Source organism: Gammaproteobacteria bacterium (assembly GCA_015709695.1).
Lineage (GTDB): Bacteria > Pseudomonadota > Gammaproteobacteria > Steroidobacterales.
In genome coordinates this window covers 2,106,242-2,216,646 of the sequence record CP054183.1, presented here as the reverse complement: position 1 = coordinate 2,216,646, position 110,405 = coordinate 2,106,242, and the positions used below count along the sequence as shown (strand labels likewise).

The 110,405-nt window shown below is 69.3% G+C and carries 111 protein-coding genes, 1 tRNA gene and 2 pseudogenes (2 of these 114 running past the window's edge); 66 read left to right on the top strand and 48 right to left on the bottom strand.

Features of this window, described 5'->3' with window-relative positions; all coding sequences use genetic code 11:
* A protein-coding gene (locus HRU81_10360; GenBank protein ID QOJ32475.1) for a DUF3391 domain-containing protein crosses the window boundary here: on the bottom strand, positions 1 to 858 show its 5' portion. 348 nt of this gene lie to the left of the window's left edge; 858 of the gene's 1,206 nt are visible here — the first part of the coding sequence; it begins with the start codon at positions 856 to 858; the stop codon falls past the left edge of the window.
* Positions 859 to 1,038: 180 nt separating this feature from the next.
* On the opposite strand from HRU81_10360, the gene HRU81_10355 reads away from it, so the two are divergent.
* Positions 1,039 to 1,302, top strand: a complete 264-nt coding sequence (locus HRU81_10355; protein ID QOJ32474.1) for a DUF4404 family protein — start codon at positions 1,039 to 1,041, stop codon at positions 1,300 to 1,302.
* 16 nt (positions 1,303 to 1,318) lie between these two features.
* Here the strand turns inward: HRU81_10355 and HRU81_10350 are convergent, their stop codons facing one another.
* The 4 genes from HRU81_10350 to HRU81_10335 all read right to left on the bottom strand — a co-directional run bounded on the left by HRU81_10350 (position 1,319) and on the right by HRU81_10335 (position 4,082).
* A complete protein-coding gene (locus HRU81_10350; GenBank protein ID QOJ32473.1) occupies positions 1,319 to 2,200 on the bottom strand; it encodes a cytochrome c in 882 nt (293 codons plus the stop codon).
* The gene (locus HRU81_10345) at positions 2,170 to 2,613 is read right to left on the bottom strand and encodes a cytochrome c (GenBank protein QOJ32472.1); all 444 of its coding nucleotides are present in this window, start codon (positions 2,611 to 2,613) and stop codon (positions 2,170 to 2,172) included. Before HRU81_10345 ends, HRU81_10350 begins: the two co-directional genes overlap by 31 nt.
* Positions 2,614 to 2,679: 66 nt before the next feature.
* A complete protein-coding gene (locus HRU81_10340) occupies positions 2,680 to 3,228 on the bottom strand; it encodes a hypothetical protein (GenBank protein ID QOJ32471.1) in 549 nt (182 codons plus the stop codon).
* Between the two features lie 80 nt (positions 3,229 to 3,308).
* A complete protein-coding gene (locus HRU81_10335; GenBank protein ID QOJ32470.1) occupies positions 3,309 to 4,082 on the bottom strand; it encodes a helix-turn-helix domain-containing protein in 774 nt (257 codons plus the stop codon).
* A 218-nt stretch (positions 4,083 to 4,300) separates the two neighbouring features.
* Here HRU81_10335 and HRU81_10330 point away from each other — a divergent pair, with 218 nt between their 5' ends.
* Positions 4,301 to 5,029 carry a class I SAM-dependent methyltransferase gene (locus HRU81_10330; protein ID QOJ32469.1) on the top strand — a complete coding sequence of 243 codons (729 nt, stop codon included), beginning with the start codon at positions 4,301 to 4,303 and terminating at the stop codon, positions 5,027 to 5,029.
* A complete protein-coding gene (locus tag HRU81_10325; protein QOJ32468.1) occupies positions 5,026 to 5,625 on the top strand; it encodes an SCO family protein in 600 nt (199 codons plus the stop codon). The genes HRU81_10330 and HRU81_10325 overlap by 4 nt, the downstream gene beginning before the upstream one ends.
* Here HRU81_10325 and HRU81_10320 read toward each other — a convergent pair.
* The gene (locus HRU81_10320; protein ID QOJ32467.1) at positions 5,622 to 6,656 is read right to left on the bottom strand and encodes a 5-methyltetrahydropteroyltriglutamate--homocysteine methyltransferase; all 1,035 of its coding nucleotides are present in this window, start codon (positions 6,654 to 6,656) and stop codon (positions 5,622 to 5,624) included. The two genes, HRU81_10325 and HRU81_10320, sit on opposite strands and share 4 nt — an antisense overlap.
* A 115-nt stretch (positions 6,657 to 6,771) precedes the next feature.
* Positions 6,772 to 7,170, bottom strand: coding sequence for a hypothetical protein (locus HRU81_10315; protein QOJ32466.1), 399 nt, complete (start codon positions 7,168 to 7,170; stop codon positions 6,772 to 6,774).
* A gap of 268 nt (positions 7,171 to 7,438) precedes the next feature.
* Here HRU81_10315 and HRU81_10310 point away from each other — a divergent pair, with 268 nt between their 5' ends.
* The 8 genes from HRU81_10310 to HRU81_10275 all read left to right on the top strand — a co-directional run bounded on the left by HRU81_10310 (position 7,439) and on the right by HRU81_10275 (position 18,278).
* A complete protein-coding gene (locus tag HRU81_10310) occupies positions 7,439 to 8,407 on the top strand; it encodes a CbiX/SirB N-terminal domain-containing protein (GenBank protein QOJ32465.1) in 969 nt (322 codons plus the stop codon).
* Positions 8,408 to 8,417: 10 nt separating this feature from the next.
* Positions 8,418 to 9,854 carry an FMN-binding protein gene (locus HRU81_10305; protein ID QOJ32464.1) on the top strand — a complete coding sequence of 479 codons (1,437 nt, stop codon included), beginning with the start codon at positions 8,418 to 8,420 and terminating at the stop codon, positions 9,852 to 9,854.
* An 80-nt stretch (positions 9,855 to 9,934) separates the two neighbouring features.
* On the top strand, positions 9,935 to 10,900 hold the full coding sequence (locus HRU81_10300; protein ID QOJ32463.1) for a CbiX/SirB N-terminal domain-containing protein: 966 nt from the start codon (positions 9,935 to 9,937) through the stop codon (positions 10,898 to 10,900).
* An 82-nt stretch (positions 10,901 to 10,982) separates the two neighbouring features.
* Positions 10,983 to 11,969 (top strand): WYL domain-containing protein, encoded by a 987-nt coding sequence (locus HRU81_10295; protein ID QOJ32462.1) that lies wholly within the window; start codon positions 10,983 to 10,985, stop codon positions 11,967 to 11,969.
* Between the two features lie 399 nt (positions 11,970 to 12,368).
* Positions 12,369 to 13,976 carry a malate synthase A gene (gene aceB / locus HRU81_10290; GenBank protein QOJ32461.1) on the top strand — a complete coding sequence of 536 codons (1,608 nt, stop codon included), beginning with the start codon at positions 12,369 to 12,371 and terminating at the stop codon, positions 13,974 to 13,976.
* A gap of 9 nt (positions 13,977 to 13,985) precedes the next feature.
* Positions 13,986 to 15,284, top strand: a complete 1,299-nt coding sequence (gene aceA, locus HRU81_10285) for an isocitrate lyase (protein QOJ32460.1) — start codon at positions 13,986 to 13,988, stop codon at positions 15,282 to 15,284.
* On the top strand, positions 15,268 to 17,019 hold the full coding sequence (aceK, locus tag HRU81_10280) for a bifunctional isocitrate dehydrogenase kinase/phosphatase (protein ID QOJ32459.1): 1,752 nt from the start codon (positions 15,268 to 15,270) through the stop codon (positions 17,017 to 17,019). Before aceA ends, aceK begins: the two co-directional genes overlap by 17 nt.
* A 68-nt stretch (positions 17,020 to 17,087) precedes the next feature.
* Positions 17,088 to 18,278, top strand: a complete 1,191-nt coding sequence (locus tag HRU81_10275) for an MFS transporter (GenBank protein QOJ32458.1) — start codon at positions 17,088 to 17,090, stop codon at positions 18,276 to 18,278.
* Between the two features lie 9 nt (positions 18,279 to 18,287).
* Here the strand turns inward: HRU81_10275 and HRU81_10270 are convergent, their stop codons facing one another.
* Positions 18,288 to 19,229: an alpha/beta hydrolase gene (locus HRU81_10270; GenBank protein QOJ32457.1), complete on the bottom strand. Its 942-nt coding sequence runs from the start codon at positions 19,227 to 19,229 to the stop codon at positions 18,288 to 18,290.
* A gap of 155 nt (positions 19,230 to 19,384) precedes the next feature.
* On the opposite strand from HRU81_10270, the gene HRU81_10265 reads away from it, so the two are divergent.
* Positions 19,385 to 19,783: a cytochrome c gene (locus HRU81_10265; protein QOJ33370.1), complete on the top strand. Its 399-nt coding sequence runs from the start codon at positions 19,385 to 19,387 to the stop codon at positions 19,781 to 19,783.
* Between the two features lie 12 nt (positions 19,784 to 19,795).
* Positions 19,796 to 21,274, top strand: coding sequence for a UbiD family decarboxylase (locus HRU81_10260; GenBank protein ID QOJ32456.1), 1,479 nt, complete (start codon positions 19,796 to 19,798; stop codon positions 21,272 to 21,274).
* A gap of 51 nt (positions 21,275 to 21,325) precedes the next feature.
* Here the strand turns inward: HRU81_10260 and HRU81_10255 are convergent, their stop codons facing one another.
* Both HRU81_10255 and HRU81_10250 read right to left on the bottom strand, forming a co-directional pair.
* A complete protein-coding gene (locus HRU81_10255) occupies positions 21,326 to 21,670 on the bottom strand; it encodes a hypothetical protein (protein QOJ32455.1) in 345 nt (114 codons plus the stop codon).
* Between the two features lie 98 nt (positions 21,671 to 21,768).
* Entirely contained in the window at positions 21,769 to 22,959 is a 1,191-nt protein-coding gene (locus HRU81_10250) for an OmpA family protein (protein ID QOJ32454.1), read from the bottom strand.
* A 177-nt stretch (positions 22,960 to 23,136) separates the two neighbouring features.
* On the opposite strand from HRU81_10250, the gene HRU81_10245 reads away from it, so the two are divergent.
* A complete protein-coding gene (locus HRU81_10245; protein ID QOJ32453.1) occupies positions 23,137 to 23,928 on the top strand; it encodes an NYN domain-containing protein in 792 nt (263 codons plus the stop codon).
* A gap of 7 nt (positions 23,929 to 23,935) precedes the next feature.
* On the opposite strand, the gene HRU81_10240 is transcribed toward HRU81_10245, so the two are convergent.
* Complete coding sequence (locus HRU81_10240; GenBank protein ID QOJ32452.1) at positions 23,936 to 24,781, bottom strand: M48 family metallopeptidase; 846 nt, start codon at positions 24,779 to 24,781, stop codon at positions 23,936 to 23,938.
* 24 nt (positions 24,782 to 24,805) lie between these two features.
* Positions 24,806 to 25,471 carry an outer membrane beta-barrel protein gene (locus HRU81_10235; protein QOJ32451.1) on the bottom strand — a complete coding sequence of 222 codons (666 nt, stop codon included), beginning with the start codon at positions 25,469 to 25,471 and terminating at the stop codon, positions 24,806 to 24,808.
* A gap of 167 nt (positions 25,472 to 25,638) precedes the next feature.
* Here HRU81_10235 and HRU81_10230 point away from each other — a divergent pair, with 167 nt between their 5' ends.
* Together HRU81_10230 and HRU81_10225 are read left to right on the top strand one after the other, a co-directional pair.
* Positions 25,639 to 26,781 (top strand): tannase/feruloyl esterase family alpha/beta hydrolase, encoded by a 1,143-nt coding sequence (locus HRU81_10230; protein QOJ32450.1) that lies wholly within the window; start codon positions 25,639 to 25,641, stop codon positions 26,779 to 26,781.
* Complete coding sequence (locus tag HRU81_10225; protein QOJ32449.1) at positions 26,778 to 27,530, top strand: SDR family oxidoreductase; 753 nt, start codon at positions 26,778 to 26,780, stop codon at positions 27,528 to 27,530. Before HRU81_10230 ends, HRU81_10225 begins: the two co-directional genes overlap by 4 nt.
* Positions 27,531 to 27,555: 25 nt before the next feature.
* On the opposite strand, the gene HRU81_10220 is transcribed toward HRU81_10225, so the two are convergent.
* The 3 genes from HRU81_10220 to HRU81_10210 all read right to left on the bottom strand — a co-directional run bounded on the left by HRU81_10220 (position 27,556) and on the right by HRU81_10210 (position 31,283).
* Positions 27,556 to 28,134: a methyltransferase type 12 gene (locus HRU81_10220; GenBank protein QOJ32448.1), complete on the bottom strand. Its 579-nt coding sequence runs from the start codon at positions 28,132 to 28,134 to the stop codon at positions 27,556 to 27,558.
* A gap of 23 nt (positions 28,135 to 28,157) precedes the next feature.
* On the bottom strand, positions 28,158 to 30,227 hold the full coding sequence (locus HRU81_10215) for a thioredoxin domain-containing protein (GenBank protein ID QOJ32447.1): 2,070 nt from the start codon (positions 30,225 to 30,227) through the stop codon (positions 28,158 to 28,160).
* An 84-nt stretch (positions 30,228 to 30,311) separates the two neighbouring features.
* Positions 30,312 to 31,283, bottom strand: coding sequence for an integron integrase (locus HRU81_10210; protein QOJ32446.1), 972 nt, complete (start codon positions 31,281 to 31,283; stop codon positions 30,312 to 30,314).
* A 161-nt stretch (positions 31,284 to 31,444) separates the two neighbouring features.
* On the opposite strand from HRU81_10210, the gene HRU81_10205 reads away from it, so the two are divergent.
* The 17 genes and pseudogenes from HRU81_10205 (at position 31,445) to thyA (ending at position 41,568) form a co-directional block, all read left to right on the top strand.
* Positions 31,445 to 31,714, top strand: a complete 270-nt coding sequence (locus tag HRU81_10205; protein ID QOJ32445.1) for a BrnT family toxin — start codon at positions 31,445 to 31,447, stop codon at positions 31,712 to 31,714.
* Between the two features lie 348 nt (positions 31,715 to 32,062).
* Entirely contained in the window at positions 32,063 to 32,287 is a 225-nt protein-coding gene (locus HRU81_10200; protein QOJ32444.1) for an addiction module protein, read from the top strand.
* Positions 32,284 to 32,577: a type II toxin-antitoxin system RelE/ParE family toxin gene (locus tag HRU81_10195; GenBank protein QOJ32443.1), complete on the top strand. Its 294-nt coding sequence runs from the start codon at positions 32,284 to 32,286 to the stop codon at positions 32,575 to 32,577. The genes HRU81_10200 and HRU81_10195 overlap by 4 nt, the downstream gene beginning before the upstream one ends.
* A 120-nt stretch (positions 32,578 to 32,697) precedes the next feature.
* On the top strand, positions 32,698 to 33,129 hold the full coding sequence (locus HRU81_10190; GenBank protein ID QOJ32442.1) for an SMI1/KNR4 family protein: 432 nt from the start codon (positions 32,698 to 32,700) through the stop codon (positions 33,127 to 33,129).
* A gap of 538 nt (positions 33,130 to 33,667) precedes the next feature.
* On the top strand, positions 33,668 to 33,961 hold the full coding sequence (locus HRU81_10185; GenBank protein ID QOJ32441.1) for a BrnT family toxin: 294 nt from the start codon (positions 33,668 to 33,670) through the stop codon (positions 33,959 to 33,961).
* Complete coding sequence (locus HRU81_10180) at positions 33,958 to 34,170, top strand: BrnA antitoxin family protein (GenBank protein QOJ32440.1); 213 nt, start codon at positions 33,958 to 33,960, stop codon at positions 34,168 to 34,170. Before HRU81_10185 ends, HRU81_10180 begins: the two co-directional genes overlap by 4 nt.
* 162 nt (positions 34,171 to 34,332) lie before the next feature.
* On the top strand, positions 34,333 to 34,518 hold the full coding sequence (locus HRU81_10175; GenBank protein QOJ32439.1) for a hypothetical protein: 186 nt from the start codon (positions 34,333 to 34,335) through the stop codon (positions 34,516 to 34,518).
* Positions 34,506 to 34,646: pseudogene (locus HRU81_10170) on the top strand (type II toxin-antitoxin system RelE/ParE family toxin). Before HRU81_10175 ends, HRU81_10170 begins: the two are co-directional and overlap by 13 nt.
* 117 nt (positions 34,647 to 34,763) lie before the next feature.
* Positions 34,764 to 35,348 (top strand): DUF1211 domain-containing protein, encoded by a 585-nt coding sequence (locus tag HRU81_10165; GenBank protein ID QOJ33369.1) that lies wholly within the window; start codon positions 34,764 to 34,766, stop codon positions 35,346 to 35,348.
* 94 nt (positions 35,349 to 35,442) lie between these two features.
* Positions 35,443 to 35,772 (top strand): hypothetical protein, encoded by a 330-nt coding sequence (locus HRU81_10160; protein QOJ33368.1) that lies wholly within the window; start codon positions 35,443 to 35,445, stop codon positions 35,770 to 35,772.
* Between the two features lie 148 nt (positions 35,773 to 35,920).
* Positions 35,921 to 37,006: a transaldolase gene (gene tal / locus HRU81_10155; protein QOJ32438.1), complete on the top strand. Its 1,086-nt coding sequence runs from the start codon at positions 35,921 to 35,923 to the stop codon at positions 37,004 to 37,006.
* Positions 37,006 to 38,634 (top strand): glucose-6-phosphate isomerase, encoded by a 1,629-nt coding sequence (gene pgi, locus HRU81_10150; GenBank protein ID QOJ33367.1) that lies wholly within the window; start codon positions 37,006 to 37,008, stop codon positions 38,632 to 38,634. The genes tal and pgi overlap by 1 nt, the downstream gene beginning before the upstream one ends.
* A complete protein-coding gene (locus HRU81_10145; GenBank protein QOJ32437.1) occupies positions 38,631 to 38,903 on the top strand; it encodes a DUF2007 domain-containing protein in 273 nt (90 codons plus the stop codon). Before pgi ends, HRU81_10145 begins: the two co-directional genes overlap by 4 nt.
* Before the next feature lie 68 nt (positions 38,904 to 38,971).
* Complete coding sequence (locus HRU81_10140; GenBank protein QOJ32436.1) at positions 38,972 to 39,298, top strand: hypothetical protein; 327 nt, start codon at positions 38,972 to 38,974, stop codon at positions 39,296 to 39,298.
* A complete protein-coding gene (locus HRU81_10135) occupies positions 39,295 to 39,924 on the top strand; it encodes a 5'-nucleotidase (GenBank protein QOJ32435.1) in 630 nt (209 codons plus the stop codon). Before HRU81_10140 ends, HRU81_10135 begins: the two co-directional genes overlap by 4 nt.
* 7 nt (positions 39,925 to 39,931) lie before the next feature.
* Entirely contained in the window at positions 39,932 to 40,738 is an 807-nt protein-coding gene (locus HRU81_10130) for a prolipoprotein diacylglyceryl transferase (GenBank protein ID QOJ32434.1), read from the top strand.
* Positions 40,739 to 40,773: 35 nt separating this feature from the next.
* The gene (thyA, locus tag HRU81_10125; protein QOJ32433.1) at positions 40,774 to 41,568 is read left to right on the top strand and encodes a thymidylate synthase; all 795 of its coding nucleotides are present in this window, start codon (positions 40,774 to 40,776) and stop codon (positions 41,566 to 41,568) included.
* A 70-nt stretch (positions 41,569 to 41,638) separates the two neighbouring features.
* Here the strand turns inward: thyA and HRU81_10120 are convergent, their stop codons facing one another.
* The 9 genes from HRU81_10120 to lptD all read right to left on the bottom strand — a co-directional run bounded on the left by HRU81_10120 (position 41,639) and on the right by lptD (position 53,351).
* Positions 41,639 to 44,767 carry a multidrug efflux RND transporter permease subunit gene (locus tag HRU81_10120; GenBank protein QOJ32432.1) on the bottom strand — a complete coding sequence of 1,043 codons (3,129 nt, stop codon included), beginning with the start codon at positions 44,765 to 44,767 and terminating at the stop codon, positions 41,639 to 41,641.
* Positions 44,764 to 45,852: an efflux RND transporter periplasmic adaptor subunit gene (locus tag HRU81_10115; GenBank protein ID QOJ33366.1), complete on the bottom strand. Its 1,089-nt coding sequence runs from the start codon at positions 45,850 to 45,852 to the stop codon at positions 44,764 to 44,766. Before HRU81_10115 ends, HRU81_10120 begins: the two co-directional genes overlap by 4 nt.
* A 151-nt stretch (positions 45,853 to 46,003) precedes the next feature.
* A complete protein-coding gene (locus HRU81_10110) occupies positions 46,004 to 46,831 on the bottom strand; it encodes a symmetrical bis(5'-nucleosyl)-tetraphosphatase (protein QOJ32431.1) in 828 nt (275 codons plus the stop codon).
* A 15-nt stretch (positions 46,832 to 46,846) separates the two neighbouring features.
* Entirely contained in the window at positions 46,847 to 47,233 is a 387-nt protein-coding gene (gene apaG, locus HRU81_10105; protein ID QOJ32430.1) for a Co2+/Mg2+ efflux protein ApaG, read from the bottom strand.
* Between the two features lie 41 nt (positions 47,234 to 47,274).
* Positions 47,275 to 48,177, bottom strand: coding sequence for a class II glutamine amidotransferase (locus HRU81_10100; GenBank protein QOJ32429.1), 903 nt, complete (start codon positions 48,175 to 48,177; stop codon positions 47,275 to 47,277).
* Entirely contained in the window at positions 48,174 to 48,953 is a 780-nt protein-coding gene (gene rsmA / locus HRU81_10095; protein QOJ32428.1) for a 16S rRNA (adenine(1518)-N(6)/adenine(1519)-N(6))-dimethyltransferase RsmA, read from the bottom strand. The genes HRU81_10100 and rsmA overlap by 4 nt, the downstream gene beginning before the upstream one ends.
* A complete protein-coding gene (pdxA, locus tag HRU81_10090) occupies positions 48,950 to 49,936 on the bottom strand; it encodes a 4-hydroxythreonine-4-phosphate dehydrogenase PdxA (GenBank protein QOJ32427.1) in 987 nt (328 codons plus the stop codon). The genes rsmA and pdxA overlap by 4 nt, the downstream gene beginning before the upstream one ends.
* Before the next feature lie 26 nt (positions 49,937 to 49,962).
* Positions 49,963 to 51,261, bottom strand: coding sequence for a peptidylprolyl isomerase (locus HRU81_10085; protein QOJ32426.1), 1,299 nt, complete (start codon positions 51,259 to 51,261; stop codon positions 49,963 to 49,965).
* A gap of 8 nt (positions 51,262 to 51,269) precedes the next feature.
* Entirely contained in the window at positions 51,270 to 53,351 is a 2,082-nt protein-coding gene (lptD, locus tag HRU81_10080) for an LPS assembly protein LptD (GenBank protein ID QOJ32425.1), read from the bottom strand.
* 242 nt (positions 53,352 to 53,593) lie between these two features.
* Here lptD and HRU81_10075 point away from each other — a divergent pair, with 242 nt between their 5' ends.
* Complete coding sequence (locus HRU81_10075) at positions 53,594 to 54,244, top strand: nucleotidyltransferase family protein (protein ID QOJ32424.1); 651 nt, start codon at positions 53,594 to 53,596, stop codon at positions 54,242 to 54,244.
* A gap of 174 nt (positions 54,245 to 54,418) precedes the next feature.
* Here HRU81_10075 and lipB read toward each other — a convergent pair whose 3' ends face one another.
* The 11 genes from lipB to HRU81_10020 form a co-directional block, all read right to left on the bottom strand.
* Positions 54,419 to 55,027, bottom strand: coding sequence for a lipoyl(octanoyl) transferase LipB (gene lipB, locus HRU81_10070; GenBank protein ID QOJ32423.1), 609 nt, complete (start codon positions 55,025 to 55,027; stop codon positions 54,419 to 54,421).
* Positions 55,024 to 55,305 (bottom strand): DUF493 domain-containing protein, encoded by a 282-nt coding sequence (locus HRU81_10065; protein QOJ32422.1) that lies wholly within the window; start codon positions 55,303 to 55,305, stop codon positions 55,024 to 55,026. The genes lipB and HRU81_10065 overlap by 4 nt, the downstream gene beginning before the upstream one ends.
* On the bottom strand, positions 55,283 to 56,131 hold the full coding sequence (locus HRU81_10060) for an aminotransferase class IV (GenBank protein QOJ33365.1): 849 nt from the start codon (positions 56,129 to 56,131) through the stop codon (positions 55,283 to 55,285). The genes HRU81_10065 and HRU81_10060 overlap by 23 nt, the downstream gene beginning before the upstream one ends.
* A 38-nt stretch (positions 56,132 to 56,169) precedes the next feature.
* The gene (locus HRU81_10055) at positions 56,170 to 57,327 is read right to left on the bottom strand and encodes a D-alanyl-D-alanine carboxypeptidase (GenBank protein ID QOJ32421.1); all 1,158 of its coding nucleotides are present in this window, start codon (positions 57,325 to 57,327) and stop codon (positions 56,170 to 56,172) included.
* A gap of 53 nt (positions 57,328 to 57,380) precedes the next feature.
* Entirely contained in the window at positions 57,381 to 58,271 is an 891-nt protein-coding gene (locus HRU81_10050; GenBank protein QOJ32420.1) for a septal ring lytic transglycosylase RlpA family protein, read from the bottom strand.
* Positions 58,261 to 59,277: a lytic murein transglycosylase B gene (gene mltB / locus HRU81_10045; GenBank protein QOJ32419.1), complete on the bottom strand. Its 1,017-nt coding sequence runs from the start codon at positions 59,275 to 59,277 to the stop codon at positions 58,261 to 58,263. Before mltB ends, HRU81_10050 begins: the two co-directional genes overlap by 11 nt.
* A 17-nt stretch (positions 59,278 to 59,294) precedes the next feature.
* A complete protein-coding gene (gene rodA, locus HRU81_10040) occupies positions 59,295 to 60,431 on the bottom strand; it encodes a rod shape-determining protein RodA (protein ID QOJ32418.1) in 1,137 nt (378 codons plus the stop codon).
* Complete coding sequence (gene mrdA / locus HRU81_10035) at positions 60,428 to 62,296, bottom strand: penicillin-binding protein 2 (protein ID QOJ32417.1); 1,869 nt, start codon at positions 62,294 to 62,296, stop codon at positions 60,428 to 60,430. The genes rodA and mrdA overlap by 4 nt, the downstream gene beginning before the upstream one ends.
* Positions 62,297 to 62,312: 16 nt before the next feature.
* Positions 62,313 to 62,813, bottom strand: a complete 501-nt coding sequence (gene mreD, locus HRU81_10030; protein ID QOJ32416.1) for a rod shape-determining protein MreD — start codon at positions 62,811 to 62,813, stop codon at positions 62,313 to 62,315.
* Positions 62,810 to 63,862, bottom strand: a complete 1,053-nt coding sequence (gene mreC / locus HRU81_10025; protein QOJ32415.1) for a rod shape-determining protein MreC — start codon at positions 63,860 to 63,862, stop codon at positions 62,810 to 62,812. The genes mreD and mreC overlap by 4 nt, the downstream gene beginning before the upstream one ends.
* A gap of 104 nt (positions 63,863 to 63,966) precedes the next feature.
* On the bottom strand, positions 63,967 to 65,010 hold the full coding sequence (locus HRU81_10020; protein QOJ32414.1) for a rod shape-determining protein: 1,044 nt from the start codon (positions 65,008 to 65,010) through the stop codon (positions 63,967 to 63,969).
* 152 nt (positions 65,011 to 65,162) lie between these two features.
* Here HRU81_10020 and gatC point away from each other — a divergent pair, with 152 nt between their 5' ends.
* The 9 genes from gatC to HRU81_09975 all read left to right on the top strand — a co-directional run bounded on the left by gatC (position 65,163) and on the right by HRU81_09975 (position 78,295).
* Positions 65,163 to 65,450, top strand: a complete 288-nt coding sequence (gatC, locus tag HRU81_10015; protein QOJ32413.1) for an Asp-tRNA(Asn)/Glu-tRNA(Gln) amidotransferase subunit GatC — start codon at positions 65,163 to 65,165, stop codon at positions 65,448 to 65,450.
* Complete coding sequence (gatA, locus tag HRU81_10010; GenBank protein ID QOJ32412.1) at positions 65,398 to 66,936, top strand: Asp-tRNA(Asn)/Glu-tRNA(Gln) amidotransferase subunit GatA; 1,539 nt, start codon at positions 65,398 to 65,400, stop codon at positions 66,934 to 66,936. Before gatC ends, gatA begins: the two co-directional genes overlap by 53 nt.
* Entirely contained in the window at positions 66,933 to 68,378 is a 1,446-nt protein-coding gene (gene gatB, locus HRU81_10005; protein QOJ32411.1) for an Asp-tRNA(Asn)/Glu-tRNA(Gln) amidotransferase subunit GatB, read from the top strand. The genes gatA and gatB overlap by 4 nt, the downstream gene beginning before the upstream one ends.
* A gap of 87 nt (positions 68,379 to 68,465) precedes the next feature.
* On the top strand, positions 68,466 to 69,719 hold the full coding sequence (locus tag HRU81_10000; GenBank protein QOJ32410.1) for a hypothetical protein: 1,254 nt from the start codon (positions 68,466 to 68,468) through the stop codon (positions 69,717 to 69,719).
* Between the two features lie 224 nt (positions 69,720 to 69,943).
* On the top strand, positions 69,944 to 70,900 hold the full coding sequence (locus tag HRU81_09995; protein ID QOJ32409.1) for a metalloregulator ArsR/SmtB family transcription factor: 957 nt from the start codon (positions 69,944 to 69,946) through the stop codon (positions 70,898 to 70,900).
* Positions 70,893 to 71,789: a methylenetetrahydrofolate reductase gene (gene metF, locus HRU81_09990; protein ID QOJ32408.1), complete on the top strand. Its 897-nt coding sequence runs from the start codon at positions 70,893 to 70,895 to the stop codon at positions 71,787 to 71,789. The genes HRU81_09995 and metF overlap by 8 nt, the downstream gene beginning before the upstream one ends.
* The gene (metH, locus tag HRU81_09985; GenBank protein ID QOJ32407.1) at positions 71,786 to 75,493 is read left to right on the top strand and encodes a methionine synthase; all 3,708 of its coding nucleotides are present in this window, start codon (positions 71,786 to 71,788) and stop codon (positions 75,491 to 75,493) included. The genes metF and metH overlap by 4 nt, the downstream gene beginning before the upstream one ends.
* Before the next feature lie 365 nt (positions 75,494 to 75,858).
* Positions 75,859 to 77,064, top strand: a complete 1,206-nt coding sequence (locus tag HRU81_09980; GenBank protein ID QOJ32406.1) for a hypothetical protein — start codon at positions 75,859 to 75,861, stop codon at positions 77,062 to 77,064.
* A gap of 49 nt (positions 77,065 to 77,113) precedes the next feature.
* Positions 77,114 to 78,295 carry a helix-turn-helix transcriptional regulator gene (locus HRU81_09975; protein QOJ32405.1) on the top strand — a complete coding sequence of 394 codons (1,182 nt, stop codon included), beginning with the start codon at positions 77,114 to 77,116 and terminating at the stop codon, positions 78,293 to 78,295.
* A 21-nt stretch (positions 78,296 to 78,316) separates the two neighbouring features.
* On the opposite strand, the gene HRU81_09970 is transcribed toward HRU81_09975, so the two are convergent.
* Both HRU81_09970 and prmC read right to left on the bottom strand, forming a co-directional pair.
* Positions 78,317 to 78,832, bottom strand: coding sequence for a sel1 repeat family protein (locus HRU81_09970; GenBank protein QOJ32404.1), 516 nt, complete (start codon positions 78,830 to 78,832; stop codon positions 78,317 to 78,319).
* A gap of 82 nt (positions 78,833 to 78,914) precedes the next feature.
* Positions 78,915 to 79,772 carry a peptide chain release factor N(5)-glutamine methyltransferase gene (prmC, locus tag HRU81_09965; protein ID QOJ32403.1) on the bottom strand — a complete coding sequence of 286 codons (858 nt, stop codon included), beginning with the start codon at positions 79,770 to 79,772 and terminating at the stop codon, positions 78,915 to 78,917.
* A 52-nt stretch (positions 79,773 to 79,824) separates the two neighbouring features.
* On the opposite strand from prmC, the gene HRU81_09960 reads away from it, so the two are divergent.
* From HRU81_09960 to modA, 4 genes are read left to right on the top strand one after another with little or no spacing between them, the layout of a single operon-like run.
* Positions 79,825 to 81,009: a PLP-dependent transferase gene (locus HRU81_09960; GenBank protein QOJ32402.1), complete on the top strand. Its 1,185-nt coding sequence runs from the start codon at positions 79,825 to 79,827 to the stop codon at positions 81,007 to 81,009.
* Between the two features lie 25 nt (positions 81,010 to 81,034).
* Positions 81,035 to 81,721 (top strand): molybdate ABC transporter permease subunit, encoded by a 687-nt coding sequence (gene modB / locus HRU81_09955; GenBank protein ID QOJ32401.1) that lies wholly within the window; start codon positions 81,035 to 81,037, stop codon positions 81,719 to 81,721.
* The gene (gene modC, locus HRU81_09950; GenBank protein ID QOJ32400.1) at positions 81,722 to 82,816 is read left to right on the top strand and encodes a molybdenum ABC transporter ATP-binding protein; all 1,095 of its coding nucleotides are present in this window, start codon (positions 81,722 to 81,724) and stop codon (positions 82,814 to 82,816) included.
* 4 nt (positions 82,817 to 82,820) lie between these two features.
* On the top strand, positions 82,821 to 83,618 hold the full coding sequence (modA, locus tag HRU81_09945) for a molybdate ABC transporter substrate-binding protein (GenBank protein ID QOJ32399.1): 798 nt from the start codon (positions 82,821 to 82,823) through the stop codon (positions 83,616 to 83,618).
* 96 nt (positions 83,619 to 83,714) lie between these two features.
* Here modA and HRU81_09940 read toward each other — a convergent pair whose 3' ends face one another.
* Positions 83,715 to 84,116 (bottom strand): type II toxin-antitoxin system VapC family toxin, encoded by a 402-nt coding sequence (locus HRU81_09940; GenBank protein QOJ32398.1) that lies wholly within the window; start codon positions 84,114 to 84,116, stop codon positions 83,715 to 83,717.
* Between the two features lies 1 nt (position 84,117).
* Positions 84,118 to 84,351, bottom strand: coding sequence for an AbrB/MazE/SpoVT family DNA-binding domain-containing protein (locus tag HRU81_09935; GenBank protein QOJ32397.1), 234 nt, complete (start codon positions 84,349 to 84,351; stop codon positions 84,118 to 84,120).
* Between the two features lie 442 nt (positions 84,352 to 84,793).
* On the opposite strand from HRU81_09935, the gene HRU81_09930 reads away from it, so the two are divergent.
* Together HRU81_09930 and HRU81_09925 are read left to right on the top strand one after the other, a co-directional pair.
* On the top strand, positions 84,794 to 85,501 hold the full coding sequence (locus tag HRU81_09930) for a hypothetical protein (protein QOJ32396.1): 708 nt from the start codon (positions 84,794 to 84,796) through the stop codon (positions 85,499 to 85,501).
* 88 nt (positions 85,502 to 85,589) lie between these two features.
* A complete protein-coding gene (locus tag HRU81_09925; protein QOJ32395.1) occupies positions 85,590 to 86,063 on the top strand; it encodes a hypothetical protein in 474 nt (157 codons plus the stop codon).
* 55 nt (positions 86,064 to 86,118) lie between these two features.
* On the opposite strand, the gene HRU81_09920 is transcribed toward HRU81_09925, so the two are convergent.
* Positions 86,119 to 86,619, bottom strand: coding sequence for a hypothetical protein (locus HRU81_09920; GenBank protein QOJ32394.1), 501 nt, complete (start codon positions 86,617 to 86,619; stop codon positions 86,119 to 86,121).
* A 189-nt stretch (positions 86,620 to 86,808) separates the two neighbouring features.
* Positions 86,809 to 87,242 (bottom strand): annotated as a pseudogene (locus HRU81_09915) (LysR family transcriptional regulator).
* A gap of 262 nt (positions 87,243 to 87,504) precedes the next feature.
* Between HRU81_09915 and HRU81_09910 the strand changes: the two are divergent.
* The 5 genes from HRU81_09910 (at position 87,505) to HRU81_09890 (ending at position 93,247) form a co-directional block, all read left to right on the top strand.
* Complete coding sequence (locus HRU81_09910; protein QOJ32393.1) at positions 87,505 to 89,526, top strand: TonB-dependent receptor; 2,022 nt, start codon at positions 87,505 to 87,507, stop codon at positions 89,524 to 89,526.
* 14 nt (positions 89,527 to 89,540) lie between these two features.
* Positions 89,541 to 90,050 (top strand): hypothetical protein, encoded by a 510-nt coding sequence (locus tag HRU81_09905; GenBank protein QOJ33364.1) that lies wholly within the window; start codon positions 89,541 to 89,543, stop codon positions 90,048 to 90,050.
* Positions 90,047 to 91,360 (top strand): hypothetical protein, encoded by a 1,314-nt coding sequence (locus tag HRU81_09900; protein QOJ32392.1) that lies wholly within the window; start codon positions 90,047 to 90,049, stop codon positions 91,358 to 91,360. Before HRU81_09905 ends, HRU81_09900 begins: the two co-directional genes overlap by 4 nt.
* Positions 91,361 to 91,711: 351 nt before the next feature.
* Entirely contained in the window at positions 91,712 to 92,440 is a 729-nt protein-coding gene (locus tag HRU81_09895) for a VPLPA-CTERM sorting domain-containing protein (protein ID QOJ32391.1), read from the top strand.
* A gap of 120 nt (positions 92,441 to 92,560) precedes the next feature.
* Entirely contained in the window at positions 92,561 to 93,247 is a 687-nt protein-coding gene (locus HRU81_09890; protein QOJ32390.1) for a DUF1566 domain-containing protein, read from the top strand.
* Between the two features lie 70 nt (positions 93,248 to 93,317).
* On the opposite strand, the gene HRU81_09885 is transcribed toward HRU81_09890, so the two are convergent.
* The gene (locus HRU81_09885) at positions 93,318 to 94,532 is read right to left on the bottom strand and encodes an ATP-binding protein (protein QOJ32389.1); all 1,215 of its coding nucleotides are present in this window, start codon (positions 94,530 to 94,532) and stop codon (positions 93,318 to 93,320) included.
* Positions 94,533 to 94,862: 330 nt separating this feature from the next.
* Between HRU81_09885 and HRU81_09880 the strand changes: the two genes are divergently transcribed.
* Complete coding sequence (locus HRU81_09880; GenBank protein ID QOJ32388.1) at positions 94,863 to 95,147, top strand: TonB-dependent receptor; 285 nt, start codon at positions 94,863 to 94,865, stop codon at positions 95,145 to 95,147.
* A 38-nt stretch (positions 95,148 to 95,185) separates the two neighbouring features.
* Here HRU81_09880 and HRU81_09875 read toward each other — a convergent pair whose 3' ends face one another.
* Positions 95,186 to 97,093 (bottom strand): M48 family metalloprotease, encoded by a 1,908-nt coding sequence (locus HRU81_09875; GenBank protein QOJ32387.1) that lies wholly within the window; start codon positions 97,091 to 97,093, stop codon positions 95,186 to 95,188.
* Between the two features lie 26 nt (positions 97,094 to 97,119).
* On the bottom strand, positions 97,120 to 97,704 hold the full coding sequence (locus HRU81_09870) for a LemA family protein (protein QOJ32386.1): 585 nt from the start codon (positions 97,702 to 97,704) through the stop codon (positions 97,120 to 97,122).
* Between the two features lie 145 nt (positions 97,705 to 97,849).
* On the opposite strand from HRU81_09870, the gene HRU81_09865 reads away from it, so the two are divergent.
* Positions 97,850 to 98,044 (top strand): type II toxin-antitoxin system HicA family toxin, encoded by a 195-nt coding sequence (locus HRU81_09865; GenBank protein QOJ33363.1) that lies wholly within the window; start codon positions 97,850 to 97,852, stop codon positions 98,042 to 98,044.
* Positions 98,041 to 98,379, top strand: coding sequence for a type II toxin-antitoxin system HicB family antitoxin (locus HRU81_09860; GenBank protein QOJ32385.1), 339 nt, complete (start codon positions 98,041 to 98,043; stop codon positions 98,377 to 98,379). The genes HRU81_09865 and HRU81_09860 overlap by 4 nt, the downstream gene beginning before the upstream one ends.
* A 66-nt stretch (positions 98,380 to 98,445) precedes the next feature.
* Here HRU81_09860 and HRU81_09855 read toward each other — a convergent pair whose 3' ends face one another.
* Together HRU81_09855 and prfA are read right to left on the bottom strand one after the other, a co-directional pair.
* A complete protein-coding gene (locus HRU81_09855; GenBank protein QOJ32384.1) occupies positions 98,446 to 99,837 on the bottom strand; it encodes an amidohydrolase family protein in 1,392 nt (463 codons plus the stop codon).
* 92 nt (positions 99,838 to 99,929) lie between these two features.
* Positions 99,930 to 101,021 (bottom strand): peptide chain release factor 1, encoded by a 1,092-nt coding sequence (gene prfA / locus HRU81_09850; protein ID QOJ32383.1) that lies wholly within the window; start codon positions 101,019 to 101,021, stop codon positions 99,930 to 99,932.
* Positions 101,022 to 101,078: 57 nt separating this feature from the next.
* Here prfA and HRU81_09845 point away from each other — a divergent pair, with 57 nt between their 5' ends.
* The 7 genes from HRU81_09845 (at position 101,079) to HRU81_09815 (ending at position 107,554) form a co-directional block, all read left to right on the top strand.
* Positions 101,079 to 102,782: a tetratricopeptide repeat protein gene (locus tag HRU81_09845; GenBank protein ID QOJ32382.1), complete on the top strand. Its 1,704-nt coding sequence runs from the start codon at positions 101,079 to 101,081 to the stop codon at positions 102,780 to 102,782.
* Positions 102,783 to 102,785: 3 nt separating this feature from the next.
* Positions 102,786 to 103,463, top strand: a complete 678-nt coding sequence (gene lolB / locus HRU81_09840; GenBank protein QOJ32381.1) for an outer membrane lipoprotein LolB — start codon at positions 102,786 to 102,788, stop codon at positions 103,461 to 103,463.
* 86 nt (positions 103,464 to 103,549) lie between these two features.
* Positions 103,550 to 103,624, top strand: a tRNA-Gln gene (locus HRU81_09835).
* A 55-nt stretch (positions 103,625 to 103,679) separates the two neighbouring features.
* Complete coding sequence (locus HRU81_09830) at positions 103,680 to 104,627, top strand: ribose-phosphate pyrophosphokinase (protein QOJ33362.1); 948 nt, start codon at positions 103,680 to 103,682, stop codon at positions 104,625 to 104,627.
* A 547-nt stretch (positions 104,628 to 105,174) separates the two neighbouring features.
* A complete protein-coding gene (locus HRU81_09825) occupies positions 105,175 to 105,930 on the top strand; it encodes a 50S ribosomal protein L25/general stress protein Ctc (GenBank protein QOJ32380.1) in 756 nt (251 codons plus the stop codon).
* Between the two features lie 123 nt (positions 105,931 to 106,053).
* Positions 106,054 to 106,668 carry an aminoacyl-tRNA hydrolase gene (pth, locus tag HRU81_09820; protein QOJ32379.1) on the top strand — a complete coding sequence of 205 codons (615 nt, stop codon included), beginning with the start codon at positions 106,054 to 106,056 and terminating at the stop codon, positions 106,666 to 106,668.
* A gap of 52 nt (positions 106,669 to 106,720) precedes the next feature.
* Positions 106,721 to 107,554 (top strand): hypothetical protein, encoded by an 834-nt coding sequence (locus HRU81_09815; GenBank protein QOJ32378.1) that lies wholly within the window; start codon positions 106,721 to 106,723, stop codon positions 107,552 to 107,554.
* On the opposite strand, the gene HRU81_09810 is transcribed toward HRU81_09815, so the two are convergent.
* Positions 107,551 to 108,591 (bottom strand): DUF481 domain-containing protein, encoded by a 1,041-nt coding sequence (locus tag HRU81_09810; protein QOJ32377.1) that lies wholly within the window; start codon positions 108,589 to 108,591, stop codon positions 107,551 to 107,553. The genes HRU81_09815 and HRU81_09810 overlap by 4 nt on opposite strands.
* Positions 108,592 to 108,685: 94 nt before the next feature.
* On the opposite strand from HRU81_09810, the gene HRU81_09805 reads away from it, so the two are divergent.
* The gene (locus HRU81_09805; GenBank protein QOJ32376.1) at positions 108,686 to 109,000 is read left to right on the top strand and encodes a hypothetical protein; all 315 of its coding nucleotides are present in this window, start codon (positions 108,686 to 108,688) and stop codon (positions 108,998 to 109,000) included.
* Positions 108,997 to 109,896, top strand: coding sequence for a polyphosphate kinase 2 family protein (locus HRU81_09800; GenBank protein ID QOJ32375.1), 900 nt, complete (start codon positions 108,997 to 108,999; stop codon positions 109,894 to 109,896). Before HRU81_09805 ends, HRU81_09800 begins: the two co-directional genes overlap by 4 nt.
* A gap of 8 nt (positions 109,897 to 109,904) precedes the next feature.
* Here the strand turns inward: HRU81_09800 and HRU81_09795 are convergent, their stop codons facing one another.
* A protein-coding gene (locus HRU81_09795) for an efflux transporter outer membrane subunit (GenBank protein QOJ32374.1) crosses the window boundary here: on the bottom strand, positions 109,905 to 110,405 show its end. The gene runs 882 nt beyond the window's last position; 501 of the gene's 1,383 nt are visible here — the last part of the coding sequence; the start codon falls outside the window, past its right edge — the gene reads right to left on this strand; it ends in the stop codon at positions 109,905 to 109,907.

Sequence of the window (110,405 nt, the reverse complement as noted above, 5' to 3'; positions counted from 1 at the left end):
GGCCGCCGCGTAACGGCGGTTGAGGGTCATGGCGTCGTAGGCATCGGCGATGGCGGCAAGACGGCCGAAGAGCGGGATCGTCGTGCCGCGGTACCGGTGCGGATATCCGCTGCCGTCGATGCGCTCGTGGTGCGTGGCCATCATTTCCAGGGCGCGCTCCGGCAGCCCGGCGCCGGCCACCAGCCCGAGCCCGCGCTCGACATGACGGCGCACATAGGCCTGTTCGCTGCTGGCCAGCGCGCCCGGTTTGGCGAGGATCGGAACCGGTACGGCGATCTTGCCCAGGTCCAGCAGCAGCGCGCCGGTGGCCACGCCCTCCAGTCCCTGCCGATCGAGGCCCAGGCGCCAGGCCAGGGTGGTGGCGACCACCGCGGTGCCGGCTGCGCGCCGGCAGAGAAAGCCGCCGCCTTGCTCCGTGCGCAGGCAGAAATGCAGCAGCGCCGCATCCTCGACCAGTCGCGCCACCAGGCGGCTCGCGCAGGCGGTGACGGCCGATGCATCGACGATGCCCTGGCGCCTCGCGCCCTGCACCAGGGCGGCGACCGCGGCCACGGTCTGTGACAGGACCTGGCGCACCGCGCCCAGGCGCCCGCCCGTTGCCGACTGCGCGGTGGTGCGCGGCGCCATGCGACCCAGGCCGCTGCGTCCGGCCGGCAGCGTCTCGCTCAGGCGGGTGTCGATGTAGACGTGATGACAGAGCCGGCGCAACTGCTCCACCTGCTCGCTGCCGGTGATCAGGAAGCCGGTGGAGGGGAAGGGCGCGTGCAACCAGGAGCGGTCCAGCTCGGCGACATACATGCCAGGCTGGAGGTGTTCGCTCCGCACGGGAAGCAGATGGTGGGCCGGCACGGGACCCATGGATCGCTCGTTATTGTTGTCGAGTGGCCACTGTAGCAACCCCGCCCGGACGCAAACCGTGACGTGGCGCACGGCGAATCCGCGGCTGCCGATTATGCCCGGCCCGACACGGTGGACCATGGCGAGCCCGCGTGACCATAATGCACCTCTTCGCGTCCCGCGTATCCGGCCGAGGAACAGATGGACAAGGGCAGGCTCCAGGCGCTACTGGCGGAACTCCACCGGGAACTGGCCGGCACCGGTTCGCTGGACGCCGAATCACGCCGGCTCCTGGATCAGGTGCTGCAGGATGTCCGTCGGCTGGCTGCGGACGAGCCGGCACCGGCGGACGCCGGCGATGCCGGCCAGCTCGAGCAGGCGGCACTGCGCCTGGAGGCTGGCCACCCCCGGCTCGCCGCCTTGCTGGGCCAGATAGCCGATACGCTGGCGAAGCTCGGTATCTGAGCTGCCCCGAGCGCGCTCAGCGCGGCGTCGGCAGCGGCGGCAGCGCCTTCAGGTACACCGCGATGGCGTGGCGGTCCGCGGGGGTCAGCTGCGAGGTGTTGTCGTCGATGACCTGCCCCATGCCGGCGCCGGCGAAGTCGCCGTCGGGGAGCATGCCGATCTCGAGGAACATCCCGATCTCCGAGGCCGACCAGTCGCCGATGCCGTCGCTTTCATCCGGCGTGATGTTGGGTACCTTGCGATTCTCGGGCCCGACCGGGTTGCCGGCCATTTCCTCGTCCTGGCGCAGGGCGCCCAGCAGGTTGCGTGGCGTGTGGCACTCGCCGCAGTGGCCGAGGTGGCGCACGAGGTAGGCACCGCGGTTCCAGTCCGCATCCCGTGAACCATCGGCGGCGAAAGGCGCGGGACGGAAGAACAGCCATTGCCAGCCGCGCGCCGCCAGCCTCGTGTCGAGGTACCAGGGCAGCTCGTGCGGCCGGTTCGCCCGCGCCACCGGCGGCAGCGACATCAGGAAGGCGTAGATGGCGCGCGCGTCCTGTTCCGTCATGCCGGCATAGGCGGTGTAGGGAAAGGCGGGGAAATAGGCCGCACCGGCCGGGTTGCGTCCCTCGCGCAGGGCGGCGACGAACTGCGCCGCGGTCCAGCCGCCGATCCCGGTGGCGCGGTCGGGCGTGATGTTCGGCGAGTAGAAGGTGCCGAAGGGCGTGGCCAGCGCGCGGCCGCCCGCGTAGGGCTCGGCCTCGTCAGCCTCCTCCGTATGGCAGCTCACGCAGCCGCCCGCAGCCGCCAGGTAACGGCCGCGTTCGATGACTGAATCGGCCGTTGCCGCCGCGGCCCAGAACAGGCACGCGGCGAGCGCGGTCCGGCTCAGTCTTCCTGGCGATAGCGGTCGTGGCATCCCTTGCAGGAGTCGCCCACCGGCTTCAGGGCCTTGCCGATGGCCGCCTTGTCCCCGCTCTTGATCGCGTCACGCAGCTGCGCGGTGCTGGTCTTCGCGGCGTCGGCGTCCTTCTGGAACCTCTCGGTCTCCTGCCAGATGCGCGGCAGGGCCTCGGTCTTGCCGACGCCGGAGCCCGCGGGAAACAGCTTGCCGACTTCCTCGCCCGCTGCTGCCAGCGCTTCGGCATGGCTCAGCAGGTAGGCCTGCGCCTCGATCTTGCCGCTGAAGATCATGGTGATGGCGGCGATATGCCCGGCCATGGTTTCCATGACGGCCTTGCGGTACTTGATGGTGTCCTCGGGCGTGGCGGCATGGGCCACCGAAGTGGCGACAAACAGCAAGAGGGCTGCGCTGCTGATGATCCGGCGCATCGGCTGGCTCCGTGGCGAGTGGTTGGGAGCCCAAGGATAGCAGGGTCCCCGGTCTGCTGCGGGCGGCTACTGCGGCGCCGGGCTGCAGCGCCAGGTGGCCGGGTCGCAGCGCATGACCGGCCGTGCTTCCGCCGGGGTGGCCGGCGCTGCGGGGGCCGCAGGCGCTGCGGCCGCGGGTGCCGGGCCCGCTTCCTGGTGCAGGGTGACCGCACCCGCCGCCGGTGCGGAAGCGTTCGCGCAAACGTCCTCGACCTTGTGCTGCCAGCCGCCGGCATCGATGGCGCTGACCTCGGTGTTGCCATCTGCGCACCTGGCCAGGTCGACGGCGACGCCGATCTCCATTGCGGTGCCGTCATGGTCGTGACCGCCATGCCCGGGGCCGCTATCCGCCGGTCGTGCGGGACCGTCGGCGGGGGTACGGCCGTCGAAATTCCGGTAGGCGTCGAAGCGCACGGTGCCGGCTGGCTGCGGCTCGGCTGGAGCCGGGCGCGCCGTGGTGATCACCGTGGCCGGTGCGCGGTCGTCGGCGCCGGCCAGTACCGGGAGGACGAGCGCCAGCGCTGCGACCATCGGGGCGCCACGGCGATGCTTCGGGTGGCTGCGTATCGGGTTCATGGGGCCTGGCTGGCGGACAGCGGATCCACAGCCTGGCAGGGATGGCGACGGGTTGCCACGACGCCGTTCACGCCGGCCGGCTACGGTCCGTAGCGCGTGTAGGGATTCATGCAGGCGGCGATGCCGGAGAGCCCCTCCGGATCGAGCAATTCGATGCGCTTGCGGTCGGCCTTGACCAGGCCACTGCGCTGGAACCGCGCCAGGATGCGGCTGACCGTCTCCGGAGCCAGCCTGAGGAAATTGGCGATGTCCTGCCGCGACATGGCCAGGTCCAGGTCACCGCCCGAGCCGGGGCGGCGCAGGCGCGCCGAGACCATCACCAGGAAGGCGGCGAGACGCTCCTCGGCGCTGAAGTCCCCGGCGATGCTGGCGCTGCCGAGCACGTAGCGGCTCAGCATGCGCAGGATCTCCGCCTGCAGTGGCGGCATCTCCTGAGCCAGCCGCGTGAGCGTGCGGTAGGGCAGCACGCACACGGTGCTGGCCGCAGCCAGCGCCACGCAGCTCGACACGTGGCGATCGGGATAGATGGCTTCGACGCCAATGATCTCGCCGGCGAAATGGAAGGCCATGACGTGTTCGCGGCCTTCGGCATCGACCGCGTAACTCTTGAAGCAGCCTGACTGCACCGCGAACATGGCATGGAAGGGATCGCCGACGCGGAACAGGTGATCGCCGGCGCCGAGCGGCCGGCAGCGCTGGACGGAATCCTCGAAGCGGCGCAGCTGCTCCGCGTTCAGCGAGGCGGGCAGGCATCGCGGCGCAATAGCGCAGCTGGCGCAGCGGGCACGACCCGCATCGGTCCGGCCGCTCACGTTGCGGCCATCGGCACCTGTGGCCAATGCGGGGTCGAGCATGTCACGTCCCCTGGAGACGCGGGTGACTGGTATTGCGTCTGTCCATGGGACAGGACTTCTACGGCCCGCGGCAGGTCCGGCATATAAGGGAATCCCCCTAGAACCCCAGTCAGGCCGGTTTCCGGCGCTGCGCGCCGGAAGGAGCCATCAGCGGCGATGGTACATTCGAGCTTCTCTGGGCGACAATTGCCACCCCGTCCAGTCTCGCGGTCCAGGTCATGTCCACGGAGCGACAGCGCCCCAAGCCCTTCATCCGCGGCCTCGTCCCGACGCTCAACCATCGCGGCTTCATGTCCGAGACGCTGGACCGCTTCTCCATCGCATTCGTCGCCCATGCCGCCCGCTGCGATGCGCCCGTGCTGGACATGGGTTGCGCCTACGGTGTCGCCACGCGCGCCGCGCTGGAGCAGGGCGCGACGGTGCATGCCTGCGACATGGAGGCAGGCCACGTGGAGATCCTCGCGCGGGAGACGCCGGCCGCGTTGCGCCCGCGGCTGAGCACCCGTGTCGGCGCGCTGCCGGCGGTCGATTTTCCGGCGGGCAGCTTCGCCGCCATCCTCTGCTCGCGCGTGCTGCACTTCCTCACGGGCGCGGAAATCCGCGCCTCGCTGGCGAAGATGCAGGCCTGGCTGCAGCCCGCTGGCCGCCTGTTCCTGGTGGCGGATACGCCATACAGCGGTTTCTGGTCAGCCGGTGCGCCGGCCTACGAGCAGCGCCGGGCGGCGGGCGAGGAGTGGCCCGGTTTCATCGGGGACATCGGCGTGTACCTTGCCGACCGCGCGCTCGCAGCCGGCATGCTGCCGTACCTCAATCCGCTGGACCCCGACATCCTCGCGCGCGAATGTCACCTCGCGGGCCTGGTCGTCGAGGAGGCCGCCTTCACCGGCCGGAGCGACGATCCGGGCGGGCGCCATCACGCGGGCGTCATCGCGAACAAACCCGGATGAAGGCGCGACCCTGGCTTCCCTGGCTGGTGGCGGGGCTGGCACTCTCGGCCGGCCTCGCCACGGCCCTCTGGCGCGGCCTGCCGCCGGGCGCGGGCGGGGCGGCGGAACGGCCGCGCGTCAGCGGCGAGTTCACGCTGCTCGATGCAACCGGGAGCGCGGTCGCCTGGTCAGGGCTGAACCGGCGCCGGCAGCTGGTGTTCTTCGGCTTCACGAACTGTCCGGAGGCCTGCCCGACCACACTGATGAACGCCAGCCGCGGACTGGCCGAGCGGGGGCGCGCCGAGCGCGACACGCGCATCCTGTTCATTTCCGTCGATCCGGAACGCGATACGCCGCAGGTGGTCGGCGACTACGTGCGCGCCTTCGGCCCGGCCGTCATCGGCATGACGGGTGATGCGGCCGGCGTTGCCGCTGCTGCCGCGGCCTTCCATGTCTTCCACGAGAAGATGCCGCCGATGCCGGACGGCGGATACATGGTCAACCACACTGCCGCGCTGTTCCTGCTCGGCAGCGATGACACCATGCTCGAGATCATTCCCTACGGCGCCACGTCGGCGGAGATCGCCGCCGCGCTGGCCAGGCACCCCGCGGACTAGAGGCGCCGGCGCACCATTTCGGTGCCCTCGACCATGGCGCGCAGCTTGCCGAAGGCGACTTCGCGGGAAACGTACTTGAGGCCGCAGTCCGGCGCCGCCATCAGCCGCTCGGGCGGCACGAACTCGAGCGCCCTGCCGAGCCGCTCGGCGACGATGGCGGGTGTCTCGATGGCGAGATCGCCGAGGCTGATCACGCCCAGCATGATCTTCTTGGAGGGCAACCGGCGCAGCACCGAGAGGTCGATCGTCGGCTGGGCGGCCTCGATGGAGAGGATGTCGACCTGACTCGCTTCGAGTTCCGGCAGGAACGAGTAGCCGCTGGGTTTGGCGGCGTAATGGTGCACATGGGCGTAGCCGAAGCAGATGTGCAGCGCCGTCTGGCCCTTCACGCCCGCCACCGCCCGGTTGATGGCCTCGACGCCGAACTGCTGCGCCTGCTCGGGGCGCGCCTGCAGGTAGGGCTCGTCGAGCTGCACGATGTCGACGCCGGCCGCGTGCAGTGCCTTGATCTCGGCATTGACGGCGTCGGCGTAGGCCAGGGCCAGCGATCGCAGGTCGGGGTAGTAGTCGTTCTGTGCCTGCTGCGCCATCGTGAAAGGGCCGGGCAGGGTGATCTTGGTGCGGCGCCGGGTATTCGTGTGCAGGAAGCGCGCTTCATCGGCCAGCGTCGAGGGCTGGCGCAGGATGGGGCCGGTTACGCGCGGCACGCTGTTCGGCTTGCCGGTGCGGTCCAGCGCCGTGCCCAGCCGCTCGCGGTCGACGCCGCCCAGCGAATTGGCGAAGGCATTGGAATAGCTCTCGCGGCGCATTTCGCCGTCGCCGATGATGTCCAGGCCGGCGCGCTCCTGCGCGACGATGGCGAGCAGCGTGGCATCGTCCTGCGCCTGCGCAAGCCAGGGTTCGGCGACCCGCCAGAGCTCCTGCGCCCGCACCCGTGGCGGCAGGCGGCCGCCGAGGATCTCGCGGTCGATCAGCCAGTCCGGCTGCGGATAGCTGCCCACCATGGTCGTCGGGATCAGCGGCTCGCTCATGGGAACTCCCTGCTCGTTGCTTTGCCGGCAGTATAGGGAGTACGGCGCGGGCTTGGCTACGCGGCGCCGTGGCCGGCGCGCCCGCCGTGGCCGGAGGCAGCGACTTCGCCGGCGATCAGCGCCGGCCGGCGGAGAGGTAGTCCAGGCCCCGCCCCAGGCCGAAGGCGAGCGCCGCCGTCAGCACCGCCAGGATCGCGGCGCCGGCCAGCATGCTGTCGCGGAAGTAGCCACCGGCGGCGATGTCGCTCGCGTAGTAGAGCAGCCAGCCGATGGCGACGAGGGCGGCGCTGGCCGCCCAGAACAGGAAGGCGAAGCGGGCCGTGTCGCCACGCTGGCGACCGACGGTCGCGGCGTAGGCGGGCACGCCGATGGCGCTGGGCGCCAGGAAGGCGACGATGAAGCCGATCAGCGCCGGTACGGCCTCCAGCGGGCTGTTCTCCACGCCGCGGAAGCCCCACACCATGAACACCGCCATGAAGACGCTGAGGATGACGATGCGGATGATGTTGGCCATCGGATGGTTCCCCCCTGGTGACAGGGCGTCGCGCGGTGGTGGTACCGTGCGGCCCGCTGGTGATCGTGCCGCATGGTAACCCGGCGCACCGCATGACGGCCTGCTGCGCGGCCAATGCGACAATTTGACGCATCCGCTGCGTTGTCCGCCTGCAGCGCCCGTAGCAGACTAGCAAGCGACGTTCCGGGGGGGGGGCTGCGCAGCCGGAGGTGGTTGCGGCAGGCTCGTGCCCGGCAATTTTCCACAGTCCCCAGGAGCAGACGCGAACATGTCAGCCGTGCGTTTTTCCACCTTCCTGCTTGCAGCAGCGGCGACGCTGTTCATTGCGTCCTGCGGACGCCAGTCCTCTGCCCCGGCGGGCCCGGCCAACGACGCCAGCATCGGCGTGCTGCTGGTGGCCCATGGATCGAAGTCCTCGACCTGGGTCGGCATGGTGAAGACGCTCGCCGACCAGGTGCGCGAGCCGATCATGAAGCAGCCCGGCGTGAAGGAAATGCGCCTGGCCTTCATCGAGGAGACCAAGCCCGACGTGGCCGCCGAGCTGCGCGCCTTCGATGCCGCGGGCATCGGCGAAGTGATCGTGGTGCCGCTGCTCATCGCCGGCGAGTCCACCATGTCCAACAACTACCTGCAGTACCTCACGGGCATGCGCACCCAGGCCAAGGCCATCAAGCAACTGCAGAACGAGGGCTTCGACGTCTACTACCCGAAGGCCCGCGTGGCGATGACACCCGCGCTCAGTGATTCCGAGGTGCTGAAGAAGAACGTGCTGCGCCGCGTGAATGAGCTCAAGGGGCAGGACAGCGGCGAGGACATGGCCATCGTCCTGGTGGGCTACGGCGACCAAGTCTACGGCCAGCAGATGAGCGACATCATGGAGGGTATCGGCCGCTACCTGAAGATCAAGACCGACATCGACACCGTGGCCTTCGCCTTCTGCGGCAAGCTGACCGACTACTCCGGCGCGCCCGTGGTCGAGGTCATCAACGAGGTGCTGGATCTCGAGCAGCAGGTGCTGGTGGTGCCGGTGCTGGTGGGGGTCGACGAGATGCTGCAGGTGAATACCATCCAGGCCGCCGTCAACGCGGTGCCCACCTCGTCCAAGGTCCGCTACAAGCCCGATGCGGTGCTGCCCGACCCGGTGGTGAACGAGTGGGTGGTGACCAAGGTGCAGGAGGCCGTGCAGCGCGTGCGTGACGCGGGCGGTGCCACGGTGCCCGCTCCGAATCGGGGCTAGGAGGTATCCCATGGCCGGCGTGGCAGCCATCCGCATTCCCTGGCGCAAGCTCGGCCTCACGGCCGTGGTGGCCGCGCTCTACGCCTACTTCTGGGTCAACGGGCCCCTGCAGGAACCCCAGCCGGTCTTCGAGTTCGAGGAGCACGTCACGGGGTTCTCCGAGCCGGTGCGCTTCGGCGAGGAGTACCAGACGCCGATCACCGGCATGATTCCCGACCGGGAGAAGCACGCCTTCTACCACATCATGGAGGCGAAACCGCAGCCGCAGCGGCTGTTCGGCGTCATCGGCGACGCCCGCACCAACCCCGGCCTCAGCGAGGACGTGGCCAGGATGGTCTACAACGACGCCCGCGCCATCGCCGCCAATCCGGACGGCGTCAAGCTCAAGACTGCGCTCGACATGTTCTACGCCGAGGAGTGGGACAAGGACGGCAAGCTGGTGCAGCTCTACATGGAGAACACCGGCCTGAACAAGGAGGTCAAGGGTTACGCCGGGCCGATCGACATCGGCATGACGGTTGGCCTCGACGGGCAGATCCGCCAGGTGAAATACCTGCGTTCCATGGAGACCACCAGCTACCTGCGCGACATCGAGAAGGCCGGCTTCTACGAGAAGTTCCAGAGCATCCCGCTGGACGGCAAGAGCCATCAGGTTGACCTGGTGAGCGGCGCTTCGCTCACCACCGAGGGTGTGGCCCGCTCGGTCACCCAGCTGGTGAGCATCGCCCGCGAGTCGCCACTGGGCATCTACCTCGATTCGGAAGCGACCGGCTTCGACGTCAAGGCGGTGCTGCCCGATACCTGGGTGCTGCAGGCGGCGCTGATCGGCCTGCTGTTCATCGTCACCGGCCTGCGGGTGGTGCGCCGTTCGCGGCGGCTCAGCCTGCTGTTCGTCGTGGTCTCGGTGGCCTACCTCGGCTTCTACCTCAACAACTCGTTTACCTACGTCACCTTCATGCAGCCGTTCATGGGCGTGACCTGGTCGTACCTGCTCGGCGCCTACGCGACTTTCGTCGTGCTCAGCGCCATCTGGGACGGCAATTCCTATTGCCGCTACGTCTGCCCCTACGGCAACGTGCAGCTGTTGCTGGTGCGGTTCCTGCCCTGGAAGGGTCGCTTGCCGGTGTCCAACCGCGCGCTGTCCTTCCTGCGCTGGGCGATCACCGTCACCCTGGTCGTCGGCATCGCCACGGGCATGCGCGACTGGGGCAGCTACGAGCTGTTCCCGGACCTGTTCGGGCTGGAGTTCATGAATTCGCCCTGGTTCTGGCTGTCGCTGGCCGTGGTGCTGGTCTCGGCCTACTATCCGATGCTCTGGTGCCGTGCGCTGTGCCCGACGGGCGCGGTGCTGGATGGCACGGCCTGGCTGGCGCGCACGCCGAAGACCCGCACGGCAGGGGCCAGGCTGGCGGAAATTCCGGTGTCGGCCGAAGGCGCCAGGGCCTGATGGTTTGGTGAATCACCGCGGCGGTCCGCGCGACGGGGGTCAGGGCCTGCCGGGAAATGCAGCTGCAAAAGGAGAGTGTCATGTTCAAGTCCGTAACGGCAATGATGGCGGTGGCAGCCACGGCGCTGCTGCTTGGCGCCTGCGGCGGAGCGCCCAAGGGCGAGGCCCAGGCGCAGGCGGAAGGTGCCAAGGCGGCCGGCCAGCACAAGATCGGCGTGCTGCTGGTCAACCATGGCTCGCGGCAGAAGGCCTGGCGCGACATGCTGGTGGATGTCGAGAAGGCCACCAAGGACCGGTTGCTGGCGATGCCCAACGTCAAGGGCGTGAAGACCGCCTTCAACGAGTACACCGAGCCCTCGGTGGCCACGCAGATGAAGGCCTTCGACGACGAGGGGTACGACGAGGTGGTGGTGCTGCCGCTGTTCCTGACGGTGGGCGGGCACACCAATTCCGACATCCCCAACCTGGTGGGCCTGAAGAACGATCCCAAGGCGCTGGAAATGCTGCCCAAGGAAGGGGTGCCGGTCTACCGGCCCAAGGCGCGCGTGACGCTGCTGGAGACCATCGACTCCACCGACTTCCTCAAGGCCAACATCCTGCGTCGCGTGAAGGACCTGCTCAAGGACGGCAATGGCAAGGACTATGGCGTGACGCTGGCGGCCTATGGTGACAACGGCTTCAACCAGCAGTGGGAAGCGCTGATGGGCGACCTCGGCAAGCACCTGAAGGACAACGCCGGCATCGACACCATCAACTACGCCTGGAGCGGCCATCTGGTCAACTACTCGATCGACCCGACCCGCAAGGCCGTCAACCAGATCCTCGCCGAGAAGAAGAAGGACATCGTGATCTCGGTGTACGTCGCCTATGACTACATGTTCCAGAAGGACATCATCGGCGAGGCCATCCGCAAGTCCGACCGGCCGCAGGATGTGCTCTACCACGAGACCGAAGCCATCCTCCCGGACGAGAACCTCAACACCTGGGTGGTGGACTCGGTGAAGGACAGCCTGTCCGTGGGCCGCCTGGCGCAAGCAGGCACCTGAGGTCATCCGGCCGCAGGGCCGGGGCGCAGGGGCCGGCACCGCGGGGCGGTGCCGGCCCCTTGTTTTTGGGTACGATTCGGCCATGGATCGCACCGAGCGCTTCTATCGCATGCAGCGCCTGCTGGAACAGCGCCGCTGCGTGCCACGCGAGGCCTTCATCGAGGACCTGGGTGTCTCCCGCGCGACGCTGAAGCGCGACCTGGCCTACCTGCGTGACCGCATGCAGGTGCCCATCGAGTGGGATCGCGGGCGCGGTGGCTACTTCCTCGATGCCGAATCCGCCAGCGGCGACCAGCGCAGCCGGAGCTTCCAGCTTCCCGGCCTGTGGTTCTCGGCCGAGGAGGTGCATGCGCTGCTGACCATGGAGCAGTTGCTGGAGCGGCTGCAGCCAGGCCTGCTGGCCCAGCAGGTGCGGCCGCTGCGCGAACGCATCCGCAAGATCCTCGGCACCGGAGACTTTGCCGCCGAAGAGGTCACGCGCCGCATCCGCGTCCTGCAGATGGGTGCGCGCACGGTGGAGCCCGCCCATTTCCAGGCCATTGCCTCGGCATTGCTCTCGCGCCGCCGGCTGCGGATCCGCCACCACCGGCGCGGCACCGACGAGGTCATGGAGCGCGAGGTCTCTCCGCAGCGCCTGATCCACTACCGCGACAACTGGTACCTCGATGCCTGGTGCCACCTGCGCCGTGCCCTGCGCACCTTCGCAGTGGATGCCATCCGCGATGCGCGCATCGCCGGCCGGGCGGCGCGCGAGGTGCCGGATGCCGCGCTCGATGCCGCCCTGGAGGGCGGCTACGGCATCTTCGCCGGACCGGTGGCGCACACCGCGGTGCTGCGGTTCTCCCCGGTGCGTGCGCGCTGGGTGTCGCGCGAAAGCTGGCATCCGCAGCAGGAAGGCCACTTCGAACTCGATGGCGCCTGGATCCTGAAGCTGCCCTACAGCGATCCGCGCGAGCTGGTCATGGACATCCTCAAGTACGGATCGGAGGTCGAAGTGCTGGCACCGGCCGCGCTTCGGCGGACGGTGATCGCCGAACTCGATGCCGCCGCTCGCCAGTACCGGCGCTGAGCTGCGAGGCTGGTGCCGAGGGATATTGCCGGAATTCATATTGCCCCGATTCACCCAAATGGGGGATGACAGACTCGTCACGGCTGGCCAACACTGACAACCGGGCTTGATCCAGGGCGAAGGGTGGAGTTGGCGTCATTCGGCGCCAGGGACAGGCCTCCGGCGTCCGGGAGGATGTCGGCGTGGCCCGGGCCGTGTTCCCAAGACGCGACCCGGGCCGCGTTCTTTTCAGGGCTGACGATTTGTCAAAAGGCACGCGGAGCCGTCGCGGCCCGCTGCCGGAGCCGGTCCGGCCCTCCGCACAGATGCGCACTTCGGGATGTCCGTCAAGGAACCCGGACGGCGGTTTCCGGGATACTGCGGCAAATACCTACTGCCGCCCGGCCCCCGGAAGTCCGCATGAGAACAGACCACGGCGCCACCCCGCAGCCGCAGCCCGAAGTCACCGGCCCCCGCATCGACGGTACCGGCGAAGTGCTGGGCGACCGGGCGCTGGCCCTGGTCGGCTACCTGCACCAGCGTTTCGACGGCCGGCGCCAGGAACTGCTGGCGCGTCGCCGTGCACGCCAGGCGGCGATCGATGCCGGCGAGCTGCCGGGCTTCCTGCCGGAAACCGCCGCCATCCGCGCCGCTGACTGGCGCGTGGCGCCGGTACCCGCCGACCTGCGGGACCGGCGCGTGGAAATCACCGGCCCGGTGGATCGCAAGATGATGATCAACGCGCTCAACTCGCGGGCGCGGGCCTTCATGGCCGACTTCGAGGATTCCTGTGCGCCGACCTGGGAGAACATCGTCCGCGGCCAGGCCAACCTGCGCGATGCGGTCGACCGCTCCATCGCCTTCGAGGATCCGTCGACGGGCAAGTCGTACCGCCTCGGCGAGCGCACCGCGACGCTGATCGTGCGCCCGCGTGGCTGGCACCTGCCGGAGAAGCACGTGCGTGTCGCCGGCCAGCCGGTGTCCGCTTCGCTGTTCGACGTGGCTGTGTTCCTCGTCAACAACCACCGCGAGCTCGCGGCCCGTGGCACCGGACCCTACTTCTACCTGCCGAAGATGGAGAGCCACCTCGAGGCGCGCCTGTGGAACGACGTGTTCATCGCCGCCCAGGAATGGCTGGGCATGCCCCGCGGCACCATCAAGGCCACGGTGCTCATCGAGACTATCCTCGCCGCGTTCGAGATGGACGAGATCCTCTGGGAACTGCGCGAGCACTCGGCCGGGCTGAACTGCGGCCGCTGGGACTACATCTTCAGTTTCATCAAGAAGTTCCGCAACAGGCCCGGGTTCCTGCTGCCCGACCGCGGCAGCATCACCATGGAGCGGCACTTCCTGAAGTCCTACGTGGACCTGCTCATCCACACCTGCCACCGTCGCGGTGCCCACGCCATGGGCGGCATGGCCGCGCAGATCCCGATCCGCGGTGACGCGCAGGCCAACGCCGAGGCGATGGCCCGGGTGCGCGCCGACAAGACCCGCGAGGCCCGCGCTGGACACGATGGCACCTGGATCGCGCACCCGGGGCTGGCGGAGGTGGCGCTCGAGGCCTTCGACGCCGTCATGAGCGGCCCGAACCAGATCGAGCGCCTGCGCGAGGACGTCAGGGTGGAGGCGGCGGACCTGCTCGAGGTGCCGAAGGGCGCCATCACCGACGCGGGCCTGCGTCACAACATCCGCGTCGGCGTGCAGTACGTCGAGGCCTGGCTCGGCGGACTGGGTTGCGTGCCGCTCTATCACCTGATGGAGGATGCCGCCACGGCGGAGATCTCCAGGGCCCAGCTCTGGCAGTGGATCCGCCACGGCGCATGCACCGACGATGGCAGGCCCGTAAACGTGGAGCGCTTCGATCGCAGCCTGGCCGAGGAGCTCGAGGTGATCGCCGGCGAGGTCGGCGCGGCACGCTACGCCGCCGGGCACTTCGCCGCGGCGGCCAGGCTCTTCGGCGACATGATCAGGAAGCCCGAGTTCGACGAGTTCCTGACCCTGCCTGCCTACGAATACCTGCCCTGAGGATCCGCGATGAACCAGCAACTCCAACAGGATGCCGATCAGCTGTGCCGCGAGTGGGCGGAGAACCCGCGCTGGGCCGGCATCACGCGCCCGTACAGCGCCACGGACGTGGTGCGGCTGCGCGGCTCGGTGCGCATCGAGTACAGCCTTGCCCGCCTGGGCGCGGAGAAGTTCTGGCGCCTGCTGCACGGTGAGGAAGTGGTGGCCGGGCTCGGCGCCGTCACCGGCAACCAGGCGGTGGAGGAGATCCAGGCCGGCCTCAGGGCGATCTACTGCTCCGGCTGGCAGGTGGCGGGCGATGGCAACAGCGCCGGGGAGATGTATCCCGACCAGAGCCTCTACCCGGTGGACTCGGTGCCGAAGATGGTCGAGCGCATCAACAACGCCCTGCTGCGCACCGACCAGATCCACCACATGGATGGCGACCATGGCATCGACTGGCTGGCGCCGATCATCGCTGATGCCGAAGCCGGCTTCGGTGGCAACCTCAATGCCTTCGAGCTGGCCAAGGCGCTGATCCGCGCCGGCGCCGCGGGGATGCACTTCGAGGACCAGCTGTCCTCGGCCAAGAAGTGCGGCCACATGGGCGGCAAGGTGCTGGTGCCGACCCAGGATGCGATCAACAAGCTGGTGGCCGCGCGCTTCGCCGCCGACGTCATGGGCGTGCCGACCGTGCTCATCGCCCGCACCGATGCCGATGCGGCCGACCTGCTGCAGTCCGACTACGACACGCGGGACCACCGGTTCATGACCGGTACACGCACCGCCGATGGCTTCTTCCAGGTGCGTGCCGGCCTCGAGCAGGCCATCGACCGCGGGCTGGCCTATGCGCCGTATGCGGATCTCGTGTGGTGCGAGACCTCCAAACCCGACCTGGTCCAGGCCGAGCGCTTCGCCAGGGGCATTCACGCGAAGTTCCCCGGCAAGCTGCTGGCCTACAACTGCTCGCCCTCCTTCAACTGGCAGGCCAACCTGCCGCCGGAGCGGCTGCGGGACTTCCGCGAGCGGCTGGCCGCCATGGGCTACCGCTTCCAGTTCATCACGCTGGCCGGCTGGCATGCGCTCAACCTGTCCATGTTCGAACTGGCGCGCGCCTACCGACAGGCCGGCATGTTCGCCTACTCGGAAATGCAGCAGCGGGAGTTCGCCAACGAAGCGCATGGCTTCCGCGCCGTGAAGCACCAGGCCTTCGTCGGCACCGGCTACTTCGATGCGGTGCAGACCGTCATTTCCGCCGGCGAGACCTCCACCACGGCCATGGCGGGCAGCACCGAGGCCGCGCAGTTCAAGAGTGCCGCCGGACACTGAGAACGGGGCCGGTCCTTCACGGTGGGGCAGGGTCCCCGCCGAGGCCGCGGCCGCGGTCTTCTCCGCCTTCGTCGACTACAACCTCGAGTTCGGCAGCATCACGCGCCGGGCCGAGCGGCGCTTCCGCGAGCGTGAGTGGAAGCTGGGAGCCCGCGATGCCGTCGAGCGCATCGAGCTCTACGATCGGCGGGTGGAGAAGTGCCTGGCCGGCCTGGTCGGCCGCATGGGGCGGGCGGTGGCGGAGGAGGAGGCCTGGAATGCCACGCGCACGGCCTTCGCGGCGCTGATCGCCGACTGTCCGGATCGCGAGTTCTACAAGACCTTCTTCAATTCGATCACGCGCAAGGTGTTCGATACCGTCGGCGTCAACGATGCCGTGGAGTTCGTCGCGCTGGACCTGGAGCCGACCATCGACACGGGCAGCGCCCCGACGCGGGAGTACGCCACCGGTGCCGGCCTGGAGGCCTCGCTGCCCCGGTTGCTGGCCGAGCTGCCTTGGAGCGACCTGATCGTCGACCGGGATGCCGCGGTACGCCTGCTCGCCGGCGAGGTCGCGGCCTTCACCGCGGTCCGCGGCTTGCGCGGCAGCGTGGACGGCATCGAGTTGCTGGAGCCGGTGTTCTACCGAGGCAGCCGCGCCTTCGTCGTCGGGCGCATGCGGGCGGCGGACTGGTTCCTGCCGCTGGTGATCGCCTTCCGCCACGACGACAGCGGCATCGCCGTGGACTCGGTGATGATGTCCGACTACGAGGTGCGGCCGCTGTTCGGCTTCTCGCGCTCGTACTTCCATGCCGACCTGCCGGCGGTGGGCGCCGGCCTGCGCTTCCTGCGCACGCTGATGCCCGGCAAGCCCACCGACGAGCTCTACACGGTCCTCGGGCGGGCGAGGCAGGGCAAGACCGAGCGCTACCGCAGCCTGTTCCGTCACCTCGGCCAGTCCAGTGATCTCTTCACGCACGCCGAGGGCGAGCGCGGCATGGTGATGATCGTCTTCACGCTGGCCTCCCTCGACATCGTCTTCAAGGTCATTCGCGACCGCTTTGCCTTCCCGAAGACCACGACACGCGAGGAGGTCATGGACAAGTACCGCTTCGTGTTCCGGCACGATCGGGTGGGACGGCTGGTGGATGCCCAGGAGTTCCGGCGCCTGCGATTCCCCCGGCGACGCTTCGCGCCAGCGGTGCTCGAGGAGCTGCTGTCCCAGGCCGCGCTCGCCTGCAGGATCGAGGGCGAGGACCTGATCATCGAGCACTGCTATCTCGAGCGGCGCATGAAGCCGCTGGACGTGTACCTGCGCGAGGCCGATGGCGCCGCCGCGCGACGTGCCATCCGCGACTACGGCCAGGCCATGCGCGACCTCGCCCTTTCCAACGTCTTCCCGGGCGACCTGCTGCTGAAGAACTTCGGCGTCTCGCGCCACGGGCGGGTCATCTTCTATGACTACGACGAGCTCTGCCTGGTGACCGACTGCCGGTTCCGCGACCTGCCCGAGGCGCGGCACGACGAGGACGAGTGGCGCGCCGAGCCCTGGTTCTATGTGGGGCCGAACGATGTCTTCCCGGCGCAGTGGCTGGAGTTCCTCGGGCTCAGGGCCGAGCTGCGCGCGGAGTTCCTGCGCCACCATGCCGAGCTGCTGACGGCCGACTGGTGGCGGCGCCTGAAGGCACTGCACGAAGCGGAACGACACCTCGAGGTCGTGCCCTACCAGGCGCGGCGGGCGGCGCTCGCATCCTGAGTGCAACCGGGCGCGACGACCCCGGCTGCCGCCGCTAGAATGGCGGCCCCTGTGCGCCCGGAACACCCGTGTCCCGCGACAAGCTGATCCTGCTGGCCGGCCTCATCACCTACGGCATGGGCCAGTCCCTGCTGTTCGTCGTCTTCACGCCGCTGGCGCGCGAGCTTGGCCTGGCCGAGTGGCAGCTCGGTTTCGTCATCGCCGCTTCCAACGTGGCGCTGGCATTCTCCGCGCCACGCTGGGGACGGGCGAGCGAGACGCTGGGACGGCGCCGGGTGTTCCTCACCGGCCTGGCCGGCTATGCCATCGGTTACGCGGCGCTGGCGCTGGGCGTGCAGGCCGGCCTCTGGGGCTGGGCCACCGGACTGCCGATGTTCGTGCTGCTGCTGGTGCTGCGGCTGGCCTACGGCGTGGTGGTGGGCGGCATCAATCCGGCGGCCACCGCCTACATCGCCGACACGACCGACGAGGGCTCGCGCGCATCCGGCATGGCGCTCATCGCCATGGCAGGCGGGCTCGGCACCATCATCGGCCCGGCCTTCGGCGGCGCACTGGCGGGCTTCGGCCCGGTGCTGGCGATGTATGTGGCGGCCGGGCTCGCCGTGCTGGCCGGCGCCTGGGCCTTCGTCGCCCTGCCGGAACCTGTCCGCCGGGGCGAGCGTGGCGCCGCGCCGCATCTCGCGGCCACCGACCGGCGCGTGCTGCCCTACCTGGTCGGCTGGATGGTGGTGTTCGGCGTGTTCACCGGCATCCAGACCATCACCGCCTCGTGGGTCGCCGACCGCTACAGCATCACGGAGGTGACGGCGGCGCAGCGCACCATGATGGTGGCGATGCTCTGCATGGCCTTCTTCACCCTGCTGGTGCAGGCCGTGGTGCTGCAGGCGTGGAAGGCGCCACCGGCGACGATGCTGCGCCTGGGATTCGGCCTCATGGCGGCCGGCCTCCTGCTGATCGCCTTCGGGCCTGGCGTGCATGCGCTCTATGCGGGATACGCGGTATTCGGCGTGAGCTTCGGCTTCGCCGCGCCGGGGCTCAATGCGGCGGGGAGCCTGAGCGTGGGGCCGCGCGAGCAGGGCGCCGTGGCAGGGCTGCTGGCGGCGGCCCCCACAGTGGGCATGATCTTCGGGCCGATCCTCTGTGGCGCGATCTACAAGGCGGCCCCGGCGCTGCCGCTGCTTGCAGGCGCCGTGCTCACGCTGGCGGTGCAGCTGTGGTATTTCACCATCCGCATGCCGGAGCCGCGCGGCAGCGGCTGAGGCCGCCGCTCAGCGCCAGGCCGGCGCCTCGGCGATCAAGGCCGCGGCAACGGCGGCCGGCTGCTCTTCCTGCACGTAGTGGCCCGAGTCCGGCACCTCCACCAGCCTGGAGCCCGGGATGAGCCGCTGCAACTGCTGCTGTTCGCCCGGAAGCTTGCTGCGATCCTGCATGCCCCAGACGATCAGCGTCGGCACGCGCACGCGGCTGGCCATCGCCGGCTCGTCGCCGCTGCGGTACTGGCCCATCATGGACGCCATGCCATCCAGGTAGCCTGCGCTGCGCGGCGCCAGCATCACGGCATCCATCACCTGTGGGGTGACAATGGACGGGTCGAGGAAGGAGCGCTTGAGGAAGTCTTCGCGGAACGCCCGGCTGCCGAACATCCGCGCCATGACCCGGGGCAGCGGCCAGAACAGGTAGCGCGTGACGGCCGGTACGCCGGTGCTGATGATGCCGGGGTTCATGAGCACCAGTCCCGTGACGTGCGGATCGCTGGCGGCGACGTAGACGGCGAGCGTGCCGCCCATGGAGTGCCCGCCGACGACGTAGCGCTCCAGGCCGAGTGCCGCGGCGAAGTCTGCGATCGCCTTCGCCTGCGAGGCGTTGCCGTAGTCGTGCTCTGCGGGCTTCGCCGAGAGCCCGAAGCCCGGCGCATCCACCGTCACCACGTGGAAGTGCTCCGCCAGCATCGGTGCCAGCAGGCGGAAGGACTGCAGCGAGTTGGCGAAGCCGTGGATCAGCAGCAGATTCGGCCTGCCGGGATCGCGCTCGCCCCAGGTCCGGTAGCGCAGTGCCATGCCGTCGACGCTGACGAAGTGATCCGCGGCGGTGGCGAGCTGGCGTGCCGGCACCTCGGGTTCGCCGGGCCAATAGGCATAGATCGCCAGGGCGATCCAGGCCAGTGCCAGCAGCATGACGAGGCCGATCAGCAGTTGGCGCAGCAATCGCATGGCAAATTTTCATCCGCGGGGCAGCGTGCATGCTAGCACCTCGCCGGTGTGCCTTGCCTGTGCGCCGCTATGGATGTGCCGCGACTTTGCCGTATGCTGACGGCTCGTTCCGTACCTGGGAGTGCAGGATGATGCGTGCAGCAGCGCTGGCCGTGATGGCAGCTCTCGCCGGCCTCGCCGGGCCACATGCGCTCGCGGAGGCCAGCGCCCCTGCCGGGCGCTTCGATGGCTATTCCGGTCGCCAGCTCTACGAGCGCTTCTGTGCCAGTTGCCACGGCAGCAGCGGGCTCGGCGACGGGCCGGTGGCCGGCTCGCTCAGGGTGATGGTCCCCGACCTTACGCGTCTCGGCCGCGCCAATGGTGGCGCTTTCCCCGCCGAGCGCGTGCGCAAGGCCATCGATGGCCGCAGCGTCTATCCGGTGCATGGCACCCGCTACATGCCCGTGTGGGGCCAGGAGCTGTCGGTGGAGCAGGGCGGCGACCAGGCGGCCGAGGCCGAGGTGGCCCGGATCACGGACAAGCTGGTGGAGTACCTGCGCTCCATCCAGCAGTAGCAGGCGAGCATCATGTCCGGCACACCCTTCGATTCGGTCCGTGACTACATCGATGCGCTGGAGCGGCGCGGGCGCCTGCTGCGGCTGCCGGCCATGGACCAGGACCGCTACGAGGCCTCCGCCTTCGCCTACCGCCTGATCGAGCGCTTCGGCATCGAGCAGGCGCCGGCGTTCCTCATCGAGCGGGTGAAGACCGGCGGACGCTGGCACGATGGCCCGGTGGTGGCCAACGCCTATGGCCGCTGGCCCGACGAGGCCGTGCTCTTCGGCGTCGATCCGGTCACCGACGACCACCAGCAGATGTACCGGGCAGTGCTCCACGAGCTGGAGTCGCGCCTCGATGGCGCGGGCAACTGGCGCCGCATCGCGCCGGTGGCGGTGGCCGACCCGCGCGAGGCACCCTGCAAGGAGGTGGTGCTGACCGGCGACCAGGTGGACCTGGAGGCCTTTGCCTGGTTGCAGAACAACCCGGCCGACGGTGGACGCTACGTCAACATGGGCTCGGTGTTCATCCAGGACCCGGAGCTCGGGCGCAATGTCGGCACCTACCGCTGCCAGGTGAAGGGCCCGCGCAGGATGGGCGTCAACCCGGAGCCCGGCCAGCATGGCTGGCGCATCCTCATGGCCATGAAGGAGCGCGGCGACCGCTCTGCGCGGGTGGCGGTCGCGGTGGCGCCGGATCCGATGACCTTCTGCGCCAGCAGCACGAAGATGGCGGGCTACCTCGAGGACGAGCTGGAGTTCGCCGGCGGCCTGCGCGGCCGGCCGCTGCCGGTGGTGAAGTGCGAGACCAGCGACATCATGGTCCCCGCCACCTCGGAAATCGTCATCGAGGGCGAGGTCTCGCTCACCGAGTTCGAGGAAGAGGGCCCCTTCGGCGAGATGTACGGCTACCTCGGGCCGAAGAAGCCCGAGAACTTCGTCATGCACATCACCGCCATCACCCACCGGCGCCAGCCCTGGGTGCTGAACTCCTTCGCCGGGCTCACCTGCGACATGCCGCGGTCACCGCAGATTGCATCCAGCTATTTCATGTACCGCAAGCTGATCCCCTCGCTCGTCGGCCTGAACTCGCCGCGGGGCGCCAATGGCGTCATCGTCATCAGCATCGACAAGAAGTTCGCCGGCGAGGGCATCGCCGCCGGCCAGTACCTCGCCGCCAACCCGGGATTGCACAAGGTCGTCATCGTTGTCGACAAGGACCTCGACATCCTCGACCCGAGCCAGGTGCTGCATGCGCTGGGGGCACGCTGGCAGCCTTCGGCGAGCCTGCTCATTCCGCGCACCTCGATGATGATGCCGGACCCGAGCCGGCCGGTCCGCGGCCTGTCGAGCAAGATCGTCATCGATGCCACCCGGCAGTGGCCCGGCGAGGGCGGGCCGAAGAGCTGGGCCCCGCTCAACCGCGACCTGCTGGTGCAGGGTGCACCGGGCGCCTTCGAACTGGTCGACAGCCGCTGGGAGGAATACCTGCAGGGCTGGAAGCCGTAAAGAAGAAGGCCTCCCGGAGGAGGCCTTTTCCCGGTTGCTTGCCGCCTGATCCTAGGGCTTGACCCAGGTGCCGCTCTGGAAGCCGCAGCCGATCTCCAGGCCGGACGGATCCCCGTCGTAGTAGAGCAGCTTGGTCGCGCCCTTGTCGCAGGTGCCCACCAGCTTCTCCACCGGGCAGGCGCCCGCAGCGTGCACGGCATCCTTGTTCTCGTCGGTCTTGCCGAGCTCGGTGCATTTCGCCGCGTCGATCGGCATCTCGCAGACATGGAACGGGCCGGCGAACATGTTCTGCTGGATGTACGTGCAGTGGCCGAGGTCGTCGGCCATGGCGGTGCCCGCGAGCGGACCCGCGGCGAGCAGGGCGATGGCCGCGATCCGGGTCGTCAGTCTCATCATCGTCGTGTTCTCCTGTCGTTGCATTTCGATGCCAGGGCTGCAGGCCCCGGTGGTTGCCCACCGGGGCCTGGTGTCCAGTCAACGCTTCCTGGGCCGCATCACGGCCGATCGCAGTCGGTGCGCTTGAGCACGACGCGACGGTTGAGTGCGCGACCTTCCTTGGTCTTGTTGTCGGCGACGGGCTGGCTCTCGCCGGCACCCGAGGCGGTGAGGCGGCCGGTGGCGATGCCCTTGGCCTGGAGGTAGTCGGCCACGGCCTGGGCACGGCGCTCGGAGAGCTTCTGGTTGTAGGCCTCGGCGCCGGAGCTGTCGGTGTGGCCGACGACGCTGCCGGAGACGAACTTCAGCCGGGTGAGGGTCTCGGCGACCTCGTCGAGGGTCTTGCGGCCCTCGTCGGTGAGTTCGGCGGAATTGAGGGCGAACTGCACCTGGCGGGTGACGTCGCAGGAGCAGCCCTGCGGGCCGACACGGTCACCCTTCGGGGTATCCGGGCACTGGTCGGCGCTGTCGACGACACCGTCGCCGTCGCTGTCGGCCGGCGGCGGAGGAGGCGGCGGCGGGGGTGGCGGCGGCGGGGCGGCCGCCGCGACCGGGGCGGGTGCCGGCGCCGGCTCGGGGCGGCCGAACCGGTAGCCGAGCTGCAGCTGGTAGACGACCGGATTGACGTCGAGCGAACCGACATCGGCGCCATTGACCTCGATGTCGGACTCGATGTCCATGTACCGGACAGCGGCGTTGACGAAGAAATTCTTCGTGATTCCGACGTCCAGACCCAGCTGGCCGGCGAGCCCGAAGGAGTCGTCGGCCCGCACCGTGGCGCCCATGAGCGCGCCCTGGCTCCTCTCGTCGAAGAGCATCGCGTAGTTGATGCCGGCGCCGATGTAGGGCCGCCAGGTGCCCTCCGGGTTGAAGTGGTACTGCAGGCTCAGGGTCGGCAGGATCTGCTTGATCTTGCCGATCCCCGCATCCCCGGAGCCGGAATCGAAGTCGACATCGTGGCTGAAGGGCGTGGTGCCGAGCATTTCCAGGCCCCAGTGGTCGCGGAACATGTAGGTGAGCTCGAGCGTGGCGCCGACGGCGCTGTCCATGCTCACGTCACCGGCGACCGGGCTGCCATTGACTATCAGGCCCTGGCCCGGGCTGATGGTCAGGTTGTCGGACTTCGGGTCGACCAAGGCCGCGCCACCGCGCAACAGCCAGTCCCCCTCCTTGGCCCCGGCCACCACCGGCTGGGTACAGCATGCGACGGCCACGGCGGCCAGCGCCAGAGACCTGTAACGTGGGTTCATGCGACGCTCCTTGGAAAGATTGTTGTTGAGCTATCCGGGTAGCCGCCACGGCAAGGGCGCCTTCCTCCCCGGCAGCCCATAATGTAGCGCACTTTTCCAGACCTGGCGCACTGCTGGCGAAAGACCCGGGCGCTGGTAGGATGGCCGCCTCAACCGGGGAACAAGGTACAAGGGGCGATGACCCAGGATGCAGGCAACCGGCAGGAGCTGACGCTCGCCATCTTCGTGGATTTCGAGAACCTGGCGCTCGGCGCCGAGGACCTCAAGGGGGGGCGGTTCGACATCGAGCTGGTGCTCAAGCGCCTGCTGGAGAAAGGCCGCATCGTCGCCAAGCGCGCCTATTGCGACTGGACGCGCTACCGCCAGTTCATGCAGGAGTTCCACCTGCACGGTTTCGAGATGATCGATATCCCGCAGACCAAGATGAGCGGCAAGAACAGCGCCGACATCCGCATGGTCGTCGATGCCCTCGACCTCTGCTACTCGAAGTCGCACATCGACGCCTTCGCGCTGCTCACCGGTGACAGCGACTTCTCGCCCCTGGTCTCCAAGCTCAAGGAGAACGACAAGCGCGTCATCGGCTGCGGCATCAGGAACTCCACCTCCAACCTGCTGGCCGGCAGCTGCGACGAGTTCATCTTCTACGACGACCTGGTCAAGGTCTCGCAGCGCCCGCGGCGGCGCGCCCGCAAGCCCAAGGGCGGCGAGCAGACCGAGCAGCAGACCGAGCAGCAGGCCGCGCTGGAACGGGTCGCCGAGACCGTCGAATCCCTGGCCCAGGAATACGACCCGCTGTGGGGTTCGCTGGTCAAGCAGACGGTGCGCCGCGTGTACCCGGGCTTCAGCGAGAGTGCCTACGGCTACCGCAGCTTCTCCGAGCTGCTGGAGGACGCCGCGAAGCACGGCCTGCTGGAACTGGAATTCGACAAGGAGCGCGGCAACTACGTCGTGCGCCCCGGCGGGAACTAGCGGGGCGTCACCTCGCCGTCGCCTTCGGGCCCGCCGGTGCATCCGGCGAGGCCGACAGGGCATACACCGGGCGCGGGCCCTTCTGCTCGTAGTAGGGCATCATCTTCGGCACCAGCGCGGCCAGCGCCTGCTGCCGGTTGGCCGGGCTCGGGTGCGTGCTCAGGAACTGCGGCGGGCCGTTGCCGCCGGCCTTGGCCATCTTCTGCCACAGTGTCACTGCGGCGTGCGGGTCATAGCCCGCCTTGGCGGCGATCTCGATGCCGACCCGGTCGGCTTCGGCCTCTGACTGCCGGCTGTTCGGCAGCAGCAGGCCGAGCTGTGCCAGGGCTGCGGCGCCGACCATGTTGGCGCTGCTTTCCGTGGCCACGCCGGTGGCGACCGCGCCAAGCTGCGCGGCAATCGCCATCGACATGCGCTCGGCAGTGTGGTTCAGCAGCGCGTGGCTGATCTCGTGGGCCATGACCTGGGCGAGTTCGTCGTCGGTCGGATCCAGCTTCTGGATCAGGCCGGTGTAGATCGCCATGCGCCCCCCGGCCATGCACCAGGCATTGACGGTCTTCGGATCATCGATGATGCGCACGCTCCAGTCCCATTTCGCCGTTTCCGGCCGGTACTGGATTGCCTGGGCGATGAGTCGCCCGGTGATGGTGTTGATGCGCTTGACGATCTTCGGGTCGGTGACCAGCTTGCCCTCGGAGTCGAGCTTGCTCATGGTCTGCACGTAGGCCTGCTTCGACTGCGCGATCGCCGACTGCTCCGACACCAGCATCAGCTGCTTGCGGCCGGCGATGTTGGTGGCGCAGGCCGCAAGCAGCAACGCTGCCGCAAGCAGCAGCAAGCGGGCACCCGTCATCGTCGTTTCGTGCCTGGCAGCCGCCTAGCGGATGGACCAGGTGGCGCCGATGCCCCAGAAATCCCAGTCCTGCTCGTGGCCGGTGTCATGGGGATCGCGGTTGCCGATGTCCGGGTAGCTGGCATAGCGGGCGTGCAGGCGCAGGCCCTCGGTGACGCGCATGCTCAGGCCACCGCCGAGCAGTACGCTGCTGCCGGTATCGCCACCCTTGAAGTCCGAGCCGCCGTCGCAGGCCACGCAGTTGACGTCCTGGTCCCAGAGCGAGAGCCCGACCTCGGCAAACAGCGAGAAGCGGCCGATGAACGAATCTTCGCTGGCAAAGGTGCTGAACGGCAGGATGCCGATGGCCGAGACATCCATGGCCGTCGCCGAAATCTTGTCGGTGTAACCGATGGAACCGCCACCGCCTTCACCACCGTCGATGGTGCCCGAGGCCTGCAGGGAGCCGAGGTCCGTGTAGGCGATGGTGGTGGCGAAGTATGGGTTCCACTGGTAGCCGACGAACAGGCTCCAGGCGGTGTCGCTGTCGTCCTGGTGGCGGTTGGTGTCAGTGGTGCCGAACTCGTAGTCGTCGATGCTGCTGCGGCCGGCGGTACCGCCGAAGAAGACCTGCGCCTGGCTGGTACCCGAGACGAGGCTCAGGCCCGCGATGGCAGCGGCCAGGGTCGGCAAGCGGAGAGAGTTCTTCATGGAAATCCCCTTTTTCCGGAAACCGGGACGGTGACGGTGCGCACTGCGCCATGGGCATTTGATCGCGGCGCCTGCCGTGCTGTCAATGAACGTCTGCCGGCGCCGGCGCGCCTTGACCCTGCCGGCGGCTTGCGGCACCGTGCGGCTTTCCCTGCCGGCGTCTGCACATGCCTGATGCCCGCCATGCCCTGGCCACGGCCCGTCACGGGCCGCGGGCAGGCATTGCCGGGTGGCTGCTGCCGGCATTCGTCCTCGTTCACCAGGCCGCCGCCGGGCCCGCCCTGTCCGCGGCCGTCCCTGATCCGGTGGAGCCCACGCTCGCCGACGCCTGCGCCGTGCTCGCGGTGCTGGACTTCGGCACCGACGTGGCGGCCGGTGCGAAGCTCGCAGCCGGACTGCTGCCGGCTGCCGGTGATCTGCCCGAGCGCTGCCGCGTCACCGGCACGGCGGCGTCCGGGAGCGGATTCGAGGCCTGGCTGCCGGTGGAGGACTGGAACCGCAAGCTGCTGGTGACGGGCTGTCCTGACCGCTGCGGCAGCATCCAGGCGGGGCAGATGGAGGATGCGGCAGCGCGCGGCTACGTCACGGCCACCACCGACGGTTACCGCGCCATCCACGCCACCGTCGCCCTGGCCCGTGCCCTCGCGGAGGCCTTCTACGGCGGCGAACCGCTGCATGCGTACTTCCGCGGCTGCTCCATCGGTGGCCACCAGGCCCTGGTTGCCGTCTCGCGCCATCCCGACGACTTCGACGGCATCATCGCCGGAGCACCCCTCGAACCCGATCGCGATCCGGCCAGTGAAACGGGCCCGGCCATGGACGCCGCCGCCGCAGGACCCGATGCCGACCTCACGGCGTTCGCGGCGCGTGATGGCCGGCTGATCCTCTACCAGGGCGCGGCGGACGAAATCGTGCCGCCCGCCCGGACGCTCGCCTACTGGAAGGAGGCGGCCCGCGCCAGCGGCGGGGCCGCCGAACTGGCACGCTTTGCGCGCCTGTTCATGCTGCCGGACGTGCAGCACTGCGGCGGCGGGCCCGGGGCGGGCGATGTCGACTACCTCAGTGCCATCGAACGCTGGGTGGAAACCGACGAAGCGCCGGAGATGCTGATCGCCACGCGCTCCACGGACAGCCTGCCCGTCACCCGTCACCAGCGCCGGTTTCCGGTGACCGGTGCGGTGCTGCTGCGCCGGCCGCTGTTCCCCTATCCGGCCGAAGCCCGCTACTCCGGCCAGGGGGATGTGCTCGATCCGCTGAGCTACCAGCGCGTGGTGCCGGCATCCACTACATTGCCGGCAGCGGCACCGTGACGGGGGAGAAGGCGATGGCGGCAGAGGCGACGGTGCTCATCACCGGCTCCGGCCGGGGTCTGGGCGTGGCGCTGGTGAGGGAATTCGCCAGCCATGGCTGGAACGTGCTGGCGACCGCGCGCCGGCCGGAGGCCGCGATGGAACTGGCGGCGCTGGCCCGCGCCAACCCGAGGATCGTCGTCGAGACGCTGGATGTGACAAGTGTCACCAGCATGCAGGCGCTCGCGGCCAGACTCCGCGGACAGCCGATCGACGTGCTGTTCAACAACGCCGCGCTGCTCGGCGACCGGCACGACGAAGGCAACCGCAGGCAGCAGCTCGGCCAGCTCGACGAAGCGCTGTTCGCGCAGGTGATGCGCACCAATGTCTTCGGCCCGCTCAAGTTGTCGGAGACGCTGCTGGACAACGTGCTGGCCGGCAGCCGGCGCAGGATCGTCGCGCTGACCAGCGGCCTCGGCTCGCTGGCGATGATGGGGCAGATGTCGCGCTTCTATTATTACCAGATGAGCAAGGCGGCGCTGAACATGGGGTTCCGCGCGCTGCGCCATGACCTGCAGCCCCGCGGCATCACCGTGGCGCTGCTGGCGCCCGGCATGGTGGCCACCGACATGCTGGCCGAGTCGGGCTACCGTGGCGAGGCGCTGTCGCCGGCCGCGAGCGCCGCGGGCCTGTACAAGCTGGTGGAAGCGCTGACGCCCGCGGATCCGGGCCTGCCGGTCAACGTCGACGGCAAGGTGATTCCCTGGTGACGTCCGGCGGGCGTGCGGCCGCGACTCAGCCGCGTGCCTTGCGCCAGCAATAGACGCGCATCGGCGGCACGTTCAGCAGCTCCACGTCCACCTCCGGCTCGCCGAGGATCTCGCGTCCCAGCACCGCGACGCGGTCGCGGAACTGATAGGCGACGAAGCGCCCGCCCGAGGCCAGCGAGCCGCGCACCGCGCGCAGGATGGCCTGGCCGATGCGCATCGGCATGGTGGAGAAGGGAATGCCCGAGACCACCGACTCCGGCGCCGGCAACCGGTGACGAGCCAGCAGCGGGCCGATGTCGGCCGCGCTCGCGCACTCGACCGTCAGGCGGGGATCGCGGACCTCCTCGCGCAGCAGGCTGGCGAAATGCGGATCGATCTCGATGGCCAGCAGCCGTGAGGACGAGGGCAGGGCACGCAGCAGCGCGCGCGTGGTGCCGCCGGTGCCGGGCCCGAGCTCCACCACGGTGCTGGCCTGGCGTGCGCCGCTGATGTTCACCAGGCGCCGCTCGAGGAACCGCGAGCTCGGGATGACCGAGGCCACCTGCTGGGGCTCGCGCAGGAACCCCTGGAAGAAGGCGAGGCGCTTGTCGGGTTGCATCGGCATGGGGGCGGCAGCCGGGGGATAGTCTACTCCGCCCGCTCCCGCGAGAGGGCAGCGCCGAGTGCGTCCAGCGTGTGCACCGGCGCATCGCAGGCCATGCCGCGGCAGACATAGGCCAGCGGGCGGTCACCTGCGGCCGATTGCCGCGTGGCCAGCGCGCCCGGCAGGCCGGGCTCGCCCGGCGGGATGCCAAACACCAGCCGGCCTGGCGCATACACCGCGTGGGCCGCACCCAGCCACTCGCCGAGGTCCGCTCCCGCGGCGCGCACCACCACGACCACCGGCGGGACGAGGAACTCCTCCAGCGCGCCTGCCAGGGTCGCGTGCCCGTGCGGGAACTGCGACAGCGCCGGCCAGCCGGCGCGCAAGGTCGCCTCGGCGGCGTCGAGGTAGCGCAGCTCGCCGAGCAGGTGGCCGAGCCGGCCGAGCGCCAGCGCCGCCACCGCGTTGCCCGCGGGCAGCGCCTCGTCGGACATCGGCTTGCCGCGGTGGAGCAGGGCCTCGTGGTCGTGGGCCGTGAAGAAGAAGCCGCCGCCCGCCTCATCGCGGAAGCGGGCCAGCAGTTCCTCCGCCAGCCAGCAGGCGAAGTCGAGCTGTGCCGTGTTCCAGCGGGCCTGCAGCAGCTCCAGCGTCGCATCGAGCAGGAAGGCGTGGTCGTCGAGGTAGGCGTTGAAGCGCGCGCGGCCATCCTTCCACGTCGCCCGCAGGCGGCCGTCGACCACCATGTGGCCGCGCACGAAATCGAGCGCCGTTGCCGCGGCGTCGACCAGGTCATCGCGGCCGAGGATGCGCCCGGCGATCGCCAGGCCGCGGATCATCAGCGCATTCCAGCTGGCGAGGATCTTCTCGTCGCGGCCGGGCCAGGTGCGGGCGTTGCGTGCGGCGAGCAGTTTCGCGCGTCCCTCGTCGAGCAGGCGTTGGACGGTGGACACCGGCTGTTCCGTCTTCGCGGCAATGGCCTCCAGCGGTTGCCAGATGCGCAGGTGCCAGTGTCCCTCGAAATTCGCCTCCTGGTCCAGGCCATAGCGCGGCGCCAGCACCGCGTACTCCGCTTTGCTGACCAGCGCGCGCACCTCATCCGGTGTCCACACGTAGAAGCGGCCTTCCTCGCCCTCCGAGTCCGCATCGAGGCTGGAGAAGAATGCGCCCTGCGGCGAGCGCATGTCGCGCAGCGCCCAGTCCGCGGTCCCGTCGGCCACGCGGCGGAAGAAATCGTCCGCGCTGATCTGGTAGAGCCAGGCGTTGAGTGCCAGCAGCGGACCGTTGTCGTAGAGCATCTTCTCGAAGTGGGGGATGCTCCAGTGGCCATCCACGGAGTAGCGGCAGAAGCCGCCGCCCAGCTGGTCGTAGAGGCCACCCTCCGCCATGCGCTTGAGGCTGAGCGCGCACATGTACAGCGCGTGCACGTCGGGCTTGTCGCCGTCCGCCGTGCGCCACCACAGGCGCAGCAGCGCCTCGAGGTTGCCCGGATGCGGGAACTTCGGCGCCCCGCCGAAGCCGCCGAACTCCGCATCAAACTGTCCGCCCAGCGCCTCGCGCAGCCCGTCGAGCGGCGCCGCATCGAGCGGCCCGCGCTCGGGCGCGGCGCCGGCATCGATGGCGGCCAGCGCCTCGCGCAGTGCCGGGCCCTGCTCCTTCAGTTCCGGAGGCTTGCGCAGGTAGTACTCCGCCACGCGGGTGAGCACCTCGCTGAACGCCGGCATCCCGTGGCGCGGCTCCTTCGGGAAATAGGTGCCGGCGAAGATCGGCACATGCTCGCCCGGGGTGAGGAACATCGTCAGCGGCCAGCCTCCGCCCCGGCGCATCATCAGGTGGTGTGCCGCCTGGTAGACGCGGTCGATGTCCGGCCGCTCCTCGCGGTCCACCTTGATGTTCACGTACAGCTCGTTCATCAGCCGCGCCGTCGCCTCGTCCTCGAAGGACTCGTGCGCCATCACGTGACACCAGTGGCAGGCCGAGTAGCCGATGGAGAGCAGGATCGGCTTGTCCTCGGTCCTGGCCTTCGTGAGCGCCTCCTCGCCCCAGGGATACCAGTCCACCGGGTTGCCGGCATGCTGCAGGAGGTAGGGGCTGGTCTCGTGGGCGAGGTGGTTCATGGGCGGCTGCCGTTCAATCCGGTGGATCAGTGCGGATTATGGCCTTGCGGGCGCGTGGGCGTACGGCCGATCCGCCCCCGGGAGTCAGGTGCCGCCACGATCCAGCGGGCTCCTCACCCCCTTCGCGCCCTTCTGCATCACGTGCGTGTAGATCATCGTCGTCTTCACGTCCGCGTGGCCCAGCAGCTCCTGCACCGTGCGGATGTCGTAGCCATCCTCCAGCAGGTGCGTGGCGAAGCAGTGGCGCAGCGTGTGGCAGCTCGCCGGCTGGGTGATGCCCGCACGCCGTACCGCCAGCTGCATGGCGCGTTGCATGTTCTTCTCGTGCCAGTGATGGCGCACAGGACGCCCCGAACACGGGTCCCTGCACAGGCCGGGGGCCGGAAACAGGTACTGCCAGCCCCACTGGGTCGCCGCATTCGGGTACTTGCGCGCCAGCGCTCCGGGCAGCGACACCCCCGGCCGCCCCTGGCGCCGCTCCTCTTCGAACCAGCCACGCAGCTTGCCGAGATGCGCCCGCAGCGGCGTCTCCAGCGCGCAGGGCAGCACCGTCACCCGGTCCTTGCCGCCCTTCGACTCGCGCACGATCAGCTCGCCCCGCTCCAGGGCGATGTCCTTCACCCGCAGCCGCAGCCCCTCCATCAGACGCAGGCCGCCGCCGTAAAGCAGATTCGCCACCAGCCAGGCCCTCCCGTCCAGGTGGCCAAGGATCGCCCTCACCCCGGCGCGATCCAGCACCACCGGCAGCCGCCGGGTCCGCGCTGCCCGCGTCACGCCCTCCAGCCACGGCAGCTCCACGCCCAGCACCTGGCGGTACAGGAACAACAGCGCCTGCAGAGCCTGGTTCTGCGTACCCGCACCGACCTTGCGCTGCACCGCCAGATGGGACAAGAATTGCTCGACCTCGGCTGCACCGAGCTCGCGGGGGTATCGCCGCCCATGGAAAGTGATGTACTGCCGGATCCACCGCAGGTACACCTGCTCGGTGCGAAACGCCATGTGGCGGGTGCGCATCTTCTCCTGCGCCACTTCCAGCAGCCCGCGCTTCTGCTCCATGTCGCCCTTGCCTCCGGCGAGTTACGCGACAACCGTGGCCGCTCAAGGCAATGGAAGCAGGGAGTTGGTCCTGGGTCATTCCTCCTATCCGACGGGAATGGGGCGATTCAATGCGTCACTTCCGTCGTCTACATATAGTTAGGTTGCCGTAGACACCGACCATGGAGTTCGAGTGGGATCCGGAAAAATCCGCGGCTAATTGGTCGAAGCACGACGTCAGCTTTGAGGAAGCAACGGAGGTATTCGGAGACGAGCTGTCGTCTACGGTTCCGGACCCGGATCACTCTGCATATGAGCAGCGTTTTGTAATATTTGGCTGCACGCGCGAAGGTCGGCACCTGGTCGTAGGATTTACGGAAAGGGGTGCTAATATTCGCATCATTACAGCCAGGCCGATGACGCCTCGCGAGCGTAATGCCTATGAGCAGTAAAGACGACGACGTTCGTGCCGAGTATCCGCCGGATTTGGTCAAATCGGGTGTCCGGGGTAAGTACGCCAAGCAGTACCGCGAAGGTACAAATGTCGTACTGATCGATCCCGACCTTCACAAGCTTTTCCCGAATTCAGCTGCCGTTAATCGAGCTCTTCGAGACTATGTCGAGAAGAGGCGTCGGCCGGCAACCTAACAAATCGTTCGAGCGCTCCGCTTCGAGCGATCTGCGGCGCACCGAGCGTGCGTTCTTTAATCTTTCGCTCTCGGTGCGCCATCGGGCGTCGTGCGCGGGCGCTCAACTCAATCGTTAGAGCCGCTATCAGGACCTGTGGTAGGCTTTTAGCCATGGACTTCAAGTCACTGGAAAAACAAGCGCTTAACCTTCCGGCCCAGGAAAGGGCAAAGCTGGCGCACGAGCTGCTGTCCAGCTTGGACACGCTGAACCCATCGGAGCGTGAGCAATTGTGGCTCGAAGAGGCGGAGCGCCGAGCCAGCCAGCTGGACTCCGGCGAGGTATCGCTGGTGCCCGGTGACGAGGTTGCGAGCAAGGCACGTCAGTTGCTGCGGTGAAGTTCGGGTTTCACCCTGCGGCGGAGGCCGAGCACCTTGAGCAGGTCGCATACTACGAAGCGCAGGAGGCGGGTCTCGGCAATCGCTACCTGTCGCAGGTCGAGTCGGCGATCGAACGGGTCTGTGAAATCCCGAGCATGTATCGCGTCGAGCGACCGCCAGACATCCGCCGGGTGTCGGTCGTCGAGTTTCCGTTCCACATCATTTTCCGTGAGCGCGGCGGAGTCATTCAGATTCTCGCCGTCGGTCACTATCGCCGTCGCCCACGCTACTGGCTTTCGCGGCTCTAACAAATCGCTGCACCGGTCCGATGGGGCGTTGCGGCGCGCGCGTCCGTCGCGCCTGAGAGGTTGCGCCGGCCACGCGCGTCATGCACCACCGCCGGCCGGTGAGCTCAGTCGTTGGGCGTCATGACAGAGAGCGCTGATAGGCTTGGCACGTCTCACGATGGCTGGAGGGCTGCTGAACCAGCCTCCGATGACCAAATCGAAAAGCTGCTTCGCATCTATCCAGAGCTTCCGGCTGACTACGTGTCGCTGCTTCGCATCAGCAATGGCGGGGAAGGAGAGTTGAATTTGGCACCGCAGTGGCTTCAACTCTATGACGCCAGTCTTGTCGCCGACTTGGCCTCACAGGAAAGCGCCAAGTGGCATCCTGGATTCATTTTCTTTGCTAGCAACGGTGGTTTGGAAACCATCGCATTTGATACTCGTGGCACGAAGCCATGGCCTATCGTCATGATTGACCCAATTGCCGGGCCAGATAGCGCAGTGGTAATAGCGCCATGCTTTGCCTCCTTTATTGACGCGATCGGTGTTCCATATGACGAATCCACTCGTTAGTGCATTCCATCCGGCAAATCCCCGCGTGCTGCACGGTCAAACATCAAACATGCCGCCCAACAATCCAGTCAACCGGACCGCCGAAAACGCGCCTTTAGGCTTCCTCAATCCGCCTCGCGCGGCGTCCGGTTACTTTCACCGTTAGGCGGCGTGATCGAAGAGCTTTGAAGTGGCACTTCGTCGAGGCGTGAACAAAGGCAGGCTTCGGACCGCGGCGCGTCAGAGGTCGCACTTCGCCAAGAGATCGCGTGCCGCCGTCGCCGACGGTCACCGCCGCGGTCGCGCCGCTACGCCCCGGGTCACGACAAGCTCGCAGCTCCGATCAACGGTGGCGTTGATCACCGTCGAAACGGAGACTAACCTCGGTGCCGAAGAACAGGGTCAGCTTCGGAAATCATCGTGGCACTCCGCCTAACAAATCGCTGGAGCGCAGCCGTGATCGATAAAGTTCCAAGTCGAAGCGCTGGCGCGCGGCGCGCTCAGCTCAATCGTTAGAAGTCAGGGTTGACCGACCGCATTCCGTAGGTACACTGTATGTATGGCGGACCTGCGCTTCGAGTGGGATCCACGAAAAGACCGTGCCAATCAGAAGAAGCACGGCATTTCCTTTGTCGAAGCCAAGACCGTCTTCTTGGATGAATTCGCCCGAATCATTAATGATCCTGAGCACCTGGACAGCGAGGATCGATTTCTGATGCTCGGCATGAGCATTGGCCTTCGGGTGTTGGTTGTTTGCCATTGTTTCCGAGACGCCGATCGCGTGATTCGCATCATTTCTGCTCGACGTGCGGACGCCTCGGAGAGAAAGGAATACGCAAGGTACCTACCATGAAGAAGCGCTACGACTTTTCACAGTCCCGACCGAATCCGTATGTTCGCAAGGCGAAGCGTTCAGTCACCATTCGCCTCGATGAGGACACGGTCCAATACTTCAAGCATCTTGCTGGAGGTACAGGCATTCCGTATCAGAACCTGATCAATCTCTACTTGAGAGATTGCGCGGCGGAGAAGAAGCGGCTCAAGATGGAGTGGGCGGCCTGACTTCTAACTATGCGCTCCACCGGTCGCATGACGCGTCTGTCACGCGGCTTGCAATCGCAACCCGCGCGCCAGCCGCTATGCGCCGGTGAGCTCAATCGTTATGTGCCATTCCCCCGCGTGGTCGTCTGTGGCACCCTTTAGCGAACATTGGAGGTCATGCCCATGTCCACGGCCAAGGAGGAGTTGACCCGCCTGATCCAGCAGCAGCCCGAGGATAGCTCTCGGGAAGAGATCATCCGAGAGCTCGCCTTCCACGCCATGGTGGCTCGCGGCCTCGCGGATGCCGATGCGAAGCGCACTGTTTCGAACGAAGAGATGGGCCGGCGCATTCGCTCGTGGCAGCAATAACCTGGACGCTTGAGGCCGAGCGTTGGCTGAAGGACATTCACGAGTACATCGCGGCCGATGATCCGCAGGCGGCGGCACGGACGATTCAGGGCATCTATGATCGAGCCCAGCTACTGTGGGAGTTTCCGGAGATGGGCCATCGGTACTGGGGCTCACTGGCTGGTCATCCTGCGTCTCTACAGCCCGCTCGAGCCTTTCTTCGACAAGAGCTGGCGTCCGGGCGAGATCGAAATGGTTCACTGAGCGTGGGCAAAGGGCGGCTCGAGGCCTTCAGCGATGGCGTGATCGCGATCATCATCACCATCATGGTGCTGGAGATGAAGGTGCCGCACGGCGACAGTCCGCAGGCGCTGGCGCCCCTGGTCCCGGTGTTCATGAGCTACGTGCTGAGCTTCGTCTACATCGGCATCTACTGGAACAATCATCACCACATGCTGCACACCGTCACCCGGGTCACCGGCGGCATGCTGTGGGCGAACCTGCACCTGCTCTTCTGGCTGTCCCTGATGCCCTTCGTCACCGGCTGGATGGGGGAGAATCACTTCGCAGCCGTGCCTTCCGCGCTCTACGGCGGCGTGCTCCTTGCGGCATCCGTCGCCTACTGGATCCTTCAGCAGACGATCATCGGCGCGCAGGGAAGCGACTCGACGCTCAGGGCCGCGATCGGTCGCGACTGGAAGGGAAGGCTCTCGCCCGGGCTGTATGCCCTGGCCATCGCCTGTGCATTTCGCTGGCCCCGGGTGACACAAGTGCTCTACGTGATAGTGGCCCTCATGTGGCTGGTCCCTGATAGGCGGATTGAACGACCCTTGCAGCAGGGTGGTGCCTGACGATCTGTCCTGGCAGCGTCTCGCCGCGTCGCTTGACAGCCCTTCGCACGCGGCTATGATTCGGCTGGACATTCACGGGCAGTACCTCCGCATCATGGCATTACCTCACGCAAGTCCAGGCCAGGCGATCGACATCCAGCCATTGGGTTCGCGCCTGGCGCAGGAGAGATCGGTCGCGCTGTTCAAATCGGTGGACCTGGAGGTCATGCGCATCGTCCTGATGGCGGGCAAGGCCTGGCCGCCGCACAAGGTCACCGGCGAGATCACGGTGCAGTGCATTGAGGGCTCCATCGAAGTCAAGGCGGACGGCGTGCCCCATGTGCTGCGTGCCGGACAGCTGCTCTACCTCACCGGCGGGGTCACGCACGGTATCGTTGCGTTGCAGGATTCCTCCGCCATCGTGACGGTTTCGCTGCGCAAGTAGCCGCCGCCAGGCGCCGCCCCGGCGCCCGCTCCCGAGGCGCCCATGCCGCTGTGTCACCGGGCCGGACGCTTTGTCCGGGCGGGTGCAGGCATTGCCGCCGTCCCGTGGAGCACGGGTCGCTCAACACAGCCAGCTTCGAGGTGACGCGATGAACCCGACCAGGACACTCCACGATTCCGGCCAGAGCCTGTGGCTCGACAACATCACCCGCGAGCTGCTCGACAGTGGCACCCTGCAGCGCTACATCGACGACTATTCGGTGACGGGGCTGACCTCGAACCCCACGATCTTCGACCACGCGATCAAGAACAGCCCGGTCTACGACGCGGATATTGCGCGCAGGGCGGGCACCGCCCGGTCGCCGGAGGATATCTTCTTCGAGCTGGCGCTGGCGGACCTGACCCGTGCCGCGGACCTGTTTGCGCCGATCCATTCCCGCACCGATGGCGTGGACGGCTACGTCTCGCTCGAGGTGTCGCCGCTGCTGGCCCGCGACACCGCCAGCACGCTGGAGGAGGCGCGCCGCCTGCATGCGCGTGCCGGCAGGCCCAACCTGTTCATCAAGATCCCGGGCACGCGCGAGGGGCTGCCGGCGATCGAGGAAGCGACCTTCGCCGGCGTGCCGATCAACGTCACGCTGCTGTTCTCCTGCGAGCAGTATCTGGCGGCCGCGGACGCCTACCTGCGGGGTGTCGAGCGGCGCATCGCGGCCGGGCTCAACCCGGCCGTGGCCTCGGTGGCCTCGCTGTTCATCAGCCGCTGGGACGTGGCGGTGGCCGGCAAGGTGCCGGCCGCGCTGGAGAACCGCCTGGGCATCGCCGTCGGCCAGCAGACCTACCGGGCCTACCGCCAGCTGCTCGGCTCCGCGCGCTTCCAGCGGATCGCCAACGCGGGTGGCCGGGCGCAGCGGCTGCTCTGGGCCAGCACCGGCACCAAGGATCCGAAGGCCTCCGACATCCTCTATGTCAAGGCATTCGTGTCGCCGTTCAGCATCAACACCATCCCGGAGAAGACGCTGCACGCGTTCGCCGACCATGGCGATATGGGCGCGGCGCTGCCCGCCGACGGTGGCGACTGCGACGCCGTGCTCGCGGCGTTCGCCAGGGCCGGCATCGACACCGGGGCACTGGCGACGCGACTGCAGGACGAGGGCGCGGCCGCCTTCGTCAAGTCATGGAACGAGCTGATGGCGCATATTGGCTCCAAGGGCAGCGCCAGCCGTAAGGCCGGATGATGGACGGGCCCGCGCTGCAGGAACGCCCGGCCTGGCTGGCGCTGAAGCAGCATCAGCGCAAGCTGCGGCGCGCCCACCTGCGACAGCTGTTCGCCAGGGATCCCGGCCGTGGCACGCGGCTGGCCGTCGAGGCGGCGGGCATCTACCTCGACTACTCGAAGAACCGGATCACCGACGAGACCCTGCGGCTGCTGCTGCAACTCGCGCAGGAGTCCGGGCTGCGTCAGCAGATCGACGCCATGTTCCGCGGCGAACGGATCAACAGTTCCGAGCGGCGCGCGGTGCTGCATGTCGCGCTGCGCGCGCCGCAGGGCACCCGCATCCTCCACGATGGCCAGGACGTGGTGCCCGGCGTGCACGCAGTCCTGGAGCGGATGGCGGCATTCTCCCGCCGGGTGCGCAGCGGCGAATGGCGGGGCCACACCGGCAGCCGCATCCGCAATGTCGTCAACATCGGCATCGGCGGCTCGGATCTCGGGCCGGTCATGGCCTTCGAGGCGCTGCGGCACTACAGCGAGCGGAGCATGCGTTTTCGCTTCGTCTCCAATGTCGATGGCACGGACTTCTGCGAGGCGGTGCGTGACCTGGATCCGCAGGAGACGCTGTTCATCGTCTCCTCCAAGACCTTCACCACGCTCGAAACCATGACCAATGCCACCAGCGCGCGCGACTGGCTGCTGGCGGGCCTGCGGGGCGAGGCGGCCGCCGTCGCCCGGCATTTCGTCGCGGTGTCGACCAACGCGCCGGAGGTGGCGAAGTTCGGCATCGATACGGCCAACATGTTCGGCTTCTGGGACTGGGTCGGTGGCCGCTATTCGCTGGATTCCGCCATCGGCCTGTCGACGATGATCGCTATCGGGCCGGAGCACTTCCGGGCGATGCTGGCCGGCTTCCACGAGATGGACGAGCATTTCCGCAGCGCGGATTTCGCCCGCAATATCCCGGTGCTGATGGGCCTGCTCGCCGTCTGGTACAACAATTTCTTCGCTGCCCAGACGGCGGCCGTGCTGCCCTACGAGCAGTACCTCAGGCGCTTCCCGGCCTACCTGCAGCAGCTCACCATGGAGAGCAACGGCAAGCAGGTGACGCGCGATGGCCAGCCGGTGCGCTACGACACCGGGCCGGTGTACTGGGGAGAGCCCGGCACCAATGGCCAGCATTCCTTCTACCAGCTGATCCACCAGGGCACGCGGCTGGTTCCCTGCGACTTCATCGCCTTCGCGCGCAGCGCCAATCCGCTCGGGCGGCACCAGGATCTGCTGATCGCCAACGTGCTCGCGCAGTCGGAGGCGCTGGCCTTCGGCAAGACCGCGCGCCAGGTGAAGGCGGAGGGCACGCCGGACTGGCTGGTGCCGCACCGGGTGTTCCCCGGCAACCGGCCGTCGAACACGCTGCTGCTGGAGGCGCTGACTCCGGCCGCACTCGGCCGGCTGGTGGCGCTCTACGAGCACAGTGTTTTCGTGCAGGGCGCGATCTGGCAGATCAACTCTTTCGACCAGTGGGGCGTGGAGCTCGGCAAGGCGCTCGCCCAGCGCATCATCCCGGAGCTGGAGGCCGAGGCGCAGCCGCAGCCGGTGCACGACAGCTCGACCAATGCGCTGATCAGCCGCTACCGCAGCCTGAAGTGACGACCGCCGGCTGGAAGCGCGTCGCGACGCTGCTGGATACCGTCTCCGCGGAGGCAGTCCGCCGGCTGCTCGTGGCCGAGGGCGTGCCCGCGGCGATCCGCAGCGACAGCTCGCTGCTCGGCGAGGCCCGCAGCTGCGAGGTCGTGGTGCCGCCGGCCTGGGTACAGCGCGCGCAGGAAATCCTCGAGGAACGTCAGGTCAGCGAGGCCGAGCTGGAACGACTCGCCACGCGTGACGCTGGCGATTCCGGTGCGGGCGGGCAGTGCTGAGTCCGCGTGCAGCGGCGGTCCGCGAGGGCGCTATTGAGCCCGGGACAACCGGGCCGTAGAGTGCCGCCATGGCGTGGTTCTATCTCCTGCTGGCCGGGATCATGGAAATCGGCTGGCCCCTGGGCTTCAAGCTGTCGCAGCTGCCGGGCTGGCGCTGGCAGGGCATGGCTATCGCCCTGGCCTGCCTTGGCCTGAGCGCTGCGCTGCTGTGGCTGGCGCTGCGCAGCATCCCCATCGGCACGGCCTACGCCGTGTGGACGGGCATCGGCGCCGTGGGCGTGTTCTTCACCGGTATCCTGCTGTTCGGCGAGCCGGGCGGCAACCTGCGGCTGGCCTCGGCGGCCTGCATCCTCATCGGCATCGTCGGCCTGAAGCTCGCGGACGTCGGGGCGTGAGCCAGAGCGTCGACCGCCAGTTCGTCCTCGGCGTCGATCTCGACGGCGTGGTCGCCGACTTTGCCCGCGGCCTGAAGCCCATCGCCGCGGAGTGGCTCGGTGTCGCGGAGTCCAGCCTCACCGACCGCATCAGCTACGGCTTCCGCGAATGGGGCCTGGAGCGGGCCGGCGGCTACGACGGCCTGCACCGCTTCGCGGTCAAGGACCGCGAGCTGTTCGCACGCCTGCCGCCGATTCCCGGGGCACCGGCGGCGCTCAGGCGCATGAGCGCGGCCGGCGACATCCGCATCCGCATCATCACCCACCGGCTCTACATCCACTGGTTCCACAAGGAAGCCATCCGCCAGACCACCGAGTGGCTGGAGCATCACGGCATCCCGTACTGGGACATCTGTTTCATGCGCGACAAGGCGGCGGTGGGCGCCGACCTCTACCTCGAGGACAGCCCGGACAACATCCAGGCGCTGCGGGCAGCCGGCCACGAGACCATCGTCGTGGTGAATTCCACCAACGACCACCTCCCGGGGCCGCGGGCGGGATCCTGGGAGGATATCGAGGCACTGGTGCGCGAGCGCGTGGATCGCTGGAAGGCGGAGCGCCAGCGGCGCGCCGCGACGGCGCCGTGAAGGCTGCATGATCGAATTCGCCCAGATTGACCCCGTGGCTGTCCGCCTCGGTCCGCTGGCTGTGCGCTGGTACGGCATCATGTACCTGGTGGGATTCGCCGCGGCCTGGTACCTGGGGCGGCGGCGGGCACGACGGCCCTGGTCCCCGGTGCGCCCGGAGCAGATCGACGACCTGATTTTCTACGGCGCCCTGGGCGTGATCCTCGGCGGGCGCATCGGCTACATGCTGTTCTACGGGCGTGAACAGATCCTGGAGGATCCGCTGGCGCTGTTCCGCATCTGGGAGGGCGGCATGTCCTTCCATGGGGGGCTGCTCGGCGTGCTCACGGCGATGTGGCTCTACGGCCGCTCGATCGGCACGGGTTTTTTTGCGCTCACGGACTTCATCGCGCCGCTGGTGCCCATCGGCCTGGGTGCGGGGCGGCTCGGCAACTTCATCAACGGTGAACTCTGGGGCAGGCCCACCGACCTGCCCTGGGCGGTGATCGTCGACGGCGTGCCGCGCCACCCGTCGCAGCTCTACGAGGCGCTGCTGGAGGGGCTGCTGCTGTTCATCGTGCTGTGGCTGTTCTCCCGTCGCCAGCGCCCGACGATGGCGGTCTCCGGGCTGTTCCTGCTGGTGTATGGCATCTCGCGTTTCGGGGTGGAATTCCTGCGGCTGCCAGACGTGCAGATCGGCTACCTCGCCTGGGGCTGGTTCACGATGGGCCAGCTGCTCTCGCTGCCGATGATCGCCGGCGGCCTGCTGCTGCTGGCGCTGGCCCGGCGCAGTCCGCGCGCCAAGGCGGCTGCCGGCACCGGGCCGGGCCGGTAGACTGTCGGCTGCAAGGCACCACTGGCCGGTACGTCATGCGGCAATACCTCGACCTGATGCAGCACATCCTCGAGCGCGGCGCGCGCAAGGACGACCGTACCGGGACAGGCACGCTCAGCATCTTCGGTCATCAGATGCGCTTCGACCTCGCGGCCGGCTTCCCGCTGGTCACCACCAAGAAGCTGCACCTTCGCTCCATCATCCACGAGCTGCTGTGGTTCCTGCGCGGTGACACCAACATCGCCTACCTGCACGAGCACCAGGTCAGCATCTGGGACGAGTGGGCGGATGCCAATGGCGACCTCGGGCCTGTCTACGGCGCGCAGTGGCGCTCCTGGCCGGCTCCAGACGGGGCTGGCATCGACCAGGTTCAGCAGGTGATCGATACCCTGAGGCGCGATCCGGACTCGCGCCGGCTGATCGTCAGTGCCTGGAACGTCGCGGAGATCCCGCGCATGCGCCTTGCACCCTGCCACCTGCTGTTCCAGTTCCATGTCGCCGGCGGGCGCCTTTCCTGCCAGCTCTATCAGCGCAGCGCCGACGTGTTCCTCGGCGTGCCGTTCAACATCGCCTCCTATGCGCTGCTGACGCACATGGTGGCCCAGCAGGTGGGTCTGGAAGTGGGTGACTTCATCTGGACCGGAGGCGATTGCCATCTCTACATCAACCACCTGGAGCAGGCGCGGCAACAGCTGCAGCGCCAGCCGTTGCCGCTGCCACGCCTGGTTCTGCAACGGCGGCCGCCATCGATCTCGGACTACCGCTTCGAGGATTTCCTGGTCGACGGCTACCAGAGCCACGCCGCCATCCGCGCCCCGGTAGCAGTGTGAAATCCGGTGCCAGGTCGGGCTTTTCGGGCTTATTGTACAACAAGCCCGAAAAGCCCGACCTGGCACCGTCCTAATCTCGTGCCAGCCGGCTGCGGATTACGACGAAGAACACCGGCGTGAGGAACAGGCCGATGATGGTCACGCCGAGCATGCCGCCGAAGACGACGGTGCCGAGGACGCGGCGCATCTCGGCGGCGGCGCCGTTGGCGAAGGCGAGCGGCAGCACGCCGAGGATGAAGGCCAGCGAGGTCATGAGGATCGGTCGCAGGCGCAGCTCCGCCGCCTCCACGGCGGCGGCCACCGGATCGAGGCCGGCGTCCTGTTTCTGGCGCGCGAACTCGACGATGAGGATGGCGTTCTTGCTCGCCAGGCCGACCAGCACCACGAAGCCGATCTGCGCCAGGATGTTGACGTCCATGCTCCGCGCCAGCAGCGCCATCAGCGCGAACAGCAGGCACAGCGGCACGATCAGCACGATGGCGAAGGGCAGCGACCAGCTCTCGTACTGGGCCGTCAGCACCAGGAACACGAACAGCACGCTCAGCGGGAAGATGAACAGGCCGATGCCGGTGCTCTGGCGCTGCTGGAACGCCAGCTCGGTCCAGTCGTAGCCAAAGCCCTGGGGCAGGACCTGGCGGGCGAGGTCTTCCATGGTGGCGAGGACGTCGCCGCTGCTCTGGCCGGGTGGCGCGCCCACCTGCAGTTCGGCCGCCGGATAGCTGTTGTGGCGCACGACGCGGTCGGGACCCGACGACGTGCGCACCGTGGTCACCGAGCCGAGCGGCACCATGCCGCCGCTGCGATTGCGGGTCTCCAGCCGCGCGATGTCCTCCGGCGTCACGCGGAACGGCGCCTCGGCCTGGGCGGTGACGCGGTAGTTGCGGCCGAAGAGCGTGAAGTCGTTGACGTAGGCCGAGCCGAGGTACACCTGCAGGGTCTGGAAGACGTTCTCCACCGGCACGTCGAGCATTTCGGCGCGCGTGCGGTCGATGTCGATGAAGTACTCGGGCGAGCCGGTGCTGAAGGTCGTGAAGGCGCGCGCTGCCTTTCCCGACTGCGCGGCCGCACCGGCGAGCTGCCAGGTGGCGGCCTCGAGCGCCGCCAGGCCATGGCCGCCGCGGTCCTCCACCATCATCTTGAAGTCGGCGCCGGTGCCGATGCCCCGCACCGGTGGCGGGGCGATGACGATGAGCTGTGCGTCCTGGATCTCCCTGAAGGCCTGGTTGAGGCGTGCCGCGATCGCTGTGGCGCTCATGTCCGCCCCGCGCTCGGCATGGGGCTTCAGACCGAGGAATATGGTGCCGGACTGCGACTGGCTCGCCTGCGTCGCCACCGAGAAGCCGGAGAACGCCACCGCATGCTCCACGCCCGGAGTGTCCCTGGCGATCTTCGTTGCCCGCTCCACCACGGCGTTGGTGCGCTTCAGCGATGAACCCTTGGGCAGTTCGACGAGGGTGATGAGGTAGCCCTGGTCCTGCGTCGGGATGAAGCCGGTCGGTGTCAGGTGGAGCAGTCCGCCCGTGGCCAGCAGCAGCGCGACGAATGCGCCCAGCGCCGTCCGCGGATGGGACACCACCAGCCGCGCGCTGCGCGCATAGCCGCGGCGCACGGCGTCGAAGCCGCTGTTGAATGCATGGAATACCGGGCCGGCCAGGCGGCTGAGCCAGCGATCCACCCGGTCCGGTGGCGCACTCGCCGGGCGCAGCAGGATGGCGCCGAGCGCCGGACTCAGGGTCAGCGACACCAGCAGGGAGATGGCGGTGGCCGCGGCGATGGTGACGCCGAACTGCCGGAAGAAGGCGCCGGTGATGCCGCCGACGAAGATGGCTGGCAGGAACACCGCGGTCAGCACCAGGGCGATGGAGACCAGTGCCACGCCGACTTCGGTCATGGTGTGCCGGGCGGCATCACGGGGCGAGAGCCCGCGGTCGAGGTCGCGCTCGATGTTCTCCACCACGACGATCGCATCGTCGACGACGATGCCGATGGCCAGCACCAGGCCGAACAGTGTGAGGTTGTTGAGCGAGAAGCCCATCGCGCCCAGGACCCCGAAGGTGCCGATCAGCGACACCGGGATGGCGACGATGGCGATGGTGGCGGCGCGCCAGTTCTGCAGGAACAGCAGGATCACCAGCACCACCAGCGCCGCCGCTTCGAGGATGGTCTCGTACACGGCGTCGATGGACTGCGCGATGTATGCGGACGGGTTGTAGACGATGCGGTAGGCGAGCCCCTTGGGAAAATCGGCCGACAGCGCCTGCATGGCGTCGATGATCGCCTGGGCGGTCTGCAGCGCATTGCTGCCCGGCCGCTGGAACATGGCCAGGGCCACGGCCGGCTGGCCGTCGAGGAAGCTCTTCGTGCGGTAGTCCCTGGCGCCGAGCTCGACGCGGGCGATGTCGCGGACGCGGATCAGCCGGCCATCGGCACCGGCGCCGACGATGACCTCGCCGAACTCCTCCTCGGACACCAGCCGCCCCTGGCCGGTGAGGGTGACCTGGAAGGCATTGTCCCCGGTGACCGGTGGCACGCCGAGCGCGCCGCCGGCCAGCTGGGCATTCTGGTTGCGCAGCGCGGTCACCACCTCGCTGGCGGTAATGTCGCGCGCCGCCATGCGTTCCGGGTCGAGCCAGATGCGCATGCTGTACTCGCTGGCGCCGAACACGAAGATCTGGCCGACGCCGTTGATGCGTGCCAGCACGTCGCGGATGCGCAGCAGCGCGTAGTTGGAGATGTACAGCTGGTCCAGGCTGTTGTCGGGCGAGACCAGGTGCACGGCGATCATCAGGTCGGGCGAGCTCTTCTGCGTGACGAGGCCGAGGCGGCGCACTTCCTCCGGCAGCCGGGATTCGGCGATCGCCACGCGGTTCTGCACCTGCACCTGGGCGATGTCGAGGTTGGTGCCCAGCTCGAAGGTGATGGTGAGGCTCATGGCGCCGTCGTTGGTGGACGACGAGGTCATGTAGAGCATGTGCTCGACGCCGTTGATCTCCTGCTCCAGCGGCGCCGCCACGGTCTCGGCGATGACCTGGGGGCTGGCCCCGGGGTAGGTGGCCTGCACGACGATGGTCGGTGGCGCGACCTCGGGGTACTGCGCGACCGGCAGCGCCAGGTAGGCGAGCACCCCCACCAGCATGACGATGATGGCGATCACCGCCGCGAAGCGCGGCCGGTCGATGAAGAAGTGGCTGAACCTCATTCGGCGATGGTGCCGTCGACAGGCTCGACAGCCTGGCCCGGACGCGCACGCTGCAGGCCGTTGATGACGATGCGATCGTTGGCATCGATGCCGCTGCGCACCACCCGTAGCGGACCCTGCTGGCGGCCGAGTTCGACCACTCGCTGCTGCACGACGTTGTCGGCGCCGACGACGTAGACGATGCGCCGGGCCTGGTCCGTGGCGATGGCCGAGTCCGGGACCAGCAGCGCCGGGTAGGGGCCTTCGCCGACGACCTGCACGCGGGCGAACATGCCCGGTGTCAGCACGCCATCGGGGTTGGGGAACACCGCCCGGCCCTGCACCGTGCCTGTGGACGCATCCACCTGGTTGTCGACGAAATCCACGTGGCCGCGGTGCGGGAAGCCCTGCTCGTCGGCCAGCGCCAGGCGGACCTCGGTGGGGGTATCACGTGAACTCGGCCGGTTGCCGGCCTGGGCGAGGCGCTGGTAGCGGAGGTATGCACCCTCGTCGGCGTTGACGTAGACGTGGATGGGGTCGAGCGAGACGACGCTGGTGAGCACGGTGGCGTCCTTGCTGCCGCCGGCGACGTAGTTGCCGGTGGTGACCATCCGCCTGCCGACGCGTCCGGCGATTGGCGAGCGCACCTCGCAGAATCCGAGGTCGAGTTCGGCACTGCGCAGGCCGGCCTCGGCGGCAGCCAGGGCCGCGGCCGCGGCCTTGCGTTCCTCGCTGGCGGCATCGAAGTCGCGCTGGGAGATCATCCTCGCGGCCAGCAGCTGGGTAGCACGCGCCGCGTTCAGCCCGGCGAGCTCGACGCGCGCCTGGGCCCCGGTCAGGGTGGCCCGCGCCGCCGCCACGACGGCCTGGTAGGGGCGGGGATCGATGACGGCGAGCAGCTCGCCCTTGCGCACCATGGCGCCTTCCTCGAACGGCACCTCGGCGAGGTAGCCGCTGACGCGGGCGCGGATCTCCACCGATTCCGTGGCGGCGAGGCGGCCGGTGTACTCGTCCCAGTCGGTGACCTGGCGCGACAGCGGCCGGGCAACGGTGACCTGCGGCGGCTTTGCGCCGGGCGCCTCGGCGCCGCCCTTGCAACCGGGCAGGGCCAGGGCAAGCAGGGCAGCCAGCCCGGCCAGCCCGAACGTGCCGGGTCTGCCAGGTCCACTCCTGTTGTACGCCATGTCGCTCACCCGTCGCCGCCTTCGGCCGGCAAGGATACACGGCCCCCGGTACGTCATTGTTGACTAAAGCGTTTCAGCCGGCCGGGTGAGCGCCGGCGCAGGGGATGGTGGTGACCCTTGCGGGGCCGTCCAGGCGCACGGCCGTCAGCCCGCGGCCCCAGACGCAGCCGGTGTCGATGCCCAGCAGATTGGCCCGCTGCAGGAAACCGAGCGAGGCCCAGTGGCCGAAGACCACGCGCACCGACTGCGCGGCGCGGCCCGGTACCTCGAACCACGGCATGAGCCCGGCAGCCTGGCTCCCCGGCGGGCCGTTGTGGATGAAATCGAGGCGGCCCGCGGCATCGCAGTAGCGGATGCGCGTCAGGCAGTTGACGATGAAGCGCAGGCGCGCCATGCCCTGCAGCGCAGCCGACCAGCTCGAGGGCTCGTCGCCGTACATCCCGGCGAGGAAGGCCGCGCAGCCGTCACCGCGCAGGATGCCCTCCACCTCGCGGGCCAGCTTCACGGACTGCAGCGGGTCCCAGCCCGGGGCCAGCCCGGCGTGGACCATCAGGGTATTGAGGTCCGGCCGGTAATGCGCCAGCGGCCGCGTGCGCAGCCAGTCGAGCAGCTCCCCCCGGTCCGGGGCATCGAGCACGGCGCGCAGGTCCTGTTCCCGCACGCGGGCGTGGCCGGCAAACCCGTAGGCGAGCAGGTGCAGGTCGTGGTTGCCGAGGACCACGGTGGCGGCGCGGCCCAGCGACTTCACCAGGCGCAGGACCTCCAGCGAGCAGGGGCCGCGGTTGACCAGGTCACCGACGAACCAGAGTTCGTCGGTGGCGGGATCGACCTTCAGGGCGTCGAGCAGGCGGGCGAGCGGCTCGTAGCATCCCTGGACATCGCCGATGGCATGAATGGCCATCCGCCCGTTGCTCCCTCAGTGGAGAATGCCGGGCACCGCCAGGCGGAAAGCGGGGATGGAGGCGGGGAAGCGCAGGCCGTCGTCGGTCACCATGCCATAGCTGCCCTCCATCACGCCCACCGGCGTCTCGATGATGGCGCCGCTGGAATAGCGGTGGGTCTCGCCCGGGGCGATGCAGGGCTGCTCGCCGACGACGCCCTCGCCGGCCACCTCGCGTACCTTGCCGTTGGCGTCGGTGATCACCCAGCGGCGGGTGAGCAGCGTGGCCGGCACCGCGCCGCGGTTGCGGATGGTGATGGTGTAGGCGAAGACGTAGCGCGGGACTGCGGGATCGGACTGGTCCGGCAGGTAGGCCGTCTCGACCTCGATCTCGATGGCGACGCGACGCGGGGACCTGGGCATGGGTGCATTCTAGCGCCCGCGCCGGCCGCCGCCAGCGTCCCTCACGCCACCACGGCTTCGGTGGCCATGCTGAGGTCGGGATCGATGCGCACCAGGTGATTGAGCGGCACGGACTCCCAGCCGGAGTCCCCGCTCAGCGGCTCGGAGCTCACCATGACCGCGCTGCCGTTGACTTCACCCGGATCGAGCATGCGGCAGACACCGCCCTCGCAGACGTAGCGGCGGCCGCGGTTGGTGTAGAGGCTGTCGGCGTTCTCCGGGGCGTCGGTGGTGAAGCGGCAGGCGACAGCGGCGGCGCCATCGGTGAGGACCGCGTTGAGGTAGATGTGCTCGCCGGGTGCATGCCGCCCGACCAGGCCGCGAATCGTGCCCAGGGCGCGGTTGAAGGCCGCCGCGAGGCCACGTGAGCCGTCATCCATGCCGCGCTGCACCTCGTCGCAGAGCAGGGCGAAGAAGTGCTCGGAGTCGGTGGTGCCGCGGATGGCCGCGAAGGCCTGGTCGCTCAGCAGCGCCAGCAGCGGGCGACGGATGGCGCTGAAGCCGCCGATGTCGCCGTTGTGCATGAAGGCGAGGCGGTCACGGCGGAAGGGGTGGCAGTTGGGTTCGCCCACCTGCAGCCCCTGGGTGGCGGCCCGCACGTGCGCCAGCACGCAGTGGCTGGAGGTGACGCGGGCCAGCTCGCGCAGGTTCTGGTTGCTCCATGCCGGCGTCACGGAGCGGAACAGGGCCGGCTCGTCGTGCCCCTCGGCATACCAGGCGACGCCGAAACCGTCGCCGTTGAGTGGCTCCTCGCGCTCGCGGGCGTGGAAGCTCTGGTGGATCAGCGAGTGCTCGGGCTCGGTCAGCAGCGCCGAGAGCGCCAGCGGCTTGCCCTTGTAGAACGTGAAGCGGCACATGCAGGAGTTATCGGCAGCCGCGCCCGCCGGGATCGTGACGCGCGTCAAGGATTCCCGTGCCGGTTGGCCAGCCGGATCCAGGCCTCGGGCGGCACGTCGCCGGGCCGGCAGCCGGGGTCGACGCCGCAGGCGGTGATGCCGGCGGTATCGAGCAGCCCCTTCAGCGCATTGGCGAGGCGCTTGCGGCGCATGGAGAAGGCGCGCGCCAGCACGCGGTCGAACGCAGCCGGGTCGGCGATGCGCGCGGCCAGCGCTGCATCGGGTATCAGGCGCGCCACCGCCGAATCCACCTGTGGCGGCGGCGTGAACGAGCCCGGCCGCACGATGAACAGCTTCTCCACGCGGCAGCGCGCCGCCAGCGCCACGGTCAGCCGTCCGTACTCGGCGGTGCCTGGTTGTGCCGTCATGCGTTCCACCACTTCCCGCTGCAGCATGACGTGCAGGTCGCGGAAGGTCTCCTGCTGGTCGAGCAGGTGAAAGAGCAGCGGCGTCGAGATGTTGTAGGGCAGGTTGGCCGCCAGCCGCAGCCCGCGGGGTGGCGCGCCGAGCTGTCGGTAGTCGAACTTCAGGGCGTCGGCATGGTGCACGCGAAAGCCGGGGCGCGCCAGGTCCCGCGCCAGGGCGGCGGCCAGCTCGCGGTCCAGCTCCACCACGTCGAGCTCGACCGGCACCTCGAGCAGCGGCAGGGTCAGCGCGCCGCGGCCGGGGCCGATCTCGACGAAGCGCTCCCCGGGCCGCGGATCGATGGCCGTGAGGATGCGACCGATGACCTGGCGGTCGTGGAGGAAGTGCTGGCCGAGGGACTTGCGCGGGCGGTGGTTCACGCGCGCCGGCGCCGCGCGATGTCGATCGCCAGGCCGAGCGCCGCCTGCAGGCTGCCGGCATCGGCCCGGCCGGTACCGGCCAGGTCCAGTGCCGTGCCGTGGTCCACCGAGGTGCGTACGATGGGCAGGCCGAGCGTGAGGTTGACCGCATGGCCGAAGCCGGCGTGCTTGAGCACCGGCAGGCCCTGGTCATGGTACATGGCGAGCACGGCGTCGACCTGGGCCAGGGCGGCGGGCGTGAAGGCACTGTCGGCAGGCAGCGGTCCGTCGACGGCGAGACCCGCGGCCCGCAGCCGGGCGAGCGCCGGCCCGATCACCGCGCGCTCCTCGCCGCCGAGGTGCCCGGACTCGCCGGCATGGGGATTGAGCCCGAGCACGGCAATGCGCGGCCTGGCGATGCCAAAGCACGCCACCAGCCCATCGTGCAGCACGCCCGCCACGGCTTCGATGCGCGCGCCGGTGATGGCGTCGGGCACCGCGCGCAGCGGCAGATGCGTGGTGAGCAGCGCCACCCGCAGCGTGCCGGCCACCAGCAGCATGACCGGCTGCGGCGCGGCCGTGAGCCCGGCGAGGAACTCCGTGTGGCCGGAGAAGGCGATGCCGGCATCGTTGATCACGCCCTTGTGGACCGGTGCCGTGACCATGGCGGCGAACTCGCCGTCGAGGCAGCCGGTGGCGGCGCGGCGCAGGGTGTCGAGGACGTAGCCGGCATTGGCGGGGTCGAGGTGCCCGGCCCGCGCCGGCGCCTGCAGGGGACGGGCGTCGACCAGCAGCCGCCCCGGAGGCGTTGCAGCCGGCTCGGCACCGCTGCGGTAGGGCACGAGTTCCAGGCGGATTCCCAGCTGGCAGGCGCGCGCGGCGATGAGATCCGGGTCGCCGATGGCGACCAGTTCCGCCGGCGCGCCGCCGGCCGCCAGCCGCGCGACGAGGTCGGGCCCGATGCCGGCCGGTTCGCCGGGGGTGAGGGCTATGCGCGGGATCATGCAGGCCGGCCTGGTGCGGGCTGCGGTCAGATGCGCGATTCGACGAACGCCTGGTCGCGCAGCCGGTGCATCCAGATCTCGGTTTCCTCGCCGAGCTTGCTGTTGCGGATGGCGAGCGCCGCCTGCTGGCGCTTCACCTCTTCGGTGGTGTCCTGGGTGCGCCGGCCGAGCACCTCGAGGATGTGCCAGCCGAAGCGTGTGCGGAACGGTTCGCTGAGGGTGTCGGCGGCGATGCTGTCCACCACCGCCTGGAACTCCGGCGCGAAGGTGCCCGGTCCGGTCCAGCCGAGGTCGCCGCCCTCGTTCTTCGAGCCCGGGTCGTCGGAGACGGCACGGGCGACGGTGGCGAAGTCGTCGCCGGCGAGGATGCGCTGGCGGATGCCCATGATCTTCTCGCGGGCGGCATCGCTGTCCAGCACCTCGTTCGGTGCGATGAGGATGTGGCGCACGTGCACCTGCTGCTCGATGATCGGCTCGCCGCCACGCCGGTCATTGAGCCTGACCAGGTGGAAGCCGCTGGCGCTGCGGATCGGCGCGGCGACCTGGCCCTTCTGCAGCCCGGGCACGATGTCGGCGAACAGCGTGGGCAGCTCGTCGCCCTTCTTCCAGCCTATGCTGCCGCCCTCCAGGGCCTGCTGGCCGTCGGAATTGGTCACCGCGAGCTGGGCGAAGTCCTCGCCCGCCTGGAGCCGCTGGTAGAGGCCATTGGCCTTCTTCTCGGCGGCGGCGATGACATCGGGAGTCGCCGTGGGTGACACCGCCACGAGGATCTGCGAGATGTCGTACTCCATGTTGGAGGATGCCCGGCCGGCCTGGCGGGCCAGGTACTCGTCGATCTCCCTGGGCGTGACGCTGATGCGCGCCAGCACGTCGCGCTGGCGCAGCTGCTCGATGGCGATCTGGTCGCGCATCTCGCGGCGGTACTGCTGGTAGTCGAGGCCCTCGCCGGCCAGCACCTGGGGCAGCTGGGCGATGGTCACGTTGTTGCGCTGGGCGATGTTGGCCAGGGCGTTGTTCAGCGTCTCGTCGGAGACCTGGATGCCCACGCGCTCGCAGCGCTGCAGCTGGATGCGGTTGATGATCAGGCGCTCGAGGACCTGTGGCGCCAGCGAGCGTTCCGGCGGCACCTTGGTGCCCTGCGCCTCGAGGCGCCGCACGATGCGCTGGGTTTCCTCGGCGAGCTCGCTCTTCAGCACCACGCCGTCATTGACCACGGCCGCGATGCCGTCGATCAGCTCGCCCCGCGAGGAAAGCTCCCGGTCCTGGGCGTGAGCCATGACACCTGGCAGCAGCGCCAGGGCCAGAATGGTGATGCGGGATAGCATGGTGCGGATCAATCGGCCTCGTAGCCCAGAATACCACGTTCGAGCTGGCGGCCTGCCGGGTCGCCGACGTTGGTCAGGCCCTTGAGGATCAGCTGCACCGCGATGGCGGTGTCCGAATCGCCGGTGCGGCTGGCGATGTAGTCGCGATAGACGACGCGGAAGCCCCAGCAGCAATTCTGGTACTCGAAGCCGACGAAGCGTTCCAGCACCTCGTTGTCGCGCAGCGAGTAGTCGTAGCGGCCGACCGCGCTCCAGCGGGAGCTGAGCGGCCAGGCCGCGGAGACGTCGACCTCCTCGAGGCTGTCGCGGCGGTAGCGGTAGGCGGCGTTCACCACCCGCTGGCCATCGCGCCGGTACTGCAGCGCCAGCTGCGTGCGCTGCGTCCTGCCGCTGTCCGCACCCCACTGGTAGCCAGCACCCAGCTTCCAGTACTGGTTGAAGGTCACGCCGAGCTCTGCCAGCCAGTCCGAGGCGTTGCTGTCGACCGGCCTGTCGCCCGGCAGGGTCACGTCCTGCTTGCTGAAGAACCGGGTCTGGCCGATGGTGGCGGTCAGGTATTCGCCACCGCCGGTCGCGTCGAGGACGCGGCTGGTCAGGCCGAGGTTCAGCTGGTCGGTATCCCCGACCCGGTCGTAGCCGAGGAAGCGGTTCTTGCGGAACAGCTGCACGAGGTTGAAGTCCGGCTGGATGGTGTCGAAAACCGGCTGGTCGGCCTGGTCGCGGTAGGGGATGTGCACGAACTGGGCGCGCGGCTCCAGGGTCTGCAGCCAGCCATTGCCGCGCACGCCGCGCTCGAATGCCGCCCCCATGTCGATGCTGATGATCGGCGTGGCGCTCGAGGGCCCGTCGTGCTCCCCGGGAGCCGGATTGTGGATGCTGTAGGCGGTGTACTCGACGGCCACGGCGGGCTTCAGCCACAGGCCGCGGTAGTCGAGCGGCAGCGCGATGCCCGGGGAGAGGTGCAGGCGGGAGCCGTTGAGGCCCTCGTCGCGGTCGAACAGCGCCAGCTCGCCGTCGAAGCTCCAGTCGAGGCCGAGCGCGCCGCGCGGCAGGTAGCCGCTGGCCGCCAGCTGCGGCAGGCGGCGGTACGGCTTTTCGGCGGCGGTGAGGCTCTCGTCGAGGGTCTGGTAGCCCTGCACGCGGCCGAGCAGCGACCAGACGTTGTCGAAATACTCGACGGAGGCCTCGCGCAGCAGGTGGGTCTGGCTGGTCGCGGCGGTGCTGCCGTAGAGGTCCTCGAAATAGTTGGAGTCCGAGACGGTCCGCGCATCCACCGTGGCGCGCCAGCCGCGGCCGAGCAGGGACTGGTGATCGATGCCCAGCAGGTAGCGGTTGTCGCCGGTGACCTTGTCGCTCGGCAGGTATTCGCCCTCGACGTCGCCCTTGTGCCCGGGCCAGAGGTAGCGGAACTCGCCCAGCAGCTCCGTGCCGCGCCGGGACATGTAGCGTGGCGTCAGGGTGGCGTCGTAGTTGGGTGCCAGGTTGAGGTAGTACGGGATCTGGAACTCCACGCCACGGGTCTCCGAGCGGCCGAGTGCCGGCAGCAGGAAGCCGGACTGGCGCTCGTTGGTCACCGGGTAGGTGATCCAGGGGGTGTAGAGGATCGGCACTCCCTTGAATTCCAGCCGCGCATTGCGCGCCGTCGCCATGCCGCTGTCACGGTCGATCCTGATCTGGCTGGCGCGCAGCAGCCAGTCCTCGTGGCCCCGGGCGCAGGTGGTGTAGGTGACGTCGCGCAGCGTCAGGACATCGCCCTGGTCGACGGCGATGGCGCCGGCACTGCCGCGCGAGGGTACCGTGAAGAGGTCGAAATCGGCGTCCTCGATCTCCAGGCTGTTGCTGCGGGTGTCGAAGCTGGCGCGGCTGCCGGATACCGCGCTCTGCGGGCTGCGGTAGCGCAGCCCGTTCTCCAGCAGGAACTCGCCGGTCTGCCGGTCGAAGCGCCCGTTCGGGGCGGTCAGCACGCCGTCGCCGCGGCGGATGCGGATCTCGTCGTCGAAGACGGCGCCCTTCTGCAGGTCCATCTCGGCGTGGCCGGTGATCACGTCGATGCGCGGGTCGCTGCTGTCGACCGGCCCGAGGTCAGGCATGTCGGGTATCGGGCCGACCGGGCAGCCCTGCAGGGCCGCAGGGCGTGGCGCATCGGCAGCCCAGGCCATGGAGCAACAGCAGGCGAGGACAGGCAGCAGTCGGCGCAATGCAGTTCCCCGCGGGGCAAGGCTGGGCGATGCGGGATTATATGCGGTGTCGGCGCGGCGACGGGTGACGGCGGGAAAGCCCTGCTGGCAGAATCGGCGGCCATGAGCGACATCCCCGGCTCCACGGCTGCCCGATGAAGGCCATGATCCTGGCCGCCGGCCGCGGCGAACGCCTGCGGCCGCTGACCGACACGCTGCCCAAGCCGCTGCTGCCGGTGCGCGGACGGCCGCTGATCGAGTTCCACATCGAGGCGCTGGGCCGTGCCGGTATCCACGAACTGGTGATCAACCTCGGCTGGCTGGGCGGGCGCCTGCGCGAGCACTTGAGCGACGGGGCACGGCTGGGCGCGAGCGTGGCCTACAGCGAGGAGGGCTACCCGCCGCTGGAGACCGGTGGCGGCATCCACCATGCCCTCGGCCTGCTGGGCCCGGAGCCGTTCTGGGTGGTGAACGGCGACGTGTTCTGCGATTTCGCCTTCGACCGGCGTGCGCTGGCGCCCGGCATCCTCGCCCACCTGGTACTGGTGGCGAATCCGCCGCAGCATCCGGCGGGCGATTTCGTGCTGGCGGGTGACCGGGTGAGCGACGGCCCGGGGCACCGCCTGACCTACTCCGGGATCTCGATCCTGCATCCCTCGCTGTTTGCCGGCTGCCAGCCGGGCCGCTTCCCGCTGGCGCCGCTGCTGCGCGCGGCCATGGCGCGCGGCGCGGTGTCGGGCGAACTCTTCACCGGGATCTGGAGCGACGTGGGAACCCCGGATCGGCTGCGGGCGCTCGATGCCTGAGCTTGCCGACAGATTGCGCTGAAGTCTGCCGGGGGAGGCCCCGCAGCGGCATTGAGGGCGAGCGATGCAGGACAGCGAAAGCGAGCCCGATATGCAGTGAGGCCGGCCATGGATGGCCGGCCGAACGGTAGCGGAGGGGCCTCCCCCGGCAGACTTCAGCGCAATCTGTCCTGCTCAGGCGGACAGGCCGCGCAGCAGCGCACCCTCGAGATCGCCGCTCACGCGGTCGAGGTCCGCGGGTCCGCCGAGGCGGGCCACGTCGGTGACCTCGATGCCGGGAAAGCCGCAGGGATTGATGCGGCCGAAGGGCGCGAGATCCATGTCCACGTTCAGCGCCAGGCCGTGGTAGGAGCAGTTGCGGCGCACCCGCAGGCCGAGGCTCGCCACCTTCGCGCCGGCCACGTAGACGCCCGGCGCCTTCGGCCTGCTGGCCGCCGTGATGCCGTAGGCCGCGAGCGTGGCGATCACCGCATTTTCCAGCGCCGTCACCAGCGCGCGCACGCCCAGGCGGCGGCGCTGCAGGTCGAGCAGCGTGTAGGCCACGAGCTGGCCCGGGCCGTGGTAGGTCACCTGGCCGCCGCGATCCACCTGGACCACCGGGATCGGGCCGGCATCGAGCACGTGGCGCGCGTCGCCATTGAGGCCGAGGGTGAACACCGGCTCGTGCTCCAGCAGCCAGATCTCGTCGGGGGTATCGGCCGCCCGCGTAGCGGTGAAGCGAGTCATGGCCTCCAGCGTCGGCTGGTATTCCGCGCGGCCCAGCCGTCGCACGACGATGCTCACAGCACGAACAGCACCTGCTCGCAGGCGGTGAGGCTGCGGTACACCTCGTCGAGCTGCGCCCGGCTTTGTGCGTCGATGGTGACCGTCACCGAGAGGAAGCGGCCATTGCTGCTCTGGCGCGAGCGCACGCTGTCCTCCGGCAGCGAGCCGGTGTGGGCGCTGATCATCGCCACCACGAGGGCCTCGAAATCCGCCTCGTGCCTCCCCATCACCTTGATGGGAAAGCTGCAGGGGAAGGCCAGCGGCGAGGCGGAATCAGGGTCGTTTGCGGCGTTCATAGGCCTCCGCCACCACGCGCCACAGCGGTCCGGGGACGCCGGCGCCGACCGGCCGGCCGTCGATGTGGGTCACCGCAGCCAGGCCGCGCAGGGCGGCGGTCAGCCACACCTCGTCGGCGCCCCGGAGTCGCGACTCGCTGACGGCTTCCTCGCGCCAGCCGATGCCGGCCGCGGCCGCCAGTTCGCGCACCAGCGCAATGGTGGTACCCGGCAGGATATCGGGGCCGTTGGGCCGGCTCACAAGGTGGCTGCCCTCCAGGACCAGCACGGAGCTGCCCGAGCCTTCGGTCAGGAAGCCGTCGCGCAGCATCAGGCACTCCCCGGCGCCGGCATCGGCCGCCGCCTGGCGCAGCAGCACGTTGGCGAGCAGCGCCGTGGACTTGATGTCGCAGCGTCCCCAGCGGTTGTCGGTGGCGGTGATGGCGCGCACGCCCGGCGAGTCGAGCCGCGTGGGGGCGATCGCGCTCGCCATGGCGAACACCGTCGGCCGGACTCCCTGCGGGAAGCAGTGGTCGCGGCCGGCGTCGGCGCCGCGGCTCACCTGCAGGTAGAGGCCCAGGTCGGGATGGGCCCGGCCGCCGCCATTGCGCTCGATGAGGCTGGCGAGGATGGCGCGCCAGCCGCTGTCGTCGCAGGGCGCGGCGATGCGCAACTCGCGCAGGCTGCGGGCGAGGCGCGCGAGGTGCGCCTCCAGCAGCATCGGTACGCCGTCGTAGGCACCGATGACTTCATAGACGGCATCGCCGAAAAGGAAGCCGCGGTCCAGCGGCGAGATCCGCGCCGCCGCCAGCGGCAGGAACTCGCCGTCGAGGAAGACGATGGGCAGGGCTGCGGCCATGCTTGCTGCGCCTCAGTGCCCCGGCATCACTCGAACCAGAGCAGCGCGGTATCGACCGCGCGGCGCCAGAGCGAGCCCTCGGCCACCGCGGCGAGCGGCACCAGCGGTGACTCCAGCAGCGGCTCGCCGCCCAGCGTCACCTTCAGCTTGCCGACCGGCGTGCGCGGATCGAGCGGCGCGATGAGGTCGCGCGGCGCCTCGGGCGTGGCCTTGACCTGTTCGAGGCTGCCCCGGGGAATCGTCACCCAGATGTCGGCGGGCACGCCCAGGCCGACGGTCTCGGCCACACCCTTCCACACCCGCGCCTCGACCAGCGGCTTGCCCTGCTGGTACAGCCGCCGGGTGTCGTAGTAGCGGAAGCCGTAGTTGAGCAGTTCCATGGATGCCTTGGCGCGGGCATCGGGGCCGCTGGTACCCATGACCACGGCGATCATGCGCATGTCGCCGCGCTTGCCCGAGGCGGCGAGGCAGTAGCCGGCGGACTGGGTGTGGCCGGTCTTGATGCCGTCGACGCCGGGGTCGCCGTAGAGCAGCAGGTTGCGGTTGCCCTGCTTGATGCCGTTGAAGACGAACTCCTTCTGCGAGAACCAGGCGTAGTACTCGGGAAACTCGCGGATGAGCGCCCGGCTGAGGAGCGCCACGTCGATCGCCGAGGTGTAGTGCTCCGGGTCGGGCAGGCCGGCGGCGTTGACGTAGTGGGTGTCGCCCATGCCGAGTTCCTTCGCATGGCGGTTCATGACGTCGGAGAACGCCTCCTCGGAACCGCTGAGGTGCTCGGCCAGCGCGATGCTGGCGTCGTTGCCCGACTGGATGATCATGCCCTTGAGCATGTTCTCCAGCGTGGTGCTGCTGTGGATGGGCAGGAACATGGTAGAGCCGGCCGAGCCGGCGCCACCCTCGCGCCAGGCGCGCTCGCTCACCACCACGTTGTCGGTCAGCTTGATCTGGCCGGACTTCAGGGCCGTGAAGATCGTATAGGCGGTCATGATCTTGGTGAGGCTGGCCGGCTCGGCGCGCTGGTGCTCGTTGGACGCCGCGAGCACCTTGCCGGTGGCGAAGTCCATGAGGACGTGGGAGCGCCCGGCCACCTGTGGCGGCGGCGGAACCGTGGGTGCCGCCGCGGGCAGCAGGACAGGGAAAAGGGCGAGGACCAGAAGCCCGATGGCTCCCAAGGCTGTTCTCATGCTCGATGCTCCAGGCTGGTTCGGGTATTGCGCCAGGTGCCGCTGGCGGTGGCTCAGCCGCCAGGCTGGCTGCCGCGCGCCTCGACCACGAGGCGTGGTTCGCCGAGGCGCAGGCGGCCCACCGCGGCGACCACGGTGTCGAATGCCGCGGCGTCCGCCACCGGGCCGACGCGCACCCGGTAGAGCGGCGGCACGGCCCCGGCATCATAACGGATGACGACGTTGGCGATGCCCTGCTTCTCCAGGCGGAGCTTCAGGTCTTCCGCATTCTGCCGCTGGCTGAAGGCGCCGACCTGCGCGTACATGGCCCGCGCCAGTGGCGGCGCAGCACCCGCGGTGTCCGTTGCCGAGGCGTCGGCCAGCGCCTGCACCTCGACCATGGCCGTGCCGGCGGTGACGAAGCCGAGTTCGCGCGCCGCGGCGTAGGACAGGTCGATCAGGCGGCCCTTCTTGAAGGGACCGCGGTCATTGATGCGCACCACGATGCTCTTGCCCGTGGCCAGGTTGGTGACGCGGGCCGTGGTCGGCAGCGGCAGGGTCTTGTGCGCCGCGGTCAGGGCATACATGTCGTAGGGCTCGCCGTTGGAGGTGCGCCGGCCGTGGAACTCGCGGCCGTACCAGGAAGCCACGCCCTGTTCCAGGTAACCCTCGTTGTCGGCGAGGACGTGGTAGCGCTCGCCCATGACATCGTAGAACGGCGGGTTGCCCGGGCCGCCGGGGATGGCGGCTCCTGGCATGGAGGGTGGCTGGCCGGGTGGTATCTCCGCGTCCTGATGGACGGGCTCGGGCAGCTTCGGTGCCGGTCGCTGCGCCGGCTCGACGGCACAGCCGGCGAGGGTGAGCAGCAGGATCGCAGCCAGCGCAGCCCGTGCTGCTGGCGGTGCGGATGGCGGGTGCTGGTGCTCTTCAGGTTCCAGGCGACTGCCCTCCCGGTCAGGGCGCATCGGCGGCGCGCAATGGTCCCTCGGGCGTGAGGCGCACGCCCTCGCCGATGGCCTGGCCGAGCTGGAAGGCCGCCAGGCCGTACATCGAGCTGCGATTGTAGCGGGTGATGACGAAGAAATTGTGGAAGCCGGCCCAGTACTCCGGCCCCTCGTCGCCGTCGAAGACCAGAAGACCCGCCGGGGCCCCGTCGCCCTGGTCGGTGCTGAAGCGCAGGCCGAGCCTGCGCAGCCCGGCCACCGTATCGCCCGCGGTGAGCTTGTTGTCCTCCGGCTTCTGCGCCAGCGTGCGCGCGGCGGTGCCGCGGGCCACCACCGGCTCGCCGCTCTTCCAGTTGTGGGCGACGAAGTAGTTGGCGACGCTGGCAAACACGTCCGGCCAGCTGTTGAAGAGGTCGCGGCGGCCGTCACCGTCGCCATCGACCGCGAAGTTCCGGTAGCTGCTCGGCATGAACTGCGGCGCGCCCATGGCGCCCGCATAGGAACCGAGCACGGTCTGCACGTCGACGCCATCGTCGCGCGCCAGCAGGAAGAACTGCATGAGCTCGTTGCTGAAGAAGCGGCTGCGCGGCGGGTAGTCGAAGGCCAGCGTGGCAAGGCTGTCGAGGACGCGGAACTTGCCGGTGCGACGGCCGAAGTAGGTCTCCACGCCGAGGATGCCGACCAGCATTTCCGGCGGCACCCCGGACTTCGCCGCGGCGCGATCCAGCTCCGCGGCATGCGCCTGCCAGAACTCCACTCCCGCCCTGATGCGCTCCGGCGTCATGAAGATCGCGCGATACTCGGCCCATGTCTTGGTGCGCTCCGCGGGCTTCGCCATGGCCTCGAGGATGGCCGGCTGCGAGCGCGCATCCTCCAGCATCGCCAGCAGGTAGTCGGCGTCGAGGCCCTGCTCGCGGACCAGGCCATTGACGTAGGCCTGCACGTCGCCGCGGCTGGTGTCGATGGCGTGGCTGGCGGGCGCGGCCAGCAGCAGGGCGAGGGCAGCGATGATCCGGAGGCGCGGCATGCGCGTATTCTGCCTGATCAGCGCCGGACCGCGTCGCCGAGTTTGCGATGCGTCTGGATCGACATGAGGATGCCGAAGCCGGCCAGCAGCGTGACCATGGAGGTGCCGCCGGCGCTGACCAGCGGCAGCGGAACGCCCACCACGGGCAGCAGCCCGGTGACCATGGCGGAGTTGACGAACACGTAGAAGAAGAACGTGATGGAGAGGCTGCCGGCGAGGATGCGCGTGAAGGTGTCCGGGGCCGTGGCGGCGATGTACAGGCCGCGGCCCACCACGAAGAGGTAGACCGCCATCAGGGCCAGCGCACCCATCAGCCCCCATTCCTCGCCGATCACCGCGAAGATGAAGTCGGTGGAGCGTTCGGGCAGGAACTCCAGCTGGCCCTGGCTGCCATTGAGCCAGCCCTTGCCGAAGAAACCGCCGGAGCCTATGGCGATCTTCGACTGGATGATGTGGTAGCCGGCGCCGAGCGGGTCGCTGTCCGGGTCGAGCAGCGTCAGCACGCGGTTCCTCTGGTAGTCGTGCATCACGTACCAGAGCGCCGGCAGGGAGGCCGCGGCCAAGGTGAGCGCGCCGAGGATGTAGCGCCAGCCGAGGCCGGCGAGGAAGATGGCGATGGCACCGGTGAGCACGATCAGCACGGCGGTGCCGAGATCCGGCTGCACGGCGATCAGCACGGTGGGCAGCAGCACGATGGCGAGGCTGCCGGCGACCAGCAGGATCGATGGCGGCAGCGGCCGGTCATGGAACAGCCGCGCCAGGGTCAGCGGCACGGCGAGCTTCATCACCTCGGAGGGCTGGAAGCGCAGGCCGAAGTCCAGCCAGCGCTGCCCGCCCTTGGCGATGTCGCCGGTGGCGAGCACCAGCACCAGCAGCCCGAGGCCCGCGAGGTACAGCCAGGGCGCACCGCGTCGCAGCCATACCGGGTCGATGCGCGCGGCCACCAGCATCGCCACCATGGCCACCGCCACCTTGCCGGCATGCGCCTGCATCATGCCCCAGCTCTGCCCGGAGGCGCTGAAGAGCACGAAGGTGGCGAACAGCAGGATGGCGATGATGCCGGAGAGCAGCGGCGGGTCCATGTGTGCCCAGCGCAGCACGCGCCCGAAGGCGCCGAGGCGCGAGTTGCGCTCGCTGTCGCGCTGGCGGCTCATGCCCCCGGGGGCCCCATCCGCAGGTAGGCTTCCATCACCTTCAGGGCGATGGGCGCGGCCACCTTGCTGCCGCTCTCCCCGTTTTCCACGACGACGGCCACCGCGATCCGCGGGTCCTCCAGCGGGCCGAAGGCGACGAACAGCGCGTGGTCGCGCATGCGCTCGGCCACGTCCATGGCCTTGTACTTCTGTGATTGCGCGACGGTGAACACCTGGGCGGTGCCGCTCTTGCCCGCCACCTGGAACGGCACGGCCATGCCCGCGGCGCGGGCCGTGCCCCGCGCGCCCTGCAGCACGCCGTGCATGCCGGCGATGATGGCATCCCAGTCAGCGGGCTTCACCGCATCCACCGCCGGCAGGGCGATGGGCGTGGCGGGCTGCGTGCGGCCGCTGAGCGGATCGCGGGTGGCCAGCAGCATGGTGGGGCGGAAGCGCTGGCCCCGGGCGGCAATCGTCGCCGTGGCATGCGCCAGCTGCACCGGTGTCACCAGCGTGTAGCCCTGGCCGATGCCGGTGATCAGGGTCTCGCCGGGGAACCAGACCTGGTAGGCCGCGCGCTTGAAGGCGCTGCGCTTCCACTCCGGAGACGGCACCAGCCCTCCCTTCTCGCCGGGCATGTCGATGCCCGTGGTGGCGCCGAGGCCGAAGTCCTTCATGAAGCTGCTCAGGCGGTCTATGCCCAGCTCGCGCGCCACCTGGTAGAAGTAGACGTCGCAGGATTGCTCGATGCCGGCCTGCAGGTCCACGGCGCCATGTCCCTCGGGCTTCCAGTCGCGGTAGCGGTGGCTGCTGCCGGGCAGGGAGTAGGCGCCGCCGCAGTAGACGTGGTCGGTCGGCTTGAGGGTGCCATTGTGGAGGGCGGCCAGCGCCACGATCGGCTTCACCGTGGAGCCGGGCGGGTAGGTGCCGCGCAGGGCGCGGTTGAACAGCGGCTTGTCGATGTCCTCCTGCAGCGCGTTATAGGCCTTGCGCGACAGGCCGGCGCTGATCAGGTTCGGGTCGAAGGCCGGCGTGCTGACGAAGGCGATGACCTCGCCGTTCTTCGGGTCGATGGCGACCACCGCGCCGCGCCGCCCGGTGAGCCCCTCGTAGGCCGCCAGCTGCGCATCGAGGTCGAGCGCCAGCACCACGTCGTCCCCCGGCCGGGCACCGGTCCGGTCCAGCGTCTGCAGGCTGCGTCCCCGTGCATTGACCAGCACCTGCTCCTGCCCCGGCGCGCCGTGCAGCGCCGCCTCGAAGGCGCGCTCCACCGAGACCTTGCCGATCTGCGCGGTGCCGGCATAGGCGACCGGGTCGACTTCCTTGAGGTCCGCGGCGTTGAGGCCGCCGACATAGCCCAGGGCGTGGGCCAGCGCGCCGCCGTAGGGGTAGCTGCGCGACAGCCGGCCACGGATGTCCACGCCCTGCAGGTAGGGGCGGTTCAGGGCAAAGCGCGCCACCTCCAGCTCGCTGAGGTGGTCGCGGATGCCGACGGCCTCGTAGCGGCGGTGGGCGGCGATCTCCTCGCGGATGTCGCCGAGGTCGTCCGCCTCGACCAGCCCGGTGGCCACCAGGTAGCTCAGCGTCGCCTCCAGGTCCGGTACCTGTTCCGGCGTGAGCACCAGGTCGAAGCTCGCCTGGTTCTCGGCCAGCACCCGGCCGTTGCGGTCGAGGATCAGCCCGCGGGTCGGCGGCACGGGCTGGACGCGGATGCGGTTGCCCTGCGACTGGGCGGAGTAGTAGTCGTACTGCATCACCTGCAGCTGCACCAGCCGGCTGACGACGATCACCGCCAGCACGATGATGAAGCCCAGCGCGAACACCAGCCTCGCCAGGAACAGGCGTTGCTCGGCCCAGTGGTCCTTGATGCGTGCGCCCTGTGCCATGACTGCCGGGCCTGCCTCAGGCGAAGCGCTTGCTGCGGTTCTCGGAGCGCAGCCGCAGCCTGTCGAGCAGCGCCATGACCGGCACCCAGGCCACGGTGCCCGCCGCGACCGTGATCCAGCGTGCCGGGCCGCCGGTGGGATCGCCGGCGATGCCGTCCGACCAGAACACGAAGAAGGTGTCGATCGCCAGCAGCAGCGTCGCCGAGGCGGTCAGCTGCCACAGCGGGAAATTGCGGATCTGCAGGTGGAAACGCAGCGTCAGGAAGGACACCACCACCAGCGCGAGGGCGTGCTGGCCGAGCAGGCTGCCGTAGAGGACATCGAGCAGCAGGCCGGCGATGAAGGCAGTGAGCAGCCCGCAGAGGCGCGGCCACATCATGGTCCAGTAGATGATCGCCATGGTCAGGAACGGTGGGCGGAAGGGCTCGACGGCCTCCGGCAGGGGAAAGACCGCCAGCGCCAGGGCGCCGAGCAGCGTCACCCAGAGCATCAACGGGCTGGTGCGGTTGCGGCTCATTCTGCGCGTTCCGCCGCGGGCGCGGCTGGTGCGACGGGTGCCGCCGGTGTGGCGGCCGGCGCCGGGGTCGCAGCAGGCGCCGGGGTCGCAGCCGGCACCGCAGCAGGCGCCGCTGCCGGGGGCTTCGCGGGCGCCGGCTTGCCGGTGCGGGTCGCCGCCGGCGGCGGCGGGGGCAGCGGGCTGTCCTCGGGCGGTGCCGCCACCTCGGCCGGCGGTGGCTGCACCAGCAGGACCTCGCGGATGCGGTCGAGCGCGGCAGCCGGTCGCGCAGTCACCACCAGGAAGGGCTCGCCGCTGTCGCCGCGAACTTCCTGCACCGTGGCGACCGGATAGCCTGCCGGAAAGCTGCCGCCGAGGCCTGAAGTGACCAGCAGGTCGCCGGCCTTGACGTCGGAATTGCGCGCCAGGAAGGGCAGGGAGAGGCGTTCGAGGTCGCCGGTACCGAGCGCGATGCTGCGCAGGCCGTTGCGCACGATCTCCACCGGCACGGCGTGGTCAGGGTCGGTGATGAGCAGCGCCTCGCTGCTGCTGCCGCGGTCCCGGGTGACCTGGCCGACGACACCCCGGGCATCGATGAGCGCCTGGCCGACGAACACGCCATCGCGGCTGCCGCGGTTGAGCACCACCCGATGGCGCAGGCGATCCATGTCCACGGAGAGGATCTCGGCGATCAGCGCCTTGTCGCCGACCTTGGCGGTGGAGTCGAGCAGGGCGCGCATGCGGGCGTTCTCCGCCTCCAGCGCGGCCATGCGCTGCAGGTGCCCGCGCTCGAGCAGCAGCTCGCGCTTCAGCCCGGCGTTCTCCTCGATCAGCCGCTCGCGCGCCGCGAGGTTGTCGCTCATCCAGCGGCTGGCAGCCGATGGCGCATCCACGGCCTCCTGCAAGGGGTACAGCGCGGCGGCGAGGTAGCCGCGGATGCGCGCCAGGTGCTGGTCGCGGTGGTCGAACACCATGAGCACGATGGCGAGCGCCACCAGCACGACAAGCCTCAGCCCCGGGGCAGGCCCGGAAAACAGTCGTGGCTCGCTGTCGGGTGTCGAGAGCGCCATGCTTCAGGGAACCGCGGGGGCGGGGAAGCCCGGGGGACAGTCTACTGGTCTCTTCCTCCGGGCAGGGATGGGCAGGCTTTTCGTCGAACTCCCCCGGTCTTCGCTCAGTCGAGGCTGAAGACGCCGGGGCCCTGTTCGTCCATCAGTTCCAGTACACGGCCGCCGCCCCGCGCCACGCAGGTGAGGGGATCCTCGGACACGACAACGGGCAGGCCGGTCTCTTCCATGAGGAGCTTGTCGATGTTGCGCAGCAGTGCGCCGCCTCCGGTGAGGACGATGCCGCGCTCGGCGACATCGGCGCCGAGTTCCGGCGGCGTCTGCTCCAGGGCGCCCTTCACGGCGCCGACGATGCCCTGCAGCGGCTCCTGCAGGGCCTCGAGGATCTCGTTGCTGTTGAGGCTGAAGCTGCGGGGCACGCCTTCGGAGAGGTTGCGGCCCTTGACGGAGATCTCGTGGACCTCGTCCCCGGGGTAGGCGGAGCCGATTTCCTTCTTGATGCGCTCCGCGGTGGCTTCGCCGATGAGGATGCCGTAGTTGCGCCGCACGTAGTTGATGATGGCGTCGTCGAAGCGGTCGCCGCCGATGCGCACCGAGGAGGCGTAGACGATGCCGTTGAGCGAGATCACCGCCACCTCGGCGGTGCCGCCGCCGATGTCGAGCACCATGGTGCCGCGGGCCTCGTGCACCGGCATGCCGGCGCCGATCGCCGCCGCCATCGGTTCCTCGATGAGGAATACCTTGCGCGCGCCGGCGCCCTCGGCGGATTCGCGGATGGCGCGCCGCTCCACCTGGGTGGAGCCGTAGGGCACGCAGATCAGCACCCGCGGGCTCGGCCGGAAGTAGCGGCCGGGATGCGCCTTGCGGATGAAGTGCTGGAGCATCTTCTCGGTGATGGTGAAGTCGGCGATGACGCCGTCCTTCAGCGGGCGGATCGCCGTGATGTTGCCGGGCGTGCGCCCGAGCATGTTCTTGGCTTCGGTGCCGACGGCTTCCACCGTCTTGCCGCCGCGGCCTGGTTCATCGCGGATGGCGACCACCGAGGGTTCGTCGAGGACGATGCCCTGGCCGCGCACGTAGATGAGCGTGTTGGCCGTCCCGAGGTCGATGGACAAATCGTTCGAGAAGTAGCCGAGGAGCTTCTTCAGCATGCGCACAACCCAGTCGATGCCAGACAACAGGCAGGAAGGATCCGGCAACCCAAAACCGGATTGCGCGGTACTCTAGCAACGAGGGGGCATTTCCACAACTGCGGGTGTATCATGCGCGCTTCCCTAAGCAGCTGATCCGAAGGCTCTTTCCCGTGTCGCTGAGCAAAGAGGACGTGCGTCACATTGCGCACCTGGCGCGCCTTGCCCCGGGCGAGGACGAGGTGGCCGACTGCGCCGACAAGCTGTCGCGCATCCTCGGCCTGGTGGACCAGCTCAGGCAGGTGGACACGAAGGGCGTCGAGCCCATGGCCCATCCCCTCGACATGGCGCAGCGGCTGCGTCCCGATGTGGTCACCGAGGCGGACTGCCGCGAGCTCTGCCAGCAGAATGCGCCGCGCGCCGAGGCCGGACTGTACCTCGTGCCCCGGGTCATCGACTGAGGCCGTGGCCTTGCAGGGGGATGATCGCAGCATCGCCGCGCTGTCGCGCGCGCTCCGGGACCGCAGCACCAGCAGCCGCGAACTGGTCGAGGCCAGCCTGGAGCGCATTGCGCGCCTCGACGGCGCGCTGAACGCCTTCATCACGGTCAACCCCGACCAGGCCCTGGCGGCGGCCGATGCCGCCGACGCCCGCCTGGCGCGGGGCGAGGGCGGGCCCCTCACCGGCGTGCCCATTGCCCACAAGGACATCTTCTGCACCCGCGGGGTTGCCACCACCTGCGCCTCGAAGATGCTGGCGGACTTCATCCCGCCCTACGACGCGACGGTGGTGGAACGGCTGGCCGCCGCGGGGGTGGTCTGCGTCGGCAAGACCAACATGGACGAATTCGCCATGGGGTCGTCCAACGAAACCAGTTTCTTCGGGCCGGTGCGCAATCCCTGGGACCTGCAGCGCTCGCCGGGCGGCTCCTCGGGGGGGTCGGCGGCGGCGGTGGCGGCGGGGCTGGTGCCGGCCGCCACGGGCACCGACACCGGTGGTTCCATCCGCCAGCCGGCAGCCCTCGCCGGCATCACCGGCTTCAAGCCGAGCTATGGCCGGGTGTCGCGCTACGGGATGATCGCCTTTGCCTCGAGCCTGGATCAGGCGGGCATCCTGGCACGCAGCGCCGAGGACGCGGCGCTGCTGGTCGAGGCCATGGCGGGCTTCGACCCGCGCGATTCGACCAGTGCCGACCTGCCCGTGCCGGCGTATTCGCAGATGCTGGATCGTCCGCTCGCGGGCCGGCGCATCGGCGTGCCGCCGGAATTCTTCGACGCCGGGCTGGATGCCGGCTGCGCCGCCCGGGTGCGCGAGGCCCTCGAGGTGCTGCGCCAGCTCGGCGCGCAGATCGTCGAGGTCTCGCTGCCGAACCTCGGCCTGTCGGTGCCGACCTACTACATCGTGGCGCCGGCCGAAGCCTCCTCCAACCTGGCGCGCTTCGACGGCGTGCGCTTCGGCCACCGGGCCGAAGCTGCCGGATCGATCGAGGAAATGTACAAGCGCTCGCGCCAGGAGGGCTTCGGCGCCGAGGTCCGCCGCCGCATCATGACCGGCACCTACGTGCTGTCCTCCGGCTACTACGACGCCTACTACCTGCAGGCGCAGAAGGTGCGCAAGCTCATCGCCGGGGACCTGCGCCGCGCCTTCGACAGGGTGGATGTCATCGCCGGTCCCACCACGCCGACGCCGGCATTCCGCCTGGGCGAGAAGACCAGCGACCCGGTGCAGATGTACCTGAACGACATCTACACCATCGCCGTCAACCTGGCGGGCGTGCCGGGCATCTCGGTGCCCTGCGGCTTCTCCGGTGGCCTGCCGGTGGGGTTGCAGCTCATCGGGCCGGCCTTCGGCGAGGCTGCCGTGCTGAATGTCGCCCACCAGTACCAGTGCGCCACCGACTGGCATCGCCGGCGGCCGGCGGATCCGCCGACGGGAGCAGCGCAGTGAGCGGCGGCTGGGAACCCGTCATCGGGCTGGAGATCCATGCGCAGCTCGCCACGCGCTCGAAGATCTTCTCCGGCGCAGCCACCGCCTATGGCGCCGCGCCCAATACCCAGGCCTGCCTGGTGGACCTCGGCTATCCCGGCGTGCTGCCGGTGCTCAATGCCGAGGCCGTGCGCCTTGCCGTGCGCTTCGGCCTGGCCATCGGCGCCCGCATCGCCAGCCGCTCGGTCTTCGCCCGCAAGAACTACTTCTACCCCGACCTGCCCAAGGGCTACCAGATCAGCCAGTACGAGCTGCCGGTGGTGCAGGGCGGCAGCGTGCGCATCGAGCTGGAGGATGGCGGCGGCAAGACGGTGCGCCTGACGCGCGCCCATCTGGAAGAGGACGCCGGCAAGTCCCTGCACGAGAACTTCCACGGCCTCTCGGGTATCGACCTCAATCGCGCCGGCACGCCGCTGCTGGAAATCGTCTCCGAGCCGGACATGCGTTCGGCGAAGGAGGCAGCCGCCTACATGCGCAGGATCCACCAGCTGGTGCGCTGGATCGGCATCTGCGATGGCAACATGCAGGAGGGCTCCTTCCGCTGCGATGCCAACGTCTCGCTGCGCCCGGCGGGCAGCACCAGCCTCGGCACCCGCACCGAGATCAAGAACCTCAACAGCTTCCGCTTCCTCGAGCGTGCCATCCTCTTCGAGATCGACCGGCAGGCCGGGGTGCTGGATGAGGGTGGGCGCGTCGTGCAGGAAACGCGGCTGTACGATCCCGACCGGGACGAGACCCGCCCGATGCGCAGCAAGGAAGAGGCCAACGACTATCGCTACTTCCCCGACCCGGACCTGCTGCCGCTGGAGATCGGCGAGGCGCTGGTCGAGGAAGTGCGCGCTTCGATGCCCGAGTTGCCCGACGCACGGGCGCAGCGCCTGGTCACCGAGTGCGGCCTCGGCGCCACGGAAGCCGCGCTGCTGACCGCCAGCCGCGAGGTGGCGGATTACTTCGAAGCGGTGCTCGCGGCAGCCGGTGCCGGCCAGGCGCGTCTCGCCGCCACCTGGGTGAATGGCGAACTGGCCGCGGCGCTCAACCGCGATGGCCTCGGCATCGAGGTGGCCCGGGTCGGCCCGGCGGCGCTGGCGGGCCTGCTCGCCCGTATCGCCGACCACACCATCTCGGGCAAGATCGCCAAGGAGGTGTTCGAAGGCATGTGGGCCGGGGAAGGCGATGCCGACCAGATCATCGCCCGCAAGGGTCTGCGCCAGATCACCGATGCCGGCGCCCTCGAGCAGGTGATCGACCAGGTGATTGCCGCCAATCCGGGCCAGGTGGCGGAGTATCGCGCCGGCAAGGACAAGCTGTTCGGGTTCTTCGTCGGGCAGGTCATGAAGCTCACGGCCGGCAAGGGCAATCCGGCGCAGGTGAACGAGCTGTTGCGCCGCAAGCTCGCTTCGTGACGGCGCCCGGCTCCGGCCGTGGCCGGCGCCGCGGGCCGCGCTGCCGGGAGGGCGGCGCGGGGTAAGGCAGCCAGAGGCAGGTGCGTCATGCGGGATGGATTCCAGCGTCCGGGCTACAGCCGTGCCAGCGTCATCCTCGGCTGGCTGATCATGGTCCTGTACACCGTTCAGGTGACCCTGACGGTACGCATGCCGCGCATCGAGAAGACCTCGCTGCTGCGCGAGCAGTTCCGGGGCTGGCACTACCTGGTCGGCATCACGCTGTTCGTGCTGCTGGTGCTGCGGATCTGGCGCTGGCTGCGCGAACAGCCGGCGGCACCTGCCGCGGGCATGACGGCAGCGGGCCAGGCCTGGGCCCGCACCCTCGCATTCTCGCTGTATGCGCTGCTGCTGGTGATTCCCCTCTTCGGCATCGGTCAGGCCTGGACCGAGGGCCTGACGGTGCATGTCGGCCCGTTCCTCGACCTGCCGGCGGTGATCGGCGAGAACCGTGCCGGCTGGATGTTCACCGGCTATTTCCACTCCGCGCTCAACTTCGGCGTCCTGCTGCTGACCATCGCCACGGTCTGCTCCAGCGCCTGGTTCTGGCTGCGCCGGGGCGTGGGCCAGCTGCGCGCCTGGCCGCCCGGCATCGGCCTGCAGGCCTGGGCGGCCATGTGCCTCAATCTCTATGCCATGAGCACCTTCAGGGAGCCGGGCAACGCGGTGCCGGCGGTGGGCGGCTTCCTGGTGGCGAGCGCGCTGGTGTTTGCCCTGGGCGCGTGGCTGCGTGCGCGCCGGCGCATGCGCATCGTCGCCAGTGCCCCGGCCAGCCTGCTGGTCCGGGTCGTTGCCGTTGGCAGCGTGCTGGTTCTGCTGGGGCTGGGGGCATATGCCCCGTATGCCGCATTCCGCGTCACGCCCTGGCCGGTCGGCGTGATGGTGGCGGCGCCCGGAGGCGTGACCTCGCACGCGGCGCCGGTGGTGCAGGTCACGGTGACGCCGGAAACGCCATTCGAGCGCCAGGTGAAGGCGGAAACCTACAAGTGGTGCCGCTTCTGCCACACCGTCGACAGGAACGCGAAGCATCTCGCCGGGCCGAACCTGTACGCCATCTTCGGGCAGCGGGCCGGCACGGTTCCCAATTTTCATTATTCCCGGGCCATGGCCGATGCCGGCCGCAACGGGCTCGTCTGGGATGACAGCACCCTCGATGCCTTCCTTGCGGACCCCGACGGGTTTCTGCCCGGGACCTCCATGGCCATTTCCATCGGCCCCATCACCGATCCCGCCACGCGCGCGGCCGTCATCAACATCCTGAAGAAAGAAACGATGCCGGGCGCGCAGACCGAGGTTCACTGACGCGCTACGGCGCTTCGCGCGCAGATCGGGGCCCCCGGAAGCGCTACGGCGCTTTTTTTCGTCGATTTCCAACAGATAGACCCACATTCGCCACGGTTCGTGGCATTTGGCGTTGCTCACACGGATTGGGCGGTGCGTCCGTCATGGCACGCATGGGCTGTCAATTGCTCTCTGACCGGAAACATTCACCGGCAAACATATAAAGTTTTCTTTATTATTCGCGCATGACTCTCGATGCCGCACTGGGTTTCCTCAAGGCCAGCGCCGATCCGACGCGCCTGCGCCTGCTGGCCCTGCTGGCGAGCGGCGAGGCCACCGTCGGCGAACTGGTGCAGGTGCTCGGGCAGAGCCAGCCCCGTGTCTCCCGGCACCTGCGCGTGCTCAACGAGGCCCGCCTGGTCAGCTGCTTCCGCGATGGCCAGTGGGTGTATTACCGCTCGGACCCTGCCGCGCCGGCGGCCGAACTGCTGGAGCGCATCGTCGCCCTGGCCCGCAGCGCCGATGCCACCCTTGCCGAAGACCAGGCGCGGATGGTCGATATCCGCCACAAGCGTGAGCGCTACGCCATCACCGCGCCGACAGGGCCCCGCCTGTGGGCGGAGCCGGCCGCTGGACGGCCCGACCCGGTGATCCTGGGGCAGGCGCTCGATGACGCGCTCGGCGGGCAGGGCGTGGGCGACGTGCTCGACGTGGGTGTCGGCGCCGGCATGCTGCTCGGCCTGCTGGCGCCACGCGCGCGCAGCGCCGTGGGGCTCGACATCGCTCGCGGCATGCGCGTGCTGGCGCGCTCGCGCCTGCAGCAGGCCGGCCATGCCCACTGCACCATTCGCGCCGGCGACATGCACGCGCTGCCGTTCCCGGACCTGGCCTTCGACCTGGTGGTGCTCGACGAGGTGCTGTCGCTCAGTGCGCAGCCGGCCCAGGCCCTTGCGGAGGCGGCGCGGGTGCTGCGCCCATCGGGGCGACTGCTGCTCTTCGACCGCATCCTGCCGGCGGCGCTGCGCCTGCCGGGCAGCCATGGCGCATCCCGCGGCCTGTTCGAGAACCAGCTGGCGGTGCTGTTGCGCGGGGCGGGCCTGCGGCCCGGCAACCCGGCCTGGCTGCCCGCGGGCAGCCCCAGCTTTGCATTGGTCACGGCGGTTGCGGCCGCTGCGCCGAGGGGGACGGGTACCCATGCCTGAAGTCGAAGCCGCCAGCGCTGCGCCAGCTCCGGTGCAGGTTTCGTTCGAGTTCTTCCCGCCGAAGAGCGCCGCGATGGAGGCCAGCCTGTGGCAGGCCGTGGAGCGGCTGGCTCCGCTGCAGCCGCGATTCGTTTCGGTGACCTATGGCGCCGATGGCTCGACGCGCGACCGCACCCACAACATCGTGCGCCGCATCCTGCGCGAGACCGGCCTGACCTGCGCGCCGCACCTCACCTGCGTGGGAGCCAGCCGCGAGGAAGTGCTCGAGGTGGTGCGCGGCTATCACGACGACGGCATCCGCCACATCGTCGCGCTGCGGGGTGACCCGCCCAGCGGCGAGTCGCGCTACCGGCCCCATCCCGGCGGCTATGCCTATGCGGCAGACCTGGTCGCGGGGCTGCGGCAGTTCGCCGACTTCGACATCTCCGTGGCCGCCTACCCGGACGTGCACCCGGAAGCGCCGAGCGCGGCGTTCGATCTCGACAACCTGAAGCGCAAGTTCGATGCCGGCGCCAGCCGCGCCATCACGCAGTTCTTCTTCGACGTCGATCGTTTCCTGCGCTTTCGCGATGACTGTGACCGGGCCGGCATCCGCGGCCCGCTGGTGCCCGGCCTGTTGCCGATCGCGAAGTTCTCGCAGCTGCTGGGCTTCGCCGCCCGCTGCGGCACGCCGGTGCCGGGCTGGCTGCACCAGCGCTTCGAGGGCCTCGACGAGGATCCGGAGACGCGGCAGATGATCGCCGCCAGCGTCGCCATCGAGCTGGTCGGCCGCCTGCGCCGCCACGGTGTCGATGAATTCCATTTCTACACACTGAACCGCGCGGAGCTGACCTATGCCATCTGCTACGCGCTGGGCTTGCGGCCTCGGGCCGCGGAGGCAGGCGCATGACCGGCGATGACACGGGACGTCAGCAGCGGTTCGCCCGGCTGCAGGCACTGCTCGCGCAGCGCATCGTGGTGCTCGATGGCGCCATGGGCACGGTGCTCCAGGGGCGCGGCCTGACCGAGGCCGATTACCGCGGCACGCGCTTCGGCGACTGGTCGCAGGACCTGAAGGGCAACCACGACCTGCTGTCGATCACGCGACCCGAGGTCATCGGTGCCATCCACCGCGAGTTCCTCGAGGCGGGCGCGGACGTCATCGAGACCAACAGCTTCAACTCCACCGCGCCGTCGCAGGGCGACTACGGCCTGCAGGAGCTGGTGGCCGAACTGAACCTGGCGGCCGCGCGGGTGGCGCGCGAGGCAGCCGACGAGGTGGCCGCGCGCACTGGCAGGCCGCGATTCGTCGCCGGCGTGCTCGGCCCCACCAACCGCACGGCCTCGCTGTCGCCGGATGTCAACGACCCCGGCTTCCGGAACATCAGCTTCGACGAGCTGGTGGCGACCTACAGCATCGCAGCGCGCAAGCTGCTCGAGGGCGGCGCCGACTTCATCCTCGTGGAAACGGTGTTCGATACCCTCAACGCCCGTGCCGCGCTCTACGCCGTGGCGAAGCTCGCCGATGATCTCGCCGAACCGGTTCCGGTCATGGTGTCGGGGACCATCACCGATGCTTCCGGGCGCACGCTCTCCGGCCAGACCACCGAGGCGTTCTGGAACTCGGTGCGCCATGTGCGCCCGTTCATGATGGGCCTGAACTGCGCGCTCGGCGCCGAGGACCTGCGCCCCTACATCAGCGAGCTCTCGCGGGTGGCCGATACCGGGGTCAGCGTGCATCCCAACGCCGGCCTTCCCAACGAGTTCGGCCAGTACGACGACACGCCGGAGCACATGGCGCGCATCCTCGGGGATTTCGCCCGGGCCGGTTTCCTCAACATGGTGGGTGGCTGCTGCGGCACCACGCCGGCGCACATCCGCGCCATCTGCGAGGCGGTGGCCGGCTGCCCGCCGCGTGCCGTGCCGAAACTCGAGCCGAAGCTGCGGCTGGCGGGCCTCGAGCCGCTGAACATCGGCCCCGGCTCGCTGTTCGTCAACGTCGGCGAACGCACCAACGTCACCGGTTCGGCGCAATTCCGCCGGCTCATCGCCGCGGACGACTACGCGGGCGCGCTGGCCGTGGCCCTGCAGCAGGTGGAGAACGGCGCCCAGGTCATCGACGTCAACATGGACGAGGGCATGCTGGACTCGGTGGCCGCCATGGACCGCTTCCTCAAGCTGGTGGCGGGCGAGCCGGACATCGCACGCGTCCCGGTGATGATCGACTCCTCGCGCTGGGAGGTGATCGAGGCCGGGCTCAAGTGCGTGCAGGGCAAGGCCATCGTCAATTCCATCAGCCTCAAGGAGGGCGAGGAGGCGTTCCTGCGCCAGGCGCGCGAGATCCGCCGCCACGGCGCGGCGGCGGTGGTCATGGCCTTCGACGAGAACGGGCAGGCGGACACCGTGGAGCGCCGGGTGGCGATCTGCGAGCGCTCCTACGCGGTGCTGCGCGAGCAGGCCGGCTTCGCGCCGGAGGACATCATCTTCGACCCGAACATCTTCGCGGTGGCGACCGGCATCGAGGAGCACGCCCGCTACGGCCTGGACTTCATCGAGGCGACGCGGCTCATCAAGCAGCGCCTGCCGGGCGTGCGCGTCAGTGGTGGCGTGTCCAACGTCTCCTTCTCCTTCCGCGGCAACAACCGTGTCCGCGAGGCCATGCATTCGGTGTTCCTCTACCACGCCATCCAGGCGGGCATGGACATGGGGATCGTCAACGCGGGCCAGCTCGCCATCTACGAGGACATCCCGGCGGAGCTGCGCGAGGCGGTGGAGGACGTGATCCTCAACCGGCGCGCCGACGCTACCGAGAGGCTGCTCGACATGGCCGGGCGCTATCGTGACGGCGATGCCGCCCGTGCCGCGGCCACGGACAACGCCTGGCGCGAATGGCCGGTATCGAAGCGCCTGTCCCACGCGCTGGTGAAGGGCATCGACGAGTTCATCATCGCCGACACCGAGGAGGCGCGCCTGCAGGCCGCGAAGCCCCTCGACGTGATCGAGGGGCCGCTGATGGACGGCATGAACATCGTCGGCGACCTGTTCGGCGCCGGCAAGATGTTCCTGCCGCAGGTGGTGAAGTCCGCCCGCGTGATGAAGCGCGCGGTCGCCCACCTCGTGCCGTTCATCGAGCAGGGGCAGTCCGGCGGCGTGCGCAAGCTCGGCCGCATCGTCGTCGCCACCGTCAAGGGCGACGTGCACGACATCGGCAAGAACATCGTCGGCGTCGTGCTCCAGTGCAACAACTTCGAGGTCATCGACCTCGGCGTCATGGTGCCCGGCGAGAAGATCCTGCAGGTGGCGCGCGAGCAGCAGGCCGACATCATCGGGCTCTCCGGCCTGATCACGCCCTCGCTGGACGAGATGGTGCACGTGGCCCGGGAGATGAAGCGCCAGAAGTTCACCACACCGCTGCTGATCGGCGGCGCCACCACGTCGCCGGCCCATACCTCGGTGAAGATCGACCCGGAATACGACGGCGCGGTGATCTACGTGAAGGACGCCTCGCGCGCCGTGGGCGTGGCGCAGAAGCTCATCACGCCCGGCGAGCGCGAGCGCTTCACCACGGAAACCAAGGACGACAGCCGCCTGCGGCGCCAGCGCCACGCCCACAAGGACCGGCAGGCTCCGCAGATCGGCCTGGCCGATGCGCGGCGCAACAAGGCGCGGGTGGATTTCGGCACGCCGCCGGTGCCGGCGCGCCTCGGGGTGCAGCTGCTCGACCTCGACCTGCAGGTGCTGTCCCGGTACATCGACTGGATGCCGTTCTTCAATGCCTGGGAGTTCCACGGCAAGTTCCCGCAGATCCTCACCGATCCGGTGGTGGGCGAGGCGGCGAGCGGCCTGTGGCGGGATGTGCGCGAGATGCTCGACCGCGTGCTGGCGGAGGGCTGGCTCACTTCGCGTGCGGTGATCGGCCTGTTTCCCGCCAACGCCGTCGGCGATGACGACATCGCGGTCTACGCCGACGAATCACGGGCGCAGCCGCTGGCGATGCTGCACCAGCTGCGCCAGCAGCGCGCCAAGCCGGACGGCCAGGCGCACCTTTGCCTGGCCGACTACGTCGCCCCGCGGGAGTCCGGCATCCGCGATTACATCGGCGCCTTCGCCGTCACCGCGGGGCTCGGCGCCGAGCGGCGTGTCGCCGCCTTCCAGCGCGCCAACGACGACTACAGCGCCATCCTGCTCAAGGCGCTGGCGGACCGCTTCGCCGAGGCCGGTGCCGAGTACCTGCACGAGCAGGTGCGCAAGCAGCACTGGGGTTTCGCGCCGGAGGAGTCGCTGGACTGCGCCGGGCTGATCGCCGAGTCCTACCGCGGCATCCGGCCGGCCCCCGGCTATCCGGCATGCCCGGACCACACGGAGAAGGCCACGCTCTGGCGCCTGCTGGATGCGGAGCGCAACGCCGGCATCGTGCTGACCGAGGGCTACGCCATGATGCCGCCGGCATCGGTGAGCGGCTGGTACCTGGCGCACCCGGAAGCGAAGTATTTCGGCGTGGGCCGCATCGGTCGCGACCAGGCGGTGGATTACGCGCGTCGCAAGGGCGTCAGCCTGGCCACCGTGGAGCGCTGGCTGGCCGCGGCACTGGGCTACGACGCGGAGGCGGCCTGAATCAAAAAAATGCGCCGGTGGCCGGCGGCAGGCCGCGCTACAGGGAAGCGGCCGCCGCCGGGCACCGGCGAACAGCTAACACCCTTTGCCTGAAGGACCCGCGATTCCCGCCGCCGGATACCAGCCCCGGGGGGAACGCCGTATTGGCTGGCCTCCTGGGTGGCGGCGATGCATCGCCGGCGATTCAGCGTGAGAGAGCCTGCCACCGCTTTGCGGATGGCGCATCCCCCGCATGGGGGAATTTCGGTCGTCAGCCCGCGACTTTTCGCCTCACTCATTTGGGTGAGGTACGAGGCGTCGCCGCATGCATTCCCTGGGGCATAATTTCCGGCAGCGCAACGATCACCGTTCGCAGGGGAACCGTGATGCGACAGCAACGCCAGCCGGCCGGTGAGGCGGGGTGCCTGCCCGCGAAATCGGCCGTACCCGCGGAACTGTACCGGCGCCTCTACGCTGCCACCCTGCAGCCGGATTTCTGGGTGCGGATCCTGTCGCTGCTTGCGCCGCTGTTCGGCTGCGAGAAGGCGATGGCGGCAGGCTTCGACCGCAATCACCCGTGCAGCGCCATGGCCGAGATGATCGGCTTCTCGCCGGCCTCCACCGCTTTGCTGCTTGACCGGGACCTGCGCGAGGATCGCATCTGGCAGGCGACGCTCCGCCTGCCGGCCGGCAGGGTGTCGCGGACATTCGACCTCGTGCCAGCGGCTCCGCAGCGCAGGGGGCAGCTGTACACCCGGATCGCCGTGCCCGAGGGCCTCGGGCACTTCATCCATGTCGTTCTGGAATCGGGTCCGGATGTCTTCACCGGCCTCGGCTTCCTCCGGGGTGGCGACGGCGGTGGATTCACCGACGCCGAAGTCGCCCTGCTCGAGGCCCTGACGCCACACCTGCAGGCCGCGGCAGCCCTGGCCAAGCGGGTGATGCTGGGCGATGCGGCCCGGCGCGAAGCGCTGCAGAGCTTCGACGTGGCAGGCCAGGCCATTGCCGTACTCGACCGCAGTGGTTACGCGCTCCACGTCAATGCCGCGGCGACCCGGATCCTGGGACAGGGCGCGGGGGTCACCCTCAGGCAAGGGCGCTTCCTGTTCGACAGCCTTGCGGCGCAGACGGACTTCGAGCGCGCGCTGCACCGGATCGTGGCGGCGACGGCGGACACCGAGGCCCGCCTCGTGCCCAGCCAGCTGCGTGTGCCACGGCAGGATGCAGGGCGACAGCTGGTGCTGAGCATGGTGCCCCTGGCACGCGCCGCCGACCACGCCGTTTTCCCGATCGGCGCGGGCTGCCTGGTCCTGCTGTTCGATGTCGGGGCCGAGCAGGAGTTGCCACAGCCCCATCTGCAGCGCATCTACGGGCTGACCCCCGCCGAGATGCGGGTCTGCCTTGCCATCCATCGCAGCACGAGTGTCGAGGAGGCGGCTGCCTCGCTGTGTCTCTCCACGCATACGGTGCGCAGCCACCTCAAGCGCATCTTTTCCAAGTTCGGGGTCCAGAACCAGTCGCAGCTGCTGCATCGCCTGGCGGATTCGCTCCACATGGTGACCCCTGGTGATGGCGCCCGACACACCAGCTGACCCGGGCCCCGCAGCCGGGCTGGCGGCGGGCAGTACCGCATCGGCGCGCATGCCGCCCGTTGCCCCGCAGCCTCTGCTCGTGCCGGACGAAGTGCTGGCCGAGCTCTTCCGGGAAATAATGGGAGCCGACGGCTGGCAGCGGGTCCTCGCGCGGCTGGTGCCCCTGCTCGGCGGGCAGGCGGGGCTCTGCATCCGGCTCGACCGGGTGCACCCCCGTGATTCCATCTTCCTGACCCACGGCATCGCGCTGGAATACCTGCCGGAGCTGGCACGACGCGACCTGGCCGAGGACCTGATCTGGCGGGAATTGCTGCGACGGCCAGCCGGCGCAGTGTTCCGCTCCACGGATGTGATTCCGGCCAGCGAGCTGCGCCTGAACTCGCTCTACCGGCGCATCGGTGAGCAGGCGGGCATGAAGTTCGCCCTGCTGGCGGTGCTGCAGAACCAGCCGCAGCGCTTTGCCAACGTCTGCGTCACGCGCCCGGACCGGGATTTCGGCGACGGCGAACTGGCGTTGATGCGCGATCTCCTGCCGTTCCTGCAGGTCATGCTGGAGCTGGAGGAACGGATTGCGCTGGGCGATGCGGGCCGTCGCCAGGCGCTGGCGTCTTTCGACCGGTCCGGGCAGTCGGTGGTGATACTCGATCGCAGCGGCTACGCCCTGCATTGCAATCCGCTGGCGCGGGCCAGCCTCGATCGCGAGGGGGAGGTCATGCTCAAGGGCGGGCGGCTGCTGTTCGAGTCGGTCACCGTGCAGACCGAGTTCGAGCATGCGCTGCGCCTGGCGCTGACCGCTGCTGCCGGCGAAGCCGATCCGCTGCCGCAGGAGATCCGGGTGCCGCGCCGGGGTGGCAGGGCGCCGCTGGTGCTGTCGGTGATCTCCTGCAGCAGCGCTGCCGACCGCGCGATCCTGCCGGAGGGCGCGGGCGCCATGGTGGTGGTCCATGACGTCGATGTGCCGAGGGTCCTGCCCGTCGAACGCCTCGCCTGGCTCTACCAGCTGACACCGGCGGAAGCGCGGGTCTGCGAGGTGCTGTATGGCGCCGGATCGGTGGAGACGGCGGCGGAACGCCTGGCCCTCACGCGGCATACCATCCGCAGCCACCTGAAGAGCATCTATGCCAAGTTCGGCGTCAGCACCCAGGGGCAGCTGATGCAGAAGCTGTCGAATTCGCTGTGGATGTCGGCGGGACGCGGGGCGCCGGCTGTGCCGCCCGCGCCGCCATCCTGACGGCCGTGCCAGGCGGCCGGCTCAGCTCCCGGCAGCCGCCTGCTGCCGGCGCAGGCACTGCGCCTCCCGGGCCTTGTACTCGGCGGCCTTGAGCGGATCGCGGGCCAGCCCGAGTTCGCCGCCCGCATAGGCGCTGGCCAGGCGCGCCACGGCCAGGCGGTGGTTGGCGTTGGCGGCGCGCTGGTACCAGGACAGCGCCAGCGCCTGGTCATGCTCCAGCAGCGGGCCCGCTTCATATTGCCAGGCGAGCCAGTACTGCGCTTCCGGCACGCCGGCCGTGGCGGCATCGCGGATCAGCGGGATCGCCTCCTGCGGCTGCCATTCACCGTTCAGGCCGAGGTGGAACAGCGCCAGCTCGTAGAGGGCAACGGCGTCGCCGGCGTCGGCCTCGGCCTGGCAGGTGGCGCGCACGGCCTGCAAGGCCCCTGGATCCGGCGTGGTGCTCAGCAGCAGCGGGCGCAGTGCATTGCGGCATTCGCTGGCGAAGGCTGCCGGGGTGGCCAGGAGAATGAGGAGCAGCAGGGCAATCGGGCGCATGGCGAATCGCCTGTGGGCAGGGAGCGGGCGGCTACTTTAGCAGCGATCGCCGCCAACGACGGCTTTGCCGCACGATGCCTGCTCAGGCGCGCCGCTGCCCCTCGGTCACCCGCGGGTGGCCGGCGAGGTCGGTCGCGGTGGCCAGCCGGTGGAATCCGGCGCCTTCCATCAGCGAACGCACTGCCGGGCCCTGCGTCGCGCCATGCTCGAGGAGCAGCCAGCCGCCGTCATCGAGATGCTCCGGCGCCCGGGCAATGATGATCCGCAAGGCATCGAGGCCATCCGCACCGGCTGCCAGCGCACAGCGCGGCTCGAAGGCGAGCCCGGCGTCGACCGTGGCCCACTCGGCGTCGGCGATGTAGGGCGGATTGGAGACGACGACATCGAAGCGTCCGCCACTCGCTGCGGCGAACCAGTCGCCCTCGGCCAGCCGCAGGTTGCCGGCGCCGATGCGCTGCGCATTGGCACGCGCCACCGCGAGCGCTGCTGCGCTGAGATCCGTGGCGAGGACCTGCGCCCGAGGCCGTTCGACGGCGATCGCCAGGGCGACGGCGCCGCTGCCGGTGCCGAGGTCGAGCACGCGTGCCGGCTGGCCGGCGGGCAGCCGGGCCAGCGCGCGCTCGACCAGCAGTTCGGTCTCCGGTCGCGGCACGAGCACATCGGCGGTCACGGCGAGGTCGAGGGTCCAGAAGCCGCGCTGGCCGCTGATGTGCGCCAGCGGACGGCCCGACTGGCGCGCGCCGATGTCGCGGAGGAAGCGCGCGGCGATGGCTGGCGGCACCAGCTGGTCGCGGTGCATGAACAGGCGGCTGCGGTCCCAGCCCAGGGCCTGGGCCAGCAGCACCTCGGTATCGAGGCGCGGTGACGCGCTGGAGCCTTCGAGCAGGCGCACGCCGGCCCGGAGCAGGGCCTCGACGGTGGATGCAACGGGCGGATTCATTTTCGGGGTGCCGATGGTATGGTGCGCCGGGAGACAGCTGCGGCATTGTCACATGGCCAGGCATTCCGACAAGACTTCCGCTGGCGCGGCCCGCAAGCCCGGACCCGGCACGCTGTGCATCCACGCGGGTGCCACGCGGGATCCGGCCACCGGCGCCGTCATGCCGCCGATCCACACCAGCGTGACCTTCGCGCAGGCCGCCGTGGGCGAGCACCAGGGCTGGGCCTACACGCGCAGCGGCAACCCGACGCGCGATGCGCTGGAACGCTGCCTCGCGGAACTCGAGGGCGGCGCGCGCGCGCTGGCCTTTGCCTCCGGCATGGCTGCCACGGCCACGGTGCTCGAGCTGCTCGATGCCGGCGCCCATGTCATCGCACCGCACGATGGCTATGGCGGCACCTTCCGCATCCTCGGCGAGGTCCGGCCGCGCAGCGCCGGGCTGCGCGTGTCGTTCGTGGATTGCTGCGACCTCGAGGCCATCGAGGCGGCCATGCGCCCCGATACCCGGCTGCTCTGGCTGGAGACGCCCGGCAATCCGCTGCTGCGCATCCAGGACCTCGCCGGCGCCTGCGCGCTGGCGCGCCGGCACGGCGTGCTGACCGTGGTCGACAACACCTTCGCGACGCCGATGCTGCAGCGGCCGCTGGAATTCGGCGCCGATGTCGTCATGCACTCGGCGACCAAGTACATCGGTGGCCACTCCGACGTGCTCGGCGGCTTCCTCGTCGCCGCCACGCCGGAGCTGGGCCAGCGCCTGCACGCCCTGCGCAGCGTGGCCGGAGGGGTGGCCGGGCCCTTCGACAGCTACCTGATGTTGCGGGGTATCAAGACGCTGGCGCTGCGCATGGAACGCCACTGTGCCAACGCGCAGGCCGTCGCCGCGTTCCTCGCCGGCCATCCTCGCGTGCGCCGGGTGCATTACCCCGGGTTGCCGCAGCATCCCCAGCACGCGCTGGCGCAGCGGCAGATGCGCGGCTTCGGCGGCATGATGTCCTTCGAGATCGAGGGCGGCGAGGCCGCGGCCCGCGCCTTCCTCGCAGGGCTGCGGCTGTTCACCCTGGCGGAGAGCCTCGGTGGCGTGGAGAGCCTCGCCGGCTACCCGGCCGCCATGAGCCACTCGGCGATGCCGGCGGCGCAGCGGCATGCCGCCGGCATCCGTGACGATCTCGTGCGGCTGTCCATCGGCATCGAGGATGCCGGGGACCTCATCGCCGACCTCGACGCGGCACTCGGCTGAGCCTGCCGGGCGGCGGGCCGCATCCATGCTGACCGAGATGGAGTGGCAGGCGCTCTGGCTCAGCTTCGACGTCGCCAGCCGCAGCGTGCTGTTCAGCCTGCCGCTGGCGATCCTCGTGGCCTGGCTGCTGACCCGCGGGCGTTTCGCCGGCCGCGCACTGCTCGATGCCTTCGTGCACCTGCCGCTGGTGCTGCCGCCGGTGGCGGTGGGCTACCTGTTGCTGGTGCTGTTCGGCAACCGCGGGCCAATGGGTGGCTGGCTGCTCGAGACCTTCGGCATCCAGCTGGTCTTCAGCCGCGCGGGTGCGGCGCTGGCCACCGCGGTCATGTCCTTCCCGCTGATGGTGCGCGCCATCCGCATCTCGCTGGAACACATCGATCCAGGCCTCGAGGACGCCGCGCGCACGCTCGGTGCCGGGCCCTTCGACCGCTTCCGCAGCGTGACGCTGCCCCTGATGCTGCCGGGCGTGCTGGCCGGCGCGGTGACGGCGTTCGCCGCGAGCCTCGGCGAGTTCGGCGCGGTGATCACCTTCGTCTCCAACATCCCGGGCGAGACCCGCACGCTGCCGCTGGCGCTCTACACCGCGCTGCAGATGCCCGGTGGCGAGGCCGTGGCCGCGCGGCTGGCGGCGCTGTCCTTCGCGCTGGGCTTCAGCGGCCTGGCGCTCGCCGAGCTGCTGGCGCGCCGCATGCGTGCGCTGCGGGGATCCTGAGTGATCGAGGTCGACATCCGGCGGCAGCTCGGCGCCTTCGGGCTGCGGGCGGCGTTCTCCGCGCCGGCGCCGGCGCTGGTGGCGCTGTTCGGCGCCTCCGGATCGGGCAAGACCAGCGTGGTCAATGCGGTCGCCGGCCTGCTGCGACCCGATGCCGGGCGCATCGCCCTCGACGGCGAGGTGCTGTTCGATGCCGCCATCGGCGTGGATGTTCCGGCCGAGCGGCGCCGGCTCGGCTACGTGTTCCAGGATTCCCGCCTGTTCCCGCACCTCGACGTGCGGCGCAACCTCGGGTACGGCCTGCGGCGCAGCCAGGGCGCTGCCCGCATCGGCTTCGACGACGTGGTGGCACTGCTCGGCCTGGAGTCGCTGCTGGCGCGCCGGCCCGGCGGGCTCTCGGGGGGCGAGCGCCAGCGCGTGGCGATCGGCCGTGCGCTGCTGGCGCAGCCGCGGCTGCTGCTGCTCGATGAACCGCTCGCCTCGCTCGACGCCGCGCGTCGCGAGGAGGTGCTGCCCTACCTCGAGCGGCTGCGCGACCACTGGCGGCTGCCGATGCTCTACGTCAGCCACCAGTTCGACGAGGTGCTGCGGCTGGCCACCCATCTGGTGCTGATGGAGCAGGGCAGCGTGGTGGCCGCCGGTTCGCTGGCGGAGATGGCGCTGCACCCGGCGCTCGGGCGGCTGGCGGGCGAGGGCGCCGGGGGTGCGGTGCTCGATTCGGTCGTCACGGCCGTGGATGCCGCGACCGGCCTGGCCAGCGTCACGGCCGGCACAGGCACGCTGCGCGTGCCGGCCGGAGGCCTGGCCGCCGGCATGCCGGTGAGGCTGCAGGTGCTGGCGCGCGATGTCATTCTCGCCACGCAGCCGCCGCAGGGGCTGAGCGTGCGCAACGCGCTGGCGGGTTCGGTGACGGCGGTGGATGCCGAGTCACCGCACTCGCGGCGGGTGACGGTCGACGTGGGCGGAGTGGCCGTGCTGGCGCGCGTGACCAGTCTCGCGGTGGACGAGCTGCGGCTCGGTCCCGGGAAGCCGGTCTGGGTGCTGGTCAAGGCGGTGTCCCTGCGGGCGGCTGCTGCCCAGGCTTGTCGAGGGTGATGCCATGTCGGGGCTGGTCGCGCTTCTGTCCAGGCTGAGGTCCTTCACGGTCCTGGCCTGCTTCGTCCTGCAACCGGTTGGCCTCCGGGCTGCCGAGGCCCCGCCACGCCTGACCGTGTTCGCCGCCGTCTCGCTGACCGACGTGCTCCAGCAGATCGGTGCCGACTATGCCGCCACCGGCCAGCCGCTGCCGCGCTTTTCCTTCGCGGCCAGCTCCGCCCTGGCGCGGCAGATCGAGTCGGGCGCGCGCGCCGATGTGTTCTTCTCCGCGGACCGGGAGTGGACGGATTACCTGGAGTCCCGCGGCCTGCTCCGCGGCGGCACGCGGCACGATGTGGTCGCCAACAGCCTGGTGCTGATCGCACCCGCCGACAGCCGGCTGCAGCTGGCCGTGGCCCCGGGCTTCCCGCTGGCGGCGGCGCTCGGTCCTCGCGGCCGGCTGGCCACCGGCGATCCGGATTTCGTGCCCGTCGGCCGCTATGCCCGCGCCGCGCTGACGACGCTCGGCGTCTGGGACGAGGTCGCGGGGCGCCTGGTGCGTGCGGACAACGTGCGTGTCGCCCTGGCCTACGTGGCGCGAGGCGAGGCGCCGCTCGGCATCGTTTACGCCACCGATGCACAGGCCGACGCCCGCGTGCGCGTCGTTGCCGCCTTTCCCGCTGACAGCTACCCGCCGATCCGCTACCCCGTCGCTGCCACGCGCGATGCCGCCGCCGGTGCCGAGGCCTTCATCGCCTTTGTCAGCGGGCCCGTGGCTGCGGCACGGTTTGCGGCTGCCGGATTCGTGCCTGGATCGAGGTGAGGGGAATGCGAAGCCCTTGCCCGGACCGTGTTCTGGCGGAGATGATTTCCTGCGAGTCGATCGTGGGAAGCTTCGTCGGGGCGAGACCTGTAAACATCAGCGCCAGTTTTCCACGCGCAAGCCGGCGACCCGTCTGAATTCGGCCACGTTGCCGGTCACGCATACTGCATCGATTGCGCGTGCATGTGCTGCGATCAGCAGGTCGTTGGCACCAATGGCCATTCCCCTGCTTTCGAGCGCATGCCGGATCGCCGCGTAGTGCAGGTCTGCGTCGGCCTCGAATGGCAGAACATCCATTGCCCCGAGTACGGCAGCCACCTGCCGCATCAGCTTTGCCGATCCGCTCCGTGTCGCGCCGTAGCGCAGCTCACCGGCGACGATGATGCTGGTGCATACCTGCGCTTCGCCTATCCTGGCGATGCGCCGCGCAACAGCGCCTTGTGGCTGCCGCACCAGGTCCGACAGGACGTTGGTATCGAGCAGATAGCGTCTCGCCATGTCAGAGATCGACAGGCTCGGCCTGCGGGGAGCCGATTTCCGGAAAATCCTCGACAAGAGGCGGCAGCGATTTCAGGACGGTCAACAGCGACGGCCTTGCAACGGGCTCGACGATCAGTCGATTGCCTTCCTTGCGCAAGATGGCCTCTTCGCCGGGAAGCTCCAGGTCGCGGGGAATCCGCAAGGCCTGGTTTCGGCCATTGCGGAAAAGTCGGACGTGACGGTCGGTGTGCATGGCTGGCTTTCGTCGTGGCATAGGCCAAGCATAGGCCAAGCGGGTCGCGGTGGCGAGGCGGGCGGGTGCAAGTGTGACGCACATCGGATATCGGCTGCCTTCATGGCCACTCTGGCACGGTGTGCGTCGTCTGTCGCCTCGTGAATCTGCGCGGAACAGTGCGGAAACGGTGCCGGTGTTACGGCTTCGGAAAGCCGAAGCCTCAGCGATCGCCCGCCTTCTGGCTCGAGAGCGCCTGCTCGATAAATATGTCAGGCACCTTTTTGGACACCTTCTTGTGCGCTGCCGGGAAAGGCGGCTGAAGATAGAATGGGCCGCCTGGCTTCCGGCTCCGCGGTTCAGTGCACCACCTGGTCGTGAGACAACCCTGGAGCTGGCGTCCTGATGTGTCGGGCATTGTCGTCGGTTCGGCTTGATCGTTAGCCTGAGAGGATCGAACGTCATGATGAAGCTCTGCCGTGCGTTCGTTCTTTCGATTGTTCTCGCCGGTTGTACTTCGTATGTGACGCCCGGTGGTCCCGCTTCAATCCCTGCCATGACTGATGCGGATGTGGCCGAAGCCCTGTCGCGCCAGCCGGCTGCGCAGTTCCCGGTGCGCCTCGCGATCGCGCGTGTTCAGGCCAGCGGTTATGCCTCTGCCACGAGTGAAGGGTACGGGGCAGGCAGCTATAGCGTCGTCACGCAGCGCGACATCGAGACAGAAGCGGACTTTCAGCGCTTTGCAGGGCTGGCGGGTGTCGCCGGGGTCGCCCCGCTGGGCCGCATTCTCCTGCCCTCGTCCTTGCAGTCTGCCAGGGAGCTGCGCACGGCAGCGGCGCAGTTGCGGGCTGATATGGTCTTCGTCTACACCCTGGATACGTCATTTCGGACCGATACGACCACGATCGGGCCTCTCCAGGTGATCAGCCTGGGGTTTTTCCCGAACAGGAAGGCCCGCGTCTCCGCAACCTGCTCGGGTGCCTTTATCGATGTCCGTACCGGGTACGTCTACGGGACCGTGGAGAAAACCGCCGTTCGTGAGCAGCGATCAGACGTGTGGGGAACCCGGGAGGCCATCGACAAGGCACGTCGCGAGGCGGAACGTGAGGCGTTCCTCGCCATGCTCGGCGAGATCGAGTCGTTCTGGCCGTCATTGCTCGGGACAAAATAAGTCAGACACCTTTTGGACGATCGTATAACTTCGGGGTTTGCGCTCGCCCATCCGGTCATGCCCGATGCCTCAGGACCCGCCGACTCGCGTGAGAGCTTCCGCCGCCGGCCTGCTCCTGCCCGCGCTCCTGGCGCTCGCGGCGTGTTCGCAGCCCGTGGTCGCGGATCGCCGCGAGCCGGGCGCCGGCCCGGTGATCGGCTACGGAACCGTGATGGCCGATGTCGCACGCCGCTTCGAGCTCCTCGGCCGTGCGGCGACCGCCGGCCGCTTCGAACTGGCGGAGTACGAACTCGGCGAGATCGAGGAAGCGTTCAGCGGGACACTGCTGCAGGCTGCGCCTCCGCGTGAAGGCCATCCGGAGGTGCTTCCCGGACTGGCAGGCGCATTTGCCCAGGTGACGCTCGCCGATCTGCGGGCGGGTCTCGCCTCGCGTGACCGGCAATCCTTCGATGCCGCGTTCGCGCGTGCGGCGACCGCCTGCAACGGTTGCCACCGGGCTTCCGGTCACGGCTTCATCGAAGTGCCCACCGTGCCGGGCCGGAGCATCCCCGCCACCGAATGACGGCGCGGGAAACGCGGAAACGGTGCCGGTGTTACGGTTTCGGAAAGCCGAATCCTCAGCGATCGCCCACCTTCCGGCTCGAGAGCGCCTGCTCGATGCGACGCAGGCCGGCGAGCTGTTCGCGGGCACTGGCGGCTTCCCGCCGCAGCCGCTCCCGCTTCTTCGTGCTGATCCAGATGCGGTCTCGCCCGGCGTCGGCAGCGGCGATCCGGCGCTCGAGCGCGACGATTTCGCCGGAGATCTGCTCGTGCGTGCGCGCCTGCTGCTCGGCGGGCGGCAGTGCGGCGAAGGCTTCGGTCTCGCGCGAGCCGAGGAACGCGTGCAGGAACAGCCAGGCGATGATGCCGCTCGGTACGGCGATGAGCAGCAGCACGCCGCCGCCACGATCATCGAGCGCAATCATGCCGTAGAGGCAGGCCAGCGTGACGAGCCCGAAGAAGGCAAAGCCGACGAGGGCCACCACCCGCGAGGCGCGGCGCAGTCCGCGCGCCGGCCCCGCACCGAGCGCCAGGACAATGAGGGCAATGAAGACCAGCGCGACGAAGAGATCTTCCATGGGGGATCGGACCACGCGGCGCAACGCCGCCGGAACGCATGAAAGATAGCAGCGCGGCGTTGGCGATGATACCGGGGTCGCCTGCAAACGTGGCCTGGATCACACTGCCGGGTGCTGGTCGGAGCATCGACCGGCACCGGGTGACGGCAGCCGGGAAACCGGGTTACCGAAACCGTAACACCGGCACCATCAGATCACCGTGCGCGGGGCCTGCGGGCCACGGCGGTGACGCCGGCCGACAGGCTGGCCCGGGGTTTGGCGGACTTTCCGCGGCGCGAGGATTCGGCTACCACGTGCCGGGCGGCGATGCGATCCCAGCGGCGGCTGGCGAGCGCGGTCACCTCGGCGGCGAATTCGCGGTAGTGGCGCACCAGGTCCCGGCCGAATGGCGTGAGCACGACGCCGCCGCCGCCACGGCCACCGACGCTCGCCGTGGTTACCGGCGTGTCGAAGCTGGTGTTGAGGCTGTCGAGCAGCAGCCACGCGCGGCGGTAACTCATGCCCACCTCGCGCGCGGCAGCCGAGAGCGAGCCGCCGGCATCGATGGCGGCGAGCAGGTCGATCTTCCCGGGGCCCACCGATGCGCCCGGGGCGAAGTCCAGGCGGAAGCGGACGGTGACCATGTACTTCTCCCGGCGGGCTGCTGCTGACGGCCCATGATAGCGCCGATGAAAAAAGTCATTGCGCCGATGCGCGTCACCGGGATAGGCTCTATATTCATCCGTATATAGCGATATCGGTGAGGCGGGCGCCGCTGCTCCGGTCGGGACAGGCCATGGCCTTGTCGTGAAGCCGCAGCACCGATGCGCGACTTCTCCGCATTGCGCTATATACGCACGAATACACCGAGTCCCGTTGCCGATCAGTGCCCAGCCGGAGTAGTCCATGCAGCCCGCAGCCCGTATCCCGCTTGCGTTCCTCGCCATGCTCGCCGCATCACCCGGGGGCGCTGTCGCGCAGGTGGCCGCCGGTCCCGGGCTCGGTGTCATCGAAGTCATCGCCCATCGCGACACCGAAGCCATCGTGCCGATGGACCTGATCGGGGCCCGGCAACTCGAGTCCGCTGCCACCCGCGACCTCGGCGATGCCCTGGACCTGCTGCCGGCGGTGACTCTCACCCGGGTCGGGGCGCGCAACGAGACGCTGGTCCAGTTGCGCGGCTACGACTCCCGCCAGGTGCCGCTGTTCATCGATGGCGTGCCGGTCTATGTCCCCTACGACGGCAACATCGACCTCGCCCGCCTCGGTGTCGGCGACATCAGCGAGATCCGCGTCAGCAAGGCGGGCGGATCGGTGCTCTACGGCCCCAACGCGCTGGGCGGCGCCATCAACGTGGTCACGGCGCTGCCCGGCGACGGGCTCACCACCAGCGCCCGCGCGGGGCTGGTGCTGGACGAGCGCGGCGCCGCGCAGCGCACGGATGCCGGTGGCCGTCTCGGCTATCGCAGCGGCCACTGGTATGCGCAGGGCTCGGCCTTCCTGCTGGACCAGGACTTCTTCCGGATTCCCGATGGCCACTACGGTCCGGCCGAGGACGGCGGCCGGCGCGAGAATTCCTCGACTCGCGATCTCACCACGGGCCTCAAGCTCGGCTGGCAGGGCGACAGCGGCGCCGGCTGGCAGCTCAATTACGTCCGCCTCGATGGCAGCAAGGGCACGCCCCCCTACGCGGGCACGTCGCCGGAGGTGAGGCCGCGCTACTGGCGCTGGCCGTATTACGACAAGGAAGACCTCTACCTGCTCGGCGTGCTGCCGCTCGGCGATACCCTCTGGTTGCGCACGCGCCTGTACTACGACCACTTCGCGAACCGCATCGAGTCCTTCGACAACGCGGATTACGACACCCAGGCGCGCCCCTACGCCTTCGACAGCCAGTACGACGACCATGCCTACGGCGGCAGCATCGAGGCCGAGATGGCCCCGGGCGGCGCCGCGGGCGTGACCCGGGCGGTGGTGCACTTCAAGGACGACGTCCACCGCGAAGTGGACAACACCGGCCAGCCCTGGGAGGAGATGGAGGATCGCACCTGGTCGGTGGCCGTGGAGCATACCCGTGCGCTCGCCGCCACCGTGACCGGCAGCCTCGGCATCGGCTGGAATGCACTCGACAGCGTGCGCGCCGACAACAACATCGGTGGCGTCATCTCGCCGTTCCACCTCGAGGACGACTCCGCGCTCAATGCCACCGCGGGCCTGCGATGGGCATTCGCGCCGGACTGGGAACTGGACTTCAACCTGGCCCGCAAGACCCGCTTCCCGACCCTCAAGGACCGCTATTCCTACCGGCTCGGCACGGCACTGCCCAACCCCGGCCTGCAGGCGGAGCAGGCCGATCACGTGGAACTGGGCGTCGCTGGCGACCTGGCCGGCGTGGCGACGCGCGCCGCCGTCTTCGGCAGCTGGCTCGACGACGCCATCGGCAGCGTGAGCCTGCCGGCCACGGCCTGCAGCTCGCCGCCCTGTTCGCAGCTGCAGAACGTCGGCCGCCAGCGCCGGCGGGGTGTCGAGCTGTCGCTGGCGCGCACCTTGCCTGTCGTCGGCGAACTGAGCCTGGGCTGGAGTTACCTCGATGTGGACAACCTGTCGCAGCCGCAGGTACGCGCCATCTACACGCCGCACCACAAGCTGCAGCTCGCGAGCAGCGCACCGCTCGGCGAGCGGGTCCACCTGCGCCTCGGCCTGAAGGTCGAGGATGGCCGGCTCAGCACCAGCAACGGCAGTCGCACGACCGCCGGCTTCGGCATCGTCGATGCCGGCCTCGACATCGGCATCCGCCGGGGGCTCAGGCTGCTGGTCGAGGGCCAGAACCTCGCCGACAAGCGCCATGCGTATGACGAGGGCTTTCCCGAGGCAGGCCGCAGCTGGGCGGCGACGCTCGTCTGGAATCTGGGGGAGGTGCTGCCGTGATTGGCCGTCGCAGCATGTTGTCCGGCGCAGTGGCCCTGCTGACAGGCGCCGCCACGGCGCCGTTGGCCCGCGCCGCGGAGGCCTGTGGCGGGTTTCGCTGGGATGTCGCCGCCGAAATGGCGCTGTTCCGCGGGTCGGCGATCCCGGTGGTGGCAGGGCGTTCGCCATCCCCGGCCCCGCTGCTCGACGTCGGGCGCCTGTACGCGGTGGCGCTGGCGCCCCAGGGCGATGTCGAGCTGGCGGCGCCACCAGCGAAGCCGATGCTGGCCGATGGCGCCCATGCGGGCATCCTGCGGATCCAGGTGCCCGCAGCCGGTCGCTATCGGGTGTCGCAGGATGCGCATTTCTGGGTCGATGTCCTGCAGGCAGGAAAGTTGCTGCCGTCGGTGGACTTTCAGGGCAGCATCGGCTGCGAACCGCAGAAGGTCGTCATGTTCGACATGCCGGCCGGCAGCGAAATCCTCGTGCAATTCAGTGGCAGTGCGCAGGCTGTGGTGCGTGTGGCTGTGACTGCTGCCGGATGATGCGCTGGCCCTGCCTCGTGGCCACGGCACTGGCTCTGGCTGGTGCCATGGCCGTGGCGGGCGACCTGGGCCGCGCCGCCTTCGACGATCCGCGCCACCCGCCCCCATGGTGCACACCGGGTGCCGAGACCGCTAAATACGAGCTAGGCCAGGCCGTGTTCAACACCCGGTTCGTGGAGGCTGGCACCGCCGGCGCCGGCCGCATCGATGGGCTGGGGCCGCTGTTCGGCAATGCTGCCTGCGACAGCTGCCACAATGACGGTGCCCGCGGCCGGGGTCCGATCGAGCCTGGGGAAATTCCCGGGCAGCTGGTGGTGCAACTCGCCGGTGCAGGTGCTGATGGTGGTGATCCCCGCTACGGACGCATGCTGAGCCCTGCTGCCATCCATGGCGTGCCGCCGGATGGCAGGGTGCGCGTGTCGTTCCGGATCCAGGCGGGGTGCTATGGTGACGGGTCGCGCTGGGAGCGGCGCGAACCGTGGTATCGACTGGAGGCGCTGGGCTACGGTGCACTGGATGCGCGTACCGTCATCCGTCCGCGCCTCGCACCCGCGGTGTTCGGTGCCGGGCTGCTCGACGCTATCGCGCAAGACGCGATCGTGAGGGGCGCAGATCCGACGGATGCCAACGGCGATGGCGTGGCCGGGAGTCCGCGGTGGGTCAGCGGTGTTGCTGGCCGGTCGGTTGTCGGCCGCTTCGGCTGGCAGGCTACGGTTGCGACGCTGCGCCAGCAGACGGCCATGGCGTTCCTGCTGGAACAGGGGCTCACCAGCAGTGACCTGGCAAGCGATGATTGCACGATCCACCAGCCTGCATGCCGTGCCGCGCGGGACGGCGGTGCGCCGGAGGTGTTGCCGGAGTTTTTCGATGCGGTTGTCACCTACCAGCGCCTGCTTGCCGTTCCGGCGTCGCCGGTGTACGCCGGGGACGGGCGGCCAGCTGCCCTGTTCGCCGGTGCGGGATGTGCCGCCTGCCATCTGTCCTCGCTGCCGGTGCGCCTGCCCGACGGGAGCGAGGGGGTCATTCATGCCTACACAGACCTGTTGACCCACGATCTCGGCGTCGGTCTGGCCGATCGCGATGTCCGCGGCCGTCCGGTGGCAAGCCGCTGGCGCACCGCACCACTCTGGGGTATCGGCTGGCGCAGGGAGGAGGGCCGGGCGCTGGCCCTCCTGCACGATGGGCGAGCGCGCAGCGTGGAGGAGGCCATCCTCTGGCATGAAGGCGAGGCGGAGCGCGCACGCACGGCCTTCATGTCCATGGATGCAGGCGAGCGGGCCGTGCTGGCCGAATGGGTCCTGCGCCGTTGAGCGTGGCGCTGGACCTTCGCCGCTGAGGAGCCGCAGGGATGCATCGCTGCAGTCGCCTGCAATGAAACTGACAGAGCTGGCGCGATACGGCGGGCACCATCGGCGTCGTCGCCGGCGGCTGGCTGGGCGACCACCTGATCAGGACGGGTCATCCCACCGGGCGGCTCATGGCCGCCGCGCTGTCCGTGGTGATCGGGCTCGCCGGTACCGGTTGCCGGCAATTTACATAAGCCGCTGGCAGTATTCAGTTTTTATTGACAATTCGCGGGGGGGGAGCAGCCTCGGCACTGGAGACCGGGTTACGCAAGCAGCCGTGGGAAGAACAGCAACAAGCGGGGACAGGGGGAAACCATGAACATGCGTACTGGAGTGTGGGCTGGCACGGCGCTGTCGCTGCTGCTGGCGGGCGGCGCCCAGGCGACGCTGCTGAGCAGGCTGGGCGGACAGGCGGTGTATGACACCGATTTAGATATCACCTGGCTGGCTGATGCGAACCTCGCGGCGAGCAACACCTTTGGTGTGTCGGGCATCACCGACACCGGGCAGATGAGCTGGACCACGGCCAACGAGTGGACCGCGGCGATGAACACCGCGAATTACCTGGGTTACAGCGACTGGCGGCTGCCGAACGCCATCGACACGGGCACGCCAGGTTGCAACTATGCCTACAGCGGTACCGACTGCGGTTACAACGTGGACCTGTCCACGGGCGAGATGGCGCACCTGTACTACAGCACGCTGGGCAATGTGGGGGGGTACGACACCAGTGGCAACCTGACCGGTGGTGCTTGCACCATCGTCCCCCTCTTCTGCCTGACCAATACTGGCCCGTTCTCTAATCTCCAGCCCGCCGGCTACTGGTCGGGCACGTCCGACGCGTTCGAACCCTACGAGGCGTGGAACTTCAACTTCGCCGCCGGCTTCCAGGGCAGCTTTATCCCGGACCTTTTCACCTACGCTTGGGCGGTGCGTCCCGGCGATAGCGTTCTTGAGACTCCAGTGGTCCCAGTACCCGCAGCGGCATGGCTGCTGGGCTCGGCACTGGGCGTGCTGGGCGCGCTGCGGCGCAGGGCCCGGTAGCAGGGATGGCCCGGGTGCTGCGAGCTGGTGTCAGCCTGGGAAGGTGGGTCGCGCAAAGGATTGAGGAGAACAACAGCAACAGGTCGGTAGACGACAGGTCGGCGGAAGAAGGGGGAAGCCATGAACATGCGGACCGGAATCCTGACGGGTGCAGCCTTGTCGCTGCTGCTGGCAAGTGCAGCGCAGGCGGCGCTGGTGAGCCGTCTCGGTGGGCAGGCGGTGTATGACACCGATTTCAACATCACCTGGCTGGCCGATGCGAACCTCGCGACGAGCAACACCTTTGGTGTGTCGGGCATCAATGACGGCGGGCATATGAGCTGGACCACGGCCAACGAGTGGATTGCGGCGATGAACACCGCGAACTATCTCGGCTACAGCGACTGGCGGCTGCCGACGACGCCGCAGCCGGATCCGAGCTGTAGAACCCAGTCCATCGGAGGCAGCCTCGGCTACAACTGCACCGGCAGCGAGATGGGCCATCTCTTCTACGGCGAGCTGGGCGGTGTGGAATACCAATCCATCAGCATGACGCACAATGACAACCTCGATCTGTTCAGTATCATCGTCCCCGCCCCCTACTGGTCGGGCACGTCCTACGCGCCCATTTCCGCTCAGGCGTGGAGGTTCAGCTTCGGGGACGGCCTCCAGGCCACCAGCCTCAAATACTACGCGTACGCCATCCACGCGTGGGCCGTGCGCGACGGCGATGTCGGCGTGATCCCGATCCCCGGGGCCGTGTGGCTGCTGGGCTCGGCACTGGGCGTGCTGGGGATCGCACGTCGCAGGGGTCGGCGGGGCGGCTGATCGCTACCCGCCGCGCAGCGGCGCAGGATCCGGTAACCGGGATGGCCCGGGTGCTGCAGCGACTGGGTCCTTACAGCACCCTCCACCACGGCGCAGCCAGCACGTCCGGGGTGAGCCATTCGACCGTGCGACCCGTGTGCAGCAGCAATCCGGCGCGCGCCTTGCGCCCGTACTCCTGCCGGAACGTGCGCAGGTGCGCGCAGTCAGCCAGGCGCGGCGTCGAGGTGGCCTTCACCTCGATGGGCAGCAGCTTGCCGCCGGCCTCGACCACGAAGTCCACTTCCTCGCCGAGCGTGGTGCGCCAGTAGGCGAGTTCCACGCGGTCCACGCGCGCATCGCGCCAGGCGAGCAGGTCGTGCAGCACCAGGTTCTCCAGGTGCGCACCCGCGGGCGCGGTGGCGCCGAGGTGCAGCGCGACGCCGGTGTCGCCCCAGAAGATCCTGGGCGACTTGACGAGCCGCTTGGTGCGGTTCACCGAGTAGGCCGGCAGGCGCACGAGCAGATAGGAGGTCTCCAGCAGGTTGAGCCAGCGGTGGACCGTCGGCTGCGGCAGGCCGACATCGCGTCCCAGCCCGGTCTGGTTGAGCAGCTGCCCCAGCCGCAGGCAGGCGGCCTGCATCAGGCGGCGGAAGTCGGGCAGCGCGCTGATCGCGGCGAGGTCCTGCAGGTCGCGTTCGAGATAGGTGCGCACGTAGCCATCGAACCAGATGGCGCGGTCGGCCGGCGTCGTCAGTTCCAGCGCCGGCGTGGGGAAGCCGCCGCGCAGCGCGAGCGCCTGCCAGTCTTCCTCTGGGTCGTCGCCGGCTGCCAGCAGGTCGCACCACTGATCGTCGGGCGCGCCCAGCAGATCGTCCCAGCGACCGGCACTTCCGAGCCCGATCTGCTCGCGCCGGGTCATCGGCCAGAGCGTGAGGTAGCTCGCGCGGCCGGCGAGCGACTCCGACACCTGTCGCATCAGGAGCAGGTTGGCCGAACCGGTGAGCAGGAAACGCCCGGGCCGGCGGTCGCGGTCGATGGCCCGCTTTACCGCAGTCAGCAGGCCTGGTTCGCGCTGGACCTCGTCGAGCGTCAGCGGATCGGCGCCGCCCAGCAGGGCCTCGGGGTCGCGGCGAGCCGCATCGCGTACATCGAAGTCGTCCAGTGACCGATAGCGCCGCTCGCCCGGAACGAGTTTCTCGACCAGGGTGCTCTTGCCGGTCTGCCGGGCGCCGGTGAGCACGACGGCGGGCATCACACGCAGGCGCGCGGCAAGCGCGTCGTCTACCAGACGGGGCAGGGTCTTCATGACATGAATGATATTCATTCACATAACGAATTGGCAAGTCCGGCGTGTGGCTTCCCACCGCCGCTCGCTCTGGCAGGCGATCTCGTCGCCTTCCTTCACCCGCAAGGCGGTGCGCACGGCCCGGGGATCGGCTACGGAACGGCGATGGCCGATGTCGCCCGCCGCTTGGCGAGTGCCGGCTGAGCGTCGGGTCCGCCCAAGGTCATCTGGATTCGCCTGGGCGATTGCTGGCGCCAACAAGCCCGAAAGGCCCGGCCTGACACCTTTATCCGCGCGGGGTTGCCCACGACCCTGATGCGGCGTTCCTGTCACTGGCGTAGCTGCTGGCTGGTGGTTGATTCGGCGCTCGGGCGCTTCCGCGCGATGGCTGGCGCCAACAAGCCCGGAAAGCCCGGCCTGGCACCTTTATCCCGCAACGGCAGTCGCACGACCGCCGGCTTCGGCATCGTCGATGCCGGCCTCGACATCGGCATCCGCCGGGGGCTCAGGCTGCTGGTCGAGGGCCAGAACCTGGCCGACAAGCGCTATGCGTATGACGAGGGCTTTCCCGAGGCAGGCCGCAGCTGGGCGGCGACGCTCGTCTGGAACCCGGGGACCGGGTTACCGAAACCGTAACACCGGCACCATCAGCCGAAACCGTAACACCGGCACCATCAGATTGGCGGCAGGGGGCAGTGGAGCGCGGCGCAGGTGGCGCGCAGCAGCTCGGCCTCGGTGCGGGTGACCTGGCCATCGTGCACGACGGTGGCGCCGAGCGCCTCGACGATGCGCGCCTTGTCCGCGGGCGCCAGGCCGTCGAGGCAGCGCAGGGCGCGATCGAGGGCCGCGGCCCAGCCCGGTTGCGCGCGGTACGGGAGCGGGCGTGGCAGGCCGAGGCGGGCGATGCCGCGCTCGTAGGCGAGCTGCGTGGCCTGCGCGCCGTCTTGTCCCTGCGCCGCGAGCGTGGCGAAGAGGATCTGCAGCTCGGCCGTGGCACCGGCGAGGCGGATGTAGCGGCCGGTGCGGCGTGGCGCGAGTGTCTCGTCGAGGTAGACGCGCGCCAGCGTGCCCAGCGTGTATTCGAAGACGCTGATCACGCCATCGGTGCGCGCGAGGGCGCTGAGGGTGTCGAGGATCTTCCTGCGCGTGGCGACCGGCAGCCGCCGCAGGGCAGGCACGATGCGCCCGAGCAGCGCCAGGCGCCGCTCGACCGGCACGTCCCGCAGGCTGCGCATCCCGGCGTCGAGCGCGGCATCGAGATGGGTGCCGAAGGCGGCGCGGATCTTCTCCACCTGCAGTGCGCGGGCGGCGGGATCGGCGTCCAGCACCAGGGCGAACAGCAGCGCGCCGGCCTGCGCCGCCGGGTCGTCGCCGGCGAGGACCTCCCCGTGGAGCAGCGCGTGCATTTCGCGTGCGCGCTCGATGTCGGCAGCGGCCGGGTTGCCGACCCGGCCCGGCAGCGTGGCCGGGTCCAGCGCCAGCGTCTGCCGCGCCAGGAAGGCCGGATCACTGAACGAGCGGGGCATGGCGTCCTCGGCGACGACGCGCGCGATGCCGAGCGGCTGCGGCCGGACTTCCAGGCGCAGGCCGTCGGCTGCGGCGGGATCGACGCTGCCGCCTAGCGCGCGGATGCGCTCGGCCAGCGGCGGGTGCGTGGCCAGCCAGCGCGTCAGGCCGGGTGCAAACAGCATGTGGGCGACTTCCTCGGCCAGCGGATGCGCCAGGCGCGAGCTCTGCACGCTGCCGATCTTCAGCAGCGCATTGCGCAGCCCCGCCGGGTCGCGGGTGAACTGCACCGAGGCGGCATCGGCGAGGAATTCCCGCTGGCGAGACACCGCGGCCTGGATCAGCCGGCCGAAGAACACGCCGATGTAGCCGAGCGCCATGACCGCCACCCCGGCCAGGGCCAGCATGGAATCGCCCCGGCGTGCATTGCGGCTGCCCTGGGCGAAGTGGTAGGCCATGCGCCCGGCGATGGCGATGCCGAGCAGGCCGGAGAGCAGGCCGATCAGCCGGATGTTGAGCTGCATGTCGCCATTGAGGAGGTGGCTGAATTCGTGGCCGATCACGCCCTGCAGCTCGGCGCGGTCGAGATGGCGCAGCGCGCCCCGGGTGACGGCGATCGCGGCGTTGGCCGCGGTATGGCCGGCGGCGAAGGCATTGATGCCTTCCTCCTGCTCGAGCACGTAGACCGCGGGTACCGGTACGCCGGAGGCGATGGCCATCTCCTCGACGATATTTACCAGGCGCTGCTCCTGCGGGTCGCGGGTCTCGGCCTGCACGCGCAGGCCGCCGAGGCTGCGTGCCACCGCACCGCCACCGGAGCCGAGCGCCATGGTCTTGTAGAGGCTGGTGATGCCGATGATGCCGAGCACGACCAGCGTCGTGGTGAGCACCGCCTGCGGATGGGCGGTGAGCCAGCTGCCTTCCACCGTCACCGCCTGGCCGGCGTCCGCCACTGCCAGGATGGCGAGCACCACGAGGTTGACGGCCACTACCACGGCCGCGACGGCGGCGAGGAACAGGCTGACCAGCCAGCGGCTGCGCCGGCGGGCATCGGCCTGGCGGGCCCAGAAGTCCATGCCGGATGCGCGGGGCGGGCTGGACGTCAGCCGAAGCTGACCCGGGGCGCCTCGCGCTTCGCGGCGTCCTCGATCTCCAGCAGCTGCATCGGCGTGAAGTCGAAGTTGGCGGCGATGAAGTTGTTGGGAAACACTTCCCGCGTGTTGTTGTAGCCCATGACCGCGTCGTTGAAGGCCTGGCGGGCGAAGGCCACCTTGTTCTCGGTGGAGGTCAGCTCCTCCGTCAGCTGCATCATGGTCTGGTTGGCCTTGAGGTCCGGGTAGGCCTCGGCCAGCGCAAACAGGCGCCCGAGCGCGCTGCTCAGCTGGTTCTCGGCTCCGGCGAGTACCGCCATCGCCCCGGCGCTGGCGGGATTGGCCGCCGCCGCCTTCAGCCCCGAGACCGCCTGGTTGCGCGCCTGGATGACGGCCTCGAGCGTGTTGCGCTCGTGCTGCAGGTACCCCTTGGCCACCTCGACCAGGTTCGGCACCAGGTCATGGCGCCGGGTGAGCTGCACGTCGATCTGCGCAAAGGCATTCTTCGCGCCGTTGCGTGCCGTGACCAGCCGGTTGTAGATGCCGACCAGGTAGAGCACGAGGACCACGAGCAGCACGACGATGACCAGCCACATGGACATTCCTCCGGCGAACAGGACCCCGGCGGCAGTATACGTCCGGTGCTGCTGGCCGGATGTGGCGTGCTGCTCAGCCGGGATTTCTCCTGCGGGTGGCCGGACAGGGCTGCACGTATCGGTACCATGATGGTACTATATGAAAATGCCGCCGAAAGTTCGGGAACTGATCAGCAGGCTCACGGCGGCCGGGTTCGTCGACTGTGGTGGCAAGGGCAGTCATCGCAATTTCAGGCATCCCAAGGGCACCCGGATTACCGTCAGTGGCAAGCCCGGTGGTGACGCCAAGCCGTATCAGGAGAAGGCGGTTATGCAGGCATTGCGCCAGGTGTCGGAATGAAGAGGTCGGATCGCTACGTCAAGATCGTCGAGTGGTCGGAGGAAGACGGCTGTTATGTCGGCCGGTGTCCGGAATTGATGCTCGGCGGCGTTCACGGCAGGGACGAGCAGAAGGTTTTTGCCGAGCTTTGCCAGGTCATCGACGAGTGGGTGGACCGGGCCAGGGCCCAGCACGAGGAACTTCCGGAAGGAATGGCTGGAAGAAAATATTCGGGAAAGTTCAATCTGCGGCTGGGGGCCGGTTTGCACGAGCGGCTTGCACTCGCTGCCCTCAAGGAAGGAAAGAGCCTGAACAACTATGTTGCCGAAGTCCTGGAAAAGCGGCTGGCCCGCTGACCGGACTTCGCGCGGCGCATGGGCCCCTTGTGGGCCGTCGCGCCGCGCCAGCGCGCCACCCCCCGCTCAGAATGACACCGCCACCGGCGGGTAGGTGAAGGGCTCGGTCATCGCACCGTCCTTCTTCGCCACCCGGCCGCTCTTCATGACGAAGTCGACGTGGCGCAGCTGCGTGATGTCGTCCAGCGGGCTGGCCTTCACGGCCACGAGGTCGGCGACCTTGCCGATCTCGATGCTGCCGGCTTCCCTGTCGAGGCCGAAGAGCCGGGCGGTGGACAGGGTGGCGCAGTAGATCGCTTCCATCGGCGGCATGCCGAACTTCACCATCAGCTCGAACTCCTTGGCGTTGTCGCCGTGGGTGAAGGTGCCGGCATCGGTGCCGAAGGCGATGTTCACGCCGGCGGCGTAGGCGCGCTCGAAGGCCTTGTATTCGTTGCGCAGGCGCACCGATTCGGGGTTCGGCACGCGGAAGATCGGCGGCGGGTAGCTGGCCGAGAGCGTCGGCACCAGCCAGGTGCCCTTGGTCTTCATCATCCTGATGCCCTCGTCGTCGAGCAGGAAGCCGTGCTCGATGGAGTCGACCCCGGCGGCGACGGCCTGGCGGATGGCCACGGGCGAGTAGGCATGCACGGCAACCTTCATGCCGAGGATGTGCGCGGTGGAGACGATGGCCTCCATCTCGTCGGGAAACATCTCCGGTTCGGTGCCGGTGTTGCCGCTGAAGCCGCCGGTGGCGGTGAACTTGATGACGTCGGCGCCGAGCTTGTAGGCATAACGCACGGCGCGGCGGCACTCGTAGGGGCCGTCGCAGGTGCCGTCCTCGAGGCGCTTCTGCGGGTCGCCGGTGGCGTCGAGCGGCAGGCCGTCGGCGTGGCCGCCGGTGGCGGCCAGCGCGCCGCCGGAAACGAGGATGCGCGGGCCGAGCATGCGCCCGGCATTGATGGCATTGCGCACCGCGAAGACCGACTGGTCATCAGAGCCGACGTCGCGCACGGTGGTGAAGCCCGCGGCCAGCGTGCGCCGCGAGTACTCGATGGCGTTGACCGCGCGCTCGGCCCCGGTCGGCGGGTTGCGGTCACCGCGCTCGGCACGGTGGCGGCCGAAGCTGGTCTCCATGGCGAGGTGCACGTGGGCGTCCATCATGCCCGGCAGCACAAAGCGGTCGGAGAGATCGACGATCTCCACGACGGCGCCCGCGGGCGCGTCCGGGACACTGGTGAGGAAGCCCCTGGCGACGCCGGCGATGCGCTCGTTCTTCACGATCACCGTCATCTGGCTCTGCGGCTTCTGGCGCGGCACCGCGAGCAGCGTGCCGGCATGCACCAGCACGTAGTGGTCGGGCTTCGCCTGCGGACCGCCGGGGCGGCCCTGCGGCATCGCCGGCATCGCCACGAGGGACAGCGCGCAGGACAGCAGGGGCAGCAGGCCGCGCAGCCGGCGGGTGGGGGATACGCTCATGGGAAGCCCTCCTGATGATGTCGCCGGATTCTTGCAAAGTCCGGCGGCGCGGGGAATCGCCAGCCTGTGGCGGATTGTCACAGCGCGGGCAATCAGGCGCCGGCGGCTTCCAGCGAGGCGAGCAGCTCGGCCTGGTACTCCTGGGCCAGCGGCTGGATGACCGGATCGAGGTCGCCTTCGATGACATCGACCAGCCTGTAGATCGTCAGGTTGATGCGGTGGTCGGTGAGCCGCCCCTGCGGGAAGTTGTAGGTGCGGATGCGTTCGGAGCGGTCGCCGGTGCCCACCAGGCTCCTGCGCTGCGCCGCCTGCGCGTTTTGCTGCTTCTGCCGTTCCATGTCCAGCAGCCGCGCCTGCAGCAGGGCGCGGGCCCGTGCCCGGTTCTTGTGCTGCGAGCGTTCGTCCTGGCACTCGACGACGATGCCGGTCGGCAGGTGGGTGAGGCGCACCGCCGAGTCGGTCTTGTTGACGTGCTGGCCGCCCGCGCCGGAGGAGCGGTAGGTGTCCTCGCGGATGTCGGCCGGGTTGATGCGGATCTCCTCGATCTCCTCGATCTCCGGCAGCACCGCCACGGTGCAGGTCGAGGTGTGGATGCGGCCCTGGGCCTCGGTCTCGGGAACGCGCTGCACGCGGTGCGCTCCCGACTCGAATTTCAGCCGCGAGTAGGCGCCCTGGCCGACGATGCGGCTGATGATCTCCTTGAAGCCGCCCTTGTCGCTGGCGCTGGAGCTCATGATCTCGACCTTCCATCCCTCGCGCTCGGCGTAGCGTGCATACATGCGGAACAGTTCGCCGGCGAAGAGGGCGGCTTCGTCGCCGCCTGCGGCGGCGCGGATCTCCAGGTAGATGTTGCTCTGGTCGTGGGGATCCTTCGGCACCAGCTGCTGGCGGATCGCCAGCTCGAGCCCGGCCTGGCGCTCCGCCGCCGCCCTGGCTTCGTCCTCGCCGAGCGCGCGCAAGGCCGCGTCACCGTCCTGCTGCATCTCGGCGGCGGCCGTGGCATCGGCCAGCGCCTGGCACCAGCCGCCGTAGAGCTTCACGATGGGCTGCAGCTGGGCATACTCCTTCGAGAGCTCGCGGAATCGCGGCTGGTCGCCGATGACGGCCGGGTCGGCGAGCAGGGCGCCGATTTCGTCGAAGCGCCCGGCCATGTGTTCCAGCTTGTGGAGGATGCTCTTCTGCATGGGATCTTTCCGGCGCAGCGCCGGTGGAAGGCGCGCTATTATCTTCAATCTATGCAGATGCGCACCACCGGCCTGCTTCCCGCCCTGCTGCCCCTCGTCGCCCTGGCGGCCCTCGCGCCGCTGCTGCTCGGCGGCTGTGCCACCACCAGTACCACGGCGCCGCAGCCCGAGGCCGAGGTCCCCGGCGCCGGCTACCACATGCTCATGGCGGAGATCGCCGCCCAGCGCGGCATCGCGCCGGTGGCCGCGGAGGAGTATCTCAACGCCGCCGAGCGCAGCGCCGGCCCGGAGGAGAGCCAGCGCGCCGCGGAGTTCGCCTTCCGCTACGGCTTCGACAGCTATGCCCTGCGCGCCGCGCGCCGCTGGTCCGCCCTCGCGCCCGCGGATGCCTCCGCCCGGATCTACCTGGCGCGGTTGCTGGTCCGGCGCAATGACGTGGAGGGCGCGGCAACCCAGGCCGAGGCGGCACTGGGCCCGGCCGACCGGCGCAGCGATGCGGATTACCAGCTGCTCGCCGGTGAGCTCGGCGAAGAAGCCAACCTCGAGGGCGTGACCCGGGTCTGGACGCGGCTGGCGGCACGGGCGCCGCCGCTGCCGGCGCTGCAGACGGCCCTGGCCGCTGCGGCGCTGCGGTCGCGGGACATCGACCTCGCCCTGTACTCGGCCCGCGCCGCCATCGATCCGGACATCGCCTGGCCGACCGATGCCGGGGCCCAGCTCGTCATCGGCCGCGCGCTGCTGGCCCGTGGCGACACCGATGCCGCCCTCGCTCAGGCCAGGGAGCAGCTGGCGACACGCCCGGGCGTGGACAGCGAGCTCGAGTACGCGGGCCTGCTGGCGTCGGCGGGACGCAACGACGAGGCGCTGGCCGCGCTGACCGGGATCGAGTCGCGCTACGGCGACCAGCCGGCGCTGCGTCGCCTGCACGGGCTCGTCAGCCTGGAGACCGATGACTTCAAGGAGGCCTGGGAGCAGTTCAGCGGCCTGGTGTCCAACGACGAGTACGGCGACGAGAGCTATTTCCACCTGGCCGAAATCGCGCTGCACCAGGAGCAGCTGGATACCGCCATCCAGATGCTCGCGCGCATCGACGGCGGCCCCTACCTGCTGCTCTCGCGCGACACGCTGGCGCGGATCGCAGTGGCGCGTGGCGACGTGGCGGGCGCCCTGCAATTGCTCGATGCCCTGGCGCAACGCCATCCCGAGCTGGCTTTCCCGGCTGCGCGTCGCCGCGCGACCATCCTGCAGAAGCAGGGCAAGCTGGCGCAGGCGCGCGCGGAACTCGATGGCATCCTGCGCTACCAGCCCGATGACGCCGAGCTGCGCCTGGCGCGCGGTACGCTGCTCGAGCAGATGGGCGAGACGAAGCCGGCGCTGGCCGACATGGCGGCTGCCGCGGCGCTGTTCCCCGACAGCGCCATGGCCCTGAACGCCTATGGCTACACCCTGCTCAACCACGGCGGCCGCACGGCCGATGCCTACCGGCTGATCCGCCGCGCCCTGGAACGGCAGCCGGGGGACCCCGCCATCCTCGACAGCTATGGCTGGGTGCTGTACCGGCAGGGCAAGCCCGTGGACGCACGCAGCGTCCTGGATCTGGCCTATTCGCGCCTGCCCGATCCCGAGGTGGCGGCACATCTCGGCGAGGTGATGTGGAAGCAGGGCGAGCATGATGCCGCACGCAGGCTGTGGGATGAGGCCCTGCAGGCCGCGCCGGACAACAAGACCCTGCGCGATACCATGCAGCGCTTCGCCGACTAGCCCATGCATCCCCGCGCGCTGGCGGCGCCGCCCCGTGGACTGTGGCCGGCCCTGGCGTGGGTCGCGCTCGCGGCGCTCGCCACGCTCGGCGGCTGCACCACCCTCTCTCCGGTTGCCGGGACGGCGGTCGACTGGGCGGCGCGTGATGCCCACGTCGCGGCGCTGGCCGACTGGCAGGCGCGCGGGCGCATCGCCATCAAGTCGGAAGGCGCTGGCGGCCAGGGTGACCTGTCCTGGCGCCAGGCCGGTGCCGACGCGCGCATCCGTGTCAGCGGACCCTTCGGCGCCGGCGCCTGGGAAATCCGCTGGGACCCGCAGGGGGTGGTCGTCACCAGCCGCAATGGCCAATCCCGCCAGGAGTGGCGTGGCCCCGAAGCGGCCGAGGCCTTTCTCGGCGAGCAACTCGGCTGGCCGTTCCCCGCCTCCAGCACGCGCTGGTGGCTGCTCGGCCTGGCGGATCCCGCCCTGCCGGCGAGCCGCGAGTTCTCGCCGCGGGGCGAACTCGTCCGACTCGAGCAGGGCGGCTGGACCGTCAGCTACCAGCGCTACGAGGACGCGGCCGGCATCGAGATGCCGGCGAGGCTGACGCTGGAGGGCGCGCATGCCCGGTTGCGGGTGGTGATCGACCGCTGGTGCCTCGATGCCGATTGCCTCGGTGACGCACCCGCGGCGGCGGATTAGCCTGTCGCCGCGGCTGGTTTGACAGCCCCGGAGGGCGCCCCGACAATACGCGCGCCTGTTGCGCGGGGAACTTCCCCACCATCGAATGGGGTGTAGCCAAGCGGTAAGGCAGCGGGTTTTGATCCCGCCATTCGCAGGTTCGAATCCTGCCACCCCAGCCACATCGATCACTGGCGTCGTCCGAGGCATCGCGTGAACGCTGAGAGCCGCAACCTGCTGCCGAACATGGCCATCATCGCGGGCAACTCCAACCCGGGGCTGGCGCAGCGCATGGCCCGGCACCTGATGCAGCCGCTCGCCAAGGCCCACGTCGGCCGCTTCTCCGACGGCGAGATCAACGTCGAGATCCTCGACAACATCCGCGGCCGCGACGTCTACATCGTGCAATCGACCTGCCCGCCGGTGAACGACAACCTCATGGAACTGCTGGTGGTGGCCGATGCCTGCCGGCGCGCCTCGGCGGCACGCATCACCGCGGTGATGCCCTACATGGGCTACTCGCGCCAGGACCGCCGCACCCGCGCCGCGCGGGTGCCGATCACGGCGCGGCTGGTGGCGGGCATGGTGGCGGAGGCGGGCATCCACCGCGTGCTGACGGTGGACCTGCACGCCGACCAGATCCAGGGCTTTTTCTCGCAGCCCGTGGACAACGTGTATTCCTCGCCGGTGCTGCTGGGCGACCTGTGGCGGCAGAAGTACAACGACCTGGTGGTGGTGTCGCCGGACGTGGGTGGCGTGGTGCGCGCGCGGGCCTTCGCCAAGCGCATCGACAATGCGGACCTGGCGATCATCGACAAGCGGCGCCCGCAGCCGAACGTCTCGGAGGTGATGAACATCATCGGCGAGGTGGCGGGCAAGACCTGCGTGCTGATCGACGACATGGTGGATACGGCGGGCACGCTCTGCCAGGCGGCGAAGGCCCTGAAGGATCATGGCGCCACCCGGGTGCTGGCCTACGTGACGCACCCGATCCTCTCGGGGAAGGCGGTGGAGCGCATCAGCGCCTCGGTGCTCGACGAGCTGGTGGTGACCGACACCATCCCGCTGGGCCCGGCGGCAGCGGCCTGCTCGCGCATCCGCCAGCTCGGCGTCGCCGAGCTGCTCGGGGAAACCGTGCGGCGCATCTGCCTCGACGAGTCGGTGAGCTCCCTCTACGTCGACTGACGGTCTACGGTTCGCTTGGCCCGCGAGCCCCGCGTGGGCCGGGTGACGGGGAGCTCCGGCGGGGACGCTCGCTGCGGGCATCCTGCCCTTCGCTCGCTCTTTGTTCCGCTGCGCTCCGCATCCTGCTCCGCTGGTTCCACAAGCCCCGCCGGACCTCCCCGCCACCCGCCCTGTCCGCATCGGCGTGAATTCCCGCCGCCAATGGCGACGCAGCGCGCATCTCCGCCGGCATGACGGTCGGGGGCAGCCGGGGGGAGGCCCCGAGCGGCTTGGAGGGCGAGCGACGCAGGGACAGCGAAAGCGAGCCCGACATGCAGCGGAGCCGCACAGGGATGTGCGGCGTAGCGGTAGCGAGCGGGCCTCCCCCCGGCTGCCCCTCGCGGCAGCCATTCCTGTCTCTGTCCAAGCCCAAGCCCAAAGGCCCAGCTCCGGGACATTGGCCGCAGCACCCAAGTCTGGGCTATGATGCCGCCCCCTTCGGGGGGTGCCCGGGCCGGTCGCAGGCCGGGGCGCCGACGAAACCGGAAATCCCAACAGGAGCAACCACATGGCCAAGCGATTCTCACTCGCTGCGGAGCCCCGGGAAGGTGCAGGGAAAGGTGCGAGCCGCCGCCTGCGTCGGACCGGCAAGGTTCCCGGCATCCTCTACGGTGGCGGCCAGCAGCCGGCGCCCGTGATGATGGACAACAACGAGCTGCTGCGTAACGCCGAACAGGAAGCGTTCTTCTCCAGCATCCTCGACGTCAACCTCGGCGGCGAGCATCTCCAGGCGATCGTCAAGGGCATCCAGGTGCATCCCGCGCGGCGCGCCATCGTGCACCTCGACCTGCAGCGCGTCCTCGCCACCGAGAAGATCCGCATGACGATCCCGCTGCACTTCCTCAACCAGGCCAGCGCCAGGGGCGTGAAGGAAGGCGGCGGCGTGATCCAGCACCTCATGACCGAGGTGGAGATCTCCTGCCTGCCGAAGCACCTGCCCGAGTTCCTGACGCTCGACGTCGCCGAGCTGGATCTCAACAAGAACCTGCACCTCTCCGACATCCTGCTGCCCGAGGGCGTGGAGATCCTCGCCCTTGCCGCCGGCGTGGAGAACGACCGTCCCGTCGTCTCCATCCACACCGTGCGCGAGGAAGTCGAGGAGGCGGCTGCGGCCACGGCCGAGGGCGCGGTGGCCGAAGGCGCCGCGGCACCGGCCGAAGGTGGCGCTGCCGCGGCTCCTGGCGCGGCGGCCAAGCCTGGGGCGGCTCCCGCCAAGGCTGCGGCTCCGGCAGCCAAGGAAGCCAAGGGCAAGGAAAAGAAGTAAGCGAGTCGGTGCCGGCGTCTTCGCGGACGCCGGCACCGTCGCGTGCCGTGCCAGCCGCGCCCCCGCGCGGCTTTTCTTTTCATGGCGGCCGCGACAGACTCGGCGGCATTCACCGGAGCCCGCATGAGCACCGACCCGCTGCCCACCGTCATCTTCGGCCTCGGCAACCCCGGGCCGAAGCACGCCGGCGACCGGCACAACGCCGGCTTCTGGTTCGTCGACCGGCTGGCCGCAGCCTGCGGCGGCAGTTTCCGCGAGGAACCCCGGTTCTCGGGCAGCGTCTGCCAGGTAAATTGCGCCGGCCATCCGCTGCGGCTGGTGAAACCCGGCACCTTCATGAACCGCAGCGGCCAGTGCGTGCGCCGCGTGATGGACTACTACCAGATCCCGCCCGCCGCGGTGCTGGTGGTGCACGACGAGGTCGACCTGCCACCGGGCACCGCCCGGCTGAAGGCCGGCGGCGGCCACGGCGGCAACAATGGCCTGCGCGACATCATCGCCCACTGCGGTGCGGATTTCCTGCGCCTGCGCCTGGGTGTCGGCCACCCCGGCCACAAGGATGAAGTCGCCGACTACGTGCTGCACGCCCCCGGGCGCGACGAGCGCGCGCTGATCGAGGATGCCATGACGGAAGCGCAGCGCGCCCTGGAAACCTGGCTGGCGCAGGGCTTCCAGCGTGCCGTCACCTGGCTTCACACGGCGACACCCCGCGATGCCGGCCTCGGGCCCGCAGGCTAGCGCCATGGCGCGCCGCGCGACAGCGACACGGATACGCGCGGCTGGTGCCGGCATGCGGTCGGTCCTTGCCGCGGTGGTCGCGCTGCTGGTCATGGCGGGCGCGGTGCCGGAGGCGGCCCGGGCAGCGGCGGCCGGCAACGATGCGCTGAGCCCCGCCGCGGCGACCTTCGTGCTCGGCAATGTCCAGTTCCTGCTGGCCCACGAGCTGGCGCACCTGGTCATCGGTGAACTGCAGGTGCCGGTGCTCGGTCCCGAAGAGAACGCCGCCGACTACCTGGCTGCCGCCGCCCTGATCCGCGCCGGGCAGCGTGACCCGGCGCGCAATGCCCGCAACGGCGAGTACCTGCTGGCCGCCGCCGATGCGCAGCGCCGGGCCTGGAGCCGCGGCACGGAACTCGGCGCGCCGGTTCCCTACTGGGACACCCACGCGCTGACCATCCAGCGCTTCTACCAGATCGCCTGCCTGCTCTACGGCGCCGATCCGGCCACCTACGCGGGCCTTCCCGAACACATCGGCATGCCGCCGGCGCGTGCGGCCGGTTGTGGCAGCGAGTTCGCCCGCGCCAGCCGCGGCATCGACTGGCTCGTTGCCAGCTACGGCCGCAAGCCGGGAGAGCCGGCGGGCGCGGCGCTGGAGATCCGCTATGAACCGGTACCTACGCTCACCACCGGACGCATCGTCGACGCGCTGCGCCGTGCGGAGCTGGCCGAAGGGCTGGTGGCGCGCGTGCAGGAACTGTTCCGCCTGCCGGCGGCGGCGACGGTGGTGTTCCGCCGCTGCGGTCGCGCCGAAGCCGCCTGGCAGCCGCAGCAGCGCGAGCTCGTGGTCTGCCACGAGCTGCTCGATGCGCTCTACCGCATGGCGCCGCGCCCGGGCGCCGGCTAGAAGGTGTAGCCGAGGCTGGTGACGATGCCGTAGTCGTTCTTTTCGCCTTCTGCCGGTGGGTCGCTGTCGTAGGAATCGTACAGGCTCAGTTCGACGAACAGGTCGGTGATCAGCTCCTGCCGCCAGGAGAAGCTGAGGTCGGAGCGCACGCGGCCGCTCTCCGTGAGGCTCGGGTAGATGGTGAGGCCTGTCGTCAGGGTGGTCTTCGGCGTGTCGTAGGTGAAGAATTCGAAGTCGGTGTTGAGGAAGACCTCGATGTTGCTCTCGTTGCTTTCCTCGCCGGCGCGCTGCTCGTTGATCGCGTCGAGGCCGCCGGTCAGCGACCACAGCGAGCGCCCGCTCTGCACCAGGAAGCGGCCCATGCCGGCGCCGGCCAGGGCGCGCATGTCGATGCCGAGCTCATCGTTGCGGTCGATGCCGCCCAGCCCGGCCCAGTACCAGCGATCTTCCAGCAGGCCCTTGTAAACGGCGCTGAAGCTGGCGCGCAGGCTGTCCTCGACGTCGTCCTGCGAGCGGGAGTAGACGGAGCCGGCGAAGTTGAGCAGGAAGTCCTCGGCGCGCCGGCGGGCGTCGAAGCTGGCGGTGATCGAGGTGTCATGGTTGGCCTTGGTGGTGTCGAAGCCCACGCTGATCGAGCCATCCCAGCGCTTGATGATGACCTCGTCGAGCTTGAGGGGGTCGAGCCAGATCACGGCAGCCATGTCGACGGCATGGCGTTCGCCATCATGGTCCAGCAGCAGTTGCCGCTCCCCGGGGTTGGCCACCAGCGTGCCATCCACGCGCGTGCCGTCTTCCAGCTCGGCGACATAAAGTTCCTTGCTGGTCACGCGCGCGATGTCCTTCCACTCGATTTCGATCGTGCCCATGCTGTCGGTGCTGACCTTGAGCCGGCCTCGCTGCAATTGCTTGATCTCGCAGGTGACGCGGTCGCCGTTGAGCAGTTCCACTATGTCGGTCTTGTCGGCGAGCGCCGCGCCGCTGGCCAGCAGCAGGGCGAGAGCCAATGGAGCCTGGCGGGAGGAGATGGGGTAACACATGGCAGGCGGTCTCCGGGCTTGCAAGGCGATGTCCGCGCGGCCGGGGCGCGGCGCGCTGTGCTAAGTTAGCCGTGGCCCCGGAGGAGGACAATACATGACGGACAGCAAGCACCCGGCCTGGAAGCGCCATCTCGACGGCATCGGCGAAGAGCTGTTGCGCCTGTCGGTCGCCTGCCAGCTCACCCTGCGCGAGCCCGGTGTCATCGACCGCATCCTGCAGGGTGACGAGAGCGTCTGCGGGACGAAGAATCCCATCGGCTTTCGCAAGCTGCGCAGCCTGCTCCAGGCCACCTACAGCTCGGTCAACAAGGCAGCCGAGCGGATCGGCACCGCTGAAGTGAAGACCATCACCGATGGCATCATCGCGCGCATCGACGAGTTGCAGGCGCGCGGCGGCAGGGGTCCATGAGGCAGGGCCAGCTCAGGCGCATCGCGCGCTTCGTCGAGCCCTACCGCATCACCCGCGGCAAGGGGTTCCGCCTCGGGGACATGGATCCCGCCGATACCGCCGGACTGAAGTCCGCGGACAAGGACGAGGCGAAGGAGATGCTGGAGCGGGGCGTGCAGTGGCTGGCCGAGCAGCAGGACATGCTCTACGCGCAGGACCACTGGGCGCTGCTGCTGGTGTTCCAGGCCATGGATGCGGCGGGCAAGGACGGCACCATCAAGCACGTCACCTCCGGCATCAATCCCCAGGGCTGCAACGTCACTTCCTTCAAGGTGCCGTCCAGCGAGGAGCTGGACCACGACTACCTCTGGCGCTACATGCGCCACGTTCCGGCCCGCGGGCAGATCGGCATCTTCAACCGCTCCTACTACGAGGAGGTGCTGGTGGTGAGGGTCCACCAGCAGCTGCTGCAGCGGCAGAAGCTGCACCCCTCGCTGGTGACGAAGAAGATCTGGAAGCAGCGCTACGAGGACATCGCCGGCTACGAGCGCTACCTGGTGCGCAACGGCATCCTGGTGCTGAAGTTCTTCCTGCACGTGTCGAAGGCCGAGCAGAAGCGCCGTTTCATGGAGCGGCTGGACAATCCGGCCAAGAACTGGAAATTTTCCGCCGGCGACGTGGCGGAGCGAGCCCACTGGAGCGCGTACCAGGAGGCCTACGAGGACGCCATCCGCCACACGGCCTCGAAGCACGCGCCCTGGTACGTGATCCCGGCGGACAACAAGTGGTTCACGCGCCTCGCGGTGGCGGCGGCGGTGGTCGATGCCATGGCCGGCCTCAGGCTGCACTACCCGGTGGTGACGGCCGGCGCACGCAGGCAGCTGCTGGCCGCGAAGGCCAGCCTCGCGCGCGAGTAGGGCGGCCGTCAGCTGCCGGCGGCGAAGCCGCCGCCGAGCGCCAGGTGCAGGTTGACCCGCTGCACCAGCTCCTCGCTCTGCACCCGCAGCAGCGCGCTGCGCGCGCTGAAAAGCCGCAGCTGCTGCTGGTCCACCGCCCGCAGGTCGTCGGCACCGACGCGGTAGCGCACCTCGGCCAGGTCCAGCGCGCGGCGGTTCTCGGCCACCGCCTGCTCCAGCAGCGGCTTGCGGTTGCCTAGGGCGAATCCCGCCGACAGGGCTTTCTCGACATCGGCGAAGGCGTTGGCACCGGCGCGCCCGTACTCCGCCACGGCCTGCTTTTGCTCCGCGGTGCGCACCGCGACCTGGGCCTGCAGCGCGCCGCCGAGGTAGAGCGGCACCACGGCGCGCCCGCCGAAACCCCACACCGGGTCGTCACGCTCCTTGAGCACGACCAGGTCGCTGGACAGGCTGGAAAAACTGCCGGTCAGCGAAATGCTCGGCAATCGCGCGGCCTTGGCTTCCTGCAC

What these genes read in the sequence shown, in the direction of transcription:
- HRU81_10335 (QOJ32470.1), bottom strand. Translation starts at nt 4,082, where the DNA reads ATGCTCGACCCCGCATTGGCCACAGGTGCCGATGGCCGCAACGTGAGC.
- HRU81_10250 (QOJ32454.1), bottom strand. Translation starts at nt 22,959, where the DNA reads ATGAACCCACGTTACAGGTCTCTGGCGCTGGCCGCCGTGGCCGTCGCA.
- modB (QOJ32401.1), top strand. Translation starts at nt 81,035, where the DNA reads ATGCTGACCGAGATGGAGTGGCAGGCGCTCTGGCTCAGCTTCGACGTC.
- HRU81_10255 (QOJ32455.1), bottom strand. Translation starts at nt 21,670, where the DNA reads ATGATGAGACTGACGACCCGGATCGCGGCCATCGCCCTGCTCGCCGCG.
- HRU81_09895 (QOJ32391.1), top strand. Translation starts at nt 91,712, where the DNA reads ATGAACATGCGTACTGGAGTGTGGGCTGGCACGGCGCTGTCGCTGCTG.
- HRU81_10220 (QOJ32448.1), bottom strand. Translation starts at nt 28,134, where the DNA reads ATGCCGATGCAACCCGACAAGCGCCTCGCCTTCTTCCAGGGGTTCCTG.
- HRU81_09960 (QOJ32402.1), top strand. Translation starts at nt 79,825, where the DNA reads ATGGCCAGGCATTCCGACAAGACTTCCGCTGGCGCGGCCCGCAAGCCC.
- HRU81_10160 (QOJ33368.1), top strand. Translation starts at nt 35,443, where the DNA reads ATGGCATTACCTCACGCAAGTCCAGGCCAGGCGATCGACATCCAGCCA.
- HRU81_09860 (QOJ32385.1), top strand. Translation starts at nt 98,041, where the DNA reads ATGAAGAGGTCGGATCGCTACGTCAAGATCGTCGAGTGGTCGGAGGAA.
- mrdA (QOJ32417.1), bottom strand. Translation starts at nt 62,296, where the DNA reads ATGGCACAGGGCGCACGCATCAAGGACCACTGGGCCGAGCAACGCCTG.
- mreC (QOJ32415.1), bottom strand. Translation starts at nt 63,862, where the DNA reads ATGGCGCTCTCGACACCCGACAGCGAGCCACGACTGTTTTCCGGGCCT.
- lolB (QOJ32381.1), top strand. Translation starts at nt 102,786, where the DNA reads ATGCATCCCCGCGCGCTGGCGGCGCCGCCCCGTGGACTGTGGCCGGCC.
- HRU81_10300 (QOJ32463.1), top strand. Translation starts at nt 9,935, where the DNA reads ATGTTCAAGTCCGTAACGGCAATGATGGCGGTGGCAGCCACGGCGCTG.
- thyA (QOJ32433.1), top strand. Translation starts at nt 40,774, where the DNA reads ATGCGGCAATACCTCGACCTGATGCAGCACATCCTCGAGCGCGGCGCG.
- HRU81_10230 (QOJ32450.1), top strand. Translation starts at nt 25,639, where the DNA reads ATGCCTGATGCCCGCCATGCCCTGGCCACGGCCCGTCACGGGCCGCGG.
- HRU81_09940 (QOJ32398.1), bottom strand. Translation starts at nt 84,116, where the DNA reads ATGGCGAGACGCTATCTGCTCGATACCAACGTCCTGTCGGACCTGGTG.
- lptD (QOJ32425.1), bottom strand. Translation starts at nt 53,351, where the DNA reads ATGCCTGACCTCGGGCCGGTCGACAGCAGCGACCCGCGCATCGACGTG.
- HRU81_10240 (QOJ32452.1), bottom strand. Translation starts at nt 24,781, where the DNA reads ATGACGGGTGCCCGCTTGCTGCTGCTTGCGGCAGCGTTGCTGCTTGCG.
- HRU81_10235 (QOJ32451.1), bottom strand. Translation starts at nt 25,471, where the DNA reads ATGAAGAACTCTCTCCGCTTGCCGACCCTGGCCGCTGCCATCGCGGGC.
- HRU81_09885 (QOJ32389.1), bottom strand. Translation starts at nt 94,532, where the DNA reads ATGAAGACCCTGCCCCGTCTGGTAGACGACGCGCTTGCCGCGCGCCTG.
- HRU81_09975 (QOJ32405.1), top strand. Translation starts at nt 77,114, where the DNA reads ATGCCGCCCGTTGCCCCGCAGCCTCTGCTCGTGCCGGACGAAGTGCTG.
- HRU81_10330 (QOJ32469.1), top strand. Translation starts at nt 4,301, where the DNA reads ATGTCCACGGAGCGACAGCGCCCCAAGCCCTTCATCCGCGGCCTCGTC.
- HRU81_10000 (QOJ32410.1), top strand. Translation starts at nt 68,466, where the DNA reads ATGCGGGATGGATTCCAGCGTCCGGGCTACAGCCGTGCCAGCGTCATC.
- HRU81_09870 (QOJ32386.1), bottom strand. Translation starts at nt 97,704, where the DNA reads ATGTGGCTGGTCATCGTCGTGCTGCTCGTGGTCCTCGTGCTCTACCTG.
- HRU81_09920 (QOJ32394.1), bottom strand. Translation starts at nt 86,619, where the DNA reads ATGGAAGATCTCTTCGTCGCGCTGGTCTTCATTGCCCTCATTGTCCTG.
- HRU81_10340 (QOJ32471.1), bottom strand. Translation starts at nt 3,228, where the DNA reads ATGAACCCGATACGCAGCCACCCGAAGCATCGCCGTGGCGCCCCGATG.
- HRU81_09800 (QOJ32375.1), top strand. Translation starts at nt 108,997, where the DNA reads ATGAGGCAGGGCCAGCTCAGGCGCATCGCGCGCTTCGTCGAGCCCTAC.
- HRU81_09935 (QOJ32397.1), bottom strand. Translation starts at nt 84,351, where the DNA reads ATGCACACCGACCGTCACGTCCGACTTTTCCGCAATGGCCGAAACCAG.
- HRU81_09865 (QOJ33363.1), top strand. Translation starts at nt 97,850, where the DNA reads ATGCCGCCGAAAGTTCGGGAACTGATCAGCAGGCTCACGGCGGCCGGG.
- HRU81_10175 (QOJ32439.1), top strand. Translation starts at nt 34,333, where the DNA reads ATGTCCACGGCCAAGGAGGAGTTGACCCGCCTGATCCAGCAGCAGCCC.
- HRU81_09890 (QOJ32390.1), top strand. Translation starts at nt 92,561, where the DNA reads ATGAACATGCGGACCGGAATCCTGACGGGTGCAGCCTTGTCGCTGCTG.
- HRU81_10355 (QOJ32474.1), top strand. Translation starts at nt 1,039, where the DNA reads ATGGACAAGGGCAGGCTCCAGGCGCTACTGGCGGAACTCCACCGGGAA.
- HRU81_10245 (QOJ32453.1), top strand. Translation starts at nt 23,137, where the DNA reads ATGACCCAGGATGCAGGCAACCGGCAGGAGCTGACGCTCGCCATCTTC.
- HRU81_09970 (QOJ32404.1), bottom strand. Translation starts at nt 78,832, where the DNA reads ATGCGCCCGATTGCCCTGCTGCTCCTCATTCTCCTGGCCACCCCGGCA.
- mreD (QOJ32416.1), bottom strand. Translation starts at nt 62,813, where the DNA reads ATGAGCCGCAACCGCACCAGCCCGTTGATGCTCTGGGTGACGCTGCTC.
- HRU81_10295 (QOJ32462.1), top strand. Translation starts at nt 10,983, where the DNA reads ATGGATCGCACCGAGCGCTTCTATCGCATGCAGCGCCTGCTGGAACAG.
- HRU81_10315 (QOJ32466.1), bottom strand. Translation starts at nt 7,170, where the DNA reads ATGGCCAACATCATCCGCATCGTCATCCTCAGCGTCTTCATGGCGGTG.
- HRU81_09810 (QOJ32377.1), bottom strand. Translation starts at nt 108,591, where the DNA reads ATGTGTTACCCCATCTCCTCCCGCCAGGCTCCATTGGCTCTCGCCCTG.
- HRU81_10065 (QOJ32422.1), bottom strand. Translation starts at nt 55,305, where the DNA reads ATGAACGCCGCAAACGACCCTGATTCCGCCTCGCCGCTGGCCTTCCCC.
- HRU81_09815 (QOJ32378.1), top strand. Translation starts at nt 106,721, where the DNA reads ATGCGGTCGGTCCTTGCCGCGGTGGTCGCGCTGCTGGTCATGGCGGGC.
- HRU81_09845 (QOJ32382.1), top strand. Translation starts at nt 101,079, where the DNA reads ATGCGCACCACCGGCCTGCTTCCCGCCCTGCTGCCCCTCGTCGCCCTG.
- HRU81_10085 (QOJ32426.1), bottom strand. Translation starts at nt 51,261, where the DNA reads ATGCTATCCCGCATCACCATTCTGGCCCTGGCGCTGCTGCCAGGTGTC.
- HRU81_10265 (QOJ33370.1), top strand. Translation starts at nt 19,385, where the DNA reads ATGGCAGCTCTCGCCGGCCTCGCCGGGCCACATGCGCTCGCGGAGGCC.
- HRU81_09930 (QOJ32396.1), top strand. Translation starts at nt 84,794, where the DNA reads ATGATGAAGCTCTGCCGTGCGTTCGTTCTTTCGATTGTTCTCGCCGGT.
- HRU81_10020 (QOJ32414.1), bottom strand. Translation starts at nt 65,010, where the DNA reads ATGCTGAAGAAGCTCCTCGGCTACTTCTCGAACGATTTGTCCATCGAC.
- HRU81_10210 (QOJ32446.1), bottom strand. Translation starts at nt 31,283, where the DNA reads ATGGAGCAGAAGCGCGGGCTGCTGGAAGTGGCGCAGGAGAAGATGCGC.
- tal (QOJ32438.1), top strand. Translation starts at nt 35,921, where the DNA reads ATGAACCCGACCAGGACACTCCACGATTCCGGCCAGAGCCTGTGGCTC.
- HRU81_10200 (QOJ32444.1), top strand. Translation starts at nt 32,063, where the DNA reads ATGGACTTCAAGTCACTGGAAAAACAAGCGCTTAACCTTCCGGCCCAG.
- HRU81_09995 (QOJ32409.1), top strand. Translation starts at nt 69,944, where the DNA reads ATGACTCTCGATGCCGCACTGGGTTTCCTCAAGGCCAGCGCCGATCCG.
- pth (QOJ32379.1), top strand. Translation starts at nt 106,054, where the DNA reads ATGAGCACCGACCCGCTGCCCACCGTCATCTTCGGCCTCGGCAACCCC.
- HRU81_10325 (QOJ32468.1), top strand. Translation starts at nt 5,026, where the DNA reads ATGAAGGCGCGACCCTGGCTTCCCTGGCTGGTGGCGGGGCTGGCACTC.
- HRU81_10050 (QOJ32420.1), bottom strand. Translation starts at nt 58,271, where the DNA reads ATGCGCCCTGACCGGGAGGGCAGTCGCCTGGAACCTGAAGAGCACCAG.
- HRU81_10130 (QOJ32434.1), top strand. Translation starts at nt 39,932, where the DNA reads ATGATCGAATTCGCCCAGATTGACCCCGTGGCTGTCCGCCTCGGTCCG.
- HRU81_10140 (QOJ32436.1), top strand. Translation starts at nt 38,972, where the DNA reads ATGGCGTGGTTCTATCTCCTGCTGGCCGGGATCATGGAAATCGGCTGG.
- aceB (QOJ32461.1), top strand. Translation starts at nt 12,369, where the DNA reads ATGAGAACAGACCACGGCGCCACCCCGCAGCCGCAGCCCGAAGTCACC.
- prfA (QOJ32383.1), bottom strand. Translation starts at nt 101,021, where the DNA reads ATGCAGAAGAGCATCCTCCACAAGCTGGAACACATGGCCGGGCGCTTC.
- HRU81_09875 (QOJ32387.1), bottom strand. Translation starts at nt 97,093, where the DNA reads ATGGACTTCTGGGCCCGCCAGGCCGATGCCCGCCGGCGCAGCCGCTGG.
- HRU81_10120 (QOJ32432.1), bottom strand. Translation starts at nt 44,767, where the DNA reads ATGAGGTTCAGCCACTTCTTCATCGACCGGCCGCGCTTCGCGGCGGTG.
- HRU81_10320 (QOJ32467.1), bottom strand. Translation starts at nt 6,656, where the DNA reads ATGAGCGAGCCGCTGATCCCGACGACCATGGTGGGCAGCTATCCGCAG.
- rodA (QOJ32418.1), bottom strand. Translation starts at nt 60,431, where the DNA reads ATGAGCCGCCAGCGCGACAGCGAGCGCAACTCGCGCCTCGGCGCCTTC.
- pgi (QOJ33367.1), top strand. Translation starts at nt 37,006, where the DNA reads ATGGACGGGCCCGCGCTGCAGGAACGCCCGGCCTGGCTGGCGCTGAAG.
- HRU81_10215 (QOJ32447.1), bottom strand. Translation starts at nt 30,227, where the DNA reads ATGAACCACCTCGCCCACGAGACCAGCCCCTACCTCCTGCAGCATGCC.
- gatA (QOJ32412.1), top strand. Translation starts at nt 65,398, where the DNA reads ATGCGCCGCGCGCCGAGGCCGGACTGTACCTCGTGCCCCGGGTCATCG.
- HRU81_09980 (QOJ32406.1), top strand. Translation starts at nt 75,859, where the DNA reads ATGCGACAGCAACGCCAGCCGGCCGGTGAGGCGGGGTGCCTGCCCGCG.
- prmC (QOJ32403.1), bottom strand. Translation starts at nt 79,772, where the DNA reads ATGAATCCGCCCGTTGCATCCACCGTCGAGGCCCTGCTCCGGGCCGGC.
- HRU81_09910 (QOJ32393.1), top strand. Translation starts at nt 87,505, where the DNA reads ATGCAGCCCGCAGCCCGTATCCCGCTTGCGTTCCTCGCCATGCTCGCC.
- apaG (QOJ32430.1), bottom strand. Translation starts at nt 47,233, where the DNA reads ATGCCCAGGTCCCCGCGTCGCGTCGCCATCGAGATCGAGGTCGAGACG.
- HRU81_10260 (QOJ32456.1), top strand. Translation starts at nt 19,796, where the DNA reads ATGTCCGGCACACCCTTCGATTCGGTCCGTGACTACATCGATGCGCTG.
- HRU81_10075 (QOJ32424.1), top strand. Translation starts at nt 53,594, where the DNA reads ATGAAGGCCATGATCCTGGCCGCCGGCCGCGGCGAACGCCTGCGGCCG.
- HRU81_10270 (QOJ32457.1), bottom strand. Translation starts at nt 19,229, where the DNA reads ATGCGATTGCTGCGCCAACTGCTGATCGGCCTCGTCATGCTGCTGGCA.
- HRU81_10190 (QOJ32442.1), top strand. Translation starts at nt 32,698, where the DNA reads ATGACAGAGAGCGCTGATAGGCTTGGCACGTCTCACGATGGCTGGAGG.
- HRU81_09900 (QOJ32392.1), top strand. Translation starts at nt 90,047, where the DNA reads ATGATGCGCTGGCCCTGCCTCGTGGCCACGGCACTGGCTCTGGCTGGT.
- HRU81_10305 (QOJ32464.1), top strand. Translation starts at nt 8,418, where the DNA reads ATGGCCGGCGTGGCAGCCATCCGCATTCCCTGGCGCAAGCTCGGCCTC.
- HRU81_10185 (QOJ32441.1), top strand. Translation starts at nt 33,668, where the DNA reads ATGGCGGACCTGCGCTTCGAGTGGGATCCACGAAAAGACCGTGCCAAT.
- HRU81_10205 (QOJ32445.1), top strand. Translation starts at nt 31,445, where the DNA reads ATGGAGTTCGAGTGGGATCCGGAAAAATCCGCGGCTAATTGGTCGAAG.
- HRU81_09855 (QOJ32384.1), bottom strand. Translation starts at nt 99,837, where the DNA reads ATGAGCGTATCCCCCACCCGCCGGCTGCGCGGCCTGCTGCCCCTGCTG.
- HRU81_09905 (QOJ33364.1), top strand. Translation starts at nt 89,541, where the DNA reads ATGTTGTCCGGCGCAGTGGCCCTGCTGACAGGCGCCGCCACGGCGCCG.
- HRU81_10310 (QOJ32465.1), top strand. Translation starts at nt 7,439, where the DNA reads ATGTCAGCCGTGCGTTTTTCCACCTTCCTGCTTGCAGCAGCGGCGACG.
- HRU81_10110 (QOJ32431.1), bottom strand. Translation starts at nt 46,831, where the DNA reads ATGGCCATTCATGCCATCGGCGATGTCCAGGGATGCTACGAGCCGCTC.
- mltB (QOJ32419.1), bottom strand. Translation starts at nt 59,277, where the DNA reads ATGCCGCGCCTCCGGATCATCGCTGCCCTCGCCCTGCTGCTGGCCGCG.
- metH (QOJ32407.1), top strand. Translation starts at nt 71,786, where the DNA reads ATGACCGGCGATGACACGGGACGTCAGCAGCGGTTCGCCCGGCTGCAG.
- HRU81_10350 (QOJ32473.1), bottom strand. Translation starts at nt 2,200, where the DNA reads ATGCCACGACCGCTATCGCCAGGAAGACTGAGCCGGACCGCGCTCGCC.
- HRU81_09805 (QOJ32376.1), top strand. Translation starts at nt 108,686, where the DNA reads ATGACGGACAGCAAGCACCCGGCCTGGAAGCGCCATCTCGACGGCATC.
- aceA (QOJ32460.1), top strand. Translation starts at nt 13,986, where the DNA reads ATGAACCAGCAACTCCAACAGGATGCCGATCAGCTGTGCCGCGAGTGG.
- pdxA (QOJ32427.1), bottom strand. Translation starts at nt 49,936, where the DNA reads ATGATCCCGCGCATAGCCCTCACCCCCGGCGAACCGGCCGGCATCGGG.
- HRU81_10055 (QOJ32421.1), bottom strand. Translation starts at nt 57,327, where the DNA reads ATGAGAACAGCCTTGGGAGCCATCGGGCTTCTGGTCCTCGCCCTTTTC.
- HRU81_10180 (QOJ32440.1), top strand. Translation starts at nt 33,958, where the DNA reads ATGAAGAAGCGCTACGACTTTTCACAGTCCCGACCGAATCCGTATGTT.
- metF (QOJ32408.1), top strand. Translation starts at nt 70,893, where the DNA reads ATGCCTGAAGTCGAAGCCGCCAGCGCTGCGCCAGCTCCGGTGCAGGTT.
- modA (QOJ32399.1), top strand. Translation starts at nt 82,821, where the DNA reads ATGTCGGGGCTGGTCGCGCTTCTGTCCAGGCTGAGGTCCTTCACGGTC.
- HRU81_10345 (QOJ32472.1), bottom strand. Translation starts at nt 2,613, where the DNA reads ATGCGCCGGATCATCAGCAGCGCAGCCCTCTTGCTGTTTGTCGCCACT.
- HRU81_09825 (QOJ32380.1), top strand. Translation starts at nt 105,175, where the DNA reads ATGGCCAAGCGATTCTCACTCGCTGCGGAGCCCCGGGAAGGTGCAGGG.